We start from the raw sequence: 112583 nt of genomic DNA on the forward strand, positions 1-112583 counted from the left end.
CTCGAAGCCGCCGAACCAGTAGAGCCCCGGGTCGCCGTCGGCGGTCGGATCGAGATCGCCGAACACCCGGATCCAGTTGTCCCCGCGCCCGCCGACCACCGTGAAGGGCAGTGCCCGGGAGAACAGCAGCTCCTGCTGATCGACCGGAACGTCCGCGCGCCGGACCTGCTCCAGCCCGCGCTGCATGGCGCGGAGCTGGGCGGCCAGCTCCCGGCCGCGGTCGGTGCGCAGCGGCAGCCTGCTCGGCAGCAGCAGCGCGGCCACCCCGCCGAGCGCGATCGCGACGCCGACCAGCGCGTGCCCCGCGGTCAGCGCGAGCACGACGGTCACCGCGGCGCCGACCGCGACGAGCGCGGCGCCGAGGTAGCGCGGCAGCGCGCGGCTGCGCGGATCGGTGAAGGTGCCGCGCGCGACGGCATCGGCGATCAGCCCGGCGCGCAGGGCGTCCAGCGACATCCGGCCGGGGGCGCTCAGCTCGGAGAACCGGACGGCGTCCGCCTCCGCGGGCAGCAGCGTCTCGTAGACGATCCGCTCGTAGTCGCGGAGCTGGTCGTCGGCCGGGTTCACCCGCTCGATCCGCCAGTCCGCCTCCGCGATCCGGCTGATCCGCAGGTAGCGGCGGACCGCGAGGTCGATGACGGTGGCGGCGAGGTCGACCGGGTCGGCGTGCTCGTCGAGCAGCAGCCCCGCCTCGCCGGGCAGCACGCCCTCGGGCGAGGTGAACTGCACGGTGTTGCCGTCCCGCAGCAGCGGATCGATGACGCGGGTGCCGTCGTCGGCGGTGCCGCGCCGTGCCCCGAGCACCAGCGCCGCCATTCCAGCCAGCGCGGCGAGCAGCACGCCGAAGGCGATCAGCGCGGGCAGGGAGAGCGCGAACGGCGACCGGCCCGGCTCGGTGATGTCGGCATTGGCGGGCACCGTGTTCGGCGGCAGCTGCAGCCGCAGATCGATGGCGTCGCCGCGCTGCAGCCCGGTCTGCTCCAGGTAGAGCACGCCGTCCGGCTCGATGTGCACGTCCGCGCAGGGCCTGGTGGCGCCGATCGGGCCGAGTTTGCAGTCCACCAGCGCCATCTGGTAGCTCGGCGCGACCACGGTGGCGCTGATCGACGAGACGTCGGCGTTCAGCAGCCCGACCCAGTTGAAGACCTGGCTCTCCGGCGCCACGCCGACGGTATTGCGCACGTGGTAACGGAAGGTCGACTCGCCCGGGTTCGCCTCGATGGTGAACTGGTCGTCGGCGAAGGTCGTCGTCCCGGTGCCCTGCGTGGCCACGTCGGTGACCTCGAAGCGGCGCTCCCTGCCGTCGCCGAGATCGAGCCGCAGCGGCAGCGACATCGTGAACTTCCCGCCTTCGGGCACCGAAATCGTCTCGACCACCTCGAGCACGCCGTCCCGGTTCAGCGTCAGATCGGCGATGATCGCAGCGCCCGGCGCGGGCTGGGCGGTGGCGAGCGGCGCGCCGGCGAACGTTGCCGCCGCGGCCAGGAGCAGGAGTGCGGCTCGGGCGCCCCCCCGGAAACTCAGCATGGCTGGATACTCTAGACGGGTTGCTATCCTTCCTCGGCGGCTGTTGAACCTGTGAAGCGGAGGGGGACGGTGGAGTGACTCGACCTCCGCACGGTCATGGCCCGGTGTCCGGAGGAGGTCAGGGCCCGTACGGCCCGTACGGGCCGCCCCCGGGGCAGCGCCCGCCGCCGGGCTATCCGCAGCAGCCGGGGCAGCGCAGGCCGCCCGGCTCCGCGCCGCCCCCCGGGCACTCCGCTCCGCCGCCCGGCAATCCCGCCCCGCCGCCCGGTTATGCCGCGCCGCCGCCCGGGCGGCCGAGTCCGTCGCAGGGGCGGTCCGCTCCCTCGTCGGGCTACGCGCCGCCGCAGGCGTATTCACAACAGCGGCCGCAGCCCTACGGCGCGCCGCAGCCGTACGGGGCGCCGCGGCCGTACGGGGCGCCCCCGCCGTACGGCAGGCCGCCCGCGCCCTACGGCCCGCCGGGTGGCCCGAACCGGCCGCGCGAATCCGGCGGCGGCAAGATCGTCTTCACCGTGCTCGCGATCGTGATCGCGGTGGTCGTCGGGCTGGTCCGGCTCGGCGCCGCCACGCACACCGCCGACCAGTCCACCGGGCCGGACCCGAGTTTCGGCTACCAGCCGCCGGGCGAGACCGACAGCGGCCCCGCCGAGACCGCGACCAACCCGCTGCTCACCGACGCCTCGGCCACCCTGCTGCCCGCCGACTGCGACTACGCGCCCTGGGGCACCGGGGTCGAGGTCGCGCGTACCTTCTTCGAGACCGCGGCCGGGTGCCTGGCGGACGCCTGGCGCCCGGTGCTCACCGGGGCCGGGCTCCCGTTCTCCGACCCGGCGCTCTCGATCACCGCCTCCACCGCGGGCGTCACCACCCCGTGCACCGGAACCACCAGCGAGTTCGCCGCGTTCTACTGCCCGGCCAACCACACCATCTACATGCCGATCAGCCAGCTGCAGACCGACCTCTTCGAGGACAACTGGGTGGTCTACCTGTCGGTCTTCGCGCACGAGTACGGCCACCACGTGCAGGCGCTGAGCGGCATCCTGCGCCGGGCGAACAGCGACCGGGTGGACGCCGGGGTGCGCAGCACGCAGGGGCTGGAGCTCTCCCGCCGGGTCGAGCTGCAGGCCAACTGCTTCGACGGCATGTTCATCGGCAGCTCCTCGGAGGCGGGCTCGCTGAGCTCGACCCAGCTGAATGTGGCAAGGCGCGATGCCTACGGCCGCGGCGACCAGGCGGGCGACATGCGCGACCACGGCACCGCCGAGAACGGCGGCCGGTGGTTCGAGAACGGGGTCGAGCAGAACCGCACCGCGCGCTGCAACACCTTCACCGCCGCCGCCGGGCAGGTGAACTGAGCCCGGGTCAGCGCGCGGCGAGCAGCCGCCGCGCCAGCGGGCCCGGCGCGGGCAGGTCGTTCGGGGTGGCCAGCCAGCCGGCGGTGACCAGCCAGAGCCGCTGCACGTGCGCGTCGGCGGTGTCGAAGAAGACCCGGCGGCCGCGGTTGTCCCGCAGGTCGTGGGCGAGCGTGTTCCACCGCGGCGAGCGGTCGTACCTGGTGCGGTAGTCGTCGGCGAAGCGCGCGACCAGGGTGCCAATGGTCTCCACCGGCTGCAGCGAGACCCGCTGCCCGTACTTGGCGGCGTGGAAGCGGCGGCCGGCGCAGAGCGAACGCGGGCTGGTGTTGTAGGCGATCCACCCCGCCCGCTGCGCCCGCTCCAGCAGCCACAGGTGCCGCACGGCCGTCGGCGCGACGTCGCCGACGTGCTCGCGGACCGCCGTGTGCACGGCGGGGGCGTCGAGCACGTCGCGGCGGGTCGGGCCGGTGCCGTGCCGGATCCAGTGGTCGTGGGTGAGCCGGGCCAGGATGCGCCCGAAATCGTCGATGCCGCACTGCGCGAGCTCGCCGAGCCGTGCGGTCCGCTCGGCCTCGCCGCGCAGCTCCCGGTGCGCGATGTGGGTGCGGACGGCGGCGAGCGTCGGCACCTCGCCGTGCTCCAGCAGCTCGAGGATGGCCGCGGCGGTGGCCGGCTCGGCGGCGGCGGTGATCGGGAGCGGGTCGCGCTCCGGCGCGGACTCGGGCGGATCGATGGCCCGGCTCAGCAGGGCGACCGCGGAGCGGTCGGCGGCGAGCTCGGTGCGCGCGAGCCAGGCTGCGGCGATGGTGTCACACGACGGCACGGCGATACACACTCCTCGACGAATCGGCGGCGATCGTGTCGCCGTTGGATTCCGTGGTGGCGCTGAATTTGCGGGGAATCAATCCAAGATAACCAGCAAATTGCACACCAGCCGATCGGCAAACGTGATGCGCGCGAGCGGGAAACGGAGGGTAAACGGGCGTCGGGTCTGCTTGGCGAGCTGTTCGGCGATTCTCATCGGGCGAACGGTGGCTGTACGGAGACCGGCAGCGGGTGATTGCTCCCCGATAGCCCCACGTGGTGTGCCCTGGTCCTGTGAAAAGGGTCGCCGTAGGTATGTGATTTGCATCACTTATTGCGTTCCGTGGTGCGCCGGATCGCTTTCCGGACAGGCGGAGCGCGGCTGGCCCGCTGTCGGTGGCCGCCGGTAGCCTCTGGCCGTGGCTCTGTACCGGAAGTACCGACCGGCAACATTCGCTGAGGTGGTGGGGCAGGAGCACGTCACCGAACCGCTCTGCACCGCGCTCGACACCGGCCGCATCAGCCACGCCTACCTGTTCTCCGGCCCGCGCGGCTGCGGCAAGACCTCGTCGGCGCGCATTCTGGCGCGCTCGCTGAACTGTGTGGATGGTCCGACCTCGACGCCGTGCGGGGTCTGCCCGTCGTGCGTCGCGCTCGGCCCCGGCGGGCCGGGCAACCTGGACGTGATCGAGCTCGACGCCGCGAGCCACGGCGGCGTCGACGACACCCGCGAGCTGCGCGATCGCGCCTTCTACGCGCCCGCGGAGTCCAGGTACCGGGTGTTCATCGTCGACGAGGCGCACATGGTGACGACGGCGGGCTTCAATGCCCTGCTCAAGATCGTCGAGGAGCCGCCGGCGCACCTCATCTTCGTCTTCGCCACCACCGAGCCGGAGAAAGTGCTGCCCACCATCCGCTCGCGCACCCATCACTACCCGTTCCGGCTGCTGCCGCCCGCCACCATGCGCGGGCTGCTCGGGAAGATCTGCGAGCAGGAGGCGGTGCCGGTCGAGGACGCGGTGTACCCGCTGGTCATCCGGGCCGGCGGTGGTTCGCCGCGAGACAGCCTGAGCGTGCTCGACCAGCTGCTGGCCGGGGCGGGGCCCGCGGGCGTCACCTACCCGAGGGCGGTGGCGCTGCTCGGCGTCACCGACGTCGCGCTGATCGACGGGGCGATCGACGCGCTCGCGGTCTCCGACGGTGCCGCGCTCTTCGGGGTGGTCGAGCAGGTCATGGAGGCGGGGCACGATCCGCGGCGCTTCGCCGTCGACCTGCTGGAGCGGCTGCGCGACCTGATCCTGGTCCGGGCGGTGCCGGACGCCACCGAGCGCGGGCTGGTCGCGGGCCCCGACGACGTGCTGGAGCGGCTGCGCGAGCAGGCGGGGCGGATCGGCCCCGCCACCCTCACCCGGTACGCCGAGCTGCTGCACGAGGGGCTCGGCGAGATGCGCGGCGCCACCGCGCCCCGGCTGCTGCTCGAGGTGGTCTGCGCGCGCATGCTGCTGCCCGCCGCCTCCGATTCCGACGCGGCGACGCTGCAGCGGTTGGAGCGGTTGGAGAAGGCCGTTGCGGGCGGGGTCTTCGCGCCGCCGAGCGGTGCGGGCGCGACCGTCGCCGTGCCGCCGGATCCGGTGCCCGTCGTCGGCGCCGATCAGCCGCAGCGGCGGCGCGGGGCCGAGGCGATGGCGTTGCTCCGGCGGGAGCGCGGGGCCGGGCCGGACGCGTCGTCCGCCGACGGTGCCGAGGGCGCGTCCGATGCGCCGGCGGCGAGGGGCGCAGGCAGGGAGGCCGGAGCGGAATCCGCCCCCCGCTCGGAAGACGCGCCCGGAAGCGGCTCGGATGCCGGCCGGGTCGAGTCGGCCGCTGCCGCTCCGCACGAAGAACGGGCGGCGGCGGCCGACGCCATCGGTGCGGCCCCGACCGGCGCTGCCGCCCCTGCGGGTGACCGGGCGCCGCTCGGCGCGAATCCTGCGGCCGACGGTGGGCAGGAGACGGGCGAGGTATCTGTCGCGGACGCGACCGGGCCGACGGCAGAGGTCGGCGAGCGGTCGCCGGAGGCTTCCCTCGGAGATGTGACCGGGCCGACGGCGGAGGTCGGTGAACGACGGTCGGAGGCTTCCCCCGGGGATGTGACCGGGCCGACGGCAGAGGTCGGCGAGCGATCGTCGGAGGCTCCCCCCGGGGATGTGACCGGGCCGATGGCAGAGGTCGGCGAGCGGTCGCCGGAGACTTCCCGCGGGGAGGTGACCGGCCCGGCGGCGGACGGTGGTCAAGGGGCGCCGGTGGCATCGGGCACGACCGTGCCGGTGGCCGATGGTGGCGGCCGGGAGGCAGCCGAGGGGGCCGCTGCGAACCCGCCCGTGGTCGAGCCGCGGGAAACGGCTGCCGAGGCGCCCGCGCCGAGTACGGCAGCCGCGGCGGACCCCGCGCGCGCAGCGATCGAAGCACCCGCGGACGAGGCGGCGGCGCAATCGGACGGGTCCGGCCCGGCGCCGGGCGACTCGGATGCCGAGATCCAGCGCGTCGTGACCGAGAACTGGCCGGAGATCCGCAGCCGGGTCCGGGAATTCGGCCCGACCCTGCAGGCGCTGCTCTCCGGCGCGTCGGTGCTGCGAGTTGAGCGCGGCGTCGTGGTGTTCGCGCACCAGAGCCCGCCGCTGGCGCAGCGGCTCGCCGACCCGCGCAACGTGGAGGCGGTGCGCTCCGCCATCCGCGCGGTGCTGAACCGCGAACTCGACCTGCGCTGGGAGGCGGGCGGCGCCCCGCCGCGCCAACCGGCCCCGGCCAGGCAGCAGGGCCGCGGCGCCGAGCGCAAGCCGGAGAAGGGCGCAGCCCGCTACTCCCGCCCGAGCCAGAACCGGGAGGGGAACCGGGCGCGCCCCGAGCCGGGCGCCGATGACCCCGACGGCGAACCCGCCTGGGGCCCGGCGACCCGCCCCGAGCCGCAGGCCCGCCCGGCCCCGACGAGCGGCCGCACCATCGCGCCCCCCGCCGGCCGCGGCACTGCGGCACCGCCGACCCGCACCCCGTACGACGACGTCCCACCCCCGGACTACCCCGACCTCCCCGACGACCCGGGCCCGGCCGACGCCTACCCGCCCGACCCCGCCGCGACCAGCGGCAACGGCTCCGGCTACGGCTCCGGCGCCGCCATCCCGCCGACCACGGCGGAGGAGGAGCGGGAGATGCTGGAAGCCGCCGCGGAACCGGTGGCGCCCGGCGATCGGCGCGACCCGGACGAGCTGGCGCTCGAGCTGCTCCGCAGTGAGCTGGGTGCCACACGGCTGGATGGTTGACAACCCTTGCCCTCAGCACGTTAAGTTAACCGGAGTTCGCACACGCGGTAGTATGGTCGGGTGGCCGAGCTCGGTCGGGGCGCGCAAACGCGCCGATCGCTGCATGACCGGTTTTGTACAGCGTCAGGACGGTCGGTCCCAGGGCCGGTCGGCGAGGTAACCCCCCGCGTCCGCACCGCTCGCGGTACGGACACGAAGCGTCTGGACGGACGAGAGTCCGCACCGCCGCACCCCTAGGAAGGAACACCCCGATATGACCACTGAGGCCTACATTTACGAGGCCATCCGCACCCCGCGCGGCCGTAACAAGAAAGGCACGCTGACCTCGGTCAAGCCGGTCGATCTGACCGTTGGTCTGGTCCAGGAGCTGCGCAACCGCTTCCCCAACCTCGACGAGGACCGGATCTCGGACCTCATCCTCGGTGTCGTCTCCCCGGTGGGTGACCAGGGCGGCGACATCGCCCGCACCGTCGTGCTGAGCGCCAAGCTGCCCGACACCGTCGGCGGCGTGCAGATCAACCGCTTCTGTGCCTCCGGCCTGGAGGCCGTCAACATGGCGGCGCAGAAGGTGCGCTCCGGCTTCGACGACCTGGTGCTGGCCGGCGGCGTGGAGTCGATGTCCCGCGTGCCGATGGGCTCGGACGGCGGCGCCTGGGCGCTCGACCCGGCCACCAACTACGACAACTACTTCGTCCCGCAGGGCGTCTCCGCCGACCTGATCGCCAGCATCGAGGGCTTCAGCCGCGATGATGTCGACGCCTACGCGGTGCGCTCGCAGGACCTGGCCGCCAAGGCCACCACCGGCGGTTACTTCGCCAAGTCCATCGTGCCGGTGCGGGATATCAACGGCCTGATCGTGCTGGACCGGGACGAGCACATGCGCCCGGGCACCACCGTCGAGGACCTGGCCAAGCTGAACCCCTCCTTCTCGGTGGTCGGCGAGATGGGCGGCTTCGACGCGGTGGCGCTGCAGAAGTACCACTTCGTGGAGAAGATCGACCACGTGCACCACGGCGGCAACAGCTCGGGCATCGTCGACGGCTCCGCCCTGGTCCTGGTCGGCAGCGAGGAGGCGGGCAAGGCCTCCGGGCTGACGCCGCGCGCCCGCGTCGTCGCCACCGCCACCTCCGGCGCGGACGGCACCATCATGCTGACCGGCCCCACCCCGGCCGCGCACAAGGTGCTGGCCAAGGCCGGGCTGACGCTGGACGACATCGACCTGGTCGAGATCAACGAGGCGTTCGCCTCCGTGGTGCTCAAGTTCCAGAAGGACCTGAACATCCCGGACGAGAAGCTGAACGTCAACGGCGGCGCCATCGCGATGGGCCACCCGCTCGGCGCCACCGGCGCCATGATCACCGGCACCATGGTCGACGAGCTGGAGCGCCGCAACGCGCGCTACGCGCTGGTCACCCTGTGCATCGGCGGCGGCATGGGCGTCGCGACCATCATCGAGCGGGTCTGACCCCAACCGGCAGCCGGAAATAGGAGACACAGAGCTGTGAGCGAAAACATGATCGGTTGGGAAAAGGATTCGGACGGCATCGTCGTACTGACGATGGACGACCCGAACCAGGGCGCCAACACGATGAACGAGCTGTACAAGAAGTCGATGACGGCGACCGTGGACCGGCTGGTCGCGGAGAAGGACGACATCACCGGTGTCGTGCTGACCTCGGCGAAGAAGACGTTCTTCGCCGGCGGCGACCTGAAGAACATGATGCACGTCGGCCCGGACGACGCGCAGGCGCTCTTCGACGAGCTGGCCGAGATCAAGGGCGCCCTGCGCAAGCTGGAGACCCTGGGCAAGCCGGTCGTGGCCGCCATCAACGGCGCCGCGCTCGGCGGCGGCCTGGAGATCGCGCTCGCCACCCACCACCGGATCGCGGCCGACGTGCCCGGCTCGCAGATCGGGCTGCCCGAGGCCACCCTCGGCCTGCTGCCCGCCGGCGGCGGCATCATCCGCACCGTCCGCAAGCTCGGCCTGCAGGTCGCACTCATGCAGGTGCTGCTGCAGGGCCAGCGCAACAAGCCGGCCAAGGCCAAGGAGATCGGGCTCGTCGACGAGCTGGTCGGCTCGGTCGACGAGCTGGTCCCGGCCGCGAAGGCGTGGATCAAGGCCAACCCCGACGGCGGCGTGCAGCCCTGGGACGTGAAGGGCTACAAGATCCCCGGCGGCACCCCGGCCTCGCCTGCCTTCGCGGCCAACCTGCCCGCCTTCCCGGCGAACCTGCGCAAGCAGCTCAAGGGCGCCAACATGCCCGCCCCGCGCGCCATCCTCTCGGCCGCGGTCGAGGGCTCGCAGGTCGGCTTCGACGACGCCTCGCTGATCGAGTCGCGCTACTTCGTGCACCTGCTCACCGGGCCGGTCGCGAAGAACATGATCCAGGCGTTCTTCTTCGACCTGCAGACCATCAACAACGGTGGCTCGCGGCCGAAGGACGTGCCGAAGCGCGAGATCAAGAAGATCGGCGTGCTCGGCGCGGGCATGATGGGCGCGGGCATCGCCTACGTCTCCGCCAAGGCCGGGTTCGAGGTCGTGCTCAAGGACGTCACCATCGAGGCGGCCGAGCGCGGCAAGAACTACTCCGAGAAGATCGAGGCCAAGGCGCTCTCCCGGGGCCGCACCACCGAGGAGAAGTCCAAGGCGCTGCTGGGCCGGATCACGCCGACCGCCGATCCGGCCGACTTCGCCGGCGTCGATTTCGTGATCGAGGCGGTCTTCGAGAACACCGAGCTCAAGCACAAGGTGTTCCAGGAGATCGAGGACATCGTCACCCCCGACGCGCTGCTCGGCTCGAACACCTCCACCCTGCCGATCACCGGTCTCGCGAACGGTGTGAAGCGGCAGGAGGACTTCATCGGGATCCACTTCTTCTCGCCCGTCGACAAGATGCCGCTCGTCGAGATCATCCGCGGTGAGAAGACCTCGGACGAGGCGCTGGCCCGGGTGTTCGACTACACCCTCGCGATCAAGAAGACCCCGATCGTGGTCAACGACAGCCGCGGCTTCTTCACCTCGCGGGTGATCGGCACCTTCGTCAACGAGGCGATCGCCATGCTCACGGAGGGCATCGAGCCCGCCACGATCGAGCAGGCAGGCCTGCACGCGGGCTACCCGGCCGCGCCGCTGCAGCTGACCGACGAGCTGAACATGAAGCTCATGCAGAAGATCGCCAGGGAGACCCAGGAAGCGGCCGAGCGGGGCGACATCACCCTCGGCGCCGAGCGGCACCCGGCGCTCGACGTCATCGACTTCATGGTCGAGCAGGGCCGCCCCGGCCGGCTGGAGAAGGCCGGCTTCTTCGAGTACGACGAGGACGGCAAGCGCCTGCACATCTGGCAGGGCATCCGGGATCACTACAAGACCAGCACCGACCTGCGGGTCCCGTTCCAGGACCTGATCGACCGGATGCTGTTCGCCGAGGCCATCGAGACCCAGAAGTGCTTCGACGAAGGGGTGCTCACCTCGACGGCCGACGCCAATATCGGCTCGATCTTCGGCATCGGCTTCCCGGCCTGGACCGGTGGCGTGCACCAGTTCATCGTCGGCTACCCGGGTGGGCAGGAGGCCTTCGTGGCCCGTGCCGACTACCTGGCCGAGAACTACGGCCAGCGCTTCGAGGTCCCGGCCTCGCTGCGCAAGTAGCCAGCAAGCCCGACGGGCCCGTCACCGCGCCGCGGTGGCGGGCCCGCCGCTTTTCCCGCTGCACGGATCCGGGGGCCGCGCACCGCGTTTCGCTGTGGTGAACGGCACGGTGTTCGGTAACCGTACGGTTTGTGGTGCTCTTCACTCCTACTCGCGAGTTCGGCTAGTTTTATCGCGTGCTAGTTGGGCGGACGGGTCGGGCCGTTGCAGGTGTATTGGCAGGTGCGGCACTGGTGCTGCCGGGGGGAGTGCCGATGGCGGGGGCCGCGCCGCCCCCGGTCCGGCTCCTCGGTGAACAGGTGCTCCCCTTCGGGCTGGAGTTCGACGGGACGGCGGTGGGCGGGCTCTCCGGGATCGATTTCGCCGCGCGCACCGGTGAATACGTCCTGATCAGCGACGATCGCTCGGAACGCGACCCGGCCCGGTTCTATACCGCGCGGTTCGCCGTGGACGACAAGGGCATCGGCCCGATCACGCTCACCGGGACGCACCCGCTCCAGGCCCCCGAGGGCGGTGATTACAGCGCGCTCTCGGTGGATCCCGAGGAGATCCGGGTGGATCCGCGCACCGGTGACTTCGTCTGGACCCAGGAGGGTGAGCGGTTCGAGGACCTGCTCATCGACCCGGCCACCCGGATCGCGCACCCGGACGGCGGCTACGCGGGCGAACTCCCGATCGCGGGCAACACCGCCATGCGCGCCACCGCGGGCCCGCGCCGCAATGCCGGGCTGGAGGGCGCCACCTTCGCCGCCGACGGCATGCTCTTCGTGACCGCGCTGGAGGGGCCGCTGCTGCAGGACGGCCCCGCCCCGAGCGCCGCCGCGGGCGCGCCGGTCCGGCTCACCGTGCAGGCGCGCTCGGGGCCGGTGCTCGCGCAGTACGCCTATCCGGTCGAGCCGATCTTCGCACCCGGCGACGGCAACAACGGCGTCGCGAGCATCCTCGCCGAGAACCCGCTCGACCCCACCAAGCTGCTGGTACTGGAGCGGGGCTATGTGGCGGGGCAGGGTAACCGGATCCGGATCTTCCGCGCCGATATCGCGGGCGCGGGCACCGTGCTGGACAAGCCGATCGGCGGCGCCAAGCCGGTCGGCAAGCAACTGGTGGCCGATCTCACCCAGCTCGGCCTCGGCCACGTGGACAACATCGAGGGGATGACCTGGGGGCCGCGGCTCGCGAGCGGCGAACGCACGCTGATCCTCGTGAGCGACAACAATTTCGACGACAAGCAGAAGACGCAGGTGATCGCGCTGGCGCTGCGCTGATCGGAACCTCCGATCGGCCGTGCGCCGCCGCGCCGGGCGGAAGCGCACCGTACCGGCATTCGGCGCGCTACGTTGGAAGGTGTGCGCCACGCCGTCGAGTGAGGTCGAGGTGGTCCGGTGAACCTACCCTCGCCGGAACGGGCGGCCCCGGACCGGGGGCCGGCCGGATCCGAGACCAGCAGGCACCTGCCCGAGGCGGGCCCGGCCGACGAGCTGGACGAGATCGTCGCCGAGCTGGCCGGAATGGGGCTCGCCGAGGCGTCGACCATCGGCCGCGGCGGCTTCGGCGTGGTCTTCCGCTGCGTGCAGGCCACGCTCGGCCGGGTGGTCGCGGTGAAGGTGCTCTCCTCGGATCTGGATGCCGAGAGCCGGGCCCGCTTCCTGCGTGAGGAGCAGGCCATGGGCCGGCTCTCCGGGCACCCCAACATCCTGGACATCCTGCAGGTCGACGTCACGCCGAGCGGGCTGCCGATCATCGTCATGCCGTTCTGCGTGCGCGGCTCGCTGGACGACACGCTGCGCGAGCAGGGGCCGCTCGGCTGGGCCGACACGCTGCGCGCCGGGGTCCGGCTGTCCGGCGCGATCGAGAGCGCGCACCGGGCCGGCATCCTGCACCGGGACGTGAAGCCGGCGAACGTGCTGCTCAGCGCCTACGGCGAACCACAGCTCACGGATTTCGGCATCGCCCGCATCCCCGGTGGATTCCGGACATCGGGCAATCTCATCACCGGTTCGCCCGCCTACACCGCGCCCGAGGTGCTCGGCGGCCAGGAGCCGAGCGTGCGCTCCGACATCTACGGCCTCGGCGCCACCCTGTTCGCGGTGCTCACCGGGCACGCCGCCTTCGAACGGCAGGCGGGGGAGAAGGTGGTGGCCCAGTTCCTGCGGATCACCACGCAGCCCGTGCCCGACCTGCGCCAGCACGCCATCCCCGACGATGTCGCAGGCGTGATCGAGCGGGCCATGTCCCCCGACCCCGACGAGCGCCCACCCAGCGCCTACGCCTTCGGCGAGCTGCTGCGCGCGGTGCAGCGAGCGCACGGCAGGCCGCCGGACGAGATGGCGCTGCCGCTGGTCGCCGACGCCGGTTTCGGCGGGGCGGAGGGCGGGGTCGTCAGCGCCGGTGCGGGTTCCGCGCCGGAGCCGACCCGGCGCGGTGCCCCCGGGTGGGAGGGGAAGGAGCGCAGCACCGTCCCGCCCACCCCCGCCACCAAGTTCCGGCCGCCGACCCCGCTGCGCGCGCCGGTGCGCCGCGGCGCGCTGCTGCACACCCTGCGCTCGGGCGGGCTGCGCAGGCTGGCGCTGATCCACGCCCCCGCCGGGTACGGCAAGAGCACGCTGGCCGCGCAGTGGCGGGCGGAGCTGCAGGAGCGCGGGATCGCCGCCGCCTGGATCGGGATCGACGCCGACGACGACGCCGCGAGCTGGTTCCTCGCGCACATGGTCGAGGCGATCCGGCGGGTGCGCCCCGATATCGGGCTCGGCCTCGGGCAGGTGCTGGAGGAGCGGCCCGCGGACGGCATCGGCTACGTCGTCGCCACCCTGATCGACGAGCTGCACTCCTCGGACGAGCCGGTGGTCGTGCTGATCGACGACTGGCACCGGATCACCGACGAGGGCGCCCGCGGGGTGCTGGACACCCTGCTCGGCAACGGCTGCCACCACCTGCGCTTCGTCATCGCGACCAGGGATCTCGGCGCGCTGCCGCTGAGCAGGCTCCGGGTCGACGACGAACTGGTCGAGATCGACGCGGCGCGGCTGCGCTTCGGCCCCGACGAGACCGGCGCGGTGCTCGCGCACGGCGAGCCGCCGACCCTGAGCGACGCCCAGGTGGAGGCGATCGCCGCGGCCACCGACGGCTGGCCCGCCGCCGTCGCGCTCGCCGCGCTCTCACTGCGCAACGGCGCCGATCCGGAGCGGCTGGTGCAGAGCCCCGGTGAACACGGCATCGGCGAATACCTCACGGAGAACGTGCTCGACGCGCTCGAGCCGCGGCTGCTCGACTTCCTGATGGACGTCTCGGTGACCGAGCGGGTCAGCGGCGCGCTTGCCACCGCGCTCACCGGCGACCAGGAGGCCGAGCTGCTGCTCGCCGACGCCGAGTCCAGGGAGCTCTTCGTCACCCGCAGCAACCGGGACCCGAGCTGGTTCCGGATCCAGCCGCTCTTCGCCGAGTACCTGCGCGCCCGGCTGGACCGGGTGCGGCCCGGCCGCTCCCGTGTGCTGCACCGCAAGGCATCCCGCTGGTTCGCCGAGCATCAGCAGCTGCGCAAGTCGGTGGACCACGCGCTCGCCGCGGCCGACCTCACCATGGCGCTCGACCTGCTGGAGGGCGGCGGCATGGACCTGATCGACGGGTCCAGGCTGGCGACGCTGCTCGGCACGGTCTCCAAGCTGCCGATGCAGCAGGTGGCGTCGCGCTCCAAGCTGCTCATGGCGGTGGCGCGGGCCAATGTGAACCTGCAGCAGTCCGGTGCGGCGCGCAGCACGCTGGGCAAGCTCTCGAACCTGCTGGCGCGCGGGTCGTCGGACGATGCCGAGGTGGTCACCCAGCGCTGCGAGGCGGCGGTGCTGGCCGCCGCGGACGACGTCGCGCGGGACCGCACCGACGGCGTGCTCGACCGGGTGGCCGACTGCCTCGACCGGGCCGCCGAGCTGCCGGCGTGGACCGTCTCCACCGCGGCCAACCTGGCGAGCTTCGTGCACTGGGCGGAGTTCGACTTCGCCGAGGCGGCGCGGGTGCAGCACCTGGCCGCCGAGTACCACGCCGGGTCGAAGGACCCGCTCGGCGCGGTCTTCGGGCTGTGCGGCGAGGGGGCCACCGCCTACGAGCTGCTCGATGTGGACGTCGCGGACGACCGGTACCGGCGGGCCTACGAGCTGGCGCTGACCAGGTCGGGGCCGCGCTCGCACGCGGCCAGGCTGGCGGCGGCGATGCTCGGTGAGCTGCGGTACCGGCAGGGGGATCTGGAGGCGGCGGCCGAGTTGCTCGACGAGAGCCATCGGCTCGCCACCCGGATCGGGCCGGTGGAGTTCCTGGTCCCCGCCTACGTGATCGGGGCGCGGGTGAAGGCGCTGCGCGGCGACCCGGACGCCGCGATCGCCCGGCTGGACGAGGGAGCCCGGCTGGCCGAGACCAATGACCTCGCCCGGCTCGCCGCGCACGTGCGGGCCGAGCGGCTGCGGCTCGGGTTCGCGGCGCCGGAGCCGAGGGAGCCGGACGGGGCGACCTACGGGGCCGGGCGACGGCGCGGGGCGGCGGCGTTGATCGCCGAGGCGGAGGAGATCGCGGCGGTGCGCACCCTGTTGGCACAGCATGCTGCCGGGGGCGAGGGTGAGCCGGCGGATCGGGCGGTGCGGCGGGCGCGGGCGTTGCGCAGCCGGACCGTGGAGCAGGCGCGGCCGCGGGCCGAGCTCGACACCACGCTGCTGCTCGCGGAGTGCCTCGCTGCCGCGGGGTGGGTCGGGGAGGCGGCGCATCTCGTGCGGCCCGTCGCCGCCACCTGCGCCGAGATCGGGTGGCCGAGGCCCTTGCTCGACACCGGGCCGGGAATCACGGCGATCCTCCGAGTGCTCGGAGCAGAAGAGTAAGAAGTTTTTCCACCCCTACGGGGTGGAGCCCCCTTCGGCTACCGCCGGAGCGGAGATGCCGGTCGGCCAGTCGGGTGGGTTCCCCACCCCGGGGTGGGCAAGAGCCGCCCATCCCGGAGGGGGTGCGAAAACTACGGGTTCCACCAGGGGCGGAGAGGGACGTTCCAGAGACCGTCGGGGCCGAGCTTGACCCCGAGCACCTGGTGCAGCTGCACCACATTGCGCTGGAACCCGAGCCGGCTCCCGGCCATGTACAGGCCCCAGACCTTGGCGGTCCCCTCCCCGGCCTCGGCGACGCAGGCATCCCAGTTCTCGACCAGGTTGTCGCACCACTCGGCCAGCGTGAGCGCGTAGTGCTCGCGCAGGTTCTCCTCGTGCAACACCTCCAGCCCGACATTCTGGATGTCGCTGATGATCCGCCCGGAGCCGATCAGCTCGCCGTCCGGGAACACGTAGCGGTCGATGAAATCGCCCGCCTTGGTGGTCCTGGTGTTGTCGTGCCTGGTGATGCAGTGGTTCAGGAAGAGCCCGCCCTCGCGCAGCTTGCCCTGGATGAAGCGGAAGTAGCTCGGGTAGTTGTGCACCCCGATGTGCTCGGTGAGCCCGATCGAGGAGACGGCGTCGAACCCGGACTCCGCGATGTCCCGGTAGTCGCTGTGCCGCACCTCGGCGAGTTCCGCGAGCCCCTCGTCGGCGATCTTCTTCTGCGCCCAGGCGGCCTGCTCGGCGGAGAGCGTCGCCCCGATCACCCGGACTCCCCGCCGGGCGGCGTAGCGCACCATTCCACCCCAGCCGCAGCCGATGTCGAGCAGCCGGTCACCCGCCTTCAGCTTCAACTTGTCGAAGACCAGCCGGTACTTGTTCTCCTGCGCCTGCTCCAGCGTCCAGTCCGGCTCGCCGTAGGCGGCGCAGGTGTAGGTCATGGACGGGCCGAGCACGTGCTCGTAGAACGCGTTGGAGACGTCGTAGTGGTGGTGGATCGCCTCCGCGTCCCTGGTCTTGGAGTGCCGCAGCCCCTCCAGCGCCACCCGGCGCCAGCGCGGCAGCGTCTCCTGCGGCGGCGGCGGGACCGGCCGCAGCCGCTCCCAGCCCAGCGAGCGCGCGATGGTGACCAGGGTCAGCGCCGAGGGCCGGTGGAACTTCAGCGACTGGATGGCGCGCAGCACCGGGTACGGGTCGCCCGGGTGCACGCCGTGCACGATCAGGTCGCCGGCGATGTAGGCCCTGGCCAGGCCGAGGTCGCCGAGTGCGTTCACCAGGTAGTTGATGCCGCGCGGATTGCGGATCTCCAGGACGAACTCGGAGTCCTCCGGGCCGGTCGCGCTGCCGTCGAACGCGGTGAATCGAACCGGCACCGGGCCGTCGATCAGCGTTTCGATGATCTCCGCGATCGTCAATTTCGTTCCGAGTTCGGCCAATACGTCGGATCGGTCTCGGAAAGTTGTCATTGTCTCTGCACCGCCTTCGCATACAGGTCCAGCAGCCGCTGGTCCGGGTCGTAGCGTTTTTTCAACTCGGTGTAATGGCTGCCGCCGTAGAGCGCCGCGAATTCATCCTTGTCGTAGAAGGAATCCGAGTACAGCGATTTGTGGCCGTCGAACTCGGTGACGGTGCGCTCGATGGCGCGGTTGGCCGCGCCCTCCGGCTGCCCGGGAACGGTCGGCACCGCCGACCAGAATCCCACGTTCACGTAGGTGCGGCCCGGCGCCAGCGGGTACAGCGGCCAGGCGCGCCCGTCCGCGGCGGCATCGGCCCCGCCGTCGCGCAGGCGCAGCGGGCAGAGCCAGATCGGTTCGATCGGGATCTCCCGCAGGAACCACTCGACGAAGTCGGCGGTGCGCTCCACCGGCACCTCGATGTCCTGCACCACCCGCTCCTGCGGCGGGTTCCCCTTCCGCGCGCCGAGCCGGTCGGCGATCCCGTACTTGCGGTCCAGCGCGACCAGCTTCCAGTAGAAGCTGCTGCGGCGGTACTTCTTCGGCCAGAACCGGCGGATGCGCGGGTTCTGCGTGCCGAAGGCGCGGGAGCACCAGAACCAGTCGGTGTCCCAGCGCCAGAGGTAGTCGCCGATGGTGAGCCGGTCCCGCTTCGGGGCGGCGCCGTCGTGCCTGATGGACTGGTAGAAGACATCCATCCCGGTGTAATCACTGGTCGGGCCCGGTTCGTCGGTCTGCCTGCCGAGTACGAGGTAGCTCTCGTCGGCGGTGAAGACCACGCCGTCCAGGTAGTCGACGCGCTCGCCGTCGTGCGTCCGGTCCAGCACGATCCCGGTCAGCGCGGCCTCGAGGGCGCGCAGGTCGTGGAAGCGCACGTGCCGCAGCTCGACGTAGGGCAGCACCGGCTCCAGCTCGATCTGCAGCCGGACGGTGTAGCCGAGCGTGCCGTAGGAGTTCGGGAAGCCGCGGAAGAGATCGGCGTACTCGCCGTCGGGGCGGACGGTGCGGATCTCGCCGGAGCCGGTGAGGACATCCATCTCCAGCACCGACTCGTGCGGCAGCCCGCTGCGGAACGAACTGGACTCGATGCCGAGCCCGGTCACGGCGCCACCGAGGGTGATCGTCTTGAGCTGCGGCACCACCAGCGGCGCCAGCCCGTACGGCAGCGTGGCGGCGACCAGATCCTCGTAGGTGGTCATGCCCGCGACGTCGGCGGTGCGTGCTTCCGGGTCGACGGCGATCACCGAGGTGAGGCCGGAGACATCCAACCCCGGCGCGGAATTGCTCGCCCGCGCCCGGAACAAATTCGAGGTTTTCTTCGCCAAACGGACATTTGCATCGGGAGGAATGGCGCGATAGCTCGCGAGTAGTCGCTCGACGCCTTCCTGATGCGCGGAGAAACCGGATTCGCGTGCGGCCGGGACGTGGCCGGCCTTCCTCATCGGACTCACTGCCACCCCTCGACGCTAGTACGTCGAACCGGCACCGGCCATCAAGTTCACCGTGTCGGCCGAGAAATGTCACGGGAGGCGGCGAACAGGGAACAAGCAGGTAACACGGCGGTGTTGTATCCGCCTCGACGGTGGGCGCGCATTCGTGCCGGGACACCGCATCGGGCAGGATCTCAGGCGTCCGGGCGCCTCAGCCCGGACGTTTCGGACAGCAGGGCGCCGGGGCAGGCGTCCGGAGAAGGAGTGCGAAGTGGGACAGGTCAGCGCCAGCAGTTCGATCACGGTGCCCGCGGATCCCCAGCGGGTGCTGGCGGCCGTGGCCGACTACGACACCGTCCGGCCGCGCATCCTGAGCGCGCACTACCGCGACTACCGCGTGCTCGAGGGCGGCAAGGGCACCGGCACCGTCGCCGAGTGGATCCTGCAGGCCACCGAGAAGCGGCAGCGCAGCGTGCACGCGGTGGTGACCGCGACGGATTCCACCGTCACCGAGAAGGATTCGAACTCCACCCTGGTCAACACCTGGACCGTGAGCCCCGACGGCACCGGCTCCACGGTCACGCTGCTCACCACGTGGAACGGCGCCGGCGGGGTCAAGGGCATCTTCGAGGGCATCTTCGCCCCGCTCGGCCTGAAGAAGATCCAGGCCGAGGTGCTGGCGAACCTGAAGAAGGAATTGGCGTAGGGGTCTCGCGGTATTCGACGGGCGAGCCGCTAGCGCGTCTCGCCGATATCGAACAGGTTCCCCTCGGGATCGCTCAACGTGGTCCAGCGCGCGCCGTACTCGTCGAAATCGCCGAGCTGCTTCGCGCCGAGGGCGAGTGCCCGCTCGACCTGCGCCCGCCGCTCCGGCGTGTGCAGGTCGAGGTGCACCGAGTTCTTGCCCGGCGTCTTGTCCGGCACCTTGATGAACATGAGCGTCGGGGCGCCGCCGACGGTGGCGAAGTACTCCGACGCCTCCGGATCGACCCTCCGGTCGAGCAGTTCGGCGTAGAAGCCGGCCAGCGCGGCGGCGTTCTCGCTGTCGATGGTGACGTGCGCGAGCTCGAGTGACATGGGTTTCCTCCTGAATCAGCGGATGGGCCAGCAGATTTCGGTGCGGTAGCCGGCCGGGTCGTCGACCAGGTCCGGTCCGGCCAGGTAGATCTCGCGGATCGGCTCCGGCAGCGAGACGTCGTGCGCGGCGACGTGGCTGCCGAGCGCGCCGTAGCTGCGGTCGAAGTCCTCGAAGCCGCCCTCGTGCACGGCGACCGCGAACCGGCCGCCGGGAAGTTCGGCGAGCATCGGCGCGGGGTGCGTGCCCGCGGCGGCCGGCAGCGGGCCGCGGGTGCCCGGCGGCACCGGGATGTACGCCGTCACCTCGCCCGCGTCCTCCGCGAACCAGGCGGCGGAGTACGTCGCCCCGCCCGGCCCGGTCGGCGCCACCCCCGCGGCTGCCAGCGTCCGGTAGAGCAGGGCGAAGGCGCTGCCGCACCAGGGCCCGATGTCGGCGCGGGCCACGCCGTCGGTGACGGTGAGCGCGGGGAACGCGGCCGTGCTGCGGTACTCCACCTGGAGCGCGCGCGTTCCCGGCGCCAGCAGCGCGCGCAGCGAGGCAACCACGTCGCGGGTGCGGTTCAGCTCCTCCTCCATCCGGAGCAGGTGCGCGCGCAGCGCGGCGTCGCGTGCCGTCGGGTCGGCCGCGCCGAGCACCGTGCGGATCTCCGCCACCGGCATGTCCAGCGCGCGCAGGCGGCGGATCAGGTGCGCGGCGGGCACCTGATCCACCGAGTAGCGGCGGTAGCCGGAGCCGGGGTCGATCGCCGCGGGCTCGAGCAGCGCGATGTCGTGGTAGTACCGCAGCGCCTTCACGCTGAGGTAGGTCAACCGGGAGAACTCCCCGATCGGGACGGTCGCTGTCATGGGTTCCAGCGAACACCCTCCCGTGGCGGGAGAGTCAACCGCTCACGGCGTGGCGACCACGAAGGTCAGCAGCAGCGTGTTCACCTCGCCGAGCCACCACGAGTAGCCGTACCAGACCCCGGGCGAGACCTCGCGCACCTCGTCGTGCACCTGCGGGGTCGGCGACGGCGTGTAGTCGAGCACCCAGGCCGGGCGGCCGTCGAGCAGCGCGGTGCCGCGGTAGATGTTCGCAGGCCAGGCGGCGATGTCCAGCCCGGTGACCCGATTGGTGAGGGGGCCGCCGTCCGGGCCGGTGGCGAAGGTCTTGCCGATCCAGAAGGCGGGGGTGATGCCCTGGATGTAGCCGGGCCGCACCACCCAGCCGCTGGTGACGCCGCGCGGCACGGCGCCGGGCGCGGCCTCGTGGAACAGCTGATCCTGCTGCTCCGGCGAGCAGCGGAAGCGGAGCGCATCGATGGTCGCCGCTCGATTGCCGGAGTCCAGGACACAGCCGCCGCCGTAGTCGGCGACACCCGCGTCGGCAGCGGCGGTACCCCCGCAGGCGAACAGCAGCGTCAACGCGGATGCGGCTATGGTGAGAACGGACTTACGGAGAAGCGGGGACATCGTCGGCTCCAGGGTCGCTACCGGTTATCGATTGGCTGTCCGGGAAAGATCGCCGCACTGTAGCCGGTGCGACCTTTTCCCCGGGCCCGACCCGAGTTCCATGATAATTCCTCGCAAAACCGGCGATGAACCGGTCCCCGGCGCGGACTAGTCTGGACGCTGACATTCCCGCCCGCTGGAAGGAATTCCCGTGCAACCCGATGGCCAGTTCGACATGCAGCAGCTCCTCGCGCAAGCGCAGCAGATGCAGCAGGCGGTGATGGAGGCCCAGGCCGAGATCGCGGCCTCCGAGGTACAGGGGCAGGCAGGCGGCGGCCTGGTTCAGGTCACCATCAAGGCCTCCGGCGAGGTGGTCGCGCTGACCATCGATCCGAAGGTCGTCGACCCCGAGGATGTCGACGGGCTGCAGGACCTGGTGATCGGCGCGGTCAACGACGCCATGGCGAACGCGCAGCAGCTCGCGGCCGACCGGCTCGGCCCGCTCTCCGGTGGCCTCGGCGGCGGCCAGCTGCCCGGCTTCTGAGGCCGTAGGTGTACGAGGGCCCGGTCCAGGATCTGATCGACGAGCTGGGGCGGCTGCCCGGCGTCGGTCCGAAGAGCGCGCAGCGCATCGCCTTCCACCTGCTCGGGGTCGAGGCGCCGGAGATCGACCGGCTGCAGGCGGCGCTGCAGAAGGTGCGCGACGGCGTGCGCTTCTGCGCCGAGTGCGGCACCGTCTCCGACGGTGAGCTCTGCCGCATCTGCGTCGACCCGCGCCGCGACCGCACCATGATCTGCGTGGTCGAGGAGCCCAAGGACGTGCAGGCGATCGAGCGCACCCGCGAGTTCCGCGGCCGCTACCACGTGCTCGGCGGCGCGCTCGACCCGCTCAACGGGGTCGGGCCGGACCAGCTCCGCATCCGGCAGCTGCTCGCCCGCATCGGGAACCAGCAGGACGGGGTCGACGTCAGCGAGGTCATCATCGCGACCGACCCGAACACCGAGGGCGAGGCAACGGCCACCTACCTGGTGCGCATGCTGCGCGACTTTCCCGGGCTGTCGGTCACCCGGCTGGCCTCCGGGCTGCCGATGGGCGGTGACCTGGAGTTCGCGGACGAACTGACCCTCGGCCGAGCCCTCTCCGGTCGCCGCGCGCTGTGACTACAGGTCGACCGGGGTCCAGGTGATCCGGTCGAGGCGGGTGCGGTCGTCGCGGGCCCAGTCCCAGATGAGGGCGGCGACGGTGGGGGCGTCGGCGATGGTGGTGCCGAAGTGGCGGTCGGGGGCGCCGTCGCGGTACTCGAGGGTGTATTCGCCGGAGTCTTCGCGGTAGGTCTGGATGTAGTTGTCCGGGCCGCGGTCGACCACCAGGTAGGGGTTGGGTGCGGCCAGGCCGGCCACCCAGTCGTGCGCCAGACGCTCGGTGAGGTACGGGAATTCGCCCGCGCCGCCGTGGCTGACGGCCAGCGGGAGGTGCCCGGCCGGGTCGATCAGCCAGGCGAGCTGGGGGTCGAAGAGCGCGTAGCCGCGCGGCGTGGCCAGCTCGAAGAGCAGGGCGCGGCCGAAGCCGATGGCGTCGTACGGCAGCGCCACCGGCAGGGTGGCGCCGGTCGCGTGGCCGCCGACGGGCGTGGCGCTGAGGAACGAGTCGTCCGCGGGCAGTTCGCCGTTGCGCCGGTTCAGCTCGGCGGCGATCTCGGCGACGGTGGCCGTCTCCGGCACGCCCTCGTTGGCGTCCAGGTACTCCTCCGCCCCCGGCACCGTCGACGCGACACCGGAGGGCAGCAGCACCAGGTCGTAGCTCACCCGGCGAGCCTACCGAGGCCGCGCTCCGCGCAGGCGCAGCCACCCGCGAGGTCGGTGCACTCCACCACGAAGGCGTGCCGCACCACCTCGAACTCGACGCAGTCGCCCTCGGTGCACTCGGCGATCCGCCCGGCGTGCCCGATCAGCGTCCCGTGGCAGTGATCCGTTCCGGCCGCGCAGGCCGGGCATGCGTTCGCTCCCATGCACTCCGGTCTACCACCGGGCACCGACAGCGCCGCTCAGGCGCGCAGCCGCTCCCGGCGCAGCTGCTCCACCTCGGGCAGCGGCAGCGGCGGCAGCTCGTCGACGCCGAGCGCGCGGCAGAGCAGCAGATCGGCCAGCTCCGGATTGCGGGCCAGCGCGGGGCCGTGCATGTAGGTGCCGATCACCGAGCCCTGCACCACCCCCTCCAGCCCGTCCCCGACGCCGTTGCCGACGCCCCTGGTCACCCGGGCCAGCCCGGCCGCGTCGCCGCCGAGCTTCGTTCCGCCCCTGTGGTTCTCGAAACCGGTGAGCGGCGCGGTGAGCCCGGCGACGGTCGGCGCGGTGGTGACCTCGCCGATGGCCCGCTTCTCCTGCGGCGAGGTGGTCACGTCGATCATCCCGACGCCGTCCACCCGCTCGCCGGTCGAGGTCTCGTACCAGTGCCCGAGCACCTGGATGGCGGCGCAGATGGCCAGCACCGGGGTGCCCTTCGCGGCGGCCTCCTGCAGCCCGGGGTAGCGCTGCAGGTGCCTGGTGGCGAGCCGCTGGGCGGAGTCCTCGGCGCCGCCGAGGGTGTAGATGTCCAGCGAGTTCGGCACCGGATCGGCGAGCGTGATCTCCACGATCTCGGCCTCCTGGCCGCGCATCCGCAGCCGCTGCCGCAGCACGAGGGCGTTGCCGCCGTCGCCGTAGGTCCCCATCACATCGGGCAGGACCAGCCCGATCCGCACCGTCACGAGACGTCCTCCAGATCGCGGTTGAGATCGCGGAACGCGGTGTAGTTTGCCAGCACCTCGACCTTGCCCGCCGGGCAGGAGGCGATGGCCCGCACCGGGTCGGCCACCGTGGTGTGCTCGACGCCGGCGTAGGTGAGCCGCACCGCGAGATCGGTGGCGCGCTCGCCCGCCGCCACCACCTGAACCCCCTCGAAGTGCTCGAACCGCACGTCCCAGAGCCAGGAGAGGTCCTCGCCGTCCGGCACCTGCCCGTTCACCGCGATCACCAGCCCGGCCGAGTCCGGGTCGATCATGGAGAGCGCCTCCTGCCAGCCGGCCGGGTTCTTGGCCAGCAGCAGCCGGGCGGCGTGCTCGCCGACCTGGACGGTCCGGTAGCGCCCGGCGATCTCGCGCACGGTGCCCGCCGCCGCCGCCGCCTGCGCCGCGTCGGCGCCGAGCGCGACCGCCGCCGCCACGGCCTGCGCGGCATTGCCGCGGTTGGCCCGGCCGGGGAGCGCGAGGGTGAGCGGCAGCCGCAGGCCGTCGGGGCCGCGCAGCTCGGTGCCGTCCAGCCACCACTGCGGCTCCGGGCGCTCGAAGTCGGCGCCGGTGCTGCGCCAGTGCGCGCCCTCCCAGACGATCGGCTCGCCGCTGCGCGGACAGCTGGTGGCGTCCATCGCCCAGCCGCTGCCCGCCGCCACCCAGACCACGTTCGGGTGGTCGTAGGCGATCGAGGTGATCAGCACGTCGTCGCAGTTGGCGACGACGACGGTGTCCGGGTGCCGCGCCAGCCCCGCGCGCAGCCTGCGCTCGATCATGTTGATCTCGCCGACCCGGTCCAGCTGGTCGCGGCTCAGGTTGAGCAGCACCACCGCCTCCGGGTTCAGCGCGTCGGTGACGTGCGGCAGATGCAGCTCGTCCACCTCGATCGCGGCCAGCGGGGCGCTGCGCTGCGTGCTCAGCGCGGCCACGATCCCCGCGTCCATGTTCGCGCCGTCGGCCTGGGTGGCGACGGTGCCGAGCGTGCTCAGCGCCGCGGTGGTCATCCTGGTGGTGGTGGACTTGCCGTTGGTGCCGGTGATCAGCACGGTCCGCCTGCCGCGGCCGAGCTGTTCCATGAGCGAGCCGTCGATCTTCAGGGCGATCAGCCCGCCGATCATCGACCCCTTGCCGCGTCCCGCCCGCTGCGAGGCCCACGACGCGAGCGCCGCCGCCCGCAGGGCGAGCCGCCCGCGCACCGAAATATCTGCCATCCCGGTGAGTCTAGGGGGCACGCCGGAGGCGCTCGCGCCGAGTGAGCGCGGCCACCCTCAGCCCTGGTACAGCTTCTGCCCGTATACCTCGGGGGAGTAGTAGTGCTCCAGCTCCTCGACCGTCTCGGTGACCCCGCTCTGCACCTCCTTCACCAGCCTGGCAGCGCTGGGCAGGGTGTCGTCCGGCCACTGCTCCGGCTGCCACAGGTGGCTGCGCAGGAACGCCTTGGCGCAGTGGAAGAAGATCTGCTCGATCGCCACCTCGACCGCGAGGATGGGCCGGTGGCCGCGCACCACCATCTCGTCGAAATAGGGCGCGTCCCTGACCAGCCGGGCCGAGCCGTTGATCCGCAGCGTCTCATTCCGCCCCGGGATCAGGAAGATCAGCCCGACGTGCGGGTTGACCAGGATGTTCCGGTATCCGTCTGCCCGCCGGTTGCCCGGCCGCTCCGGCACCGCGATGGTGTGCGCGTCGAGCACCCGCACGAAGCCGGCCGGGTCGCCCTTCGGCGAGGCGTCGCAGTTGCCCGCCGCGTCGCTGGTGCTCAGCACCACGAAGGGGCTGAGCCCGATCCACTCCCGGTCGCGTGCGTGCAGCGCGGGGCGATCCTTGTTCGCCGCACGGGGATTCACCTCGCCGAGCAGCTCCCGCAGCTCGGCCTCGTCCGTGATCTGCGCGGTGTCACGCTCGTGCCCACTGCCTATGAGCGAGGGCCCTCCGTGGCTACGCTCCGCTACCGCCTCCGGGCCTGACTCGCTCATAGGAACCGATTCAAGCACCGGTCAGGGGGCGACGTCGAACATATTCGGCAGCCCTGAAGCATATCGATCGGCGTCCAGCTGCCGCATGGGCTCCAGCTCCGGCGAGCGCCAGAGGGTGAAGAGGGGGCAGCGCGGGGCGTCCGACCCGGCCACGTCGAGCAGCGCGTTCACCGCGCGCCGTGCCGACTCGTTGGCGCCCTCCATGGTCGCCAGGTCGATGTCGGTGCGTACGTAGTCGCCGGCGAGGAAGAGGTTCTCCAGCGGCCCGTGCGGCTCGGGGCGGGCGTCCCAGGAGCCTGCGGTGTTGATCAGCAGCGGGTCGGCATTGGTGTTGCGGCCGCGCTCGGCGTTCCAGGTGATGCCGGGGTCGAGGAACCAGGAGTGCAGGTCGGCGTCGCGCAGCACCTCGCCGCCGTCGTTCAGGTGCGTGCGCAGCTGCGCCCAGACCTCGCGGGCGATCTCCTCCGGGCTGCACTGCTCGGCCGGCTTGCCGTAGAGGATGCCTGGGGTGTGCCAGTCCGAGATGTCGACCGAGAGGCAGTCGCCGACCGTGCCGTCGCCGTACTCCGGCAGTTTGCGCCGCCACACCTGGTTCTGGTTGATCGAGGTCAGCGCCCACGGCGCGTCCACGAAGGCGGCGTGCCCGCGGACGATGTCGACCGGGGTGCGCAGGTAGTACTGGATGCCGTTCATCCAGTCCACGACCAGGCGGTCCATCGCCTGCAGCTGTGGCCAGACTTCGAGCACATCCGTGGTCCAGAGCGTGCGGGCCTGCTCGGCGGCGAGCGCGACCACCACGTAGTCGGCCTCGATCGTGCGCGCGCCCTCCGGGGTGTTGATCCGGGCAGCGGCGATCCTGCGGTCCCGCACCTCCAGCCCGCGCACCTCGCTGCCCAGCTCCAGCCGGACCCCGAGCGAGCGCAGGTGCGCCAGCCACGGATCGATCCAGGTCGCGTTGGTCGGGCCGTTCAGCACCCGGTCCAGCGGGCCGTCCGCGGCCACCTCCAGCGGATTGCCGAGGAACTGCTCACCCATGGTGCCGATGGTGCGCACGCTGGCCACGCCCTCCTTGGCGGCGACGAGCAGGCTGGTGAGCGCGCGGGAGAGCAGCGCGCGGAACTCGTGCGAGCGGGCGTGGCCGTTCACGTAGTCGAACCAGGAGGCGTACTCCCACTGGCCGAGCCTGCGCGCGTCGCAGCTGGTGTTGAAGACGAGCAGCCGGTTGGCGAAGAACAGCGCCTCGTCGTTCGTCATCCTGGTGGCCGCGGTGATCGCGCCGCTGACCGTCTCGCGGAAGGTGTCCGGGGTCAGCCGCACCGGCGCCCGCGCGCCGAGCGGCACCCGGATGTCGGCGCCGTCCGCGCGGGCCAGCCGCATCTCGGTCATGCCGATCAGGTTGTCCCGCACGCCGCCGGCGTTGCCGGGGAACGGGATGCGCCGCATGGTGTCCGGAACGTGCCGGTAGAAGCCGGGGAAGAAGCGGAAGCCGTGCTCACCGGGGAGCTCGGGCCTGCCGTCCCGCGCGCTGCCGGGCACCGGCACGCTGCGTGCCTTTCCGCCCCACGCCCGCTTCTCGTAGACGGTGACCTCGAAGCCGCGCTCGGCGAGCTCGTGCGCCGCGGTGAGACCGGCGACCCCGCCGCCGAGCACCGCGACCCGTCTGCCCGGACCGGCGAAGGCCGGAACCGGCCGTGCCGTACTCGCGATGGCCCCCGCCACCCCCGCCGTTACCGTGCCCCTCAGGAGGGTCCTGCGCGACACGGTCGACCGCTGCTCTGTCATACGTGTTCTGCTGCCTCAAAATTTCGGGCCCGCCACGATCGGCCGCCCTTGCTCGTTTCTCACCCTGCGCACGGCGGGCCGCCCACCGCGCGCGCCGTGCCCCGGCCGCCGCCCCGGCGGACTCGGGCGCCTGCGACAGTACCGGGGTGCGCGGTGGCCCGTGCGGCGACGGGGTCGATTGCCGGTACTTCGCTTGAATGGGGTGTGTTTCAGATTGGCGTGGTCAGGGAGTTGGCCGGTCATTCGCCGAATTCGGCGTAAGGGGGGTTGCGTGGTGGCGGTCACCCGGACTCGGGCGGTGATGGTGCCGAAGCCCGGTCAGGCCGCGCCCGCGCCTACCGGTCGCGGGGTGGCGACGGGCGGCGGGACCGGCTTTCGGATCACGGTCGCCGCGCCGGCGCCCGCGATCACCACCACCGCGCCGAGCACGGCGAGCCCGCTCGGTCGCTCGCCGAACGCCACCCACGCCGCGCTCATCCCGACCACCGGCACCAGCAGCGAGTACGGCGCCACCGCGCTCGCCGGATAGCGGCTCATCAGATAGGTCCACAGCCCCGAGCCCGCCAGCGTGCCGAGCACGACGATGTAGGCGAGCCCGGCCAGCGCGAGCAGCCCCTCGCCGGTGCGACTCGTCGCCAGCGCATGCCATCCCGCCCAGGGCCCCTCGGCCGCCATCGAGAGCGCGAACATCGGCAGCGGCGGAATCACCGCCATCCACATGGTCAGGTGCAGCGGGTTCACCCCTGGCGATTCCGTGGTCGCCAACCGGGTGCCGATATTGCCGAAGGCCCACCCGAGCCCGGCCGCCAGCGTCAGCAGCACCGGCAGCAGCCCCGCGTACGGCAGCTGATCCCAGCCGATGAGCGCCATCCCGCCCAGCGCCGCCGCGATCCCCGCGGCCTGGAGCGGGCGCGGCCGCTCCCTGGCGACCAGCGCGCCGAGCAGCACCGTGAACGGCGCCGACGACTGCAGCACCAGGGCGGCCAGCCCCGTCGGCATCCCGATCCGCATGGCGGTGAAGAGGAAGGCGAACTGCGCGATACCGAACCCGCCGCCGTAGAGCAGCAGCCAGCGCCCCCGCACCCGCGGTCGCGGCACGAACAGCAGCACCGGCACCGCGATCACCGCGAAGCGGAGGGCGACGAAGAAGAAGGGCGGGAAGTGGTCGAGGCCGACCCGGATGGCCAGGAAGTTCAGCCCCCAGAGCACGACGACGGTCAATCCGAGCAGGCGGTCACGAGCGGTCACATTTCCCATGCTGAGCGCCGGTATTGTTCAGGACAATCGAATTGTTCCGAACCATATCGGTAGCATCGCTTCATGGTTGATGGGGGGCCGATGGCCCCGGAGCGGCTCCGGGTGCTGCGCGAACTCGCCGACCGCGGCACCATCGGGGCCGTCGCCGCCGCACTGCACAGCACGCCGTCGGCGGTCTCGCAGCAACTCAAGGTGCTGGCCAGGGAGGCCGGGGTCCCGCTGCTGGAACCCGACGGCCGCCGGGTCCGGCTCACCGACGCGGGCCGGGCCCTGGTACTGCGCGCCGACGAGGTGCTGGCCGCGCTCGACCGCGCCGCCGCCGAGATGGCCCGCTACCGCGGTACCGCCCGCGGCCGAGTCCGGGTCGCCCTGTTCCCCTCCGGTGCCGCGCTGCTGCTGCCGAGGGTGCTCGCCGCGCTCGCCGACAGCGCCGTCGACCTGATCGCCAGCGACGAGGACCTGCCGCCGACCGAGGTGCCGCGGCTGCTCGCCGACTACGACGTCGTCCTCACGCACCGCGACGAGCGCGCCCCCTCGGTCGCCGGCCCCCGGGTGCGCGCCATCCCGCTCATGCGCGAACCGACCGACGTGGTGGTCGCCCCCGCCCACCGCCTCGCCCACCGCACCGCCGTCGACCCCGCCGAACTCGCCGACGAGACCTGGGTGAGCGTGCGCGGCGGTTTCCCGGTCGACGACGTCCTCCGCTCGATCGCCACCGTCACCGGGGTGCAGCCCCGGATCGCGCAACGTCTCAACGACTTCCGCGTCATCGAGAGCCTCGTGGCCGCCGGCTACGCCATCGCCCTCATGCCCCGCTGGGCAGTGGCCCACCCCGAACTGGTGGCGCTCCGGCTCAGCGGCGTCCGCGCCGCCCGCCGCTACGAACTCGCCCTCCGCCCGGACACCGAACACACCCCCGCCGTCGCCGCCGTCCTCGCCGCCTTCGCCACCGCCGCCGACGACGTCGCCGGCCCCGACCCGCTACAGTCCGGATCGGATCGCCCCGACCCGATGGAGCCCCCATGACCGACCTCGACGGCGGCTACCTCGCCACCCCCACCGGCACCGGCCCCTTCCCCGGCGTCGTCGTCCTGCACGACGCCTTCGGCCTCACCAGCGAGCTCCGCCGCGTCACCGACCACATCGCCGCCAACGGCTACCTCGCCATCGGCCCCCGCCTCTACCGCCGCGGCCTCTGCGTCCAGCAGGTCTTCCGCGGCCTGCTCCGCGACACCGGCCCGGTCTTCGACCAGATCCAGCGCGCCCGCGACACGCTCACCGCCCGCCCCGACTGCACCGGCCGGGTCGGCGTCATCGGCTTCTGCATGGGCGGGCGCTTCGCCATCGTCACCGGCGGACGCGGCATGTTCGACGCCGCCTCCGTGAACTACGGCATGCTCTTCCCCGGCAAGCCGGTCGACCACCTGCTCACCGCCCCCTGCCCGGTGGTCGCCAGCTACGGCGACAGCGACCCCTACATCGCCACCGCCGACACCGAGCGCTACCGGGACGCGCTCGCCTCAGCCGATGTCCCCACCGACTTCAAGATCTACCCCGGAGCCAGCCACTCCTTCTTCCAGGACTACTCCGGCGTCCCCGGCCTCTACATGAAAGTCATGGGCACCACCCACGACCCCGATGTCTCCACCGACGCCTGGTCCCGCATCTTCACCTTCTTCAGCGAGAACCTGAACTAGGTGCTCCGCCCGATATCCGCAGTATTGCCCTGCTCGGTAGCGGCGTAGGCCGCGCCCGCTTTGCGGAACATGTCGGCCATGGCTTCTACGGTCTCAATATGCTTCTGGATTGCCTCACGGTAGGAGCCGGTCCCCGCGCCGCCGATCGCCAGATCGCGAAACTTGCCACCGAGCTTTTGGGCGCTGGGTAGGGCGCCGAACGAGTCCACATGAACAACCGATTCGGCGCGGCGGTAGAGCGCCCGAAGCTGCAGGACGTAGGTGTCGCATTCTGCTGCGCAGCGCTCCGCCGTTCCCGGTTGGATCATCAGGCGAGAGTTGTCGGCGTCAGTCGCCAACCCGGTGAAACTCTGAACTGAGTCCGATGTGTCGGCCATCACTAGTCCTTCGGCAGCCACGGATCGAGCGCGCGCGTCGCGCGCAGCGTGAGACCGCACGGATCATTGAGCGCGGGCAGGTCGACGTCCTTGCTGATGTAGACCTCGATCGTGCCTTGGCGTGAGGGAAAGAAGATGGTGCAATTCCCCGGCGGATTCTCGTCGCCCTGGATGAACGATGTGGCCACGCGGCCGTTCAAGTCGACGGAACGGAACTCGCGGAAGTAGGAGTTGGCGCGAAAACTGTTCGCTGGTTCCGTCGTAGCGAAGACCCGCATCGCCCACCTGTCGCCAACCCAGAGGCAGCCCCGCCATCCGGTCCTCGGCACCCCGAATGGATTGTCGTCCCTCGACTCAGGATCTGCCCCCGCCGCGCGAATCGCCTCATCCGGCAGGGTGCACGAATCGAACAGAGCCTCGGGTGAGACCGAAGACGGGGTAGCTGCACCCTGCGTCCCCGACTCACACCCCGCGATCAACGGCAGTACCACCAGCGCGCAGAAGAGCGCGAAACGTCCCCGCATAATTCCCCCCTCCGTCGAAAACCCTACCCCGGCCCCTGCCGATACTGCTGCGCCGCAACATAACCGAAGTCATCGGCCACCATCGCGGCCAACTCGAGCAGCGCACGCCGAGTCGGCTTGGAGACCAGCTCCAAATCGATCTCGGCCCCTTCGGCGAGGTGGTCGTCGAAGGGGACGACCTGGACGGCGCGCGTGCGGTCGAGGAAGAGGCGGCGGAGCTGGTCGAGGTCGACGGTGGAGGCGCCGCGGCGGGAGGCGTTGACGACGACGACCGTGCGCTCGACGAGTTTGCTGTGCCCGTGATGGTCCAGCCAGTCGAGGGTGGCGGAGGCGCTGCGGGCACCGTCGATGGCGGGGGAGGTGACGAGGACGAGGGAGCTGGCCATGTCGAGGACGCCCGCCATGGCGGAGTGCATGAGGCCGGTGCCGCAGTCGGTGAGGATGATGTTGTAGAAGGACTGCAGGATGCCGATGGCCTTGCGGTAGTCGGCTTCGCTGAACGCCTCGGAGACGGCCGGGTCCTGTTCGCTGGCGAGCACTTCGAGGCGGCTCGGGGCCTGCGAGGTGTGCGCCCTGACGTCCGAGTAGCGGGTGATGTGCTGATCTTCGAGCAGGTTGCGCACGGTGGAGCGGGTCTGCCGCGGTACCCGGTGCGCGAGCGTGCCGAGGTCGGGGTTGGCGTCGATGGCGATCACCCGGTCGCCGCGCATGGAGGCGAAGGTGGAGCCGAGGCCGACGGTGGTCGTGGTCTTGCCGACGCCGCCCTTGAGCGAGAGGATCGCGATCCGGTAGTCGCCGCGGACCGGCTGGTTCACCCGGTCGAAGAGTTCGCGGTAGACCAGGTCGGCGGAGGATTCGCCGGGGTTGATCATGCCGCCGGAGGCCTTGTGCACGGCCCGGCGCCACCCGCTGCGCGGTGCGCGGCGGGCCCGCTTGAGCAGGTTGAGGTCGTTCACCGAGTGGCCGGGCTGCCCGGGGGCCAGCATGTGCTGCGGCTGGAACGGCTGCGGGTTGCCCTGCTGCCAGCCGGGGCCGAAGCCGGGGCCGCCGGGGCCGCCGGGGCCCTGCTGCGGCGGGGGGCCGGGGGGTACGCCGTACCCCTGCGGGCCGGGGCCGCCGGGCATGCCGGGCGGCGGCCCGGGCTGCGGCGGCAGCGGTGGCTGCTGGTAGGAGGGCTGCTGCGGGGGCGGCGGCGGCGCCCAGCTGTAGATCGGCCCGCTCGCCGACTCCGGCCCGCCGGGACCCGGTCCGGCGCCGGGATTCTCGGGCTGGATGGGGTGCGCACCGCTGTTCTGCGGCTGGGCGAACTGCCCGGAGTTGTACGGACCAGCGGACTGCGGCGGGGCGAAACCGTCGGCCCCGCCGGGACCTTCGGGGAAACCGGTGGGCGAGAAGCCACCCGGACGCTCGCCACCGAACCCGGACGGCTGCGCCGCGAACCCACTCTGCGGCTCCGCACCGAAACCGCCGGGCGATTCCGCGCCCGACCCCGGACGCTCGGCATTGAAACCGCCGGACGAATCCGGCCCGAACCCCGGACGCTCCGCACTGAAACCACCCGACGCCTCGCCCGACGCCTCCGCACCCGATTCCGGCGCACCCGCCGAATCATCCTGCGCCCGACGCGCTCCGGCGTCGCCATCGGCATCGCCCGAATCCGCGGGCCCGCTCTGCAGCCAGGGCGGCGAAGTCGGATTGTGGTCGTTCGTGGTCACAGTTCCCCCATCTGCTCGGTTTCTCGAGCAGAGAGCTCGGCCTGATTGCGAATCCACGCTAGCACGGGGGAGATGGCCCCGCGCCCCGGTGCCGAGCCATCCCCAGCCCTGGCGACACGTCGATGAACAGCAGGTGACGACGCGAAACGGGTACGGCTCCGGCGACCGGAACCGCACCCGCTCACACCGGGCTCAGTGCGCCCGGTTCACCGCGGAGACGACGGCCCGCAGCGAGGCGGTGGTGATCGAGGTGGCGATCCCGACGCCCCACAGCACCTTGTCGCCGACGGCGACCTCGACGTAGGCGGCGGCCTGCGCGTCGTCACCGGCGGACATGGCGTGCTCGGAGTAGTCCAGCACCTCCACGTCGTAGCCGATCCCGGCCAGCGCGTCGACGAAGGCGGCCAGCGGGCCGTTGCCGGTGCCGCTGATCTCCTGCTCGACCCCGTCCACCTTGACCACCGCGGAGATGGCGTCGGTGCCGCCGTCGGTCTCGGACGCGGTCACCTTCTGCCTGATCCGCTCCAGCGGTCGGATCGGGCTCAGGTACTCGGAGTGGAAGACGTCCCACATCTCCTTCGGGGTGACCTCGCCGCCCTCGCCGTCGGTGATCTTCTGGATCGCCTGGGAGAACTCGATCTGCAGCCGCCGGGGCAGCTTCAGCCCGTGGTCGGTCTTCATGATGTAGGCGACGCCGCCCTTGCCGGACTGCGAGTTCACCCGGATCACGGCCTCGTAGGTGCGGCCGACGTCCTTGGGGTCGATCGGCAGGTACGGCACCTCCCAGGTCAGGTCGTCGACGTCGGTGTCGGCGGCGTCCGCGGCCACCTTCATGGCGTCCAGCCCCTTGTTGATGGCGTCCTGGTGGCTGCCGGAGAACGCCGTGTAGACCAGGTCGCCGCCGTACGGGTGCCGCTCGTGCACCGGCAGCTGGTTGCAGTACTCGACGGTGCGCCGGATCTCGTCGATGTCGGAGAAGTTGACCTGCGGGTCGATGCCGCGGGAGAACATGTTCATCCCCAGCGTCACCAAGCAGACGTTGCCGGTGCGCTCGCCGTTGCCGAACAGGCAGCCCTCGATGCGGTCGGCCCCGGCCTGGTAGCCCAGTTCGGCGGCGGCCACGGCGGTGCCGCGGTCGTTGTGCGGGTGCAGCGAGAGCACGATCGCGTCGCGGCGGGCCAGGTTGCGGCTCATCCACTCGATGGAGTCGGCGTAGACGTTCGGCGTCGCCATCTCGACGGTGGCGGGCAGGTTGATGATCAGCGGCTTCGCCGGCGTCGGCGCGATGATCGCGGAGACGGCGTCGCAGACGTCGAGCGCGTACTCCAGCTCGGTGCCGGTGTAGGACTCCGGGCTGTACTCGTAGCGCCAGGCGGTGTCCGGGTAGCGCTGCTCGATCTCCAGGCACAGCGCGGCGGCGTCGGTGGCGATCTTCTTCACGGCCTCGCGATCGGCGCGGAAGACCACCCGGCGCTGCAGGATCGAGGTCGAGTTGTAGAAGTGCACGATCACGTTGCCCGCGCCCGCGCAGGCCTCGAAGGTGCGCTCGATCAGCTCGGGGCGGCACTGGGTCAGCACCTGGATGGTGACGTCGTCCGGGATGGCGCCGTCGGTGATGATCTCGCGCACGAAGTCGAAGTCGGTCTGGCTGGCGGCCGGGAAGCCGACCTCGATCTCCTTGTAGCCCATCCGCACCAGCAGGTCGAACATGCGGCGCTTGCGGGCCGGGCTCATCGGGTCGATCAGGGCCTGGTTGCCGTCGCGCAGGTCGACGGCGCACCAGCCGGGGGCGACGTCGATGACCCGGTCCGGCCAGGTGCGGTCCGGCAGCGTGATCGGCTGGACCTCCTCGGCGTACGGCCGGTACCGGAAGGACGGCATGGCGGAGTTCTGCTGCCGGTTCCAGCCTGGCTGGTCGGCGGGGGCCGGCTTGGCGGGCGCGGTGATGGTGCGCGTACCGGATACGAATGCATCAGCGGGGGACATGGAATTTTCTCCGTGGGTGTGGTGGATCCCTGTCAAGGGCGACCGACGCGGCAGAACCCCGCGGCGGGAGCCGGTCCGTTCAGACCCCGCCGCGGCGACCGAGAAGAAGAGCCCGCTGCATGATGACCGCGAGTTTACCGCGTCGGGGTGGAGCAGCCAAAGGAGGTCCCGTCTCCGGGTCGTCCCGGCTCGAGGCTAGCGTTCGAGCCGGAGGGAAGGAACGCCGCATGACACCGCTGGAAATGCTCGCCGTGCTGGTCGCGGGGATGGCCGCCGGGACCATCAACACGGTGGTCGGCTCCGGCACCCTGATCACCTTCCCGGTGCTGCTCGCCTTCGGGTTGCCGCCGGTGACGGCGAATGTCTCGAACACCATCGGGCTGGTGCCCGGCTCGATCAGCGGGGTCATCGGCTATCGCAGGGAACTGGCCGGGCAGGGCGGGCGGCTGGCCCGGCTCGGGGTCGCCTCGCTGGTCGGCGGGCTGGTCGGGGCGGTGCTGCTGCTGCGGCTGCCGGAGGGCGCGTTCACCGCGATCGTGCCGGTGCTGATCATCCTGGCGCTGATCCTGGTGGTGGTGCAGCCGCGGCTCTCCCGGTGGGTGGCGCGCAGGCGCGAGCGCGACGACAGCGCGGCGCCGGAGCACGGCGGGCCGGTGCTCTTCGCTGCGGTCTGCGCCACCGGCGTCTACGGCGGGTACTTCGGCGCGGCACAGGGCGTGTTGCTCATGGGGCTGCTCGGGGTCTTCGTGCACGACGACCTGCAGCGGCTGAACGCGGTGAAGAACGTGCTCGCGCTGATCGTGAACGCGGTCGCCGCGGTGTTCTTCCTCGTGGTCGCGGAGGTGTCGTGGCAGGCGGTGGCGCTGATCGCGGTCGGTTCGATCGTCGGCGGGCAGATCGGGGCGAAGGCCGGGCGGCGGTTGCCGCCCGCGGTGCTGCGCGGGGTGATCGTGGTGGTCGGGCTGGTCGCGGTCGCCCGCTTGCTGCTCGGCTGATCCGCCGAACTCGCCGAAGGCCGCGACCGGCTCGTCGGTTGACGCAGCGGGCTGGTCGCCCATGCCCGCGGCCGGTAACCTTCGCTGCGCCCGAGGACGCAGGAGGTGGCCGGGTGGACAGACGCGCCTTTCTGAAGGCGACCGGGGCGGTGGCGCTCGGCGCGGCCGCGAGCGGCGCGCTCGCGGCCGCCCCGGCGACCGCGGACCCGGTCTGGGACGGCCTGTTCCAGGAGTGGGTTCCGGAGCTCTTCGCCCCGCTGCCCGACGCCCCCGAGCACTCCGAGGCGCTGGTCATCGGCTCCGGGTTCGGCGCCGCCGTCACCGCGCTGCGGCTGGCCGAGGCGGGCGTCGCCACCACCGTGCTGGAGCGCGGCTCGCGCTGGCCGAACGATCCGAAGCGGGAGATCTTCACCGGCGACGACCTGCCGGACGGCCGCGGCTTCTGGCACCGCACCACCTTCACCGGGGTCACCAAGGTGCCGATGCAGTTCGCCTCCTTCGGCGGCGTGCTGGACTGCACCGAGTACCCGGGCATCGACGTCTGGCGGGCGGCCGCGGTCGGCGGCGGCTCGGTGATCTTCACCGGCGTCATGATCGCGCCGGAGCGCCGCTTCTTCGACGAGGTCTTCCGCGGCGCGGTCGAGTACGGCGAGCTGGACCGGGTCTACTTCCCCCGGGTGCGCCGGATGCTGCGGCTGAGCCCGATGCCGGCCGACATCTACGGCTCCTCCCCGTTCACGCACTCCCGCGCCTGGGACGACCAGGTGCGCAAGGCCGGCTACCAGCCGCAGGCCAACGACTCCATCTTCAACTGGGACGTGCTCCGCGCCGAGCTGAACGGCAGCTCCAAGCCCTCGGCCACGGTGGCGCGGAGCAACCTCGGCAACTCCAACGGCGCCAAGTTCGACCTGAACCAGAACTACCTGAAGGACGCCGAGGCCACCGGCAACTGCGGGATCTTCCCCGGCCACCGGGTGGATTCGATCGGGCGCGACGGCAGCCGCTACACCGTCGAGCTGACCAAACTCGACCCCACCGGCGCCGTGCTCGCCACCCGCACCGTCACCGCGGACAAGCTCTTCCTCGGCGCCGGCTCGATCGGCAGCACCGAGCTGCTGGTCCGCGCCCAGGCCACCGGCGCGCTGCCGAACCTGAACGAGCACGTCGGCGACGGCTGGGGCACCAACGGCGACGTCGTGCTCGCCCGCGGCGCGAGCTCGCTGGCCGGGCTCGGCCAGGGTGTGCCGAGCGCGAGCCGCATCCTGGACGAGAGCGCGGTCCCGCTCACCCTGGAGAGCTGGTACATCCCCGGCATCCCGTTCGAGACCGGTGCCCTCGCCTCGCTCGGCATGGTGCTCGACCCGGCGCGCACCCGGCTCGGCTACGACGCCGCTACCGGCCGGGTCGGGCTCACCTGGTCGCAGCGGAACCGGGACGACGTGGTCGCCGCGGCCCGCGCCGTGGACCGGAGGATCGCCGAGCGGGCGGGCGCCATGGTCGAGTACAGCGCGCTCGGCTACGACGCCAATGCCCTGTTCACCGCCCATCCGCTGGGCGGCGCGGTGCTCGGGAAGGCGACCGATGGCTACGGCCGGGTGGCAGGCCACCCGGGGCTGTATGTCATGGACGGCGCGGTCATCCCGGGCAGCACCGGAACGGTGAACCCGTCGCTGACCATCAGCGCGCTGGCCGAACGCAATATCGAGGAGATCATCCGCGCCGGACGCTGAGGCGCGGATTACTCTCGGCGACAACGTTGTCGAAGGGAAATGACGTGTCCGCTGGCATTCCCGATCCGGTTCCGCAGGAACCGGAGGACTATCCGCGCAAGCCGCCCGCGCTCTGGACCGATCTCGCCATGCTGGTGCTGGCGATCGTCTCGGTGGTGCTCGTCGTCTGGATCACCTTCTTCCCGGTGACCCCGGAGACGCATCGGGTGATCGTGATCCTGGATGTGAGCATCTGCGCGATCTTCGCCGTCGAATTCCTCTGGCGCTGGCACCGCGCGGGCTGGCCGTGGACCTTCCCCTTCGTCTACTGGTACGAAGTGCTCGGCATGATTCCGGTGACCAGCCCGTTCTTCCGCGCCTTCCGGCTGCTGCGGATCGTGGTGGTGCTGGTCCGGCTGGCCAGGGTGGCCGACCGCGCCTTCGGCGACCGGGTGACCGCGGCGGTGCTGAACCGCTTCGTGCGCACCATCGTCGAGGTGATCAAGAAGCCGATCACCATGGCGGTGCTGGACGAGGTGGCCTGCGCGCTGCGCACCGGGCACTACACCCGCAATATCGCGGCCGCGCTGGAGGAGAACCGCGCCGAGCTGGACGAGATGATCGTCGACCTGATCAAGAACGACCCGCAGACCCGCCGGGTGCGCTACGTCCCGTTCCACGACGACGTCATCCGGCTGATCGCCGACACCACCTTCCGGCTCACCTTCCAGGTGCTGGCCGACCCGCGCACCGACGAGCTGGTGGCCGACATGATCCGGGAGAACGTGGACCAGATCCGCCGCGCGCTCGCCGACGGCGTGAAGGTGGAGCCGTCGGCCTACGGGCCGACCGCCGCCGAGTACTCGGTGCGGCACAAGACCTCGCACCTGTAGCGGTCAGGCCGGGGAGCCGTGCCGCAGCTGCTCCCGCGGGTCGGCGAAGCGCACCGTCTCGTACCCGATCAGCGCGAACAGCACCGCGCAGAGCAGGCCGAGCGAGACCAGCGCTGGCAGCGCGGTGGCGACCGGGGTGAGCGCGAGGAGCAGCACCACCGCGACCGCGCGCTGCGTGCCGAACTCCCCGGTGGCGTAGTGCTTGGCGCCGATCAGCCCGACCAGGAAGAGCACCACGCCGCCGTAGAGGCAGTAGAGCGGGGCGCCGTACAGGGCGTCGTGCAGCGTGTGGTGCGAGGCGTCGCCGACGTAGTAGAGCACCTTCTTCAGCCCGAGCGAGAGCGCGATGATGCCGACGATCATCGGGAAGTGCCAGAAGGTGTACGAGTTGCGCGCGATCTGGATCTGCCGCTCGCCGGTGGCGTGCTTCAGCTCGTGCTCGACCGCGATCGCCGCCACGTCGAAGTAGGCCCACCAGAGCAGCCCGGAGATGGCGAGGCCGAGCAGCGCGGCCAGCGTGATCGGCCAGGAGATGGGCAGCGCGCGGACCCCGATCCCGATCGAGACGATGGACTCGCCCAGCGCGACGATGATGATCAGGCCGTAGCGCTCGGCGAAGTGGCCGGCCGAGTTGATCCGCCAGCCGTTGCCCGCGATCAGCGTCCACAGGTAGTCGCCCGCGATGGCGGCGAACCAGAGCGCGATCTGCACCGTGCCGTGCGTGGTCGCGGCGACCAGCAGCAGCGTGGTGCCGATGGTGATCGAGCCGAGCGCCCAGCGCACCACCTGGGTGCGCAGCTGCGAGTCGCCGGCGCTGCACAGCCAGAACATGAGCAGGTGCACCAGCCGCACCACCAGGTAGGCGATGGCGAAGACCAGCGGCCCGTACCAGCCGCCGGGCAGGTCGTTGAAGGCCTCCGGGATGGTGAGCGCCGCGATGAAGGCGCCGCCCATCGCCACGAACATGGCCACCCGCATGATGCCCTCGTCGGCCCTGACCACATTGCCGAGCCACGAGTAGGCGATCCACACCCACCACATGAGCGCGAGCACCAGCAGCGCGCGGACCAGGTTCTTCGCGCTGGGGTCGTCGGCGGCGAGGTCGGTCACCACCGTGAAGGCGAAGACGAGCACGAGATCGAAGAAGAGTTCGAGCTGGGTGACCGAGGACCCCTCGCTCATCGGCTGCAGCCGCAGCCGCTTGGCACCTGTCATGCCGGACATCGTCGCACCGACGGCGCTCAGACGGCGGTCTCTACCTCCGGAAATCGCTCCGCGAACTCGGCGAAGCGGAGGACCACCTCCTCCTGCGCGCGCTTGTTCTGGCGGTGCACGAGGAAGCCGGGCAGGGGGAACGGGAGCTGCTGCTCGACGTGCTGCCAGACCTCGGTGCCGTCCGGGCCGGGCGTCACCTCGTACCAGCCGCGGCCGCGGACGCCGCGGGTGCTGTCCGCGACCTCCCAGGAGCAGCGGCCCGGTGTCCAGCTGTACTCCAGCACCTGGATATCGGAGCCGCCGGGGAGCTCGGCGGTGACGAATACCCGGGCGGGCCGATCGTGCGGATCCCTGGTCGCCACCCGGACGTCGCTGTACGTCGCCGACCACTCGGGTAGCAGCTCGACCGCGGCCAGCGCGGCCATCACCTGCTCGGGATCGGCGTCCACGACGATACGGACATCAGTCTTGGTTCTCATGCCATTCCTCCGCCCGCGGGGGTACCTCTGAGGCCGATTGTCACCAAACCGTGACACCGCGTCAATACCGGGGCGAAGTCGCACTATTGCGACCTCGGAGCAGCTCAAGGTCGGTTTTCAGCCGTGGGAAGGGGCTCCGGGTCACCGAATCGACTGCCTGGCAAGCCTTCAGCTTCCGGGTGGGATCACCAGGAGCCGCTCGACGGCGGCCGCGACGAGTGCGCGGCTCTGCTCCTCGGAGAAGACGTCGGGAAGGGTGAGCCGGTCCACGATCAACCAGTTCAGCGCCAGATAGAGCAGGAGAACGGTGGTCTCGTCGCCGGGCATGCCCGCTTCCAGGTGGGTGCGCACGTTGTAGCCGATATCCGCGCGCACCCGCTCGGTGAGCAGCCTCCGCAACTCCGGCCTGCGGGTGGCCTCCAGCCGGAGTTCGAGCAGGGCGAGGTAGCCGCTCCGGAAGGCCTCGATCCGGTCGACGACGGTCTGCATCAGCCGGGTGACGGTGGCCCGGTCCTTGGGGTCCTCGACGAGCGGGCGGAGGACCTCGGGGCCCGGCGTGAGCCGCTCGTAGAACCGGCTGCCCGCCTGGGTGAGCAGGTCGTCGCGGTCGGTGAAGTAGTTGGAGGCGGTGCCGGCCGGCACCGCGGCCCTGCGGTCGACCGCGCGGAAGGTCAGCCCGCGCGCGCCGTCGTCGGCGAGCACCTCGAGCGCCGCGTCCAGCAGCGCGCCCCTGCGCTCGGGATTGGTCCGCATATTGACACCACTCCATCTGTAGTACTACGGTTGAACCACTTCAATCAGAGTACTACGAACGGTGGGTTCCCGTGCGCGAGCTGGTCGGCTGGTTCACCCGGGCCTGAGCCCGCAACAGTAAGGAGCACCCATGCCCGAACTCGTCTACTTCGTCGGCGTCTCGCTGGACGGCTACATCGCGGGTCCCGCCGGCGAGATCGACTTCTTCCCGCTCGGCCCCGACTTCGTCGAGTGGCTCGGCGGCGACTACCCGGAGACGTTGCCCGCGCACGTCCACCCGCACTTCGGCATCGCGCCGGGCACGCCGAACCGGCACTTCGGCAGCGTCGTCATGGGCCGGGCCACCTACCAGCCCGGCCTCGACGCGGGCTTCCCGAGCCCGTACCCGCACCTGACCCAGTACGTCGTCTCGACCACGCTGACGGCGGCACCCGCGCCCGACGTCCGCGTGGTCACCGACCCGGGAGCGCTGGTCCGGGAGCTGAAGGCGAACGAGGAGCGCGACATCTGGCTGGCAGGCGGCGGCAGGCTGGCCGCCGCACTGCTGGACGAGGTCGACTCCCTGGTGATCAAGCGCTACCCGGTGCTGGCCGGTGCGGGCATCCCGGTCTTCGCGGGGGAGTTCCGGCCGACGCGGTGGGCGCCGGTGCGCCGGCGGTCCTTCGAGAACGGCACGCAGGTGAGCACCTTCCGCCGCGCGGGCTAACCGCGCAGGAGGGAGAGCCGCACCTGCCGCTCCGGGTTGTCCACGTTCAGGTCGACGAAGGCGATGGACTGCCAGGTGCCGAGCTGCAGCGCGCCGCCGATGACGGGGACGGTGGCGTACGGCGGGATCAGCGCGGGCGCGACGTGCGAGCGGCCGTGCCCGCGGCTGCCGTGCGCGTGCCGCCAGCGGTCGTCGGCGGGCAACAGGTCGCGCAGCGCGGCGAGCAGGTCGTCGTCGCTGCCCGCGCCGAGTTCGATGATCGCGATCCCGGCCGTCGCGTGCGGCACGAAGACGTGCAGCAGGCCGTCGCCGCCCTGCTCGCGGGCGAACTCCGCGCACCGCGGGGTGAGGTCGAAGACCACTTCCCTGCGGCCGGTGGTCACGTCGAGGGTGATGCTCTCCATGCGTGCGACGCTCCTTCCCGGGTGCGCGATACCCCGCCGGACATTCGCTATTCGAATTGCTGCACAGCTGTGTGGTTTTCCACAGGACCCGGAGGTGGCAGCCGGAACGGCGGGGTCCGGCCGGTACCCTTGGAGCCTGTTACCTGCACGTTGCCGACCATGGAGGACCCTGCTGTGGCTCTCGTAGTTCAGAAGTACGGAGGATCCTCGGTGGCCACCGCCGAGCGTATCCGGCGCGTCGCTGAACGGATCGTCGAGACCAAGAAGCAGGGGCACGACGTCGTGGTGGTCTGCTCCGCCATGGGCGACACGACCGACGAACTCCTCGACCTGGCGCAGCAGGTCTCGCCGTCGCCGCCGGTGCGCGAGATGGACATGCTGCTCACCGCGGGCGAGCGCATCTCGAACGCGCTCGTCGCCATGGCCATCCACTCGCTCGGCGCCGAGGCCAGGTCGTTCACCGGCTCGCAGGCCGGGGTGATCACCACCGGCGCGCACGGCAAGGCCAAGATCATCGACGTCACGCCCGGCCGGCTCAGGGAGGCGCTGGACGAGGGCACGATCGTGCTCGTCGCCGGCTTCCAGGGCGTCAGCCAGGACAGCAGGGACGTGACCACGCTCGGCCGCGGCGGGTCGGACACCACCGCCGTCGCGCTGGCCGCGGCGCTGGAGGCCGACGTCTGCGAGATCTACACCGACGTGGACGGCATCTTCACCGCCGATCCGCGCATCGTCGCCGACGCGCAGAAGCTGGACCAGATCTCCTACGAGGAGATGCTGGAGATGGCGGCCTGCGGGTCGAAGGTTCTGATGCTGCGCTGCGTCGAGTACGCGCGCCGCTACAACGTGCCCGTGCACGTCCGCTCGTCCTACACCGACAAGCAGGGCACCTACGTCTACGGATCGATGGAGGACATCCCCTTGGAGCAAGCAATCCTCACGGGCGTCGCGCACGACCGCAGCGAGGCCAAGGTGACCGTCGTCGGGCTACCGGACGAGCCGGGGTACGCCGCGAAGGTGTTCCGCGCGGTCGCCGACGCCGAGATCAATATCGACATGGTGCTGCAGAACATCTCCAAGATCGAGACGGGCAAGACCGACATCACCTTCACGCTGCCGAAGGACGACGGCTCGCGGGCGGTCGAGTTCCTGACCAAGCGGCAGGGCGAGATCGGCTTCTCCCAGGTGCTGTACGACGACCACATCGGCAAGGTGTCGCTGGTCGGGGCCGGTATGAAGAGCCACCCCGGCGTCACCGCGACCTTCTGCGAGGCGCTCGCCGAGGCCGGCGTGAACATCGACCTCATCTCCACCTCGGAGATCCGGATCTCGGTGCTGGTCAAGGATTCCGAGCTGGACCACGCGGTACGGGTGCTGCACCGCGCCTTCGATCTCGGCGGCGACGAGGTCGCCGTCGTGCACGCCGGAACGGGGCGATAACCGATGGGTGTTCGCGTAGGAGTCGTCGGTGCGACCGGTCAGGTCGGCGCCGTCATGCGGAAATTGCTCGAGGAACGGGATTTCCCGGCCGACGAGGTGCGGTTCTTCGCCTCCGCCCGCTCGGCGGGGAAGACGCTGCCCTGGCGCGGCGGCGAGATCGTGGTGGAGGACACCGAGGCCGCCGATCCGAGCGGGCTGGATATCGCGCTGTTCTCGGCCGGGGCCACCATGTCCCGGGTGCAGGCGCCGCGGTTCGCGGCGGCAGGCGTCACGGTGATCGACAACTCCTCGGCCTGGCGCAAGGATCCCGAGGTGCCGCTGGTCGTCTCCGAGGTGAACCCGGAGCAGACCCGCAACCTGGCCAAGGGCATCATCGCCAACCCGAACTGCACCACCATGGCCGCCATGCCGGTGCTCAAGCCGCTGCACGACGCGGCCGGGCTGCAGCGCCTCATCGTCTCCAGCTACCAGGCCGTCTCCGGCTCCGGGCTGGCCGGAGTGGAGGAGCTGGCCGGGCAGGTGCGCGCGGTGATCGACGATATCGAGCAGCTGGTGCACGACGGCAGCGCCGTCCGCTTCCCGGCGCCGAACAAGTACGTCGCGCCGATCGCCTTCGACGTCATCCCGCTGGCCGGCTCCCTCGTGGACGACGGCAGCGACGAGACCGACGAGGACCAGAAGCTGCGCAACGAGAGCCGTAAGATCCTCGGCCTGCCGGAGCTGCTGGTCAGCGGCACCTGCGTGCGCGTCCCGGTGTTCACCGGGCACTCGCTGTCGATCAATGCCGAGTTCGCCGAGCCGCTCTCGCCGGAGCGGGCGAGGGAGATCCTCGGCAAGGCGGCCGGGGTGAAGCTGGTCGACGTGCCGACGCCGCTGCAGGCGGCGGGGGCCGACGAGTCGCTGGTCGGCCGGATCCGCCGCGATCCCGGCGTGCCGGACGGCCGCGGCCTCGCGCTCTTCGTCTCCGGTGACAACCTGCGCAAGGGCGCCGCGCTGAACACCATCCAGATCGCCGAAGTGCTGCTGCGGGAGTGCTGAAACGAGGTCGCCCGGCGCGGGCGGTGGCTGCTAGCCTGCGCCGATGGCGACTCCCCATCCCCAGGTCTTCTTCGGTGACCGGCTTGTCCCCGCCGCGGCGGCGACCGTCGGCGTCGCCTCGTCGGCGGTACTGTACGGCCTGAGCGTCTACACCGTCTTCCCGGTGCACCGGAGCGCGGGCACGCGCACCGCATTCCGGCTGGCGGATCATTTCCGCAGGCTGGAGGAGTCCTGCAAGATCATCGGGATCGACCGGTTCGCGCAGGAGTGGGACTACGCGCGCTTCGAGGCGACCGTGCGCGAGCTGATCGGGGCCAACGAACCGCAGGACGAGGTGTTCGTCCGGGCGTCGGTGCACGTGGTGGAGTCCCTGCCGGGCACCCGGGTGCGCGGCACGGCCATCACGGTGAGCATGTTCGTCTACGACGCGGTGCCGATCGTCCCGCAGGACGGCATGCGGCTGAAAGCCAGCCCGTGGCGGCGCATCCCGGACAATGCCATCCCGTCCAGGGCGAAGGTCAACGGCGCCTACGTGAACTCCGTGCTCGCCAAGCAGGACGCCATCGACTCCGGCTACGACGACTGCGTCTTCCTCGACGGCAACGGCCACGTCTGCGAGCTCAGCGCCGCCAATATCTTCCTGGTGCGCGGCGGCACGCTGATCACCCCCGACGTCAGCTGCGACATCCTGGACGGGATCAACCGCCGCACCGTGCTCACCCTGGCCGCCGAGGACGGCATCCCGGTGCTGGAGCGCACCGTCGACCTCACCGAGCTGTACATCGCCGACGAGGTCTTCGTCACCGGCACCTCCGCGGGCGCCGCGCCGGTGCTCGAGGTGGACGGCCGGATCGTTGGCGACGGCAGGCCGGGGCCGATCTCGCAGGCGCTGCGTAAGCGGCACCACGCCGCGCTGCGCACCGACGACGCGCACGGCTGGCTCACCCGCCTCGACTGATCAGCGAATGCCTGGCGTGCGCGGATCGGTGCCGACGCAGGCCAGCACCGCGCACCCGGGCGGCGCGTCCGCGAAGGGCGGCGCGAGGGGGGCGCCGAGGCAGCTCAGCACGTTGCAGCCCGGGTAGGCGGCCGGGCCGATCCCGAAGACGGCGAGCAGCAGCGCGCTGTCGATGAACTCGCCGGGGTCGGTCGTGAGCGGCGGCTCCACGTAGGGGCCCGGGTCCGGCTCGCCGAGCGCGGGCAGCAGCCTGCGGAAGAACTCGTGCGGCAGCTCGGTGGTGTTCTGGATGATGCCGCTCGCCCCGTACCGGCTGACGTTCCCGTACGCGCCGGTCCACACCACCATGAGGTCCAGCTCGGGCAGCACGAAGACGTTCTGCCCGCCGAACCCCGCCATCGTGTACACCCCGGCGGGCAGGAAGTCCGGGGTCTCGGCGCACCCGGGCCCGAGCCAGAAGAGGTAGCCGTAGCACGCATTGGCCGGCGAGGGAGTGCGCGCCGCGTCCAGGTAGGCGGTGGAGACGAGCTGCTTGCCCGCCCAGCGGCCGTTGTTGCGCACCAGCATGCCGATCCGGGCCAGGTCGACCGGCGGGATGAACAGGTGCGCGTAGCCGTAGGTGGTGCCGGATCGGTCGCGCGCCCAGTAGTAGTCGCCGCGCGGGATGCCGATCGGGTCGAAGAGCTCGCGCTGCGCGAACTGCTGCAGCGGCTCGCCGAGCGCGCGCTCGAGCACGAAGGTCAGCAGGTCGACGGTGCGCTGGCTGTAGCTGAAGGTGGTGCCGGGGGAGTGCTCCAGCGGGACGCCGAGCGCCTGCACGGCGCTGTTCGGGTCGATCAGGACGACGCCGGTCAGCCCCTCGGTGATCACCCCGACCCGCATGCCAGAGGTCTCGGTGAGCAGGTTGCGCACGGTGATGCCGCGGTGCGCGGCGTCGCCGAGCCCCGGCGGCAGGTAGCGGTCGATCGGGGCATCCAGCTCGATCAGCCCGCGGTCGAGCGCCATGCCGGTGAGCACCGAGACGACGCTCTTGGTCACGCTCCAGACGTTCCACGGCACGTGCCCGGTCTGCGCGTTCCCCTGCCCCTCGCCGATCAGGCAGTTGTGCCGGAAGACCTGGATGTTCAGCCGGTTGCGGCCGGCGGCGAAGTCGAGCGCCGCGGCCAGCTGCCCGCTGTCCACACCGACGTCCTCCGGTGCGGCGTGCACGAATTCGCGGCCGGACGGCTCCGCGCAGGAAGTCACCGCCGCGGCGCTGCCGACGGCCACGTGGCCCGTCAGTAGCGCGAAGGCAGCGAGCAGTACCAGCCAGGCCGACCGACGAGTCATAACGAAAGGCTAGTCCGGCCGCGGCGGTGTCGAGAACGCAACACGGGGTAACCGTGGGAACACGAAAGTTGGGGTGTCGACGCCCGGCAAGCGCCTCTCGGCGGGTGGTCGCTCGCAGCGACGAATCAGATGCGGCCCGGGGCTGCCCAAGAGCGCCGACAGTCCCATTCAACCGCGATCCGGGCGCCGGTCTTCCGTGATCCGGCGTGACCTGCGCCACAGTCGCCCGATCTGTCTGGAAGAGTTAGTTTTCTTGACTAGTTCCAGAAAAGGGGCATACTCGAATCATGGACACCGAACCCCGCGACTGGCTGCGCCGGGCGAACCTGCGGGTGACCGCACCTCGCCTCGCGGTGCTGGAGACGGTCGCCGCGCATCCGCACTCGGATGCCGACCGGATCGCCGCCGCCGTGCGGAAATCGCTCGGCGCGGTCTCCACCCAGGCCGTCTACGACGTGCTGCGGGCCTGCGTGCGGGCCGGAATTCTGCGGCGCATCGAGCCGGCCGGCTCGGCGGCGCTGTACGAGACCAGGATCGGCGACAACCACCACCACCTGGTGTGCCGCGGCTGCGGCGCCGTCGCCGATGTGGACTGCGTGGCGGGCGCGGCCCCCTGCCTGCACCCGGACGACGCGCACGGCTTCGTCCTGGACGAGGCCGAGGTCGTCTTCTGGGGTCGCTGCGCCGCATGTGCCCGTTCAACCGACAGCCCGAGGAGGCTTCCGCTATGACCAAGCCGACCACGACCAACTCCGGTATCCCGGTCGAGAGCGACAACGAGTCGCTCACCGCGGGTACCCAGGGCCCGATTCTGCTGCACGACCACTACCTGATCGAGAAGCTCGCCCAGTTCAACCGGGAGCGGGTGCCGGAGCGGGTGGTGCACGCCAAGGGCGCGGGCGCCTACGGCGAACTGGTGGTGACCAGCGACGTCAGCCGCTACACCAAGGCGAAGCTGTTCCAGCCGGGTGCGCGCACCGAATCGCTGGTCCGGTTCTCCACCGTCGCCGGCGAGCAGGGCAGCCCGGACACCTGGCGCGACCCGCGCGGCTTCGCGGTGAAGTTCTACACCGAGGACGGCAACTACGACCTCGTCGGCAACAACACCCCGGTCTTCTTCATCAAGGACCCGATCAAGTTCCCCGACTTCATCCGCTCGCAGAAGCGGCTGCCGGGCAGCGGCCTGCGCGACCACCACATGCAGTGGGACTTCTGGACCCTGCGCCCGGAGTCGGCGCACCAGGTGACCTGGCTGATGGGCGACCGCGGCATCCCGAAGACCTACCGGCACATGGACGGCTTCGGCTCGCACACCTACCAGTGGATCAACGCCGCGGGCGAGCGCTTCTGGGTGAAATACCACTTCAAGACCGACCAGGGCATCGACTTCCTGACCCAGGACGAGGCCGACCGGCTGGCCGGCGCGGACGCCGACTACCACCGTCGCGACCTCTGGGACTCGATCGAGCGCGGCGACTTCCCGAGCTGGACGCTGCACGTGCAGGTGATGCCGGTGGCCGAGGCCGAGGCGTACCGCTTCAACCCGTTCGACCTGACCAAGGTCTGGTCGCAGCGCGACTACCCGCTGATCGAGGTCGGCAAGTGGACGCTGAACCGCAACCCGGGCAACTACTTCGTCGACATCGAGCAGGCCGCCTTCGAGCCGTCCAACACGGTGCCCGGCATCGGCTTCTCGCCGGACAAGATGCTGCTCGGCCGGGTCTTCGCCTACGCCGACGCGCACCGCTACCGGGTCGGCACCAACTACGCGCAGCTGCCGCCGAACCGGGCGCGCGCGGCCGAGGTGAACTCCTACTCCAAGGAGGGAGCCATGCGCTTCGACTACAACGACGCGAGCACCCCGGTCTACGCGCCGAACTCCTACGGCGGCCCGCACGCCGAGCCGGAGCGGGCGCCGGACGGCGGGATCTGGGAGTTCGACCCGACCATGGTCAGGGCCGGCTACATCCAGCACGCCGAGGACGGTGATTTCACCCAGGCAGGCACGCTGGTCCGCGAGGTGCTCTCCGACGAGCAGCGCGACCGGCTGGTCGGCAATATCGTCGGGCACGTGCTCGACGGCGTTCAGGAGCCGGTGCTGAGCCGGGTCTTCGAGTACTGGAAGAACGTCGACGCCGAGCTGGGCAAGCGGGTCGAGGGCGGCGTGCGCGCCGGGCTCGAGCAGGGCTGACCCGAACGACGACGAGGGCGGGCGGTGCCACCGGCACCGCCCGCCCTTTCGCATTCCGCGGGGGCCCGTCTAGAGCAGCCCCCACCAGTACAGAACGCAGGCGAGCACCCAGACGACCACGGTTTCCATCGCTTGCTCCACTCTTGTCGATGTCGCTGTCCTCCATCATTCCCCTCCGCGGCGTCCACCGTTACGGGGTCGCGAGAATTCCGGCATTTCCGGCCGCAAGGTCTTGTTAAGCCGCTCTAGAGCGGGGCGTCGCACAGTGGTTCCCGTACCGGATCGCTTCTGAGGGGTTGCGAAACGGGAACGAGGGGACGTCCGGCCGGACCGGTGCACGAGGGGTGATCGGTCCGGCCGGTTCGTCGGGGACTGATGTGCAGCAGGCTCTTCCGGATGCTGAAAGAGCCGGTGCCGCGGGAGGCGGCCGACCGGCCACTGCCGAAGGTAACCGTTGCCGCTACTGCCCGACCCGTCCCGATCGCACACGGACGGGCCGGTCCGCGGGAGGCCGGCCCACAGGGATCACCGTGCGGCGAGATAGGCCTTCCAGCCGCCGTGCTCGGTGATGTCCGTGCCTGCCACCGCCGCGTCGTAGCCGCAGCCGAAGCCGACCACACTGCGCCCGTCCGCGAGATCGACGCTGGTCAGCGCCATGGGAGCGGGCAGAGCGGCGAGGAAGGCGCCGAGCCCGGCCTGCGACACCAGGAACAGTTCGCCCGCGATCGGGGCGCCGAGCCCCGCTCCGTGCCGCACCAGCCCCGGCTTCGGCGGCACCGTGTCCAGCGCGGCCAGCCGGTAGGCGTCGGTGGTGGCGATCTCCCCGGCGAAGCGCGCGTGCAGCGCGGTGAGCTGGTGGTGCAGGGGCTGGCCGCGCAGGTGCGCGCCGAAGACCGCGAGCGGCACCGCCTCCGGGACGAGCAGCGGCGGCTCGTCCCCGGTGAGCAGCGCCGCGATGTCGACCGCGAGCTGGTCGGCGAAGGCGGGCACCACCGCCATGACGCCGAAGGGGAGCCCGGCCGCGGTCGGGACGCCAGGCACCGCGACCGCGGCCATGTCGAGCAGGTTGCAGAAGTTGGTGAAGGTGCCCATGCGCCGGTTCACCGAGAGCGGATCGGCCCCGATCGCGGCGATGGTCGGGTGCTCGGTCGTGGTCGGCAGCAGCAGCCCGGCGAAGCCGTCGAGCAGCGCGGCCGCCGCGGCCTTCGTGCGGGCCAGAGTGTCCAGGTCGGCGGCGAAGGCGGCGCCGCTCGGGGTGGCGGCGGCGCCGATGATGGCGGCGACGGTCGGGTCGACGCCTGCCGGGCCGGTCGCCAGGAACTCGCCGACCGCCGCGTACCGCTCGGCGACGATGGCGCCGTCGTAGAGCAGCCGCGCGGCGTCGAGCAGTGGCGCGATGTCGACCTCGGTCAGCTCCGCGCCGCGTTCGCGCAGCAGGTCGAGCGTGCGCTCGAAGGCGTCGCGGTACTCGGGGGAGAGCGTGGTGAGGTTCGGGCCGGTCGGCACCGCGATGTGCGGTGCGGCGGCCAGCGGGACGTCGGCGGGCCAGCTCCGGCTGCGCGGGTCGCGCGGCTCCGGACCTGCCATGACCCGGATGGCGGCGACCGCGAGCGGGAGTTCGGCGGCGAAGACGGTGACGGCGTCGAAGTCCGCGCAGGCGGGGAGCACGCCGTGCGCGGGCACGATGCCGAGCGTCGCCTTGACCCCGACGATGCCGTTCAGCGCGGCCGGCACCCGGCCGGAGCCCGCGGTGTCGGTGCCGATCCCGATATCGGCGATGCCGAGCGCCACCGCCACCGCGGAGCCGGAGCTCGAACCGCCGGAGACCAGTTCGGGGTGGTGCGCGTTGCGGACCGCGCCGTACGGGCTGCGGGTGCCGACCAGGCCGGTGGCGAACTGGTCCAGGTTGGTCTTGCCGAGCAGCACCGCGCCCGCCGCGGTCAGCCGTTCGATGGCGGCGGCGGTCTCGGCCGGGGTCCGGGCGAAGCCGGGGCAGGCGGCGGTGGTCGGCACCCCGGCCACGTCGATGTTGTCCTTCACCGCGACCAGCAGCCCGGCCAGCGGCAGCGCCTCCCCGGCGGCCAGCCTGGCCTGCACCGCGGCGGCGTCGGCGCTGACCTCGGCCTCGGGACGGAGCGCGATCCAGACCTCCGGCCGGTCCACCTCGGCGATCCGGCGGTAGGCGGCGCGCACCCGGTCGACCGGCGACGGGTGCAGGGCGGGTTCGTCGAGCAGGGCGGTCATAGCGGCTCCGATCAGGGGGTGCGGTCGGTGGCCAGCGACATCGCCGCGACGGCCTTGGTCACGCGGTCGAGGACGACGTCCAGCGATTCGCCGATGTGGGTGTGCAGCAGGCGATACGCCAGCGCGAGGTCGTCGGCGAGCACCGCGTCGAGGATGCCGAGGTGCTCGGCGATGGTGGTCTCGATCCGGTTGTTGACCATGAAGTCGTACATCCGCACGTGCCGGATCCGGGAGTTGACCTGCACCAGCGCGCGGACCAGCTCGGCGTTGCCCGACGCGGTCAGCAGCGTGACGTGGAACTCCTCGTCCCGGACGACGAACCCCGGCTGCTGCTCCGGCGGGTCGGCGCGGAGCTCGAGCCAGCGCTCGCGCTCGGCGCTCAGCAGTTCGCGGTCGTGCCGGACCGCCGGGTTGGTCATGGCGCGCTGGATGCCGCCGAGCTCCAGCGTGATGCGCAGCTCGTAGAGGTCGCGGATGAGCGGGATGCTCGGCCGCACCGGGCTGAAGCCGTACTCCGCGCGCTGCAGCAGCCCGTCCGAGCAGAGCACCGTCAGCGCCTCCCGGATCGGGGTCCGGGAGATGCCGAAGCGCGCGGAGAGCTTCGGCTCGGTGAGCCGCTCGCCGAAGGTGATGTCACCGTTCATGAGCTCGCTGCGCAGCGCCTCGTAGACAACGTCCCGCAGCGGGCGCCCCGCGGCGTCCGCGAGCGTGCTCAACCGTGTCGACATGGCTGTATACGCTATGGACGCCGTGTTTCGCCGGTGTGACGGCGCTGCGGCGGGGAGGTAAGCGGTTGCGCGTCCGGCCGGAGAATCCGCTCGCGTTTCCGCGCCGCGGCAGCGATTGTTTGCGTGTGCTTTCACCTGTACCGGAAAACGATATCCCCGCGCGGATGGCGGCGAACCTGGCCGAGCACGCGGCGCACCTGCACCGCGGGCTGCCGGGCGCCCGTGTCCTCGAAAACGGCGACGTGACCATCGCGGACAGCGGGCTGGCCGACGACACCTTCAATCAGATCGTGGGGTCCGCCGACGCCCGGCGCATCGAGGAGGTGGCGGCGCTGGTCCGCGCGACCGGGCGGCCGTTCTCCTGGTGGTCGCAGTCGGCGGAGCTCGGCGCCGCGCTGACCGCGGCGGGCTGGACCGCGACCGAGACCGAGACCGCCATGTGGGCCGAGCTCGGCGAGCTGCCGCCGATCCCGGATGTGCTCACGATTCGGCCGGTCCGGGAGCGGGGCGAGCTCGCCGACTACGCCGCGGTGCTCGCGGCCAACTGGGAGCCGCCCGCCGCGACGGTCCCGCGCTTCTACGACCAGGCCGCCGCGGCGGCGCTCGCACCGGATTGCCCGGCCCGCTACCTGGTCGGCTCCGTGGACGGTCGCGCGGTCTGCGCGGCCGAGGTCTTCCGGTTCGCCGGGGTCGCCGGCATCTACAACATCTGCACGCTCGCGGGGTATCGGCGACGTGGTTTCGGCGGCGCCATGACCCTGGCGGTGCTGCACGCCGCGCGCGAGAGCGGTTATCGCACCGCGGTTCTGCAGGCTTCGGCGGATGGCGAACCGGTGTACCGCAGGCTCGGATTCCGGGCCGCGGGGGAGTTCACCGAGTACGCACTCTAGACGTATCGCGGAATCTGTCTTACGTTCGATACATGTTGGTCGATAAGTCTCGTGCCGTGTTCCAGCCCTGCTCCAGCGCCACCTGGGCCGAGCCCTGGTCGATGTACCGGGCACTGCGCGAGCACGACCCGGTGCACCACGTGGACTCGGCCCGGCCGGAGCACGACTACTGGGTGCTCACCAGGCACGCCGATGTCCACGCGGCGGCGCGGGACACGGCCACCTTCTCCTCGGGGCAGGGGCTGACCATCGAGTACGGCGAGCTCGAGCAGATCGGGCTGACCGCGAATCCGCCGCTGGTCATGCAGGATCCGCCGCAGCACACCGAGTTCCGCAGCCTGGTCGCGCGCGGGTTCACGCCGCGGCGGGTGGAGGCGCTGGAGCCGATGGTGCGCGCCTTCGTCCGGGAGCGGCTGGAGCTGCTCGCCGACGGCGGCGACATCGTGCGCACGCTCTTCAAGCCGCTGCCGAGCATGGTGGTCGCCTACTACCTCGGCGTTCCGGAGGAGGACCGGGATCGCTTCGACGGCTGGACCGACGCCGTGGTCGCGGGCGGCATCTCCGGCAGCGAGCAGGCGCGCGCTGCCTCCATGGAGATGGTCGGGTACTTCGCCGAGCTCATCAAGCGCAGGCGCACCGACCCCGGCGACGACACCGTGTCGCTGCTGGTGCAGGCCGGGCTCGGCGCCACCGACGACGACGTCACCGGGCTGGTGCAGCTGCTCGCCTACACCTGGACCATGGTCGCCGGCGGCAACGACACCACCACCGGGCTGCTCGGCGGCGCGGTGCAGCTGCTGCACCGCAACCCCGTGCAGCGCGCGCGGCTGGTGCACGAGCCGGAGCTGATCCGCGGTGCCGTCGAGGAGTTCCTCCGGCTCACCGCGCCGGTGCAGGGGCTGGCGCGGACCACGACCCGCGACGTCGAGATCGCGGGCGTCACCATTCCGACGGGCCGTAAGGTGCTGCTGGTGTACGGCTCCGCGAATCGCGACGAACGGGTCTACGGCCCGGACGCCGCCGACCTCGACATCCACCGCAACCCGCAGCAGCTGATGACCTTCAGCCAGGGTCCGCACCACTGCCTCGGCGCCGCCGCCGCGCGCATGCAGGCGCGGGTCGCGCTGGAGGAGCTGCTCGCCCGCTACCCCGGCTTCGCCGTCGACCCGGACGGCGTCGAGTACGCCGACGGCCCGTACGTGCGGCGCCCGACCCGGGTGCCGTTCCGGAGTGCGGCGTGAGCGACTGGCTGGCCGCCCCGCGCACCGAACTCGCCGCCGACCGCATCCTGGACGGCGTACGCAGCCTCTTCCGCACGCGCGGCCGCGCCGGCGTCTCCGGGGTCGGGATGGCCGAGGTGGCCGCGGCGGCCGGCTGCTCCCGCGCCACCCTCTACCGCTACTTCCCGAACCGGCAGGCGCTCTTCGTCGCCTTCGCCGACCGGGAGGCGCAGCGGGTCGTCGCCCGGGTCTGGCGCGAGCGCGGCACCGTCACCGACCCGGCCGCCGCCCTGCTCGACACCCTCCTCGCGGTACTCGCCGCCGTGCGCGGCACCGAGTACCTGGCCGTCTGGTTCGAGCCGGTGAACGCGGGCGTCGTCGCCCAGCTGTCCGATTCCTCCCAGGCCGTCGAGGTACTCGCCAGCCAGTTCGTCGCGAGCCTGCGCCCCGACCTCGACCCCGCCGCCGCCCGCCGCCTCGGCCGCTGGCTGGTGCGCAGCGTGGTCTCGCTGCTCACCATGCCCGCCGAGCCCGACGAGGAGCGCGAACTCCTGCGCGCCTTCGTCATCCCGTTCCTGGCGGGTCTGGATGACTCCGACAGCAATCCTCTGTTCCGCAGCACCAGCGTATAGCCGGGTTTACGCCATCGAACGGTAGCGTTCTCCGCGTCGGTGAGAATTCGCGCTCTCGATGATCGGCGGGAAACCGGATGTCGAGAAGGCGGTATACGCGGCGGTGCGGGGCGACTGTGTCGACGAGCATGGAGCCTGGTGGGTCGGGGAGTTCGAGCGGGAGCTCACGGTGGTTTTCCCTGAACGGTCTCTCCGCGATGGCGAAGCTGCGCAGGGGCGCACTACGCAACTGGGTTTTCGATCAGCCCGATGAGGAGTCCACCTATCACCTTTTCGTTTACCTCAGGCTGGTGCCGAGGCCGGGATCACCCGCCTCGGCGGGCCGCATCGAATTCGCCGAGCCGAGGCCGGCTCGTGCTACGAGTTCACATCGGTCGAAGAACGATTCCTACCTGACCCGCTTGCGCACGTCGGCCGCGCAGGATCGGGAGCGAAGCGACGCGCAGAACGTCCGGACGATCATGCGGGGCACCTTCGCCTGAGCGAGCGGTCAGCGCTTGCGCGTATCGCGCCGCTCGATCGCCGCGCCGACGCCGTCGATGGCGCCGCGGATGAGGTCGCCGTACGGGTCGGGGCCGAGGGCGGGGGCGTGCTGCCTGGCGCGGGCGAGGTGTTCGGCGGCGGCGGGGAAGGAGCCGAGGCGGCGGTAGTCGTCGGCGAGGTTCAGGTGCAGGGAGGGGTAGAAGCCTGCGATGCGCAGGCTGTCGTGCTGCTCCCGGACGCGGTCGTCGGTGACGGTGTCGGCGGCGTCGATGGCGCGGACGTTCCAGGCGAGGGACTGGGCCGGGTCGTCGTAGAGGTCGGCCAGGTAGTGGGCGAGGGTGCAGCGGTGCAGCGGGTCACCTGCGGGGCCGATACCGGCCCAGAGGTCGAGGAGGGCGGCGCGGGCGGTGGCGGCGTCGCCGTCGCGGGCGGTGCCGACGGCGGTGAGGACGGCGGTCATGGTGGGGTCGGTCATGGGGTTCCGTTCCGTGGGTGGATGGGCATGGCGAGGGTGGTGAGGTCGCCGCGGTCGGCGGAGCGCAGGGTGATCGGCCGGGCGGGGCCGCGCAGGTCGAGCAGGAGATCGGGGCCGATCGCGGTGGCGACGGCCGGGTGCAGGATGGCGGGGTCGAAGTGCAGGGTGCACGGGGAGCCCGTGACGGTCGCGGGGAGCGCGGCGCCGCCGACGCGCAGCTCGCCGGAGGAGGTGGTGCCGCCGAGAGCGAGTTCGCCACCGGCGCATGGCGTGGCATCGGCGGGGGCGTGGACAGCGGGTGGCGCGGTGGCACCGGCGGCAGCGCGCAGTTCGATATCGCCGCCCCCGTGCTCTTCGAGCGCGCGGAGCACGGCCTCCCGCCCGACGGTCACCCTGGTCTCGACGGCGGAGAGAGCGGCGAGCATGCCCCGGTAGTCCGGGAAGTCCTCCGACCGAATGCGGCAGCTCTGCGCACCGAGCCGCAGGCGGTGCGCGGTGGCGCGCAGCGCGACCACCGGCGTCCGCCGGATCTCCGGCACCGCCGCGCGCAGATCGGCCCCGGCGATCGTCCCGGCCCAGCTCGAAGCGGGCGCCTCGGCCGGGGCCATGGTCCGGGTGGAGAGCCGGTACCGGTCGGTGGCGGTCAGAACGACCGCATCCGGCAGCGCCTCGACGAACACCCCGTCCAGCACCGGTAGCGCCGGGTCTACGCCGGTCGCCGCGAGCACCTGCTCGATCGCCGCCGCCAGCACCGAACCCCGCACCGCCCCGATGGACACCTCGGGTCCGGTGCCGAACGCCGCCTCCAGCTCGGCGGCGGTGCGCTCGGCCAGCACCGCATCCGCCGCCACCGCGGCCGCGTGCTCGCGGACCAGCCGAACCGCCTCCGCCGCGTCCCCGTCGAGTACCCGGAGCACCGGCGCCAGCGGCATCCCGATCTCGCGCAGCCTGCGTAGCACCCCGGCCCGCTCGACCTGTTCCGCGGCGTAGTACCGATACCCGGTCACCGAATCGACCTCGGCGGGCAGCAGCACCCCGGTATCGGCGTAGAAGCGCAACGCGCTGGCAGTGAGCCCGCTGCGGCGCGCGAATTCCCCGATCGGCATCAGTTCGTCAGGCACGCGGCCATCATGGAGCTTCGAGCGGGTCGAAGGTCAAGCGCGCAAAAAAAGGCCCTGATCTGTGTGGACAGATCAGGGCCTTCGTGTCTCAACCACACGAGTCGGGGTGACAGGATTTGAACCTGCGACCTCTTCGTCCCGAACGAAGCACGCTACCAAGCTGCGCCACACCCCGGGGAGGAGAACCTGAAGTAGCTTACAACAGGGGGCCTCCGGACGTTAAACCGGCAGGTCAGTCAGGGTTCGTAGGGTCGGATGGAGCTGAATACGCGCTTGGCCCCGGCGGCGTCGAGCGCCTGCGGGACGCCGGTGTCGGCGGCGATCACCATGACGAAGCTGCCGTTGGTGCTGGGGGCGGCCCAGGTATACACGGAGTACTCGGCGGCGCAGCCGGGTGCCGGCTGGGCGATCCGGCCCCTGGTCTCGACGAACATGCCCTGCTGGCCGCCGTCGAGGGAGCGCAGCGGCTCGGCGGGGGCGGCGGCGCCAGGGGCGGCGTAGGCGAGGCGGGCCGCCCGAGCGCCGACGGCGGTGGCCGCTGCGGCGGGGTCCGGGTCGTCGGCGACGGTGAGGAAGGAGACGGTGCGGGTGGAGCCGGGGCAGTAGTCGCGGCCGTCGGTGGCGTAGCCCTTGCCGGTGAGCGCATCGGGGGCGCGGCCGAACCCGGCCACGGTGTCGGGTGGGGCGATGTGCCAGCCCGCGGGGACGTCGTAGGCGGCGTCCCGGTCCGGTGCGGCGACCACCCGGTAGCCGGGAAGCACCGGCGGCGGCACCGCGACGCTGGCGGGTGCCTCGCTGGTGAGCGCGCTGACCAGCGAGGGGCCCTCCGCCGGGGCCTCCGAGGTGCGGGCGACGGCGACGGCGGTCGCGGCGGCCGCGAAGACGAGCACGACGGCACCCGCGGCGGGCAGGGTCCTGCTCTGGCCGCTCGGCCCGGCCCGGTACTCGGCGAGGAAGGCGTCGAAATCGTGCGCCGGCGGCACGGCGGGCCGCTCCGGATCACGCTCCCGCACGGCGGTGGCGTGCCACGAGCCGGATCCGTCCGAAAACGTCGATCCATCGACCGGCGCGAACCCGTTCACCGCACCGGATTCCGGCTGTGCCCCCGGTACTCCCTGCACCTGGCTGTCCGCCACTGTCCCGTCCCCCTGCCTGACGTTCGGCCTCGGGACGCGACCTTAGCGGGCGACGGCCTCCGAAGCCGAACGGCCGTAGCCGATCTCGGCCTGCTTGGGCGGCGCGGCGACCAGGGTGAGCAGCGTGGCCTCCGGACGGCAGCAGAAGCGGTACGGCGCCCACGGCGAGGTGCCGATGCCGGCCGAGACGTGCAGCTTGGTGTGCTCGCCCCAGCTGGACGGGCCCTTCACCCGCGACCGGTCGATGCCGCAATTGGTCACCAGCGCACCGAAACCGGGCACGCAGAGCTGGCCGCCGTGCGTGTGGCCTGCCAGTACCAGGTCGTAGCCGTCGTCGGCGAAGCGGTCCAGGACCCGGGGCTCGGGCGAGTGGGTGAGCCCGATGCGCAGGTCCGCCAACGGGTTCGGCGGGCCGGCGATGGTGTCGTAGCGATCGCGTTGCAGGTGCGGGTCGTCCACCCCCGCGGTGGCGATCCGGATGCCGCCGACCTCGAGGTCACGGCGCACGTGCGTGAGGTCGAGCCAGCCGCGCTCGTTGAACGCGGCGCGCAGGTCCTGCCAGGGCAGCGGCGCGCCGTAGGTGCGGCGGTGGTTCTTCTCGAAGTACTTGAGCGGGTTCTTCGGCACCGGCGCGAAGTAATCGTTGCTGCCGAACACGAAGAGCCCGGGGCGGGAGAGCAGGCTGCCGAGCGACTGCACGACGGCGGGCACCGCCCTCTGGTGCGACAGGTTGTCGCCGGTGTTCACCACCAGGTCCGGCTCCAGCCGGTCCAGGTCACGCAGCCACTGCTGCTTGAGCTTCTGGTTCGGCGTCATGTGCAGATCGCTGATGTGCAGGATCCGCAGCGACGACGACCCGGGCTGCAGCACCGGCATGGTCGTCTCCCTGAGCACGAAGGCGTTGCGCTCGACGAGGGAGGCGTAACCGATTCCGGCGACCGCGGCTCCCGCGGCCACCGTTGCGGCGCGTCCGACGGCGGAGGTCGTGATGACGGGCATTTGCCCAGCATAGGTGAGCCGGCTCGGTCCTGCCCCGTGTGTTCTCGCACAGCGGGTGCCACGAGCGCAAATGCGCTGGGAGCTCCGTGCGGAACGGGCTAGCGTGGGGGTATGTCGGAACTGAAGTCGCAGCTGCGGGCGGATCTCACCACCGCGCTGAAAGCCAAGGACACCCTGCGTCTCGGCACCGTCCGGATGCTGCTCGCCGCGATCCAGCACGCCGAGACGGCCGGCTCCGCCGCGCGCGAACTCTCCGACGCCGAAGTCATCTCCGTGCTGCAGAAGGAGGCGAAGAAGCGCGGCGAGGCGGCGGAGGTGTACGCCCAGAACGGCCGCGGCGAGCTCGCCGCCAACGAGCACGCCGAGGCCAGGATCATCGACGAGTACCTGCCGACGCAGCTCTCCGAGGCCGAGGTGGCGGATGTGGCCGACACGGCCATCGCGCAGGTCGCCGAGGAACTGGGCGAGCGGCCAGGCATGCGGCAGATGGGTCAGGTCATGAAGATCGCGACCGCCATCGCCGCGGGCAAGGCGGACGGCTCCCGGATCTCGGCCGCGGTCAAAGCCCGGCTCTGAGCACCCGGCCCCAGCCCGAGCCGGCTGAACCGCCGACTCCGGCGGCCGAGTTCTAGCGGGGGATCGGGATCGGGATCGGAATGGGCGGAAGCCGCAGCGGCGGCAACCCGGGAGCAACCGGAGCGGGGGCGGGTGCGGGCGCCGGGCTCGGTGCCTGCCGCTGGGTGCCGTCGCTCACGTAGATGGTGATCACCGACCCGGGGATGGCCGAACCGTTCGGCGCGGTTCCCATCACCGTCCCCTTCGGCGTCGCGCCGCCCTGCGTCACCGCCGTCACCTGGAAGCCTGCCCTGGTGAGCGCCGAGGTGGCATCGCCCTGGGACATGTTGCTGACGTCGGGCACCTGCGCCTGGTTCGACCCGCGCACGTACTTGTCGTCCAGCGGCGGAAGCGCGGGCGGCGGGTACTGCCCGAGCACCGGCTTGATGGCGTTGAACCAGGTGCGCGCGGGCTCGTTGCCGCCGAAGAGATCGCCGCTGCCGCAGTTGCGCAGCGGGAAGGAGCAGATCTCGCCCGGCGTCGGGCTGTCGCCGTAGACGTAGACCGCGGCGGCCAGCGAGTTGGTGAAGCCGAGGAAGCCGGAGGAGCGGTGGCTCTCGGTGGTGCCGGTCTTGCCGGAGGCGGGCGCGTTCCACCCGGTGGCCCGCGCCGAGCCGGCGGCGGTGCCCTCGGTGTCGTCCTTGCCCATGGCGTTCGCCAGGGTGTTCGCCAGCCCGGGCTCGACCACCTGCTCGCAGGCCTGCTGGGTGAGCGGCACCTGCTTGCCCTGGCGGTCGACGACCTCCCGGATCGGCGACGGCGGGCACCACCGGCCGCCGGAGGCCAGCGTCGCGGCGACATTCGAGAGCTCGAGCGGGTTGATCGGGACCGGGCCGAGGGTGAAGGAGCCCAGGTTCTGCTCCTTGACCATGTCGGCCAGGCTCTGGTTGCTGAAGCCGGAGGTGCCTGCCTCGGTGTAGGAGCGCAGCCCGAGCCGGACCGCCATGTCCACCGTCGGCGCCACCCCGACCGCCTGGATCAGCTTGACGAAGGTGGTGTTCGGCGAGGTCGCGAGCGCCTCGGTGACCGAGAGCGGCGACTTGTACCTGCCCGCGTTCTCCACGCAGTAGGTGGCCGCCGGGCAGCCGCGGGCGCCACCGTTGCCCATGCCCTTGGCCTCGAACCGGTTCGGCACGTCCAGCTGGGCATTGATGCCGAGCCCCTTCTCCATCGCGGCGGCGGTGGTGAAGAGCTTGAAGATCGAGCCGGCGCCGTCGCCGACCATGGAGTACGGCTGCGGCTGCACGGTCTCGTTGGCGTCCGGATCGAGGCCGTACCGCCTGCTGCTGGCCATGGCGACCACGTCGTGCGAGTTCTCGCCGGGCGCCACCACCGACATCACCTCGGCGATGTTCGCCAAATTGGGGTCGGCGGCGGCGCTGACCGCGTTGCGCACCGAGTCCTGTACGGCCGGGTCGAGCGTGGTGCGGATCAGGTACCCGCCCTTGTCCACCTGCTCCCGGCTGATGCCGGAGTTGGCCAGGTACTGCAGCGCGTAGTCGCAGAAGAAGCCGCGGTCGTTGGCGGCGATGCAGCCGCGCGGCAGCCCCTTCGGCTCGGGCAGCACGCCGAGCGGCTCGGTCTTGGCGGTGCGGAACTCGTCGGCCCGGCTCGGGATGTTCTGCACCATGGTGTCGAGGACGGTGTTGCGCCGCTGCAGCACGCCCTCCTTGTTGGTGTACGGGTTGAGCTTCGACGAGCTCTGCACCATGCCGGCGAGCATCGCCGATTGCGCGACGTTCAGGTCGGCGGCGTCCACGCCGAAGTAGGTCTGGGCCGCGTCCTGGATGCCGTAGGAGCTGTTGCCGAACGGAACCAGGTTCAGGTAGCGGGTGAGGATCTCGTCCTTGGTGAGCTCGCGGTCGAGCGTGAGCGCCATCCGGATCTCGCGGATCTTGCGCGCGGGGGTGGTCTCGATGGCCGCGCGCCGCTCGGCGTCGGTCTTGGCGACGACGAGCAGCTGGAAGTTCTTCACGTACTGCTGGTCCAGCGTGGATGCGCCCTGCTGCACCTCGCCGCTGGCGGAGTTGGTGAGGAACGCGCGCAGCGTGCCCTGCCAGTCGACGCCCTCGTGCTCGGCGAAGCGGCGGTCCTCGATCGAGACGATCGCGAGCTTCATGTTGTTGGAGATCTTGTCGCTCGGCACCTCGAACCGGCGCTGCTCGTACAGCCACGCGATCGGGTTGCCCGCGGTGTCGACCATGGTGGAGACGGCGGGGACGGTGCCCTCGACCAGCTCGGCGGACACGTTGTCGACGGCGTCGGCGGCGCGGTTCGAGACGAAGCCGAATCCACCGGCGAGCGGGAACAACAGCCCCGCGACGAGCACGGCGGCGAGCACGCAGCTGCCGGCCAGTTTCGCGAGTGTTCGTGTCATCGGCACGGCCCCAAGAGTACGGGGTGGGCACGACCCGCCTGCGAGGTGCGCACAGCGAAGGACACGCCGCCGGACGGCGCTGTCCGCTACCTATGGGCGTGTCGCCCGGTTTTCCCAGCGAGTCGGCCCGACCGGACGGTTCGAGACTTGCTTCCCAGGCACGGACGTACCAAAAAGGTTCGAGTGCGGTCTTGCGTTGCTTCCAACCTTTACCTAGATTGAGAACCCAGTGTGATAGAGCTAACACTCAAAGTGGAATGTGGTGCAGTGCGCAGCGGGGTCTGGGTTGCCGCGTACTGAACGCGATTCCGGAGCGCCGGTTCATACGGTGTTCGGACTGCAAAGGGGCACACCAAATGCATATGACAACCCCCATCGCTCGCTTGAACGTGGAGCAGGCCGAGGCGCGGATCGCCTGGGTCTCCGAGGCCCGATGCAAGGAAGTTGATCCCGACCAGCTCTTCGTTCGCGGTGCGGCGCAGCGCAAGGCGGCGACGATCTGCCGCCACTGCCCGGTGCTGATGCAGTGCGGGGCCGACGCGCTCGACAATCGGGTCGAGTTCGGGGTGTGGGGTGGCATGACCGAGCGGCAGCGGCGGGCGCTGCTCAAGCAGCACCCGGAGGTGACCTCCTGGGCCGACTTCTTCCAGGCCCAGCGGCAGCACCAGATCGCGATCTAGCCCAGGATCGCCCGACCGATCGGAATCCGAGCCCGCAGCCGCGGGCTCGGTCCGTGTTCAGGGGTGGATGTCGGCCGTGGGGCGGGGCCCGGCCAGCTGATCGCCCACCGCGCGCAGCGCGTTCAGATCGGAGACCTCGAAGGGCAGCGCCCGCACCGCGACGATCGGCACCCGCGGGTGCGCTCCGGTGAAGCGCTGCAGCAGGTGCTGCTCGCGCTTCGCGGTGGCCGCCCGCTGTGCGTGTATCTGCAGCACGGCGGCGGTGAGCGCCGTATCGTCGCCGATCTGCTCGGCCGCCGAGCGCGCGCGGTCGCCGGAGAGCCCGCTGAGCACCGGGTGCGTGCGGTTCAGCACCAGCCCGGCCAGCGGCATCTGCTCGGTGGAGAGCCGGTCGACGAAGAACGAGGCCTCGCGCAGCGCGTCCGGCTCGGCGGCGGCGACGACGAGGAAGTGCGTGCCGGGCCGGGCCAGCATGGCGAAGGTGCGGTTGGCCCGCTCCTGAAACCCGCCGAACATGGATTCCAGCGACTGCAGGAAGTTCGAGGCGTCCTTGAGCAGCTGCCCGCCGACGACCGTGGAGACGCCCTTGAGCGCCAGGCTCATGGCGCCGGTGACGAAGCGGCCGACGCCGCGCCCCGGGGCCATGATCACCCGGATCATCCGGCCGTTCAGGAAGGTGCCGAGCCGCTTGGGGGCGTCGAGGAAGTCGAGCGCGTTCCGCGAGGGCGGGGTGTCGACCACGACCAGATCCCAGTCCTTGCGGCTGGTCAGCTGCCCGAGCTTCTCCATCGCCATGTATTCCTGCGTTCCGCCGAAGGAGGAGGCGACGGTCTGGTAGATCGGGTTGGCGAAGATCTGCTGCGCCTTCTCCGGGCTGGTGTGCTCCAGCACCATCTCGTCGAAGGTGCGGCGCATGTTCAGCATCATGGCGTGCAGCTCGCCGGGCACCTCGGGGCCCAGCTGTACCCGCTGCGGGGCATTGTCCAGCTCCGCGACGCCGAGCGACTGGGCCAGCCTGCGCGCCGGGTCGATGGTCAGCACGACGACCCGGCGGCCGAGCTCGGCGGCGCGCAGCGCGATCGCGGCGGCCGTCGTGGTCTTGCCGACCCCGCCGGAGCCACAGCAGACGACGACGCGCGCGCTCGGGTCGGCCAGGATCGCGGCGACGTCGAGCCGGGACCCGGTGTTCGGCGTTGTCATCGGACCCCCTGCTCGCTGAGCTTCTCGGCCAGTTCGTACAGCCCGCCGAGATCGATGCCATCGGTCAGCGCGGGCAGGTAGAGCTGCGGCACGTCCACCTCGGCCAGCTCGGTGGCGCTGTTGTCCTGCGCGCGCAGCCGGGCCGCGTGCTCGACCGCCTCGGTGACCAGGCCGTCGAAATCCGCGTCCGGCAGGGTGATACCCGCGGCGGCCAGCCCGGAACGCAGCTCGTCCCGGTCCAGTTCGCCGTCGGCGACCGCGGCGCGCAGCTCGGTCGGCAGGTAGCCGCGGCCGGCCCGGTTCACGATGACGGTGCCGATGCGCAGGTCGTTGCCGGTGAGCTCGGCGACGGCGTCGGCGGTCTCCTGCACCGGCAGCGCCTCCAGCAGCGTCACCAGGTGGATCAGCGTCTCGTCCGAGTGCAGCAGCTTGGAGACACCCTCGGCCTGGGCCGCGATCGGGCCGCCGCGGGCGATCTCGGCCATCGCGGTGGTGACGTCGAGGAAGCTCGCGATCCGGCCGGTCGGCGGGGCGTCGACCACGATCTCGTCATAGACCCGTTCGCCGGTGCCGCGATCCACCCGGATCACGCACTCCTTGATCTTGCCGGTGAGGATGACGTCGCGCAGCCCGGGCGCGATGGTGGTGACGAACTCGATGGCGCCCATCCGGCGCATGGCCCGGCCGGCGAAGCCGAGGTTGTAGAACATCTCCAGGTACTCGAGGAAGGCGTGCTCGATATCGAGCGCGAGCGCCCACACCTCGCCGCCGCCGTCCGCGGTGGCGATCCTGGTCTCGGTCGGCGGCAGTGGCGGCAGGTCGAACAGCTGGGCGATCGACTGCCTGCTCTCCACCTCGACCAGCAGCACCCGGCGCCCGCCCCTGGCCAGCGCCAGTGCCAGCGCGGCGGCGACCGTCGACTTGCCGGTGCCGCCCTTGCCGGAGACGTAGTGCAGCCTGGCGCGGGTGGCCCGCTCCGGCCAGCCCGTCGTCGGCGCTGCTGATGCTGCTTCCACCCCAGCGAGCCTATAGGCCGAAAGACCGGTCCGTCCGTGTGATGCGCCACCGGCGGGTCGAATGGGTACAAGATGTCCCGATCGCGGACTTCCGATCAGCGGCGGAGCCATGTCTGCCCGCGTCGGCGGCGCCCCGTTACGCTCTGCGCATGAGCGAAATCACCCTGTGGGAGTACGCGACCGTGCCGCTGCTGACGCACGCGACCAAGCAGATCCTCGACCAGTGGGGCGCCGACGGCTGGGAGCTGGTGACGGTGCTGCCCGGCCCGACCGGCGAGCAGCACGTGGCCTACCTCAAGCGCGCGAAGTAGCCGTGGCAGCCGAATCCGTGACTCCCTGGCGGGAGAATCTGGCGAAGCTTGGTACCACGCTGCCGCCGGTCACCGCGCCGGTCGCCGCCTACGTGCCCGCGCTGCGCTCGGGCAGCCTGGTCTACACCTCCGGTCAGCTGCCGTTCGTGGACGGGAAGCTCGTGGCCGAGGGGAAGGTCGGCGCCGAGGTGACCGTCGAGGCGGCCGCCGAGGCGGCCCGGCTCTGCGCGCTGAACGCGCTGGCCGCGGTGCACGATCTGGTCGGGCTCGACGAGGTCGTGCGGATCGTGAAGGTCGTCGGCTTCGTCGCCTCCGCGCCCGGCTTCGGCGACCAGCCGGTGGTGATCAACGGCGCCTCGCAGTTCCTCGGCGCGGTGTTCGGCGACGCCGGGGCGCACGCGCGCTCCGCCGTCGGCGTCTCCGAGCTGCCCCGCAACACCCCGGTCGAGGTGGAGCTCATCGCCGAGGTCCGCTGAGGCGGTTCCGACCGAATCCCGAGTCCCAGGGGGAGTGCCATGACCCTGACCCATCCCGCTTACGGGCAGCTGCGCACGGTGACGCCGAACGCGTCGGTGCTGCTCGCCGACAACCCCGGCCAGATGACCCTGGACGGGACCAACACCTGGATCCTGAAGGCCCCGGAGAGCGCCGAGTACGTGGTGGTCGACCCGGGTCCGAAGGACAGGGCGCACGTCGACGCGATCGCCGAGGCCACCGGCGGCGCCATCGCGCTGACCCTGATCACGCACCACCACCACGACCACACCGGCGGCATCGACCGGCTGGTCGACCTGACCGGGACGGTGGTGCGCGCCAAGGACCCGACCTTCCTGCGCGGCACCGAGGCCGCGCTGGCCGACGGCGAGGTGATCGAGGCGGCCGGGCTCCGCATCGAGGTGCTCGGCACGCCGGGGCACACCACCGACTCGGTGAGCTTCGTGCTCGCCGACGGGGTGCTCTCCGGCGACACCGTGCTCGGCTTCGGGACGACGGTGCTGGAGAGCCGCCCCGGCGCGCTCGCCGACTACCTGGCCTCGCTGGACCGGCTGCTCGCCGCGGGCGACGGGCGGCCGCTGCTGCCCGCGCACGGGCCGGACCACCCCGATCTCGGCCCGGTGCTGCGCTACTACATCGAGCACCGGCACCAGCGGCTGGAGCAGGTGCGCGCCGCGCTCGCCGAACTGGGCGCGGATGCCGGGCCGATGGCGGTGGTGCGCAAGGTCTACGCGGACGTGGACAAGAAGCTGTGGCCGGCCGCCCGCAGCTCGGTGCAGGCCCAGCTGGACTACCTGCGCACGAACTGACGACACAGCACAGCGCGCCGTGCGGGGCTCCGCATCGGCGCGCTGTCTGCTGTGCTTGCCCGGATCAGCGGGCCCGGCGGGCCAGCCGCTCCGAGTCGGAGATAAGCACGCTCTTGCCCTCGAGCCGCAGCCAGCCGCGGTGCGCGAAATCGGCGAGCGCCTTGTTCACGGTCTCCCTGGAGGCGCCGACGAGCTGGGCGATCTCCTCCTGGGTGAGGTCGTGGGTGACCCGGAGGGCGCCCGCCTCCTGGGTGCCGAAGCGCTGCGCGAGCTGCAGCAGGGCCTTGGCGACGCGACCGGGGACGTCGGTGAAGATCAGGTCCGCCAGGTTGTTGTTGGTGCGCCGGAGGCGGCGGGCGAGCACCCGCAGCAACTGCTCGGCGATCTCCGGGCGCTGGTCGATCCAGGCCTTGAGCGCGTCGCGATCCATGGTGACGGCGCGGACCTCGGTGACCGTGGTCGCGGTCGAGGTGCGCGGGCCCGGATCGAAGATGGAGAGCTCGCCGAACATGTCGGAGGGGCCCATGATCGTCAGCAGGTTCTCCCGGCCGTCCGGCGAGCGGCGGCCGATCTTCACCTTGCCGGTCGTGATGATGTACAGCCGGTCGCCTGGCTCGCCCTCGTTGAAGATGATGTGCCCGCGCGGAAAGTCGACGGGCTGGAGTTGTTTGGCGAGGGCGGCCACCGCAGTGGGCTCGACGCCCTGGAAGATGCCTGCTCTGGCGAGGGCCTCGTCCACGAATGTGCTCCTTTGGGAAATGGCTTCCGTACCGGGACCGAATCGACCCGGCCACGAGCGGAGTCTACGCGGAGCGCGGCTCGGACAGTGACAGACACCACGTAAAGAGCGGATTGCGGGACGTCGATGGAACGAGTGATCGAAAGGCCGCGCGACCGGCTCACTCGGGCCGGACGCGGGGTGGGATGAGCTCAGCTCGCCCGGGCCACGTCGAGATCTTCGGTGCGCGAGCGGCGCTTGCGCATCCGCGCGACGGCGGCGGGGAGACCGAGCTTGGTCAGCTCGCTGACCTCGGCATTGCTTGCCTTGTCCAGGTACTGCTGGACCTCCTCGTCGGGTTCGACGAGTTTGCGGAGGCGGCTCTCGAACCGCTCCATGCCGAGTGCGAACAGCATCATCGCCACTGGGAAGAGCACCACAGCGAGTCCTTGCATGACGAGCAGTAAACACGGTCGAGGTCTCAGATGGAACACGGCGGGAGAACTGGCAGGGCAACAGTGTCGGGCGGTTCCGTATGGTGGACGCGTGCGTTCTCCCGCTTCCACCGCCGCCGCCGACGGTCCAGCCCGCGCTGCGGCAGGAGCGGCGTCGGCGCCCGGCGGCGGTGCCGCGCCGCGCCGCAAATCCAGGGCGCGACAGGCGGAAACACGGCTGGGCCTCGTACGGAGGGCGCGGCGGATGTATCGCACGCTGACTGTCGCATTTCCGGACGCGCACTGTGAACTGGATTTCCGGACACCGCTCGAATTGGCGGTGGCGACGATTCTTTCCGCCCAGTGCACGGACCAGAGAGTGAATCTCACCACTCCCGCGCTCTTCGCCAGATATCCCGACGCCCGCGCCTACGCGGAGGCCGATCGCGCCGAGCTCGAGGAGTTCATCCGGCCGACCGGTTTCTTCCGCAACAAGACGAGTTCGCTCATCGGGCTCGGGCAGGCGGTGCTGGAGCGACACGACGGCGAACTTCCGCACACCCTGAACGAATTGGTGCAATTGCCCGGAATCGGGCGTAAGACCGCGAATGTCATCCTCGGCAACGCCTTCGACGTTCCCGGCATCACCGTCGACACGCACTTCGGGCGGCTGGTGCGGCGCTGGGGCTGGACCGAGCTGGAGGATCCGGTCAAGGTCGAGCACGCGATCGGGGAGCTGATCGAGCGCAGAGAGTGGACCATGCTCTCGCACCGGGTGATCTTCCACGGCAGGCGCGTGTGCCATGCCCGCAAGCCCGCCTGCGGGGCCTGCCTGCTCGCCAAGGACTGCCCGTCCTACGGCGCCGGCCCGACCGATCCCGAGGTGGCCGCCAAGCTGGTGAAGGGGCCGGAGGCGCCGCACCTGCTCGAACTGGCCGGCCGGTGACGCGGTGGCCGGTCGCCGCCCGTCTCGCGCTCGTCGCGGTGATCGTCGCGGTGGCGGCGGTGGTCGCGCTCTGGCCGCGTAGCGCGGACTCGCCGGAGGCAGGGCGGCAGGCGCCTGCCGCGGCGGCGGTGTCGCCGGAGGTTCGGGCTGCCGCCGGGCTGACTCCGTGCCCCGCCGGCGGCGCCGATGTGGCCGGGAACGACAGCCCGCTCGCCGGGCTCGCCCTCACCTGCCTCGCCGATGGCAAACCCGTCGACCTGCGCGCCGCACTCGCGGGCAAACCCGCGCTGCTCAACCTCTGGGCCTACTGGTGCGCGCCCTGCGCGGAGGAACTGCCCCATCTGCAGGAGTACGCCGGGCGGGCGGGTGACAGGATGACCGTGCTGACCGTGCACAGCGACCCGGAGGAGGCGTACTCGCTCAGCCGGCTCACCGGTCTCGGCATCACGCTGCCCGGTGTGCTCGACCCCGGTGCCGCCCTGCGGAACGCGGTCGGCGCACCGGCGGTATTGCCGATCTCGGTGCTGCTGCGCGCGGACGGCACCGTGGCGGATGTCGTGGTGCGGAGCTTCACCGACACCGACGACATCGCGCGGACAGTCGCGGGCGAACTGGGAGTAGCGGTATGAGCGGGTCAGGCCCGAAGGCGGTAGCGAAGCGTAACCACGCAGGGCCCCCGGTCATGCCCGATGGACACGGTATGACACCGGGAATGGCCGGGTCGGCACGGGTTGTGCTGGTACAGGTGGTCCCATGAGCGTGCCCGCGTCCGGATCGCCGGACAACCAGGGTTTCATCGCGCCCGACCCGGACCCCGCCGCGGCGCCGGAGTGGCTGCGCGCCATCGCCGGCCCGCCCGCGCCCGACTCCGGCGACACCCTGAGCCTGGCCCGCACCCTGCGCCGCGCCATGACCATCACCGGCAAGCCGCGCCAGGCCGCCGTACTCGTGCTCTTCGCCGGCTCGCCCGAGCCGGACCCGGCCGCCCCCGGCGGCCTGCCCGCGGACGCCGACGTGCTGCTCACCCAGCGCGCCGCGACCATGCGGCAGCACCGCGGCCAGATCGCCTTCCCCGGCGGCGGCGTCGACCCCGGCGATTCCGGGCTGGTCCACACCGCGCTGCGCGAGGCCGAGGAGGAGACGGGGCTGGTCCCCTCCGGCGTCGCCCCGCTCGCCCTGCTGCCCGCGCTCTTCGTGCCGCCCTCGCGCTTCGACGTGACCCCGGTGGTCGCCTACTGGCGCGAGCCGAGCCCGGTCGGCGTTGTCGACCGCAGCGAGACCGAGCGGGTGGTCCGGGTGCCGATGGCCGAGCTGCTCGACCCGGCGAACCGGTTCCTGGTCCGCAGCGGGCTCGGTTACAAGAGCCCCGCTTTCCTGGTGGACAACATGCTGGTGTGGGGATTGACCGGCGGCATCCTGGCCGGGCTGATCAGCTCGGCGGGCTGGGAGCTGGAGTGGGACCGCTCCGACGTGCGCGACCTGGGGGCCGCGCTCGCCAGCGTGGGGATGGAGCTGTGAGTCCGTCGGGCTGGCTCGATCTGGCCGTTCTGCTGCTCGCGCTGCTCGCCGCCTCGTCCGGCTGGCGGCAGGGCGCGGTCTCCTCCGCGCTCGCCTTCCTCGGCGTCGTGCTCGGCGCGGTGGCTGGCATCCTGATCGCGCCGCACCTGCTGCTGCACGTGGACGAGGGAAAAGCGCGGGTGCTCGCAGGCGTACTGCTCATCGTGGTGCTGGTGATCGTCGGTGAGGTCGCGGGCATGGTGCTCGGCCGGGCCGCGCGCAGCGGGATGCACAACCCGGTCGCGCGCGGGGTGGACAGCGCGGTCGGCGCGGTGCTGCAGGCGGTCGCCGTGCTGGTGACGGCCTGGCTGCTGGCGCTGCCGCTGGCCACCTCGTCGCAGCCGGCCGTCGCGACCGCGATCAACGGCTCCCGGGTGCTCGCCGACGTGAACCAGGTCGCGCCGAATTGGCTGCGCAAGCTGCCCAACGAGTTCTCCCAGCTGCTCAACACCTCCGGCCTGCCCGACGTGATCGGCCCCTTCGGCCGCACCCCGATCGCGGCCGTCGAGCCGCCGGACGCCGGGGTGCTCGCCGGCCCGGTCGCGGCCTCGCTGCAGCAGAGCGTGCTCCGCATTCGCGGGGTGGCTCCGAGCTGCCAGCGGGCGCTGGAGGGGTCCGGGTTCGTGATCGCGCCGGAGCGGGTGATGACCAACGCGCACGTCGTCGCGGGCACCACCAGTGTCGCGGTGGACACGCCGCGCGGGCCGATCGACGCCGAGGTGGTGCTCTTCGACCCGTCCAAGGATGCCGCGGTGCTCCGGGTGCCAGGACTGCAGGCACCGGTGGTCCCGCAGGCCCCGAGCGCCGCGCGGCCGGGGGACAGCGCGATCGTGCTCGGCTATCCCGGTGGTGGGCCGTACACGGCCAGCGCGGCACGGGTCAGGGAGACGCTCGATCTCACCGGCCCGACCATCTACCGGAACGGCACGGTGGAGCGCGAGGTGTACACGGTGCGCGGGCAGGTGCGCGCGGGCAACTCCGGCGGGCCGCTGGTCGATGCCAGGGGGCAGGTGCTCGGCATCGTCTTCGGCGCCGCGGTGACCGACGACGACACCGGCTACGTGCTCACCCTGGACGAGGTCGCCGACGAGCTGGCCGCCGCGCCGACGGTGGCGAGCCCGGTCGACACCGGCGCCTGCGTCCTGAGCTAACCGAGCAACTTGGCCAGTTCGGCGGTGACGAACTCCGGGTTCTCCTGGTGCGCGTAGTGTCCGGCGCGCGGCACCGAGACCAGCCGCCGCTCGGGCGCGAGCGCGCGCCCGCGGTGGAAGGTGGCGGGCAGGATGTACGGGTCGTGCTCGCCGCGCAGCGCGAGCACCGGAATCCGGACCGGCTCGCGCATGGTCGCCATGAACCGCCGCCCGTCCGGCCGCCACTGGCTGCGGAAGGCCCAGCGCTGGTACTCCAGCGCGCAGTGCGCGGTGCCGGGGATCCGGATGGCGTTGCGCAGCCGCTCGGCGGTGTCGGCGAACTCCGGCCCCGCGGTGAACGCGGCGCCCGCGCGCGTGCGCAGCAGCCGCTCCGCCGTCGCGCCGTCGTCTTTGGTGAGCAGGTGCTCCGGGTAGCGCGGAATCTGGTAGCGCAGGAAGGCGGGCAGCCAGAGCCGCCGCTGCCTGCGGTCGCGCAGCACCGAGCGCTTGAGCGCGGCCGGGTGCGGCGACCCGACCAGCGCGATCGAGCGCACCAGCCGGGGGTGCAGCACCGCCGTCGTCCAGCAGCCGAGCCCGCCGTCGGCGTGTCCGACCAGGGTCGCGTCGGTGTGCCCGAGCGCGCGGATCAGCCCGGCGATATCGCCGGCGGTGGTCCAGCCGTCGTAGCCGCGCGGCGGCTTGTCGGAGTCGCCGTAGCCGCGCAGGTCGACCGCGATCGGGCGGTACCCGAGGTCGGCGAGCGCGGTCAGCTGATGCCGCCACGACCACCAGAAATCGGCGAAGCCGTGCAGCAGCAGCACCAGCGGGGCATCGACCCGCTCCGGCGCCGCCTCCACGATGTGCAGGCGGATGCCGTTGGCGCGGACGTCCCGGTGCGTCCACGGGCCCGCGTAGCGGACGCTGGACGGATCAGGGGGGAAGGTCGCCGACACGCCGAAAGCCTAGTCGGTCAGGAGCGGAGCGCCTTCGGCTCGTCGTGGCTCGCGCCGAGCCCGCCCGGCAGCACGGTCTTGGCCTGCTTCAGCGAGTCGATGGTCTTCTCCGGCGCCCGCAGCTTCTTCACCCGCAGATAGCCGAGCAGTGCGAGCACCGCCGTCGCCAGCACCATTACCAGGAAGACGATGAGGAAGGCGGCCCAGCGTGCCAGCCAGACATCGAGCAGCTCGCCGACGAAGAAGAAGAAGAAGAAGGTGCTGAACAGCAGCACGGTGAGCGCGAGGATGAAGAAGACGCTGCCCTGCAGCCCCTTCTTGACCTCCGCCGTCACCTCGGCCTTCGCGAGCTCGACCTCGGCGCGAACCAGCGTCGACATCTGCTCGGTGGCATCGCGCACCAGGCTGCCGAAGCTGGCCGAGCCGACCGGGTCGGCGTCGGAGAGCGGGATGGCGGTGACCGACCGGCCGCGCTGCGCGTCGTTTCCGTTACCGCCCTGTGTGAAGCTCACTTGGTCGACCCTTCTCCCTGTCCCGGCTCTCGCTGTACTCATACCCGCGTTCTCTCATTCCAGCGCACCGGTTCCCCGGCGCGCGAATGGACACGCTCACGCGGCAACACTAGCGCCGAACCCGGGAGCGCCGTCGCTGACGTCGCTCCGGGCCGGTCGGCGGCCTCAGGCTTTGTCCGCCCGGATCTGTTCGAACACCGACGGGTCGACCAGGGTGCTGGTGTCGCCCAGCTCCCTGCCCTCGGCGACGTCGCGCAGCAGCCTGCGCATGATCTTGCCGCTGCGGGTCTTCGGCAGCTCGGGCACCACGTGGATCTCGCGCGGCCGCGCGATCGGGCTGATCTCCCGCGAGACCTCCGCCTTGAGCTCGTTCACCAGCGCGTCCCCGGTGTTCTCGGTGGTCGCGGTGAGGATGACGAAGGCGACGATGCCCTGCCCGGTGGTCTCGTCGGTGGCGCCGACCACGGCCGCTTCGGCCACGCCGGAGTGCCCGACCAGCGCGGATTCCACCTCGGCGGTGGAGATCCGGTGCCCGGAGACGTTCATGACGTCGTCCACCCGGCCGAGCACCCAGAGGTCGCCGTCCGGGTCGAGCCGGGCGCCGTCGCCGGCGAAGTACCAGCCCCGATCGGCGTACCTGGCCCAGTAGGTCTCGCGGAAACGCTCGTCGTCGCCCCACACCCCGCGCAGCATGGACGGCCACGGCTGGTCCAGCACCAGGTAGCCGTTGGCCTCGGTCTCGCCGAGCACGACCGGGTTGCCCTCCTCGTCCACCACCTGCGCCGAGACCCCCGGCAGCGGGGTCTGCGCGGCGCCCGGCTTGGCGGCGGTGACGCCGGGCAGCGGCGAGATCATGATCGCGCCGGTCTCGGTCTGCCACCAGGTGTCGACGATCGGGGTCTTCCCGCTGCCGATCACCGTGCGGTACCAGCGCCAGGCCTCGGGGTTGATCGGCTCGCCGACGCTGCCGAGCACGCGCAGCGAGCTCAGGTCGTGCGCGTCCGGGATCTGCCTGCCCCACTTCATGAAGGTGCGGATGAGCGTCGGCGCGGTGTAGTAGATGCTGACGCCGTACTTCTCCACGATCTGCCAGTGCCGGTGCTCGTCCGGGAAGTTCGGTGTGCCCTCGTAGACCACCTGCGTGGCCCGGTTCGCCAGCGGCCCGTAGACGATGTAGCTGTGCCCGGTGACCCAGCCGATGTCGGCCGTGCACCAGTAGACGTCCTGCCCCGGCTTGTGGTCGAAGACGTAGTGGTGGGTGTAGGCGGCCTGGGTGAGGTAGCCGCCGCTGGTGTGCAGGATGCCCTTCGGCTTCCCGGTGGTGCCTGAGGTGTAGAGGATGAAGAGCGGGTGCTCGGCGTCGAAGGCCCGCGGCTCGTGGTGCGGATCGGCGTTGGCGACGGTCTCGTGCCACCACAGGTCGCGGCCATCGGTCCACGGCACCTCGATGCCGGTGCGCCGCACCACCAGCACGTGCTCGACGCTGTGCGGCACATCGCCGTTCGCGTACAGCGCCTCGTCGACGGCCTCCTTGAGCGGGGCCGCCTTGCCGCGCCGCCACTGCCCGTCGGTGGTGATCACCAGCCGCGCGCTGGCATCGTCGACGCGCTGCCGCAGCGCGGAGGGGGAGAAGCCGGCGAAGACCACCGAGTGGGTCAGCCCGAGCCGGGCACTGGCCAGAATGGCCACGATCGCCTCGGGGATCATCGGCATGTAGATGGCGACCCGGTCGCCCGCCTCCAGCCCGAGCTCGGTGAGGTAGTTGGCCGCCCGGCTCACCTCGTCGCGCAGCTCCGCGTAGGTGATGTCGCGGGAATCGCCCGGCTCGCCCTCCCAGTGGATGGCGACCTGCTCGCCGTGGCCGTCGTCGACGTGCCGGTCGACACAGTTGTAGGCGACGTTGAGCCTGCCCCCGACGAACCACCTGGCCACCGGCGCGCCGGACCAGTCGAGCACGTCGGTCCACCTCTGCTCCCAGTGCAGCCGGTCGGCCTGTTCGGCCCAGAAGGCGAGCCGGTCCGCCGCCGCCAGCTCGGCGAGCTCGGCGCCCGCGTTGGCCGCGGCCGCGAACTCCGCGGACGGTGCGTAGGAAGCCTGGTGTTCGGGATTCTCGGTCATCTCGTCTCGCCCTTCCGTAATTCGCTCGGCGTCGACAGTAGTTGCCCTGACAAGCGTGGCCCGTGTCGATACTGTCCCTGACCAAGTTCTCGATCTTCGCGAAACGGGGAGATGCGTTGCGATCGATACGAATCACCGCCCTGCTGGCCGCAGGCGTGCTCGCGCTCGGGCTCGGCGCCACCGCCTGCTCCACCGGCTCGCCGGACACCGAGTTCGTCACCGTCAACGGCGGTGAGCCGCAGAACCCGCTGGTCCCGACGAACACCAACGAGAACCAGGGCGGCCGCGTCGTCGACCGGCTCTTCGCCGGGCTCAAGTACTACGACGCCGACGGCGAGGCGCACGACGAGCTGGCGCAGTCCATCGAGACCGCCGACCGGCGCAGCTACCGGATCACCCTGAAGCCGGACTGGACCTTCACCGACGGCACCCCGGTCACCGCGAAGTCCTTCGTCGACGCCTGGAACTACGGCGCGCTGAGCACCAATGCCCAGCTGCAGAACTACGTCTTCACCCCGATTGTCGGATTCGACGAGGTGGCCGCCGAGAACCCGACGCAGACCACCATGGCCGGGCTGAAGGTGGTGGACGACCGCACCTTCACCGTCGAGCTGAAGCAGCCGTCGATCGACTTCGAGTCCCAGCTCGGCTACGCCCCCTTCTACCCGCTGCCCGAGGCGGCATTCCGGGACATGCGGGCGTTCGGTGAGAACCCGATCGGCAACGGCCCGTACATGTTCAGCGACACCGGTGCCTGGCAGCACAACGTGCAGATCGACCTGAAGCCGAACCCCGGCTATCCGGGCGGCAGGCCGGCGAAGAACAAGGGCCTGCGTTTCGTCATGTACCAGTCCTTCGACACCGCCTACGCCGACCTGCAGGCGGGCAACCTGGACGCGCTCGACACCGTGCCGGACAGCGCGCTCGGCACCTACCAGCAGGATCTCGGCGACCGCGCGATCACCAAACCCACCGCGCAGAACCAACACATCGGCGTGCAGACCACGGTGCCGCACTTCGGCGGCGAAGAGGGGCTGCTGCGCCGCAGGGCCATCTCCATGGCGATCAACCGCGAGCAGATCGCGCAGAACATCTTCAACGGCACCAGGATCCCGGCCCGCGATTTCACCGCGAGCACGCTGCCCGGCTTCGACGGCAACCTGCCCGGCGCCGAGGTCTTCCGGTACAACCCGGAGGAGGCGCGCCGGGTCTGGGCGCAGGCCGACGCCATCGCGCCGTGGTCCGGCCGATACGAGATCACCTACAACAGCGACGGCGGGCACCAGGCCTGGATCGACGCCGTGGCGAACAGCGTCAAGAACACGCTCGGCATCGAAGCGGTCGGCCGCGCGCTGCCCACCTTCAAGAACGTGCGCGACGAGGTGAACGCGGGCACCATCGGCACCGCCTTCCGCTACGGCTGGCAGGGCGACTACCCGTCCATGCTGCAGTTCCTGACCTCGCAGTACTACAGCTACTCCGAGACCAACAACGTCGACTACGCCAACCCCGAGCTCGACCGGCTGCTCGACGCCGCGCTGGCCGCGCCAACCCAGGACGAGTCGCACCGGATCATCGCGCAGGCACAGGCCCTGCTGATCAGGGACATGGCCGACATCCCGGTCTTCGACTACGTGGCGGCGGCCGGGCGGTCGGATCGGGTGCAGCGGGCCGAGCTGGCCTGGAACGGGCTCTTCGACTTCGAGAACATCGAGAAGTAACCGCGCATGGGCTGGTACGTCGCGCGGCGGCTGCTGCAGATGATCCCGGTTTTCCTCGGCGCCACCCTGCTGGTCTACGCCCTGGTCTTCCTGATCCCGGGCAACCCGATCCAGGCGCTGGCCGGGGAGAAGCCGCTCACCCCCGCGGTGGAGGCGCAGCTGCGCGCCCGCTACCACCTGGACCAGCCGTTCCTGGTGCAGTACCTGCTCTACCTGAAGGGGATCGTCACCTTCGACCTCGGCACCTCGTTCTCCGGGCGGCCGGTCAGCGAGGAGCTGGCCCGAGCCTTCCCGGTCACGCTGCGCCTCGCCTTCCTCGCGGTGCTGATCGAGGGCGTCTTCGGGGTGCTGTTCGGGCTCGTCGCCGGGCTGCGCCGGGGCCGACTCTTCGACTCGACGCTGCTGGTGGCGAGCCTGGTGGTGATCGCGGTCCCGGTCTTCGTGCTCGGCTTCCTCGCCCAGTTCCTGCTCGGGGTGAAGTGGGGGATCGCGCCGGTCACCGTCTCCGGCCGGGCGAGCCTCGGCGAACTGCTGGTCCCGGCCATCGTGCTCGGCTCACTCTCCTTCGCCTACGTGCTCCGGCTGACCAGGAACGCGGTGGCGGAGAACATGATCGCCGACCACGTGCGCACCGCGACCGCCAAGGGGCTCTCCCGGCGGCGCGTCGTCACCGTGCACATCCTGCGCAACTCCATGATCCCGGTGGTCACCTTCCTCGGCACCGACCTGGGGGCGCTGATGGGCGGCGCGATCGTCACCGAGGGGATCTTCAACATCCCCGGCGTCGGCGGCACGCTCTACCAGGCCATCACCCGGGTCGAGCCGCCGACGGTGGTCTCCTTCGTGACCGTGCTGATCGTGATCTTCCTGCTCACCAACCTGCTGGTCGACCTGCTCTACGCCGCGCTCGACCCGAGGATCCGCTATGCCTGAACGGCCCGGCCAGGAGTACTTCGTCGCGCCCGTCGACGACGAACCGGTTGTCACCGACGGGGTGCGGCTCGCCGGCGGGCCGACCAGCGTCTGGCTGGACGCCTGGCGCAGGCTGCGGCGCAACCCGGTCTTCCTGGCCGCCGCGGTGCTGATCGTGCTCGTCGTGCTGGTGGCGGCCTTCCCGCAGCTCTTCACCGACCAGGATCCGCGGTATTGCAACGGCGACTTCAGCATGGACCCGCGCGGGCCGGGCCACCCCTTCGGCTTCGACCGGCAGGGCTGCGACATCTTCGCCCGCACGGTCTACGGCGCGCGGGCCTCGGTGCTCACCGGGCTCGGCGCGACGCTGCTCTTCGTCGCGATCGGCGGCACGCTCGGCGCGCTGGCCGGATTCTTCGGCGGCCGGCTGGACTCGATCGTCTCCCGGATCGCGGAGATCTTCTACGCGCTGCCGCTCATGCTGGCCGCCATCGTGCTCATGCAGCTGCTCACCCAGCGCACGGTCTGGACGGTGATCCTGATCCTGGCCGCCTTCACCTGGCCACAGGCGGCGCGGATCGCCCGCGGCGCGGTGCTGGAGGCGAAGAACAGCGAGTACGTCACGGCGGCCGAGGCGCTCGGTGTCACCCGGCTCCGGGTGCTGCTCCGGCACGTGCTGCCGAACGCGGCGGGCCCGCTCATCGTGGTGACGACGCTGTGGCTCGGCGTCTTCGTCGTCACCGAGGCGACGCTCTCCTACCTCGGCGTCGGGCTGCCGCGCACCATCGTCTCCTGGGGCGGCGACATCGCCACCGGGCAGCGCGAGATCCGGACCGCGCCGATCCTGTTCTACCCGGCCACCGCGCTGGCCGTCACGGTGCTGAGCTTCATCATGCTCGGCGACGCGGTGCGCGACGCGCTCGATCCGCGGGCGCGGGTGCGATGACCGGCGACCGGCCGCTGCTGCGGCTCTCCGGCCTGGACGTCGATTTCGGCACGACGTCCGCGGTGCGCGGGGTGAACCTCGCGGTGTACCCCGGGCAGACGGTCGCGCTGGTCGGCGAGTCCGGCTCGGGCAAGTCGACCACCGCGCACGCCGTCATCGACCTGCTGCCCGGCACCGGCCGGGTGACCGGCGGCTCGATCGAGTTCGACGGCACCGAGCTCACCACCGCCTCGAAGCGCGCGATCGTCGGAATTCGCGGCACCGGGATCGGGCTGGTGCCGCAGGACCCGATGACCAACCTGAATCCGGTGTGGAAGGTCGGCTTCCAGATTCGTGAAACGCTGACCGCGAACGGCATCGCCACGGGGAAGGCCGCCCGCGAGCGGGCCGTCGAGCTGCTCGCCGAGGCCGGGCTGCCGGACGCCGCGCGCCGGGCCGGGCAGTACCCGCACGAGTTCTCCGGCGGCATGCGGCAGCGCGCGCTGATCGCCATGGCGCTGGCCTGCCGCCCGAAACTGCTGATCGCCGACGAGCCGACCTCGGCGCTCGACGTCACGGTGCAGCGGCAGCTCCTCGACCACCTGGACCGGCTCACCGGCGAACTCGGCACCGCGGTGCTGCTCATCACGCACGACCTCGGGCTGGCCGCCGAGCGCGCCGAGCACGTCGCGGTCATGTACCGCGGCCGGGTGGTGGAATCCGGCCCGGCGCAGCGCATCCTGCGCGAGCCGCAGCACCCGTACACGCGCAGGCTGGTGGCCGCGGCGCCCGCGCTGGCGAGTGGGCGCGGTGCGGTGCGGCGGGAACGCGCCGCGGTGCTGGCCGGGGCGGATTCCGCGGAGCCGCCCGACCACGTGGTGGTGGCGGAGCACTTGGTCAAGACCTTCCCGCTGCGCGGCCGGGTGCCGTGGCGGTCCGAACCGCTGCACGCGGTGAACGACGTCTCCTTCCGCGTCGCGCGCGGTACCACCACCGCGGTGGTCGGCGAATCCGGCTCCGGCAAGTCCACGCTCGCGCGCCTGGTGCTCGGTCTGCTCGCGCCGACCTCGGGCAGCGTGACCTTCGACGGCCGTCCGGTCACCGGACTCGACCGCGCCGCCGAGCTGGACTTCCGGCGCCGGGTGCAGCCGGTGTTCCAGAACCCGTACGGCTCGCTCGACCCGCTCTTCACCATCGCGCGGGCGATCGAGGAGCCGCTGCGCACGCACCGCGTCGGCACCCCGGCCGAGCGCGCGGAGCGGGTCCGCGACCTGGTCGAGCGGGTGGCGCTCCCCGCCGACGTGCTGCGCCGCTACCCGCACGAGCTCTCCGGCGGGCAGCGTCAGCGGGTTGCCATCGCCCGCGCGCTCGCGCTCTCGCCCGAGCTGGTGGTCTGCGACGAGGCCGTTTCCGCGCTGGACGTGCTGGTCCAGGCGCAGATCCTGGAGCTGCTCGATGAACTGCAGGCCGAGCTCGGGCTCAGTTACCTGTTCATCTCGCACGACCTCGCCGTCGTCCGGCGGATCGCGGATCACGTGCTGGTCATGCGGGACGGCCGGGTGGTGGAGGAGGCGAGCGCCGCCGAGGTCTTCGAGAACCCGCGCGAGGAGTACACCAGGGCGCTGCTCGACGCCATCCCCGGCCGGGAGCTGCGGGTGGGCTGAGCGCCGCCGGTAGCCTCGTATCCCGTGACCGACCCGCTGCAGCCCCTCGTCGACCTGCCCGGCGTCCGCGCGGCCGCCGACCGCGCCCGCGACGCCCTCGCCGCGGTGCACCGGCACAAGACCAACCGGCGCGGCTGGCCGACCACCGCCGCCGAGGCGGCCGTGCGCGCCGCTCGCTCGTCGGCCGCCATCGACGGCGGCAGCACCGGCCTGCCCAGCGTGGACGGCAGGGTCGACGACCCGATCCTGGCCGGCGCGCTGCGGGTCGGGCAGGCGCTGGACGGCGACGCGCTGCGCAATCTGACGGGCGTCTGGCAGCGCGCGCCCCTGCAGGCGCTGGCCCGGCTGCACCTGCTCGCCGCCGCCGACCTGACCGAGGAGGCGGCGCTCGGCCGCCCGCGCGCCGACGCCGGGGTCGCCGGGCGGCTCGACCTGCTTGCCCAGATCGCGCTGACCTCCACCGCCCCCGCGCCGGTGATCGCCGCAGTGGTGCACGGCGAGCTGCTCGCGCTGCGCCCCTTCGGCACCGCCGACGGGGTGGTGGCCAGGGCCGCGGCCCGGCTGGTCACCGTGTCCAGCGGCCTCGACCCGCATGCGCTCGGCGTGCCCGAGGTGTTCTGGCTGCGCCGCGGGCAGGCCTACCCGGATGCCGCCGCCGGCTTCGGCTCGGGCGAGCCGGAGGCCGTCGGCGGCTGGGTCATCTTCTGCTGCGGTGGACTGGAAGACGGCGCGCGCGAGGCGACCTCGATCGCGGACGCGGCTGCCACTCAGTAGCCGGACACCACTGCGGGCGGTGCGTCGTCATCGACTCACCGCCCGCGAGCACGGATCACCGGGCTACCAAGCGTGCTCGGTGGGTTGTGTTCTCCGGCCTCGGCGGATGGACCGGACTCCGGCGGTTCATCCCCGCAACCTGTGCGAGGCCATCGCCGCCACCAATCCGGAACCCGCAGGCCCACAACGCTTCTGCCCTTTCGCGGCGCGCTCCGCGTGGGTACCTGGCGTCCGTGCTGGGGAAGAAGGTCGGGAGACTGAGCCTTCTCTTCCGGCTCCGCCCTGGCCTTCCGCCTTCCCGTGGCACCCATTCTTACATTGTGACCGCCCTCACATCAAGGGCTTCGACCGGTGGATTTGCCGGACTGTTTCTACCGCTTGCGCAGCAGCCGGTAGCTGATCGCGCCGGCCACCAGCGCGCCGAGCCCGACCACCGCGGTGGCCGCCACCGTCGAGGACGAGCTCGGGAAGCGCGACCACAGCGACACCGGGTTCGAGAAGGTCAGCACCGGCCAGCCGCGCGCCGTCGCCTCCCGGCGCAGCGCGCGGTCCGGGTTCACCGCCGTCGGGTGCCCGACCGCGCTCAGCATCGGCAGATCGGTCACCGAATCCGAGTAGGCGTAGCTGCGCGCCAGGTCGTAACCCTTGTCGGTGGCCAGCTTTTCGATCGCGGCCACCTTGCCGGGGCCGTAGCAGTAGAAGTCCAGCTCGCCGGTGTAGTGGCCGTCCGCGACCACCATCCGGGTCGCCGCCACGTGGTCGGCGCCGAGCGCCGCCGCGATCGGCGCCACGATCTCCTCGCCGGAGGCCGAGACGATCACCACGTCGTGCCCGCGGATGCGGTGATCGGCGATCAGATCCATCGCCTCGGCGTAGATCAGCGGTTCGACCAGCTCGTGCAGCGTCTCCGCCACAATGGATTTGACCTGCTCCACGTCCCAGCCCGCGCACATACTGGTCAGGTGCGCGCGCATGCGCTCCATCTGGTCGTGGTCCGCGCCGGAGAGCTGGAAGAAGAAGTGCGCGTAGCTGCTCTCCAGCACCGAGCGCCGGTTCAGCAGCCCCTGCGCGTAGAACGGCTTGCTGAACACGAACGTGCTGGACTTGGCGATCACCGTCTTGTCCAGATCGAAGAACGCGGCCACGTGCCCGGCCCGATCCGGGGGCTCGTTCCGCGGGGCGGGTTCGTCGGCCGTCATCGGTCCAGGATAGGCATGCGGGCCGCGAGTGTGCCGGTCCGCGCGCGGCGGTTGTCGCTGCGGGTTTGCCGAGTCGTCGAACGGTCACGTGTGGGCGGCTCCCGGCCCGCTCACGGGGCGACACGGCGGCGGAGAATGTGGCACGTCGGACTTGCGTCCGACGCCGATCGTAGGTGTAGTATGGCCAGTACCTGGGATTCGTTCCAGGCGTGTTCAGCCCGACCCCCCGGGGCTGAACCCCGACGGCCCCAGCCTCCTCCCCCCCCGGCTGGGGCCGTCCTCTATTTCCAGCCGGGTGACCCGGTCTCCCGAGGGTTCCGCGGCGCGGCGGCCGGTGAGTTGTCCACAGGCTCGGAGTTGTCCACATCCGGTTGGCGGGGGCTGTTGCGATCTTCTCGGTACCACCACGCTGAACTGCATGGATACCGAGAACGGTGGTGGCGCCCCCGCCCTTGCACTGGTGGCCGAGAGCGCCCTGCGCGCCGAGGTGCGCCGGGTCGCGGCAGCCGCCCAGCGGCCGCTCACCGAGCTGACGCCGCCGGTCGGCCGACATGCCTGGAGCGCAGCCCCGCTCGTCGTGCTCGACACCGCCGCGGCCACCGGCTGCGCGGGGGCCGGGCACCCGCGGCGGGTCGGCGTCGTCCTGGTCACCGCGGGTGAGCCGGAGCTGCCGGACTGGCAGGCCGCCGCGGCCGTCGGGGCCGAGCGGGTGGTCGCGCTGCCCGGTGCGGCCGTCGAACTGGTACAGAAGTTTGCTGAACACGCAGAGCCGCGCGCCGGCGACGGTGTCGTCGTCGCGCTCGCGGGCGGGGTCGGCGGGGCCGGCGCCTCCACCCTCGCCGCCGCCACCGCCCTGCGCGCCGCCGCGCGGCGGTTCCGCGGGCACACCGTCCTGGTCGACGGCGCACCGCTCGGCGGCGGCCTCGACCTGCTGCTCGGTATCGAAACCGCGGCCGGACCGCGCTGGGCCGACCTCGCCATCGAAGACGGGCGGGTCGCCGCGAGCGCGCTGCACCACGCCCTGCCGAGCGCCGCACCCGGCCTCGCCGTGCTCTCCTGCGCCCGGCCCGCTGCCGGGAAGTTGCCCGCCCCGATCGGCCCCGCCGCGAGCCATGCCGTCGTCGAAGCGGGCCGCGCCGCAGGCGATCTCGTGATCTGCGACATATCCGGCGAGCGCGGGCCACATGCCGAGCAGATGCTGGACGCCGCCGATCTCGTCGTCCTCGTGGTTCCCGCGCGGTTGCGGGCACTCGCCGCGGCGGCCGCCGTCGCGACCACCATCCGCAGCCGGAACCCGAACCAGGGGTTGGTGATCCGCGGCCCGGCACCGGGCAATCTGCGCGGCGCCGAGATCGCCGCTGCCCTCGACCTCCCGCTGCTCGCCGCGGTCCGCGCCGAGCCGGGGCTTGCCGGACGGCTGGAACGCGGCGGGCTCGGCCTCGGTCGCCGCACCCCGCTCACCAGGGCGGCCGACGCCATCCTCGCCGTGCTCGGCGAACGGAGCGGCCGATGAGCGCCCTCGTCACCGCCGAACTGCTCGACCGGGTCAGGGAGCGGCTCGCCACCGGTACCGGCCCACCGGAGCCGGAGCAGCTCGCCGCCGCCATCAGGGCCGAGGCGGGCGGCGTCCTCGGCGATACCGACCTGCTGCGCGCTCTGCGACTGCTGCAGACCGAGATGACCGGCGCGGGCGCGCTCGAGCCGCTGCTGCACGATCCGGCCGTTGCCGACGTGCTGGTCACCGGCCCCGGAGCGGTGTGGATCGACCGCGGCGGCGGGCTGGAGCGAACCAGCGTCACCTTCCCGGACGAAGCGGCGGTGCGCAGGCTGGCGCAGCGGCTCGCGCTCGCCGCCGGTCGCCGCCTCGATGACGCGCAGCCGTGGGTCGACGGCAAGCTCCCCGGCCACGAGGCCGGAATCGGCACCACCTTCGGGGTCCGGCTGCATGCCGTGCTCGCTCCGGTTGCGCACGGCGGCACCTGCCTGTCGCTGCGCGTGCTGCGCCCGGCCACCCAGGGGCTCGACGCGCTCACCCGGGCAGGCGCCGTCGCGCCCGAGGCACGGGAACTGCTCACCGCGATCATCAGGGCGCGGCTGGCCTTCCTGGTCGTCGGCGGCACCGGCGCAGGGAAGACGACCCTGCTCTCCGGGCTGCTCGCCACGGTGGCGCGGAGCGAACGGATCATCTGCGTCGAGGACGCGGCCGAACTCGCCCCGCCGCACCCGCACGTGGTCCGGCTCGTCGCCCGCCCCGCCAATGTGGAGGGCGCGGGAGCGGTGACGGTGCGCGACCTCGTGCGCCAGGCGCTGCGCATGCGCCCCGATCGGATCGTCGTCGGCGAGGTGCGCGGCGCCGAGGTCATCGACCTGCTGACCGCGCTCAACACCGGGCACGACGGGGGAGCGGGCACCGTGCACGCCAACTCGCCGCGTGAGGTGCCTGCCCGCCTCGAGGCGCTCGCCGCACTCGGCGGCATGGGCCGCGCCGCCCTGCACAGCCAGCTCGCTGCCGCGGTCCAGGTGGTACTGCACGTGCACCGGCGCGCCGACGGGTCGCGGGGGCTGCGCGAGGTCGGGGTGCTGCGACGGAGTGGCGATGCCGAGGTGTCCATCGAGGCGGCGTGGAGTGCCGAGCGTGGGCTCGCACCGGGCGGCGCGGATCTGAGTGCGCTGCTGGCCGAGCGCGGGGTCACCGGGTGGTGGACGTGAGTGCCGGGCTCGTCTGTCTCGCAGCGGCCCTACTGCTGGTGCCGCCTCCAGCCGCACGGCGGCGGCTGTCATCACTCGGCATCGGAGCCTCGGTGGCCTGCTTCGGTGGTGCATCGCCCCGCATCGGCGGTTCGCGGGCAGACAGCAGTGGTTCACCGATAGGCGTCGGCGGTTCGGCACGGCTCGCCGGTGGCCGGCCCGCGCAGCGGCTTCGGTTCATCCTCGCCGACCACCGCCCCGTGGCCGCCTGCCTGCTGGCCACCGCCGCAGCCGCCTTGGTCGGCATCGGCGCAGCCATTGCCACCGGCATTCTGGCGTGCACCGTCCTGCTCCGGATTCATCGCTCCCGCACCGACCGCACCCGGGAAATCGGCTCCGCCGACCTGCTCGACGCACTCGAACTGGTCGTCGCCGAGCTGCGGGTCGGCGCCCACCCCGGCGCCGCCGCCGAGTCCGCCGCCACCGACGCCCGCGGCGAGGCCGCCAAGGCCTTCGCCGTCGCAGCGGGCCGCAGCAAGCTCGGCGGCTCCGCGGCCGACGGCCTGGAGCGCCCCACCTCCCCGATCGCCCCCGAACTCACCCGCATCGCCACCGCATGGCGCATCGCCGAGGAACACGGCCTCGCCCTCGCCGAACTCATCACCGCCGCCCGCACCGATCTCCATGCCCGCCACCGCTTCCGCGGCCGCACCACGGCGGCCCTGGCAGGTGCTCGAGCCACCGCCACGGTCCTCGCCGCCCTCCCGGTCCTCGGCATCGCTCTAGGCCACCTCATGGGCGCCGCGCCCCTCGAAGTCCTCCTCGGCTCCGGCACCGGAACGATCCTCCTACCCCTCGGTGCCACCTTCGCCTGCGCCGGTCTCCTCTGGACCGACGCCATCACCCGATCGGTACTCCCATGACCGCACTCCGCACCCCAGCCAGTTCGCCGACCGTGCCGGGTGCCCCGCCGACCGGCACCGAACACCGGGAACTGGCCGGATGACCGACGCGCTCATCCCCACTCCCTTCCTGCTGCTCGCGCTCGCCCTGCTCGCCGTGCCATCGCGGCCCCCGGTGGTGCGCCGACTGCGCCCGCCGGGCCCCCGCGCGGAACCGGAGGCCGACAGCACCGCCGACCCGCTCGCGGTTGCCTCCGTCTTCGACCTGCTGGCCGCCTGCCTCCGCGCCGGACTCCCGTTGGCGAACGCGGCCCGTGCCGTGGCCCCGACAGGGCCACCCGGCGTTGCCACCGCCCTGCGACGCGCCGCGGAACTACTCGCGCTCGGCGCGGAGGCGAGCACCGCGTGGCAGCGCGCCGCCGCCGAGTGCGCGAACCGCCCGGGCGCCGAGGAGATCGACGCCCTCGCCCGGCTGGCCCGCCGCTCGGCCCGCTCCGGGGCGTCACTCGCCACCGCCGTCACCGAACTCGCCGACCAGCGCAGGGCAGCGGTGGAGGACGCGGCCGCCGCCCGCGCCGAACGCGCGGGCGTGCTGATCGCGGGCCCGCTCGGCCTCTGCTTCCTGCCCGCCTTCCTCTGCCTCGGCATCGTGCCGGTGGTGCTGGGGCTGGCCGGCCGGGTTCTCGGAAACGGGCTGCTGTGAGGCGGCACAGGAACGAGCGGGCGCGCGGGGCGCCCGCCGGACAGGAAGGGGAGAGCGATGACCGAAACGGAGAGGACCGGGCTGAACGAGCGGCTCCGGCGGGCACTCGGCGCGGACGACGGCATGTCCACCGTGGAGTACGCAATCGGGACGATCGCCGCAGCGGCCTTCGGCGCGGTGCTCTACACCGTGGTGACCGGGGACAACATCGTCGACGCGCTCACCGGCATCATCGACCGGGCACTGAAGACGACGGTCTGACCGCCATGCTCCGAGGTGATCGCGGTGCCGTGACCGTCGAGGCGGCCATCGCGATCGCGACCCTGGTCGCGGTCGTCACGCTCTGCCTCGGAGCCCTGCTCGCGGCGTCGGCACAGGTCCGCTGTGTCGACGCCGCCCGCGAGGCCGCCCGTCTCGCCGCCCGCGGCGACCGGTCGCTGGCCGACGCCGCGGCGCGGCAGGTCGCCCCGACCGGCGCCCGGATCACGCTGCGCGACGACGGCACCGAGATCATCGCGCAGGTCACGGCCTCGGTACCGCTCCTACCCGGGCTGCGCCTCCGAGCCGAGGCAGTCGCAGCCGTCGAGCCGGGAGCAATGCCGTGAGCGCGCGCGGCACGGCGCCCGCGACCACCGTGAACGCGCGTGGCGAGCGCGGCAGCGCGACGGTGACCGCCTGCTTCGCCCTCCTCGCCCTCTTGGCGGTCACCGCGATGGTCGCCCAACTCGGCGCGGCCGTCGCCGCGAGGCACCGGGTGCAGTCCGCCGCCGATCTGGCCGCGCTGGCGGCGGCGGGCGCGCTGCTCGAGGGGCCGGTGGCCGGCTGCGCGGCGGCCGAGGAGCTCGCGGGGCGAGTGGGCACCCGGCTGCGTGAGTGCACCGCCGATCAATGGGATGTGACCGTCGTCGCGGAAGTGCGAATACCGCTAGGTCTGTTCGGTGCACGAATCGCCAGCGCAGCCGCTCGAGCCGGTCCGGTGGGCAAGATCGAGTGATCACGATGCGCTATTGCGCAACCCTCGGTGTCGTGGCGATCACGGTGAATTAATCGCGATTCTGCGGGAAATGCGAAGCTTCCGATAATGTGCGGAGAACCAATCGAAACAGAACGAAATAAACCCAGCGGGTGTGATTAGATGACGTGGCAATAGCCCAGTTAACCTGAAATCAATCCTTTTTATTCCATCGAGCGCCATCGGAGGCGGTCGGCGCCCGCTCGGGACGACCGGGCGGAGCTTCGACCCAGCGCCGGCGCCGAAGCGGTCACGAGGCGGCGTCGCGGGCGTCACGGACCGGCGTTGCCCCGGTGATCTCCCGCAGCACCGCACCGAGCAGCCGAGCGGCGCCGTCCTTGTCCAGCGGATGGTTCCCGCTCCCGCATTTCGGCGACTGCACGCAGGACGGACACCCGGCCTGGCACTCACAGGCGATGATCAGATCCCTGGTCGCCGCCAGCCAGCGCTCCAGCGCGGCGTACCCGCGCTCGGCGAAGCCTGCGCCGCCCGGCTGCCCGTCGTAGACGAATACCGTCGGCAGCCCGGTGTCCGGATGCTCGGCCACCGAGACCCCGCCGATGTCCCAGCGGTCACAGGTCGCGATGAGTGGCAGCAGGCCGATGGCGGCGTGCTCGGCGGCGTGCAGCGCGCCGGGAACGTCGGCGATCCCCGCCGCGTCCAGCAGTGCGGGGGTCACCGTGTAGAGCACCGCGACCGAGGGGAGGATCTGCTCCGGCATGACGAGTTCGACCAGGTCGAGCACGGTGCCGTCGGCCAGGGTGCGCAGGTAGCCGACGACCTGGCCGGTTACTCGCACCTCGGCGAGCGCCGCCACCACCCGGCCGGAAACCCGCTGGTCGATGGTGGCTACGACCTCGATCGCTGTCGTCTGCCTGGCATGCGTGGTCCACCCGGGATCCTCCGCGCGAACGAAGGCGACGCCCTCGTCCAGGTCGAGCTCCTCCACCTCGAAGGTCTCGCCCTGGTGCAGGTGCACGGCGCCGGGGTGCAGGGTGGACAGCGCCCTTCCGGCGTCGGCGGTGCCGAGCAGCCTGCCGGTCTCGCTGTCCACGATCACCACCGGATCGCCGATGCCGCCGCGCACGTCCACTTCGTCGTGCGGCTGGCTGCCCGCGGTGACGTGCCAGCGTGCGGGCTCGTCGGCGCTCCGCCCCGGTCGCCGCCGGATCAGCCCGTCGGCGGCCAGTTCGGCGACTACGGCGCGGGCGTCGAGCGCATCGATCTCGTTCTCGGTGAGCGGCAGCTCGCAGGCCGCGCAGAGCAGGTGCGGGCCGAGTACATAGGGGTTGCGCGGGTCGGTGATGGTGGCCTCCACCGGCTTGCCGAGCAGCGCCTCCGGGTGGTGCACCAGGTAGGTGTCGAGCGGATCGTCCCTGGCCACGAGCAGAACCAGCGCACCTTGCGTGCGCCGCCCCGCGCGCCCGGCCTGCTGCCGGAAGGAGGCGACCGTGCCGGGAAAGCCGGACATCACCACGGCGTCGAGCCCAGCGATGTCGACGCCGAGCTCCAGCGCGTTCGTGGTCGCGACCCCGAGCAGCTCCCCCTCGGAAAGCGCCGTCTCCAGCGCCCGGCGATCCTCCGGCAGGTACCCGGCCCGGTACGCCGCCACCCGCCCGACCAGCTCCGGATCGACCGCGGCGAGCAGCCTGCGCGCCTCCAGCGCGGTCGCCTCGGCGCCCCGCCGGGAACGCACGAAGGCCAGCGTGCGCGCGCCCTCCACCACCAGGCCGGCGAGGAAGCGACCGGCCTCGCCGGTCGCGGAGCGACGCACCGGCGCCCCGTTCTCCCCGGTCACGCCGGTGAGCAGCGGCGGCTCCCAGAGCGCGATGGTGCGCGGCCCGCTCGGCGAGCCGTCCTCCGTCACCGCCGCGCACTCCCGCCCGATCAGCCGGGACGCCGCGACCGCCGGGTCGGCGGCGGTTGCCGAGCACAGCACGAAGGTCGGGTCGGCGCCGTAGCGCGCGGCCAGCCGCCGCAGCCTGCGCAGCACCAGCGCCACGTGCGATCCGAAGACGCCCCGGTAGGCGTGGCATTCGTCGACGACGACGTAGCGCAGGCCGCGCAGCAGCCGGGCCCAGCGCTGATGCGAGCGCAGCACGCTCAGGTGCAGCATGTCCGGGTTGGTGAAGACCCAGCGGGCGTTGGCGCGCACCCACCGCCTGATCTCGGGCGTCGTATCGCCGTCGTAGGTGGCCGGGTGCACCTCGCGCAGTGCACCCGCGTGCGTGAGCGCCCCCGCCGCGCGCAGCTGGTCGGCGCCGAGCGCCTTGGTCGGGGCCAGGTACAGCGCGGTGGCCCGCGAGTCGCCGTGCAGTGCGCTGAGTACGGGCAATTGGTAGGCCAGCGATTTGCCGGACGCGGTGCCGGTCGCCAGCACCACATCGGTGCCGGCGAACGCAAGCTCCGCCGCCGCCCGCTGATGCCGCCACGGCTCCGGCACCCCGCTCTCTCGGAGAGCGGCGATGACCTCGGCCGGAGCCCATTCCGGCCACGAAGCCTGCGCCGCGGACCGCGCGGGTAACTCCGCGACGTGCGTCAACTGCCCGTCGAATTCTGGACTATTGACCAGAACACGGTTGAGCAACGATCGACCGTAGGGCAGCGGCAATTCCGGCACCGCCGACGCCGCGGGCTGCTCCCTACTCACGCGTAACCGCCCTTTCCGGCCTCCGGCACTGTGAACAGTGTGTATCGACGTGCCGTCGAGGCTGTATTCGATACCAAAGAGCGATCTGCATCACAGCCCGTTTGCTGTACTCGGACTTGGTTATCGCGGAGCAAACCAACCTGAAGTATGGATTCCACCAATGGGTTCCGGACCTGCGCATTCGCAAGATCAAGTTTTTTGCAAATTACCGGTAACTCGGCTGTTGAATTCGCGAAAGACATGGTTCACTGGTTCCTGGTCGCAAGCTTCTGTGTTCGAGGGGACGGATCCAAAGTCCAAACCGTCGGCAGGATCGAGTTGCGAACGGTGTGCTCGGGCTTTCCTGCAGGGGGAAACCAACAGTACAGCGGTCTCAACGGGCCCGGTGGACGAACCAGTTGTCCGCCGTTCCGGGTAAGAAAGAGAAGGAACAGAATGGCACAGGGAACTGTGAAGTGGTTCAACGCGGAGAAGGGGTTCGGCTTCATCGCGCCCGAGGACGGCTCCGCTGACGTCTTCGTCCACTACTCCGAAATCCAGGGGGCCGGCTTCCGCACCCTCGAGGAGAACCAGAAGGTCGAATTCGAGGTCGGTCAGGGCACCAAGGGCCCGCAGGCCACCGGAGTGCGCGCGCTCAGCTGAGCCACGCATCAGCGTTCGTCCCTCACCACCGGCGACGGAGGTGAGGGACGAAGCCGTTTTCGGGGGAGGTTCGGGTCCGTCGCGGACCCTGCTCAGGGGGGTGCCCGCACGGCCGGCGAGTCCGGCGCGGAAGCATCGCGCTCGTGGTTCGGTGCATACTGAACCGCTGAGAGGTCGTACGCTCGGTATTTCCGCCGCGCTCGCGGTGTGCAGGCCGAGGGTATAAACGTCTCTGGTGGCGACGGTCGTTCCGCGCCGCCCACTGCAGCCGCGCCGGGCGCACACGCGCCGCGCGGGTAGAGAACGAAAGGTGTGGAGTCGCCGGTGGCAACACGAGACCGCGGTACAGCCGACCAGGGCCGGCCCCTGCGTCGTCTCGTGATCGTGGAGTCCCCGACCAAGGCCAGGAAGATCGCCCCCTACCTGGGCCGCAACTACACGGTGGAGGCCTCGGTCGGCCACATCAGGGATCTGCCGCGCGGCGCCGCCGACGTGCCGGCCAAGTACAAGGGGCAGCCGTGGGCGCGGCTCGGCGTCGACGTCGACAACGACTTCGAGCCCATCTACGTGGTGAGCCCGGACAAGAAGTCCAAGGTCACCGAGCTCAAGAGCCTGCTCAAGGACGCCGACGAGCTCTACCTCGCCACCGACCCGGACCGCGAGGGCGAGGCCATCGCCTGGCACCTGCTGGAGACGCTCAAGCCGAAGATTCCGGTTCGCCGGATGGTCTTCCACGAGATCACCGAACCCGCCATTCGTGCCGCCGCCGCCGATACCCGCGATCTGGACAACGACCTGGTCGACGCGCAGGAGACCAGGCGCATCCTGGACCGGCTGTACGGCTACGAGGTCAGCCCGGTGCTGTGGAAGAAGGTCATGCCGCGGCTCTCGGCCGGCCGGGTGCAGTCGGTGGCCACCAGGGTCATCGTGCGCCGCGAGCGCGAGCGGATGGCCTTCCGCTCGGCCGAGTACTGGGATATCGCCGCCAAGCTGGACGCGGGCGAGCAGGAGGCCGCGAGCAATCCGCGGGTCTTCGGCGCCCGGCTGGTCGGCTTGGACGGCGCGCGGGTTGCCACCGGCCGTGATTTCGACTCCGCCGGCGCGCTCAAGTCGGCCTCCGGTGTGGTCGTGCTGGACGAGGCGCACGCGCGCAGGCTCGCCGAGGCGCTCGACGGCGTCGATCTGGCCGTCAGCTCGGTCGAGTCCAAGCCGTACACGCGCAAGCCGTACCCGCCGTTCATGACCTCGACGCTGCAGCAGGAGGCCGGGCGCAAGCTGCGCTTCACCTCCGAGCGCACGATGCGGGTCGCGCAGCGGCTGTACGAGAACGGCTACATCACCTACATGCGCACCGACTCGACGACGCTCTCCGAGTCGGCCATCGCCGCGGCTCGCTCGCAGGCCGCCCAGCTCTACGGCAGCGAGTACGTGCACCCGACCCCGCGGCAGTTCACCCGCAAGGTGAAGAACGCCCAGGAGGCACACGAGGCGATCCGTCCCTCCGGCGACACCTTCTCCACCCCCGGTCAGCTGCACTCCCGGCTGGACACCGACGAGTTCCGGCTCTACGAGCTGATCTGGCAGCGCACGGTCGCCTCGCAGATGGCCGATGCCAAGGGCACCACGCTGACGGTCCGGGTAACCGGGCAGGCCGGCACCGGCGAGGAGTGCGTCTTCTCCACCTCCGGCCGCACCATCACCTTCGCGGGCTTCCTCAAGGCCTACGTGGAGAGCGTGGACGAGGAGGCGGGTGGCCAGTCCGACGACGCCGAGTCCAGGCTGCCCGCGCTCACCGAGGGCCAGGCCGTCACCGCGGTCGAGCTGACCCCGGACGGACACAGCACCAACCCGCCCGCCCGCTACACCGAGGCCTCGCTGATCAAGACGCTCGAGGAGCTCGGCATCGGCAGGCCGTCGACCTACTCCTCGATCATCAAGACCATTCTCGACCGCGGCTACGTCTACAAGCGCGGCAGCGCGCTTGTCCCGTCCTGGGTGGCGTTCGCGGTGATCGGGCTGCTGGAGGCGCACTTCGGCAGGCTGGTCGACTTCGACTTCACCGCCGCCATGGAGGACGACCTGGACGCCATCGCAGGCGGCAGGGAACGCCGCGGCGACTGGCTCTCCGGCTTCTACTTCGGCGGCGAGACCGGCGCCGAGGGCTCGGTCGCGCGCTCCGGCGGGCTGAAGCGCATGGTCGGCGAGCGGCTGGACGAGATCGACGCCCGCGAGGTCAACTCGATCGTCCTGTTCCGCGACGACGAGGACCGGGACGTCGTGGTCCGGGTCGGCCGGTTCGGCCCGTACCTGGAGCGGCTCGTCACCGACCCGGACGATCCGGAGGGCGACCCCGTCTCGCAGCGGGCCAACCTGCCCGACGACCTGCCGCCGGACGAACTCACCCCCGAGCTCGCCGAGAAGCTCTTCGCGACTCCGCAGGAGGGCCGCACGCTCGGCACCGATCCGGAGTCCGGGCACGAGATCGTGGCGAAGGAGGGCAGGTTCGGCCCGTACGTCACCGAGCTGCTGCCCGCCCCGGAGAAGTCCGAGGCCACGAAGACGACGAAGAAGCCCGCTGCGGCCAAGCCGCGCACCGGCTCGCTCTTCAAGTCGATGGAGATCGGGACCGTCACCCTCGACGAGGCGCTGAAGCTGCTCTCGCTGCCGCGGGTGGTCGGCAAGGATCCCGCCTCCGGCGAGGAGATCACCGCGCAGAACGGACGCTACGGGCCGTACCTGAAGAAGGGCACCGACTCCCGCTCGCTCGCCGACGAGAGCCAGATCTTCACCGTCTCGCTGGAAGACGCGCTGAAGATCTACGCCGAGCCCAAGCGCCGCGGCAGGCAGGCCTCGGCCACACCGCCGCTGCGCGAACTCGGCGCCGACCCGGTGACCGAGAAGCCCATGGTGATCAAGGACGGGCGCTTCGGCCCGTACGTCACCGACGGCGAGACCAATGCCAGCCTGCGCAAGGGCGACGAGGTGGAGAGCATCAGCGACGCGCGCGCCGCCGAGCTGCTCGCCGAGCGGCGGGCCCGCGGGCCGGTGAAGAAGACCGCAAAGAAGACGACGAAGAAGGCGCCGGCCAAGAAGGCGCCTGCCAAGAAGACGGCGGCGAAGACTGCCGCGACCAAGGCGACCGCGACCAAGTCGGCCGTGAAGAAGGCGCCGGCCAAGAAGGCGCCCGCGAAGAAGGCGGCGGCGCGCAGCGTCAGCGAGTAGTCGCGTCGCTCGGTGGCGGGCGCGGCGTCGGTGGCCCCGGCTAGGGTGGTCGCCGTGGCGGGAGTCTTCGATCGATTGGTCGGGCAGGAAACGGTCGAGGCCGAGCTGACCGCCGCCGCGACCGCGGCCCGCGAGGGCCGGATGTCCGGCGCCATGACGCATTCCTGGCTGTTCACCGGCCCGCCCGGGTCGGGCCGGTCGGTGGCAGCGGTGTGCTTCGCGGCCGCCCTGCAGTGCACGACGCCGGGGGTCGTCGGCTGCGGCCACTGCCAGGCCTGCGCCACCGTGCTCGCCGGCACCCACGGCGACGTGCGCCGGATCGTGCCGGAGGGGCTCAGCATCAGCGTCAGGGAGATGCGCGCCATCGTGCAGATCGCCGCCCGCAGGCCGAGCACCGGCCGCTGGCAGGTCGTGGTCGTCGAGGACGCCGACCGGCTGACCGAGGGTGCGGGCAATGCCCTGCTCAAAGCGGTCGAGGAGCCGCCGGAGCGCACCGTCTTCCTGCTCTGCGCCCCCACCGTCGACCCCGAGGACATCTCCATCACGCTGCGTTCCCGGTGCAGGCACGTCCATCTGGTCACCCCGTCGGTCCCGGCCATCGCCCGGGTACTGAAGGAACGCGACGGCCTCCCCGCCGACGCCGCCGACTGGGCCGCCTCGGTGAGCGGCGGCCACATCGGCCGCGCCCGCAGGCTCGCCACCGACCCTGACGCGCGGACCCGCCGCAAGAAGTCGCTCGCCCTCGTCGGCGCCGTCGGCCGGGGCAACGGCTACACCGCCGCCGACGAACTGGTCAAAGCCGCCGACGACGAGGCGAAGGAGATGAGCGCCGACCGCGACGAGCAGGAGCGCGACGAACTCGCCACCGCACTCGGCGCAGGCGGCACCGGCAAGGGCTCGGCCGGAGCCACCCGCGGCTCGGCCGGCGTGCTCAAGGACCTCGAACGCCGCCAGAAGTCCCGCGCCACCCGCACCGGCCGCGACGCACTCGACCGCACCCTGATCGACATCGCGGGCGTCTACCGCGACGCCCTGGCCGTCCGCTTCGGCGCCGTCCGCACCGGCGTCTCGCTCACCCACCCAGACCTCAGCGACCCCATCCACGACCTCGCCGACCGCGTCTCCCCCGAGGGGCTGCTCCGCTCCGTCGAAGCCGTCCTCGCCTGCCGCGAAGCACTCGACCTGAACGTCAAACCACGCTTCGCCGTCGCCGCCATGGTCGCCACGCTCATCGAGGCCCAGACGAAGTGACCACCTGTTTTCGTGATCCAGGGCCGGGACGATAGACTGCCCTGGCCGAAAGGCACGCCGCCTTAGCTCAGTCGGTAGAGCGCTTCACTCGTAATGAAAAGGTCGCGAGTTCGATTCTCGCAGGCGGCTCATACAAAACGACCCCTGACGTGTATGTTCACGCCGGGGGTCGTTTGTGTTGAATCGCTCACACGTTCGGTGTGGTCACGTTATGTGCAGATGTGTCACACGGCCCTGCGGGGGACCAGCGCCGACACCGCCTCCACCGCCGCGTCCTTGGCGTCCTCGTACACGCTGGCCTAGATGTTCCCCGTGATCGTGATGTCCGAGTGGCCCAGCACCTCCGACACCGTTTTCATGTCCGACCCCGACGCGAGCATGAGCGACGCGGCGGTGTGCCGGAGGTCGTGGAACCGGATGGGCGGCAGGTCCGCAGCGGCCACCTGTCGTTTGAATTCCTTGGACACTGAGTGCGGATCGAGCGTTTCCCCGGTGGGTGTGGTGAACATGTAGCCCGACCCCTTGCCCACACCCCAGGACAGCAGTTCGGCGCGTTGATCCGACCGGTGTTTCGTGAGCAGCTTCACCCCGGCCTTGCCGATCGACACCGCCCGTCCGGACGCATCCGACTTCGGGGTGTCTTCGATGATCCCGTCCGGCGTGCACACCAGCTGGCGCTCCACGGTGATCGTGGCGTCATCCAGATCGGACCACTTCAACCCGCACACCTCGCCGCGCCGGAGGCCGCAGTGGGACGCGATCCAGAACAGCGGGTACAGCGGGTGGTCGGCCACCGCATCGAGGAACGCGCCGAGGTGGGCCGGTGTCCACACCATCGAGGATGACGGGCGCGGTGCGGACCGGCGCGCACGGGCTACGGTCATGCCGTCCTCCACCAACGCGGCCACGTCCCACCGCCAGGCGGTTTCTCGGGCTTTGGTCCACCCCTGCGCGCGGGACCGGCCCCCGGCCAATTTCACCAATGCCGCCGCGTTGACCGTGACGAGACCGCCCCTGAGCGCGTCGGAGAGCGCCGAACGCAACACCGCCCGCATCCGTTGTGCCGACGACGCGGCGAGGTGGGTGTGGGCGTCGAACATCGCCTTGATCTGCGCCGCCCGGAGATCGCGCAACCGGATGTGCCCGAGGTGGGGCACGAACACCTTGTCGATGTACCGCTTGTAGTTGGCGTGGGTGTTCTGCTTGATGTCGTCCTTGCCGTCGATCCACTCATCGACGTACTGGCCCACGGTCATCTTCTCGTTGACCACAACACCTTTCGCGGCGAGGGCCTTCTCTGCCCGTGGCGTACCCGTCGCGGGCAGAAGAGTAGATTACCAAGAATCGCGGTTCTCTCGATACACGAAGCGCTTCACGATTTTTCGTGCGGTGAGCAGCGCCGATCGACGCTCGTCCTCCGATACGGCATGGAGTTGTCGCCCGTGCCGCCGATCGTCGGCGAGTGCCTTGAATCCCTCAATCTCGCTCCGGGATACGTCCAGATCTTCACGAAGTCGTTTCCACGAATCCCCATCGCTCTTGTCCGATTCCTCGGTGTAGTTGTGGCGGATACTCTCGATCGCCCGGTAGCAGTAGAAGCCGGTGTCGTCGGGCGACTCCAACGCCGATCGTAAGTCGGCCAGCGCATAACGCACTAGGCTGTTACTGGCGGCTGTGAGCGCGTATGCCCCGAGGGCGTCGCCTTCGATTCGTGGACTCTTGGTTTCCGCGATTTCGTTCCACACGTAGTCGAACGCGATTAGATGCTGGCCATCCATCGACCCGCCGGTCAGCTCGATGCTGAGAGCGGCGGCGCGATGGAAGCCGATGCTATCGAGGACTCCCCGTACAACCGAGGCCGTGTGATTCCATACAGTTCCCACATCGTCGGTCGATACGGTGTCCACGAATGCCTGAAATGTCGATTGCCTGATGATCACTTGAATCTTGCTGGCGTCGTTCTGGAACCCCACAGGTGCGTCGAGGAACCATCCCCCGCCCTGCGGATGGACAAGGCCAACGAAGTGATACGACGGCATGGGACACCTCGATCAGTCAGAGGGATGGGATCATGCGGACGGCAGAGACCGGCCCGGCCATTCCACATGAAATTCTGGCCGGCCTGCTGCACGTCAGATCGTGCATGTGCAGGGTGTGGTCAGGCCATCGTGCTCAATATTTCAACAGGCGATCGTAGCGGAACATCGTTCTCGCCAATGGTTCATAGCCCCACTCTCGGCCATGACGGTCTCGCACGTGCACGACCATGAACACAGGTACAGCCGAATTCCCGGTGTTGACCTTCGCTACTGCGGTTTGTTTCGATTCAAGTATCGTCGGGTACTGGTTTGGCTCGCCGTCTTCTATTTGTAGCGGCCAGCTATCGCGAGTGCCACGCTTCACCGATCGCTTAATGTCGGAGATGTATCGAGTGCGCTCCCATGACCGAACAACCGAGTGTCGAGGTTCGCGTACCTTTTCTGCCCCCTCTTTTCCGAAGTAGCAGGTAAGTCCGAGGTCGTAGAACGGGTGGTCCGACGTGTTCGTAATTGTCACATGGTGGTTATAGCCGTCACGTTTCATCGAAGTGCCTTCTTCGCGGACGACTAGCTGTCGAGCCTGGTCCTCTTCGTCATTGCGTCGGTCGCGTAGCAAAATATAGAAACCGAGCCCGAGTGACCCGCTTGTCAGAATGCTCCCCGCCCATGCAGGCACCGACCCCCAGTCCAGCGTCATGCTGCAACTCTAGTTCGTGGATACGGCCTTCATACGTCGAACCTCCGCGTTCTATCAGTGCCGAACACCGCGTCGCCACATCCGGGCGATGCTGCGCCTCGCATTGGCTCATGGGGGCGATTGTCGCACCGTGCGCCGACGGGGAACCGCGCACGTGACAATCAGCGGGCTATTCGGGCCGTGGGCGGGCTGGATGGGCGGTCCGGCGTCCGTGGGGCGGGCCGGACATCGCCCAGGCCGTCACGGGGGCGCTCAGCGGCTCATCGCGGCGGCGATCATCGCGCGGGCATCGGCCCCGTGGACCGCTTGACCTCGGAGCGTCTGAAATGACCTGTCGTACAGCGCAATCTCAGCCGGTTGGGTGATGGTGAGTTCGGCCGACACAGTTTCGACCCGAACCTCCCGCTCGTCGTAGATGACGAAGTTGTTCGTCGGCGCAAGATATTCGTGGTCGGCCGGGATGATGCCGAGCGCGACGCGGGGTAGTGACATCGCGGTCAGCAACCGGTCCATCTGCTCCATCATCAAGTCCGCGGTGCCGACGCGGGTGTGGAGAACCTGCTCCGAGAGGATGAAGTAGAACCGGTGGTTGCCTCGGTACAGAACCTGCTGTCGTTCGAGGCGCGCGGCCAAGCTCGCGTCGATGTCGTCGCCCGGTCCGTCGTAGAAGGCGAGCACCCGGCGGAGGATCGCTTCGGCATATGGCGGTGTCTGCAACAGGCCGGGGACCAGCAGCAGCTCGAACGATCGGATGAGGTTCGTCTTCTCGGCGACGGCAACGGATTGCTTCTGGCGGTGTGGCAGCCGCATCCGCCGCCATTCGAGGTACGCCGCTTCCACGTTGCGCAGCGTGGCGATGAGGTCGGGTACCTGGTCCGCACTGCGGGTGTGGATGCACCACACGCGCAGGTCGTCATCGGTCGGCGTCTGCCTGCCGTACTCGATTTTCGATACCTTGGAGCCGGGCCAACCGGCGAGCTCGGCGAGTTGCCGACCGGTCAGCCCGGCGTCCTTGCGAAGGTTGCGCAGGCGGTCACCGAACGCCTCGCGCGCCTGTTTCGCGGTTGTGGTCACGCCCGGATGTACTCGGCATGGGGGACTGCGCGGTCCCACACTCGATTCCACACCGACCGGGCGTAGTCGACAATGACGGAGTCGGTCGTGACCGCGCCCCCACCCGCCGCGCCGTCGGGCGTGAAGGTGGTGAACGACACGAGGGTGTCATCGAACAACCAGAAGTCATCTGCCGACAGCTCGGCGGGGTCGATCTGGTGGCGGGGGAGGTATCGGATGTCCTCCCCGGCCGCGATGTTCCGATGCGCGACGACGAGACCCCAGCGGGTGTAGTCGACGTTCGGCTCCGTGACGACGCGGGCGCGACGCATCACCGTTCCGGCCGACGTGACCTCACGAACGAGGTCGGTCCAGTCGTTGAACCACTCGAAGTCGTCCGGTTCCCCGGCGAGGAATTTCCGGAATGGCTCGGATTCCTCGGGTGTGGAATACGTGTCGACAACTTCGAGATGGAACGCGGTGTGCTTGCACGAACGGAAGAGGTCGTAGAACGCCTCATGCCGCAGGAGTTGCATACTTCCTGATCTCCCTTCCCTGCGGTACCTCGATGCAGGTCTCATGGTCCGGGATGTTCATCTCGGCCAGCGCACCCGGATCGGTCACCGGGGCACCGCCGAGGATGAACGTTCCGTGCCCGGTGTCGTGGAGCAGTACACCCAGGCACGTGCCCGGTTCGAGGAACGCGAGCAGCGGGTGGGAAATCTCCACCTGGTCGTCGTGGCCCGGTACCCGCCAGCCCTGCACGACGTACGTGCCCCGGTCGGTGGCGTACAGCGTGGGCGAGTCGCCGCCCTGGGTGTGTTTGCCCAGGAACGTTATGCGCAGCGGGGAGATATTGGACGGGGTGTTTCGCACGTTTTCTTCCATGAACCGATCGTCAGACACCTCGCGAAACCAGTCAACAATTTTCGGGCTCAAAAGAAAACAGTAGCAAACACATTCAGAATTTCCCCGCCGGGTTCGTACGTTCGTCCGCAATGGGTCGGGTGGGGTGTCGCGTCCTCCACCCGGCTCATCGCCAACCGAAAGGGGGCTGGGATGGCACAAGAACAGTGCCGTGTCCGGCTGACAGTCGCCGGACGTATGTTCTCGTACCGAGCCGGTAGGCAAGCGGCCGACCTGTACGCGCAGGACGTGGGCGCCTGGCTCGGCGTGCCGGTCGTGGTCGATGACGGTGCGTGCGACGATCTGCCCCCGCTGCCATGCGAGTCGTTGTGGTCGTGACTCTCTGCGCGACAGTGATTCTCGCGTCCTTCGGCCTCGGGTTCGTGATCGGCCGTCGTCACACCACACCCCGCTCCGTCGGACGGCACAGTTCCGAGTATTTCACCAGCGCCGCCGCGACCACATTGGAACTACCGGTGGTCCGGTCCGGCCGTCCCGTCACCAGCAAGAGGAGACCATGAACCACCGTCGACCCGTGCTCGCCGTCCTCGCCATCGCCGCGTTGTCCGGATGCGCCGACGAACCCGCAGCCACACCGACGACCACGACCCAGCCGCCCGTCACTGTGACAACGCGCCCGCTCGCCACCACCACACCCACCCCGCAACCGTCCGCCGTCGCGCCTCAGCCGTCCGCCGCCGTGCCGACCCCGCCCGGATGCGACCCGGCACCCGCCGATGCGGTGGCGTCGATCTCAGCGGCATTCTCGGACCGGTCGAACATGTTGGCCGATGCGTACGCGATCACTGCGCCGGGGGGTGTGGTGTACATCGGGGGCAACATCATGCAGGGGACGACGAAGGTGTCGAGCGCCGACGTGTGGGCCGTCCGGAACGGGTCGGTGTACTCGCTGTCCGGGGATGCCCGACGACGGACCACCCTTCCCGATGGCCGGGATGCGTTGGACGCCAGCGCCGGTGACGACTACGGAACCAAGGTGCAGGGGTGCGTCACGACGGCCGAACGCGCCCGGAACCGCGCCGGGGGTCGATGACGCGCCACACCCCGCCGAACAGAGCCGTCCAGTTTCGATGCTGGGCGGCTCTCGCCGTTTCGGGGCATGTCGGGGTGGGGGCCGAACCCGCGAGCCGCGCACGCGGCGACTGCAAACGCCCCTGCATCCGCGTTACTGGGGTGGTGTGGGGTAGTCCCAAACGGATTCGCCATCAGAGGCGTAGGGCAAGTCGGGTGGACGAGGCGACGGACACGGCTCCCCCGCGATGTCGATCAGCGGTCGGAGTTCGAACTCGCTGACGACGTACATGGCGACATCTGACAGCCATCGCGCTTCTCGAATCCACTGACGTAGATGTTCCTCGCGAATGATTTCTGGTACGCCGGAGGGTGGTCGCTCTGCCTTCTTCGCCGACTGGTAGCCGCGATGGGACTTGAAGTTGACCCCCATCCTCCCTTCGAGGATGCATGGCCGCACACCTGGACTATGGGCGATAAGGTCACGGCCGTGCTTCACCCGGAGGAAGACTTCCTTGTACACCGCGACCGGTGCGTCGCTGCCGAGATGGCGCGCGATGCCCAGTAGCAGTTCGACCCGTTCTTCGTCCTTCACGCGATCCAGCAGTCGCTTGTTGAGGAACGTACTGAGTTCGGACATTTCCTTTTTGAAGAACGACGTGGCGAGAGTGTCGACAGCGAACTGCACCTGCGTGAAGCTGCCCAGGACCTCTACGACCAGACCGGCCCAGATCGCGTTTTGCTGATCGTGGTAGCGGTGGATTCGGTCGAGATCCTGCATGGTGATACCGCGAGCCTTGTCGTCGGACATCCCCAATGGGTACCACGCCGCACCGACACTGACCAGCGAATATCGGTGGGCGAACTGCACACGGCCCCACACCCAACGCGGGCATGGGGTCGTGGTGTCGGTCGGGCTACTCGGCGGGGGGTGTGGCCGGGTCCGTCTTCGCCGCCGTGCGCTCCTTGGTCCACTTGGCGAATCGGGTCTTCATCGGGCCGACATCCTTCGAGGTGAACGCATACCGCTTTCCGGAACCGACCGCCGTGTAGTCGGCCGACGCGCGGAGGAACACCCGCAGCGTCTTCGGATCGGTGCCCAGCGCCTCGGCGACCTGCTTGGTGGTGAGCGATTCGGTGGTGGCCTTGGTGGTCATGGTCCGGGGGTCCTTTCGATCGGGTGGAAGGACCGTAAGAGACCAGCCGCCGCCGTCTGGGAAATCTGTAGTCAGTCGTGATCTTCGGGGGTACAACCGGGATGATGGGTCCGACATCGAAGAGGGGCAGATGGGATACACACGGCTCATACCGGAGCGAACTATCGACTCATTGCTGACTGCGGAGATGACCCGTCACGAGCCATACTCAATGATCTGGTCGCCGAGCTCAAGAGCGCCGTATCCGGCTGACCACCTGATCGAGGGTAGCTACGCGAGACTCGCCGTCTTCGAGTGCAAGTCGATCGTGGAACGAGGACCGGGCGGGAGCCGGTGGGACGTTCCAATCGACCTGAAACAACTGGGGAAGTATCGCCGTCTACTGGGCGGGCTCAAAGTGCCGGTCATCTATGTCTTTCCGACTAAGCCTGATGATCCAGAACTGCCGAATGTCCGGGACTGCAATCTAGGCAGTTGCAAGCCAGGGGCAGCGTGCCGCGCCTGCTGTCGTGACGCACGATCGTGGGGCGACCTCGAAGGTCATGTCATGCGGTCAGATCCGTTGGTCCGTTTGCAACCTTGGTTCTGCCACTGGACATGGGCAATCCTCGCGGACGATCTCGCGTCGCACCTTCGCACCTGGCAACGCTCGGATACCGGCGAGGACTACCTGAATGTCGAGTCCATGTTCAGGTCACCGAAGCGGCGAGGAATCCGACTGTGTCATCTTCTGGCTGGTATCCGTCAGCACGATTTCAGGGGTTGGTCAATCGACCTTGAATCTGTATCAGCACACGAACTACTCGCAGGTGTCCAGTTCCTTGAGCTGGATGACCCCGAATCGACGCCGCCGGTGCTCGGCCGATTCTGACCTTCTTCTCGCCCGCATAGCGGCCCCAGTCGAGTGTGCACACGATGTGGTCACACATGCCCGATGACGGACTGGCACGGGGGGAGCAGGAAAACCGGGGCCTACCTGGGCGGGAGCGCATAGGCGGGGCACGCCCGATCACCCCGGACCACGGTCGCTAGCTTGCTCGTAATGAAAAGGTCGCGAGTTCGATTCTCGCAGGCGGCTCCATAAATCAGGTAGGCAGTGGTTGGGCCGACCGCGCGGCCGAGGATATCGGCGGTCGCGCGAGCCGAGCGCCCGGCGTCAGGCCAGTTCGCGCAGGAAGCTCGTCGGCGAGCGGCCGAAGTGCCGACGGAAAGCGCGGGTGAAGGTGCCGGGGTCGCTGAAGCCGCTGTCGTAGCAGGCGCTGCCGACGGCGGCGCCGCGTTCCAGGAGGCGGCGGGCGAATTCCAGTCGGGTGCGGCGGATCTCGTCGCCGGGGGCGCGGCCGGATTCGGCGAAGAGCGCCTGCACCGAGCGCACCGAGACGTGGTTGTTCCTGGCCAGGACGGCGACGGTGAAGCCGGGGTCGCGGAAGTGCTCGTGGACCTGGCGGAGCAGTTCGTCGCGGAAGGCGGAGCGGGTGCGGCCGCCGAAAGCGTCGGCGCGGCGGGCGACTTCGCGGCGGGTCCAGGTGTCGCGCTGGTGCTCGGCGGCGACGCGGTCGGAGGCGTCCTCGAAGGCCAGCAGGGTGCAGTCGGAGCCGGGCAGGGCGCGGGTGGACCACAGCACCGGGAGTGGGCGGCCGGTGCGCGTGGTGAACCACTCGGTGCCCGCCCGCGGGTGCGGGCCTGCCCGGCCGACGATGGGGCAGCTCTCGGCGGGGTATTCGGAGCCGTCGGGGTGCCGGTCGTGCAGGGTGCAGTGGCTGGGGCGGCCGAGCAGTTCGCCGGGGCCGGGGTAGCCGAGCAGCGCGACCGCGGCCTGGTTGACCAGCCGGACGGCGCCGCCGGGTGCTATCACCCAGAGCGGTGTCGGGGTTTCCTCGACGATCGCCGCCAGCAGGTCGGCGTCGGTTTCCGTGCACGAAGTCGTCATCACCACCACCTCCGGGCAGTTTCGCCCTCGGGCGTGTCGGCGCCGTTGCTGCCCGGTCTCGGCCGTGTGAACGCGCACGAATTGCTCATTTTCCTGCGCGAATGTCCTCCGCGGTCGGCGGGGCGGTGGCTTTCCATGGGAGCTGTTCGAAGGAGGAGAACCCATGACCTACAACCCGGCGCTGCGCGAACGCGCGGCGAACGACGTCGACGGGCAGCGGATCGCGAAGGGCTACAGCTGGCAGCAGCTGGCCGAGCACCTCGGCAAACCGCCGGTCTGGACGGTCGCCGCGCTGCTCGGCTCGCACCCGATGACCGCCGAGGACGCCGAGCGGATCGGCGCGCTGCTCGACCTCGCCCCCGAGACGGTCCGCGCGCTGCAGCGGCAGCCCTACCGGACCGCCGATGCCGCGATCGCGACCGACCCGACGGTCTACCGCTTCCATGAACTGCTCGCGGTGTACGGCCCGGCGTTCAAGGCGCTGATCCACGAGGAGTTCGGCGACGGGATCATGAGCGCGATCAACTGCAATGTCTCGATCGCGCGCCGGGCGCACCCGGGCGGTGACCGGGTGGTCGTCACGATCGACGGCAAGTTCCTGCCGTACGAGTGGAACGCGGCCGAGTGATGTCGTACGTGAAACCGGCCGAGTTGGCCACCCGGATTCTGGACGCGGGCGAGTCGAAGGTCTTCATGTCCACCCGGGACACGCTGATCCGCGCCTACATGGCTGGGGCGATCCTGGCGCTGGCGGCGGCCTTCGCCGTGACCATCACCGTCAAGACCGGGAACGCGCTGGTGGGCGCGGTGCTCTTCCCGGTCGGGTTCTGCATGCTCTACCTGCTCGGCTTCGACCTGCTCACCGGGGTCTTCACGCTGGTGCCGCTGGCCTGGCTGGACCGCCGCCCCGGGGTGACGATCGGTGCGATGCTGCGGAACTGGGGGCTGGTGTTCCTCGGCAACTTCGCCGGCGCGATGACCACCGCGGTGCTGATGGCGATCTACTTCACCTACGGCTTCAGCGTGGAGCCGGATGCGGTGGGGCAGGCGATCGGGCACATCGGGGAGGGCCGCACGCTCGGGTACGCCGAGCACGGCGCGGCCGGCATGCTCACGCTCTTCGTGCGCGGCGTGCTGTGCAACTGGATGGTCTCGACCGGCGTCGTCGGCGCCATGATGTCGGACAGCCTGCCGGGCAAGGTGATCGCCATGTGGATGCCGATCATGGTGTTCTTCTACCTCGGCTTCGAGCACTCCATCGTCAATATGTTCCTGTTCCCCTCCGGGCTGCTGCTCGGTGGCGACTTCACCGTCGTCGACTACCTGGTGTGGAACGAGATCCCCACGCTCGTCGGCAATCTGGTGGGCGGGCTGGCCTTCGTCGGGCTGGTCATCTACGCCACGCACGCGCGGACCGGCCCGACCAGGGAGCCGAAGGCGACCGCAGGCCAGGTTCCGGCCTGAATTCGGCGGTGGTGGCGTCCGGCGGGCGGCTTGCCCGGGTTCGGCTCGGTCGCGGGGACCGAGCCGAACCCGCCGACCGCACTCAGGTGGTCAGCACCGACGCCGCCGCGGTACCCGGCGCGCCGTAGACCTGCGCGAACCCCACCTTCGGGTTGCCGGGCACCTGCCGATCCCCGGCGTTCCCGCGCAACTGCTGCACGATCTCGTAGACCTGCCGGATTCCGGAGGCCCCGATCGGCTCGCCGTTGGCGAGCAGCCCGCCATCGGTGTTGATCGGCAGCCGCCCGCCGATCTCGGTCGCCCCCTCGGCGAGCAGCTTCTCCTGCTCCCCGTCCTTGCAGAAGCCGTTCTCCGCCATGTGGATGATCTCGGCGCCCGCATCCGTGTCCTGCAGCTGGATGACGTCGACGTCACCCGGCTCGATGCCCGCCGTCTCGAAGGCGGCGCGGGAGGCGTAGACGGTGGGCGAGACGTCCTCGTCGATCGCGGCCCAGGTGCTGTGCACCTCGTAGGCGCCGTAGCGGCGGGTGCGGATCGCGCTGGAGCGCAGGTAGATCGGCTTGGTGGTGTAGCGGGCGGCGAGGTCGCCGCGGCACATGATGACCGCCGCCGCGCCTTCGTCGGGGGAGCAGAACATGTACTGGGTGAGCGGGTAGTTCAGCATGGTCGAGTTGAGGATGTCGTCCTCGGAGATCGGCTTGCGCCGGAACGCGTTCGGGTTGAGCGCCCCGTTGCGGAAGTTCTTGGCGGCGACCTTCGCGAGGGTGCGCTGTGAGATGCCGTGCTCGTGGATGTAGCGGTTGGCCTTGATCCCGAAGAACTGGGTCGTCACGAACTGGCCGTTCTCCGCGTACCAGGACGGGAGGCCGAGCTTGGCCGGGTCGTCGGTGAAGGCGCCGCGCGGGTGCTTGTCCATGCCGACGGCGATGCCGATGTCGTAGCGGCCGGAGCGGATGGCCTCCGCGGTCTGCTCGATCGAACTGGCCGCGGTGGCGCAGGCGTTGAACACATTGGTGAAGGGGATGCCGGTGAGCCCGACCAGGCGGGTGACGGCGTCGGGGTTGCTCACCTCGTAGCTGCCGCCGAAGCCGAACTGGATGTCCTTCCACTGCACCCCGGCATCGGCGAGCGCGAGCTGGATCGCCTCGGCGCCGAGCTCGATGGCGGTCTTCTGGAAGCGGCCGAACGGGTGCAGCCCCACGCCGATGATGGCGACGTCGTTCATCTGTCTCTCCTCACTGAACCGGCTGGAAGGCGCAGGTCATGACTTCTTCACCGGCGTCGTCGGTGTACAGCGGGACGAAGGTCAGCTCGACGTCCATGCCGAAGCGCAGCACCTCGGGGTCGGATTCGGTGAGCCTGGCCTCGACGCGCACGTCCTCGCCCAGCTGCACCAGCCCGACGCCGAACGGCTGGAAATTGTCGGCGTTCTCCTTGCCCGCGTAGGGCAGCTTCGGGACGAAGCCCTGCGTGGTCCAGGCGATCAGGGTTCCGCTCCGGGGCAGCAGCAGGTCGGTCATCTCCGGGCCGCTGCACCGCGGGCAGCGCGACTGCCGCGGCCAGGTGGTGGCGGCGCAGGTGCCGCACCGGCTCCCGATCAGCTGCGGGTTGTCCTCGGGCCAGGTCGACACCTCTGCCGCAAGCGCTTTGGCCATGCGTAGTCCCTCCTTGTGAGAATTATATTCTCATTTTGGAACTACAGATTTCCATGAGGGTGCTGCGCAGTCAACATGTTGTTGCATTTGCGCTGGTGCAGCGCACCTTAGGGGTCAGCGGGTGGGAGAATCACATTCTCGAGGGATGGCCGGAGCGGGCGTCCAGCCGCTTGCATCAGCACTGCTTATATAAGTTGAGGCTGATATAATTCGAGCCGTGAAGTACACCAACTTGATCGAGATCGCGCTGCCGCGAGAGCAGGTGGCCCAGCTGCTGTCCGACCCGGCGCACATACCGAAGTGGCTGCGCGGGGTGGTGCGGCACGAGCCGGTGAAAGGGGTGCACGGGGAACTGGGGACCGAGTCGCGAGTGGTGATGCGGACGGGTAATCGCGAGGTCGAGTGCACCGAGACGATCACCCGGCGGGAGCCGGCAGAGCTGCGTGACATCCCCGCCGCGGCCGTCGTGCGCTTCGACCGGGAGATCGTCGGCGCGGGCATGTGGAGCGCCGTGCGCGACCGGCTGACCGAGGCCGGTCCCGAGACGACGCACTGGGAGAGCGAGAGCGAGTACCGGTTCGACAGCCGGCTGATCCGATTGCTCGGGCGTCTGCTGCCCGGTACCTTCCGCAAGCAGTCGCAGCAGCACATGCGGGACTTCAAGGCGTTCGCCGAAGAGGGAAGGGACGTCCGGGAGAGCCGCGGCTAACCGCAGCAGAACGGATCGTCGCAGGGCCGCCCGACCTCACTGCCGTAGACGGCGAACTCGCGCAGCGGCGCGAGCGCACGCCGCGCGGACCAGCGATTCACCCTGCGCAGCCCGGCGCGAAACCCGAGCCACGCCTCCGGGACCTCGGTGAAGTCGAACCGCACCGCGCCGTCGACGAACAGCGTGTACATCTCGTGGTCCGGGAACGGATTCAACCGCGCCACCCACCACCGGCCGTCCACCTCGGCGGCCGCGGGGAAGCGGTGGTCACCGGTGCGGCCCCAGCGGACCGCGACCTCGGCCTCGGGAAAAGCGGTCAGCCCGCCACCGCCGCGACCTTGCGCGACATCCCCGCCATCCTGGCGATCTCCGCGTTGAACCGCTCGGCCTCCTCGACGTTCCCGAGGTGCCCGGTCGGCCACACCTGGTAGTCGACGGTCCCGCCTGCCTTGACGATGTGCTGCACGATGGGCCGGGAGAGCCGCTCGGGCAGCAGCCTGTCGTGCTCGCCTGCGATGACCGTGGTCGGCACCGCGGCCAGGTGCGCGGCGGCTTCGCCGAGGTCGAGTTCGGCGAGCGCGGCGGCGTGCAGGCCGCGGGAGAGCGGGCGGCAGGAGCGGACGACGCCGAGCGCGAAGGAGACCTGCTCGTCGGTGGCCCTGCCGGTCATCACCCGGTGCTTGAGTGCGAGCCCGACCGGCCAGACGTCCGGCACCGGTACCGGGGCGAAGAGCAGCGCCTCGGCGAGGAACATGGGCATCCGGACGGCGGCGCCGAGCAGGGTGAGCGGGTTGCCGCCCACCGAGAGCTGCTTGTTCAGCAGCGGCAGCAGGTCGGTCTCGTTCGCGATGTCCTTGGAGGCGGTGTTGGCCAGGATGACGCCTGCCGCGCGGCGGGCGACCTGCTCGGGATAGCGCTGCGCCCAGGCCTGAATGGTGATGCCGCCCATGCTGTGCCCCACCAGCAGTGCCTTCTGGCCCGGGCGCAGTGTGGCGTCGAGGACCGTGGCGAGGTCGTCGGCAAAGGTCTCGCCGCTGGGGGCGATCCGGCCGAGGCCGCTGTCGCCGTGGCCGCGCTGATCGTAGGAGATCACGCGGTAGTTCTCGGCGAAGGCATTGATCTGCGGGTTCCAGTACTCGATACAGCAGCTCCAGCCGTGGATCAGCACGATCGCGTCGGCATCGGCGGGGCCGTAGGCGTGCACCCGGAGCCTGGCGCCGTCGACAGTGGTGACCGGGAAGACCTCCGGGTCGGTGGCGGGCCGGTTCAGCGAGGCGGAGCCGTAGGTGCGCGAACGCAGCCCGGCGCGGTAGGCGGCGGTGAGGGGCTCGGCGCCGCGAAAACCGGCGACCGTCCGCATCGACTTGACCAGCATGCGAGCACTCCTTTGTGTCTGACGGCACACCATACGCTGCAAGCAGAGTGCTTGCCAGAGCAAGCGCCGCACTGCGGAAATCCTCGCTCTTGCAGCTTCTATACCCGGATTTCGGAGCCCGATACGTGTTTTGGACAGCAGATATATTGCGCACGATGAAAGCCGATTCTTTGTGAGATCCGGCCAAAACCGTCGGGCCGTTACGGTCGCCGATCTTCGGGTATCCGGTGCGCTACCGTTGGAAGCCGTGACTACCGCTACCCGCAGCCGGCTCGGAGTGGCCGCGCCGCTGGCCGTCGCGGGCGCCGCCATCGGCGCGGCCGTGCTGCTGCATGTGCGCGATCCGCACGTCGAAGGCTCCTACGGGGTGTGCCCGGTCTACGCGCTCACCGGGTGGTACTGCCCGGGCTGCGGCGGGCTGCGCGGCACGCACCTGCTCACCGAGGGCGACCTGCTCGGCTCGCTGCACAGCAATATCCTGGCGCTGCCGCTGGTGCTCGCCTTCGTGCTGTGGGTCGCCGACTGGACCCGCCGGGCCTGGCGCGGCGACGCGGTGCGGGTGCCAGGGCTGGAGCGGTGGATGCTGTGGGCGTTCCTCGGGCTGATGGCGGTCTACACCGTGCTGCGCAATTCGCCGTGGGGTGGCTGGCTCACCCCGGTCTAGATTCGCGGTCCCCGTGGCGGGAAGGCCACCGGTATGAGTGACACGCTGAAATCCCGGATCCGGCTGAAGTTGGAGCGCCAGCTCGCGGAGGACGGCACCCCCGATCCGGAGCACGACGACACCAGGCAGAACGCGGTCCGCACCGATCTGCTCGAGCTCGACGCGGTGGCCGACGACGATCCGCTGATCGAGGAGCTGGCCGCCCGCTACCTGGCGCCCTGAACCCCGCTGAGCGGCGGCAGCTGCGGCAGCGGCGCGCTGTGCAGCCAGGAATCCCAGAGCGGGCGCAGCGGCAGCGTGGTGTAGTGCCCGGCCAGGTCGGTGAACTCCTCGGTGATCACCGAGGAGTGCCGGTAGCGGGTGGTCCACTCGCGCAGCAGCGCGAAGAAGGCGCGGTCGCCGAGTTCCAGCCGGAGCGCGTGCAGAGCCAGCGCGCCGCGCTTGTAGACCCGGTCGTCGAACATCCGGGCCGGGCCGGGGTCGCCGACGACGATGTCCTGCGGCTGCCTGGCCAGGTTGTGCCGCGCGGCGCGGGCCATCCGGTCCGCGCCGGGGCCGCCGCTCTCCTCGGACCAGAGCCACTCCGCGTAGCAGGCGAAGCCCTCGTGCAGCCAGATGTCGCGCCACTGCCGGATGGTGACGCTGTTGCCGAACCACTGGTGCGCGAGCTCGTGCGCGACCAGCCGCTCGGCGCTGCGCCTGCCGTCGCAGTGGTTGGCGCCGAAGATCGAGATGCCCTGCGCCTCGATCGGGATCTCCAGCTCGTCGTCGGTGACGACGACGGTGTAGCCGGCGAACGGGTAGGGGCCGAAGCGCTCGATGAACAGCTCCATCATCCGCGGCTGCCTGGCGAAGTCGTGCTCGAAGGCGGCGCGCAGCCGGGTCGGCACGACGGCGTCCATGGGGACGGCGGCGTGCGCGGGGCCGATCCGGTGCCTGCGGTAGTGCCCGATCTGGATGGTGGCCAGATACCCGGCCATCGGCTCGGGCTGCTCGTAGACCCAGGTGGTCTGGCTTGCCTTGGTCTGCTTGCGGACCAGGGCGCCGTTGGCGAGCGCGTAGTACGGCGAGTCGGTGGTGATCGCGATGCGGTAGCTGGCCTTGGAGCTGGGGTGGTCGTCGCAGGGGAACCAGGAGGCGGCGCCGTTCGGCTGGCTGGCGACCAGCGCGCCCTCGGTGAGCTCCTCCCAGCCGACCTCGCCCCACGGCCCGCGCACCGGCCGCGGCGTTCCGCCGTACTGCACGGCGAAGGTGAGCACGCCGCCCGCCGGGATCTTCTGCTGCGGGGTGACCACGAGCTTGTTGTGCTGGTGCACGTAGCGCGCGGCCTTGACGCCGTTGACGAAGACCTTGGTCACCCGCATGGCCTGCGAGAGGTCGAGCGCGAAGCGGTCGCGGACCTCGGTGGTGACCGCGGTGAGCACGGCCCGGCCGGTCAGCCGGTTGCCCGCGACCCGGTAGCCGAGCTCCAGTTCGTACCGGGAGACGCGGTATCCCCGGTTGCCGTTCTGCGGGAGGTACTCGTCGATGGGGGCGTCGTAGAACTTGCCGCCCATCACACCGTCCCTGGGTCGTTCAGGTACCAGGGGGCGATCGGGTTGCCCCACCAGCGGGTGGAGGCGGGCACGGTGTCACCGCGCATGACCAGCGAGGCCGGGCCGACGGTCGCTCCGGCGCCGATGGTGGCGGCGGGCAGCGCGACGCAGTGCGGGCCGAGCGTGGCGCCGTCCTCGAGCACGACGGTGTCCATCGCCATGATCCGATCGTGGAAGAGGTGGGTCTGCACCACACACCCCCGCTCCACCGTCGCGCCGTCACCGAGCGTCACCAAGTCGGCCTCCGGCAGCCAATAGGACTCGCACCATACTCCGCGGCCGATCGTGGCACCGAGTCCGCGCAGCCACAGGATCATCACTGGGGTACCCGTCGCGGCCCGGGCGAACCAGGGCGCGGCGACGGTCTCCACGAAGGTGTCGGAGACCTCGTTGCGCCAGACGAACGAGCTCCACAGCGGGTGCTCGTCGCGCCCGATCCGGCCGACCAGCAACCACTTGGCGAGCACCGCGATGCCGCCGGCGAACGCACCGGCGATCATCAGCACGATGCCGCTGAGCAGCGCGGTCACCAGGTGCCCCGCGGTGCGGGCCAGCGCGGCGAGGCCGAAGAGCACGCCGAGCCCGATGCCGAAGGTGACGAGCACCGGGATCAACCGGCAGGTCTCGACGGCGGCGCGGGCCAGCCGCAGCCGCGGCGGCGGATCGAAGGTGCGGGTGGTGTCGGCGTTCTCGGCGGCCCGGCGCAGCCGCACCGGCGGGCTGCCCAGCCAGGACGACCCGGCCTTGGCCTTCGACGGCGCGGCGGAGAGCACCGCGACCAGGCTGTTCTTCGGCACCCGGCGCCCCGGCGCGGTCATCCCCGAGTTGCCGAGGAAGGCGCGCTTGCCGACCTTGGCCTCGCCGATGTGCAGCCAGCCGCCGCCCAGCTCGTAGCTGGCGATCATGGTGTCGTCGGCGAGGAAGGCGCCGTCCGCGACGGTGGTGAACTTGGGCAGCAGCAGCACGGTCGACGCCTCGACGCTCTTGCCGATCTTCGCGCCGAGCAGCCGCAGCCAGACCGGGGTGAGCAGGCTGGCGTAGAGCGGGAAGAGGAAGGTGCGCGCGGAGTCGAGCAGCCGCTCGGTGGACCAGGCCTGCCAGCCGACCCGGCTGCGCACCGGGTGGTACCCCTCGGTGAGCCCGATGGCGAGCAGCCGCACCGCGACGATGGTGATCGCCGCGTAGACGCCGAG

Annotated in this window: 108 protein-coding genes and 2 tRNA genes (1 of these 110 only partly in view); 55 read left to right on the top strand and 55 right to left on the bottom strand. The window is 70.9% G+C overall.

Features of this window, described 5'->3' with window-relative positions:
* Positions 1-1527: DUF2207 family protein (locus tag ACFO0B_RS18420; protein WP_378613685.1), on the bottom strand; the 1527-nt coding region annotated here is incomplete at its 3' end.
* A 104-nt stretch (positions 1528-1631) separates the two neighbouring features.
* Between ACFO0B_RS18420 and ACFO0B_RS18425 the strand changes: the two genes are divergently transcribed.
* Entirely contained in the window at positions 1632-2882 is a 1251-nt protein-coding gene (locus ACFO0B_RS18425) for a neutral zinc metallopeptidase (protein WP_378613686.1), read from the top strand.
* A gap of 7 nt (positions 2883-2889) precedes the next feature.
* Here ACFO0B_RS18425 and ACFO0B_RS18430 read toward each other — a convergent pair whose 3' ends face one another.
* Positions 2890-3705 (bottom strand): hypothetical protein, encoded by an 816-nt coding sequence (locus ACFO0B_RS18430; protein WP_378613687.1) that lies wholly within the window; start codon positions 3703-3705, stop codon positions 2890-2892.
* Positions 3706-4105: 400 nt separating this feature from the next.
* Here ACFO0B_RS18430 and ACFO0B_RS18435 point away from each other — a divergent pair, with 400 nt between their 5' ends.
* The 5 genes from ACFO0B_RS18435 to ACFO0B_RS18455 all read left to right on the top strand — a co-directional run bounded on the left by ACFO0B_RS18435 (position 4106) and on the right by ACFO0B_RS18455 (position 15487).
* Entirely contained in the window at positions 4106-6982 is a 2877-nt protein-coding gene (locus tag ACFO0B_RS18435; RefSeq protein WP_378613688.1) for a DNA polymerase III subunit gamma and tau, read from the top strand.
* A gap of 253 nt (positions 6983-7235) precedes the next feature.
* Positions 7236-8447 (top strand): acetyl-CoA C-acetyltransferase, encoded by a 1212-nt coding sequence (locus ACFO0B_RS18440; protein WP_378613689.1) that lies wholly within the window; start codon positions 7236-7238, stop codon positions 8445-8447.
* Positions 8448-8495: 48 nt separating this feature from the next.
* Positions 8496-10631 carry a 3-hydroxyacyl-CoA dehydrogenase NAD-binding domain-containing protein gene (locus ACFO0B_RS18445; protein ID WP_378613690.1) on the top strand — a complete coding sequence of 712 codons (2136 nt, stop codon included), beginning with the start codon at positions 8496-8498 and terminating at the stop codon, positions 10629-10631.
* 233 nt (positions 10632-10864) lie between these two features.
* A complete protein-coding gene (locus tag ACFO0B_RS18450) occupies positions 10865-11896 on the top strand; it encodes an esterase-like activity of phytase family protein (RefSeq protein WP_378613691.1) in 1032 nt (343 codons plus the stop codon).
* A gap of 117 nt (positions 11897-12013) precedes the next feature.
* Positions 12014-15487 (top strand): protein kinase domain-containing protein, encoded by a 3474-nt coding sequence (locus ACFO0B_RS18455; protein ID WP_378613692.1) that lies wholly within the window; start codon positions 12014-12016, stop codon positions 15485-15487.
* A 131-nt stretch (positions 15488-15618) separates the two neighbouring features.
* Here the strand turns inward: ACFO0B_RS18455 and ACFO0B_RS18460 are convergent, their stop codons facing one another.
* Both ACFO0B_RS18460 and ACFO0B_RS18465 read right to left on the bottom strand, forming a co-directional pair.
* Complete coding sequence (locus ACFO0B_RS18460; RefSeq protein WP_378613693.1) at positions 15619-16935, bottom strand: class I SAM-dependent methyltransferase; 1317 nt, start codon at positions 16933-16935, stop codon at positions 15619-15621.
* On the bottom strand, positions 16932-18365 hold the full coding sequence (locus ACFO0B_RS18465; protein WP_378613857.1) for an FAD-binding oxidoreductase: 1434 nt from the start codon (positions 18363-18365) through the stop codon (positions 16932-16934). Before ACFO0B_RS18465 ends, ACFO0B_RS18460 begins: the two co-directional genes overlap by 4 nt.
* Before the next feature lie 259 nt (positions 18366-18624).
* On the opposite strand from ACFO0B_RS18465, the gene ACFO0B_RS18470 reads away from it, so the two are divergent.
* Entirely contained in the window at positions 18625-19059 is a 435-nt protein-coding gene (locus ACFO0B_RS18470) for an SRPBCC family protein (RefSeq protein ID WP_378613694.1), read from the top strand.
* Between the two features lie 29 nt (positions 19060-19088).
* Here ACFO0B_RS18470 and ACFO0B_RS18475 read toward each other — a convergent pair whose 3' ends face one another.
* From ACFO0B_RS18475 to ACFO0B_RS18485, 3 genes are read right to left on the bottom strand one after another with little or no spacing between them, the layout of a single operon-like run.
* Positions 19089-19430 (bottom strand): VOC family protein, encoded by a 342-nt coding sequence (locus tag ACFO0B_RS18475; RefSeq protein WP_378613695.1) that lies wholly within the window; start codon positions 19428-19430, stop codon positions 19089-19091.
* 15 nt (positions 19431-19445) lie between these two features.
* Positions 19446-20276 carry a MerR family transcriptional regulator gene (locus tag ACFO0B_RS18480; protein ID WP_378613696.1) on the bottom strand — a complete coding sequence of 277 codons (831 nt, stop codon included), beginning with the start codon at positions 20274-20276 and terminating at the stop codon, positions 19446-19448.
* A 42-nt stretch (positions 20277-20318) separates the two neighbouring features.
* On the bottom strand, positions 20319-20834 hold the full coding sequence (locus tag ACFO0B_RS18485; protein WP_378613697.1) for a hypothetical protein: 516 nt from the start codon (positions 20832-20834) through the stop codon (positions 20319-20321).
* Positions 20835-21072: 238 nt separating this feature from the next.
* Between ACFO0B_RS18485 and ACFO0B_RS18490 the strand changes: the two genes are divergently transcribed.
* A complete protein-coding gene (locus ACFO0B_RS18490) occupies positions 21073-21405 on the top strand; it encodes a YbaB/EbfC family nucleoid-associated protein (protein WP_233015561.1) in 333 nt (110 codons plus the stop codon).
* Positions 21406-21413: 8 nt separating this feature from the next.
* Positions 21414-22022 (top strand): recombination mediator RecR, encoded by a 609-nt coding sequence (recR, locus tag ACFO0B_RS18495; RefSeq protein ID WP_233015562.1) that lies wholly within the window; start codon positions 21414-21416, stop codon positions 22020-22022.
* Here recR and ACFO0B_RS18500 read toward each other — a convergent pair whose 3' ends face one another.
* The 7 genes from ACFO0B_RS18500 to ACFO0B_RS18530 form a co-directional block, all read right to left on the bottom strand.
* Complete coding sequence (locus ACFO0B_RS18500) at positions 22023-22667, bottom strand: hypothetical protein (protein ID WP_378613698.1); 645 nt, start codon at positions 22665-22667, stop codon at positions 22023-22025. It lies immediately after the preceding gene.
* The gene (locus tag ACFO0B_RS18505) at positions 22664-22870 is read right to left on the bottom strand and encodes a hypothetical protein (RefSeq protein WP_378613699.1); all 207 of its coding nucleotides are present in this window, start codon (positions 22868-22870) and stop codon (positions 22664-22666) included. Before ACFO0B_RS18505 ends, ACFO0B_RS18500 begins: the two co-directional genes overlap by 4 nt.
* Positions 22871-22906: 36 nt before the next feature.
* Entirely contained in the window at positions 22907-23608 is a 702-nt protein-coding gene (locus ACFO0B_RS18510) for a type 1 glutamine amidotransferase (protein WP_378613700.1), read from the bottom strand.
* A complete protein-coding gene (locus tag ACFO0B_RS18515) occupies positions 23605-24840 on the bottom strand; it encodes a MurT ligase domain-containing protein (protein ID WP_378613701.1) in 1236 nt (411 codons plus the stop codon). Before ACFO0B_RS18515 ends, ACFO0B_RS18510 begins: the two co-directional genes overlap by 4 nt.
* Positions 24841-24897: 57 nt before the next feature.
* Complete coding sequence (locus ACFO0B_RS18520; RefSeq protein WP_378613702.1) at positions 24898-25602, bottom strand: pyridoxamine 5'-phosphate oxidase family protein; 705 nt, start codon at positions 25600-25602, stop codon at positions 24898-24900.
* A 21-nt stretch (positions 25603-25623) separates the two neighbouring features.
* The gene (locus ACFO0B_RS18525) at positions 25624-27384 is read right to left on the bottom strand and encodes a hydroxysqualene dehydroxylase (protein WP_378613703.1); all 1761 of its coding nucleotides are present in this window, start codon (positions 27382-27384) and stop codon (positions 25624-25626) included.
* A gap of 318 nt (positions 27385-27702) precedes the next feature.
* Positions 27703-28632 (bottom strand): EamA family transporter, encoded by a 930-nt coding sequence (locus ACFO0B_RS18530; protein WP_378613704.1) that lies wholly within the window; start codon positions 28630-28632, stop codon positions 27703-27705.
* A 90-nt stretch (positions 28633-28722) separates the two neighbouring features.
* On the opposite strand from ACFO0B_RS18530, the gene ACFO0B_RS18535 reads away from it, so the two are divergent.
* Both ACFO0B_RS18535 and ACFO0B_RS18540 read left to right on the top strand, forming a co-directional pair.
* Positions 28723-29667 carry a LysR family transcriptional regulator gene (locus tag ACFO0B_RS18535; RefSeq protein ID WP_378613858.1) on the top strand — a complete coding sequence of 315 codons (945 nt, stop codon included), beginning with the start codon at positions 28723-28725 and terminating at the stop codon, positions 29665-29667.
* Positions 29664-30338, top strand: a complete 675-nt coding sequence (locus ACFO0B_RS18540) for a dienelactone hydrolase family protein (protein WP_378613705.1) — start codon at positions 29664-29666, stop codon at positions 30336-30338. The genes ACFO0B_RS18535 and ACFO0B_RS18540 overlap by 4 nt, the downstream gene beginning before the upstream one ends.
* Here ACFO0B_RS18540 and ACFO0B_RS18545 read toward each other — a convergent pair.
* From ACFO0B_RS18545 to leuA, 4 genes are all read right to left on the bottom strand, one after another.
* Positions 30335-30715, bottom strand: coding sequence for a hypothetical protein (locus ACFO0B_RS18545; RefSeq protein ID WP_378613706.1), 381 nt, complete (start codon positions 30713-30715; stop codon positions 30335-30337). The two genes, ACFO0B_RS18540 and ACFO0B_RS18545, sit on opposite strands and share 4 nt — an antisense overlap.
* A gap of 2 nt (positions 30716-30717) precedes the next feature.
* The gene (locus ACFO0B_RS18550; protein ID WP_378613707.1) at positions 30718-31239 is read right to left on the bottom strand and encodes a DUF3558 family protein; all 522 of its coding nucleotides are present in this window, start codon (positions 31237-31239) and stop codon (positions 30718-30720) included.
* 23 nt (positions 31240-31262) lie between these two features.
* Positions 31263-32954 (bottom strand): nucleotide-binding protein, encoded by a 1692-nt coding sequence (locus tag ACFO0B_RS18555; RefSeq protein WP_378613708.1) that lies wholly within the window; start codon positions 32952-32954, stop codon positions 31263-31265.
* Between the two features lie 192 nt (positions 32955-33146).
* A complete protein-coding gene (gene leuA / locus ACFO0B_RS18560; protein WP_378613709.1) occupies positions 33147-34940 on the bottom strand; it encodes a 2-isopropylmalate synthase in 1794 nt (597 codons plus the stop codon).
* Between the two features lie 227 nt (positions 34941-35167).
* Here leuA and ACFO0B_RS18565 point away from each other — a divergent pair, with 227 nt between their 5' ends.
* The 3 genes from ACFO0B_RS18565 to ACFO0B_RS18575 all read left to right on the top strand — a co-directional run bounded on the left by ACFO0B_RS18565 (position 35168) and on the right by ACFO0B_RS18575 (position 38537).
* Positions 35168-35935 carry a sulfite exporter TauE/SafE family protein gene (locus tag ACFO0B_RS18565; RefSeq protein WP_378613710.1) on the top strand — a complete coding sequence of 256 codons (768 nt, stop codon included), beginning with the start codon at positions 35168-35170 and terminating at the stop codon, positions 35933-35935.
* 113 nt (positions 35936-36048) lie between these two features.
* The gene (locus ACFO0B_RS18570) at positions 36049-37665 is read left to right on the top strand and encodes a GMC oxidoreductase (RefSeq protein ID WP_378613711.1); all 1617 of its coding nucleotides are present in this window, start codon (positions 36049-36051) and stop codon (positions 37663-37665) included.
* A gap of 44 nt (positions 37666-37709) precedes the next feature.
* Positions 37710-38537: an ion transporter gene (locus tag ACFO0B_RS18575; protein ID WP_378613712.1), complete on the top strand. Its 828-nt coding sequence runs from the start codon at positions 37710-37712 to the stop codon at positions 38535-38537.
* Positions 38538-38540: 3 nt separating this feature from the next.
* Here the strand turns inward: ACFO0B_RS18575 and ACFO0B_RS18580 are convergent, their stop codons facing one another.
* The 3 genes from ACFO0B_RS18580 to ACFO0B_RS18590 form a co-directional block, all read right to left on the bottom strand.
* Positions 38541-39752 carry a low temperature requirement protein A gene (locus ACFO0B_RS18580; protein WP_378613713.1) on the bottom strand — a complete coding sequence of 404 codons (1212 nt, stop codon included), beginning with the start codon at positions 39750-39752 and terminating at the stop codon, positions 38541-38543.
* Positions 39753-39778: 26 nt separating this feature from the next.
* Positions 39779-40231: an SRPBCC family protein gene (locus ACFO0B_RS18585; RefSeq protein WP_378613714.1), complete on the bottom strand. Its 453-nt coding sequence runs from the start codon at positions 40229-40231 to the stop codon at positions 39779-39781.
* A 168-nt stretch (positions 40232-40399) separates the two neighbouring features.
* Complete coding sequence (locus tag ACFO0B_RS18590; protein WP_378613715.1) at positions 40400-40984, bottom strand: TetR/AcrR family transcriptional regulator; 585 nt, start codon at positions 40982-40984, stop codon at positions 40400-40402.
* Between the two features lie 130 nt (positions 40985-41114).
* Between ACFO0B_RS18590 and ACFO0B_RS18595 the strand changes: the two genes are divergently transcribed.
* Positions 41115-41690 carry a dihydrofolate reductase family protein gene (locus tag ACFO0B_RS18595; protein WP_378613716.1) on the top strand — a complete coding sequence of 192 codons (576 nt, stop codon included), beginning with the start codon at positions 41115-41117 and terminating at the stop codon, positions 41688-41690.
* Here ACFO0B_RS18595 and ACFO0B_RS18600 read toward each other — a convergent pair.
* Positions 41687-42094 carry a YjbQ family protein gene (locus tag ACFO0B_RS18600; protein ID WP_378613717.1) on the bottom strand — a complete coding sequence of 136 codons (408 nt, stop codon included), beginning with the start codon at positions 42092-42094 and terminating at the stop codon, positions 41687-41689. The genes ACFO0B_RS18595 and ACFO0B_RS18600 overlap by 4 nt on opposite strands.
* Before the next feature lie 174 nt (positions 42095-42268).
* On the opposite strand from ACFO0B_RS18600, the gene ACFO0B_RS18605 reads away from it, so the two are divergent.
* From ACFO0B_RS18605 to ACFO0B_RS18615, 3 genes are read left to right on the top strand one after another with little or no spacing between them, the layout of a single operon-like run.
* Positions 42269-43534, top strand: coding sequence for an aspartate kinase (locus ACFO0B_RS18605; protein ID WP_378613718.1), 1266 nt, complete (start codon positions 42269-42271; stop codon positions 43532-43534).
* Positions 43535-43537: 3 nt separating this feature from the next.
* Positions 43538-44572 carry an aspartate-semialdehyde dehydrogenase gene (locus ACFO0B_RS18610; protein WP_378613719.1) on the top strand — a complete coding sequence of 345 codons (1035 nt, stop codon included), beginning with the start codon at positions 43538-43540 and terminating at the stop codon, positions 44570-44572.
* 43 nt (positions 44573-44615) lie between these two features.
* Positions 44616-45530, top strand: a complete 915-nt coding sequence (locus tag ACFO0B_RS18615; protein ID WP_378613720.1) for an aminotransferase class IV — start codon at positions 44616-44618, stop codon at positions 45528-45530.
* On the opposite strand, the gene ACFO0B_RS18620 is transcribed toward ACFO0B_RS18615, so the two are convergent.
* Positions 45531-46859 (bottom strand): serine hydrolase domain-containing protein, encoded by a 1329-nt coding sequence (locus tag ACFO0B_RS18620; RefSeq protein WP_378613721.1) that lies wholly within the window; start codon positions 46857-46859, stop codon positions 45531-45533.
* Between the two features lie 287 nt (positions 46860-47146).
* On the opposite strand from ACFO0B_RS18620, the gene ACFO0B_RS18625 reads away from it, so the two are divergent.
* Both ACFO0B_RS18625 and ACFO0B_RS18630 read left to right on the top strand, forming a co-directional pair.
* The gene (locus ACFO0B_RS18625; protein ID WP_378613722.1) at positions 47147-47590 is read left to right on the top strand and encodes a Fur family transcriptional regulator; all 444 of its coding nucleotides are present in this window, start codon (positions 47147-47149) and stop codon (positions 47588-47590) included.
* On the top strand, positions 47587-49050 hold the full coding sequence (locus ACFO0B_RS18630; RefSeq protein ID WP_378613723.1) for a catalase: 1464 nt from the start codon (positions 47587-47589) through the stop codon (positions 49048-49050). The genes ACFO0B_RS18625 and ACFO0B_RS18630 overlap by 4 nt, the downstream gene beginning before the upstream one ends.
* Before the next feature lie 525 nt (positions 49051-49575).
* Here the strand turns inward: ACFO0B_RS18630 and atzF are convergent.
* Together atzF and ACFO0B_RS18640 are read right to left on the bottom strand one after the other, a co-directional pair.
* On the bottom strand, positions 49576-51294 hold the full coding sequence (atzF, locus tag ACFO0B_RS18635) for an allophanate hydrolase (RefSeq protein ID WP_378613724.1): 1719 nt from the start codon (positions 51292-51294) through the stop codon (positions 49576-49578).
* An 11-nt stretch (positions 51295-51305) separates the two neighbouring features.
* Positions 51306-52022: a GntR family transcriptional regulator gene (locus ACFO0B_RS18640; RefSeq protein ID WP_378613725.1), complete on the bottom strand. Its 717-nt coding sequence runs from the start codon at positions 52020-52022 to the stop codon at positions 51306-51308.
* A gap of 164 nt (positions 52023-52186) precedes the next feature.
* Between ACFO0B_RS18640 and ACFO0B_RS18645 the strand changes: the two genes are divergently transcribed.
* The 4 genes from ACFO0B_RS18645 (at position 52187) to ACFO0B_RS18660 (ending at position 55246) form a co-directional block, all read left to right on the top strand.
* Positions 52187-52912: a GNAT family N-acetyltransferase gene (locus ACFO0B_RS18645; protein WP_378613726.1), complete on the top strand. Its 726-nt coding sequence runs from the start codon at positions 52187-52189 to the stop codon at positions 52910-52912.
* A gap of 32 nt (positions 52913-52944) precedes the next feature.
* On the top strand, positions 52945-54153 hold the full coding sequence (locus tag ACFO0B_RS18650; protein WP_378613727.1) for a cytochrome P450: 1209 nt from the start codon (positions 52945-52947) through the stop codon (positions 54151-54153).
* Entirely contained in the window at positions 54150-54764 is a 615-nt protein-coding gene (locus tag ACFO0B_RS18655; protein ID WP_378613728.1) for a TetR family transcriptional regulator, read from the top strand. The genes ACFO0B_RS18650 and ACFO0B_RS18655 overlap by 4 nt, the downstream gene beginning before the upstream one ends.
* Positions 54765-54961: 197 nt before the next feature.
* Positions 54962-55246 carry a hypothetical protein gene (locus ACFO0B_RS18660; RefSeq protein WP_378613729.1) on the top strand — a complete coding sequence of 95 codons (285 nt, stop codon included), beginning with the start codon at positions 54962-54964 and terminating at the stop codon, positions 55244-55246.
* 8 nt (positions 55247-55254) lie between these two features.
* Here the strand turns inward: ACFO0B_RS18660 and ACFO0B_RS18665 are convergent, their stop codons facing one another.
* From ACFO0B_RS18665 to ACFO0B_RS18685, 5 genes are all read right to left on the bottom strand, one after another.
* Positions 55255-55722: a hypothetical protein gene (locus tag ACFO0B_RS18665; protein WP_378613730.1), complete on the bottom strand. Its 468-nt coding sequence runs from the start codon at positions 55720-55722 to the stop codon at positions 55255-55257.
* On the bottom strand, positions 55719-56843 hold the full coding sequence (locus ACFO0B_RS18670; RefSeq protein ID WP_378613731.1) for a DNA polymerase III subunit beta family protein: 1125 nt from the start codon (positions 56841-56843) through the stop codon (positions 55719-55721). The genes ACFO0B_RS18665 and ACFO0B_RS18670 overlap by 4 nt, the downstream gene beginning before the upstream one ends.
* 101 nt (positions 56844-56944) lie before the next feature.
* Positions 56945-57018, bottom strand: a tRNA-Pro gene (locus ACFO0B_RS18675).
* A 61-nt stretch (positions 57019-57079) separates the two neighbouring features.
* Entirely contained in the window at positions 57080-57856 is a 777-nt protein-coding gene (locus ACFO0B_RS18680) for a hypothetical protein (protein WP_378613732.1), read from the bottom strand.
* Between the two features lie 165 nt (positions 57857-58021).
* Positions 58022-58978, bottom strand: coding sequence for a metallophosphoesterase (locus ACFO0B_RS18685; RefSeq protein ID WP_378613733.1), 957 nt, complete (start codon positions 58976-58978; stop codon positions 58022-58024).
* Between the two features lie 111 nt (positions 58979-59089).
* Here ACFO0B_RS18685 and ACFO0B_RS18690 point away from each other — a divergent pair, with 111 nt between their 5' ends.
* Positions 59090-59554, top strand: a complete 465-nt coding sequence (locus ACFO0B_RS18690; RefSeq protein WP_378613734.1) for a GatB/YqeY domain-containing protein — start codon at positions 59090-59092, stop codon at positions 59552-59554.
* Between the two features lie 52 nt (positions 59555-59606).
* On the opposite strand, the gene ACFO0B_RS18695 is transcribed toward ACFO0B_RS18690, so the two are convergent.
* Entirely contained in the window at positions 59607-61970 is a 2364-nt protein-coding gene (locus ACFO0B_RS18695) for a penicillin-binding protein (RefSeq protein WP_378613735.1), read from the bottom strand.
* Between the two features lie 356 nt (positions 61971-62326).
* On the opposite strand from ACFO0B_RS18695, the gene ACFO0B_RS18700 reads away from it, so the two are divergent.
* Positions 62327-62650 (top strand): WhiB family transcriptional regulator, encoded by a 324-nt coding sequence (locus ACFO0B_RS18700; protein WP_067648142.1) that lies wholly within the window; start codon positions 62327-62329, stop codon positions 62648-62650.
* Positions 62651-62707: 57 nt separating this feature from the next.
* Here the strand turns inward: ACFO0B_RS18700 and ACFO0B_RS18705 are convergent, their stop codons facing one another.
* Together ACFO0B_RS18705 and ACFO0B_RS18710 are read right to left on the bottom strand one after the other, a co-directional pair.
* Complete coding sequence (locus ACFO0B_RS18705; RefSeq protein ID WP_378613736.1) at positions 62708-63850, bottom strand: ArsA family ATPase; 1143 nt, start codon at positions 63848-63850, stop codon at positions 62708-62710.
* Positions 63847-64866 (bottom strand): ArsA-related P-loop ATPase, encoded by a 1020-nt coding sequence (locus ACFO0B_RS18710; RefSeq protein ID WP_378613737.1) that lies wholly within the window; start codon positions 64864-64866, stop codon positions 63847-63849. Before ACFO0B_RS18710 ends, ACFO0B_RS18705 begins: the two co-directional genes overlap by 4 nt.
* Positions 64867-65015: 149 nt before the next feature.
* Here ACFO0B_RS18710 and ACFO0B_RS18715 point away from each other — a divergent pair, with 149 nt between their 5' ends.
* Genes ACFO0B_RS18715 through ACFO0B_RS18725 form a run of 3 tightly spaced genes read left to right on the top strand, consistent with a single transcriptional unit; the run spans position 65016 to position 66481 of the window.
* The gene (locus ACFO0B_RS18715) at positions 65016-65177 is read left to right on the top strand and encodes a hypothetical protein (RefSeq protein WP_378613738.1); all 162 of its coding nucleotides are present in this window, start codon (positions 65016-65018) and stop codon (positions 65175-65177) included.
* A gap of 2 nt (positions 65178-65179) precedes the next feature.
* A complete protein-coding gene (locus ACFO0B_RS18720; RefSeq protein WP_378613739.1) occupies positions 65180-65653 on the top strand; it encodes a RidA family protein in 474 nt (157 codons plus the stop codon).
* A 39-nt stretch (positions 65654-65692) separates the two neighbouring features.
* Positions 65693-66481, top strand: a complete 789-nt coding sequence (locus ACFO0B_RS18725) for an MBL fold metallo-hydrolase (protein ID WP_378613740.1) — start codon at positions 65693-65695, stop codon at positions 66479-66481.
* Positions 66482-66545: 64 nt separating this feature from the next.
* On the opposite strand, the gene ACFO0B_RS18730 is transcribed toward ACFO0B_RS18725, so the two are convergent.
* Positions 66546-67220 carry a Crp/Fnr family transcriptional regulator gene (locus ACFO0B_RS18730; RefSeq protein ID WP_067648128.1) on the bottom strand — a complete coding sequence of 225 codons (675 nt, stop codon included), beginning with the start codon at positions 67218-67220 and terminating at the stop codon, positions 66546-66548.
* A 191-nt stretch (positions 67221-67411) separates the two neighbouring features.
* Positions 67412-67639, bottom strand: coding sequence for a hypothetical protein (locus tag ACFO0B_RS18735; protein ID WP_084505189.1), 228 nt, complete (start codon positions 67637-67639; stop codon positions 67412-67414).
* Positions 67640-67871: 232 nt separating this feature from the next.
* Here ACFO0B_RS18735 and nth point away from each other — a divergent pair, with 232 nt between their 5' ends.
* From nth to ACFO0B_RS18755, 4 genes are all read left to right on the top strand, one after another.
* Positions 67872-68579, top strand: a complete 708-nt coding sequence (gene nth, locus ACFO0B_RS18740) for an endonuclease III (RefSeq protein ID WP_378613859.1) — start codon at positions 67872-67874, stop codon at positions 68577-68579.
* Positions 68576-69208, top strand: a complete 633-nt coding sequence (locus ACFO0B_RS18745; RefSeq protein WP_378613741.1) for a TlpA family protein disulfide reductase — start codon at positions 68576-68578, stop codon at positions 69206-69208. The genes nth and ACFO0B_RS18745 overlap by 4 nt, the downstream gene beginning before the upstream one ends.
* Positions 69209-69332: 124 nt before the next feature.
* Positions 69333-70097 (top strand): NUDIX hydrolase, encoded by a 765-nt coding sequence (locus ACFO0B_RS18750; RefSeq protein ID WP_378613742.1) that lies wholly within the window; start codon positions 69333-69335, stop codon positions 70095-70097.
* Positions 70094-71287, top strand: coding sequence for a MarP family serine protease (locus ACFO0B_RS18755; RefSeq protein WP_378613743.1), 1194 nt, complete (start codon positions 70094-70096; stop codon positions 71285-71287). Before ACFO0B_RS18750 ends, ACFO0B_RS18755 begins: the two co-directional genes overlap by 4 nt.
* Here the strand turns inward: ACFO0B_RS18755 and ACFO0B_RS18760 are convergent.
* From ACFO0B_RS18760 to acs, 3 genes are all read right to left on the bottom strand, one after another.
* Positions 71284-72219, bottom strand: a complete 936-nt coding sequence (locus ACFO0B_RS18760) for an alpha/beta fold hydrolase (RefSeq protein ID WP_378613744.1) — start codon at positions 72217-72219, stop codon at positions 71284-71286. The genes ACFO0B_RS18755 and ACFO0B_RS18760 overlap by 4 nt on opposite strands.
* Positions 72220-72236: 17 nt before the next feature.
* Complete coding sequence (locus tag ACFO0B_RS18765) at positions 72237-72731, bottom strand: phage holin family protein (protein WP_378613745.1); 495 nt, start codon at positions 72729-72731, stop codon at positions 72237-72239.
* Positions 72732-72896: 165 nt separating this feature from the next.
* On the bottom strand, positions 72897-74849 hold the full coding sequence (gene acs / locus ACFO0B_RS18770) for an acetate--CoA ligase (RefSeq protein ID WP_378613746.1): 1953 nt from the start codon (positions 74847-74849) through the stop codon (positions 72897-72899).
* Positions 74850-74965: 116 nt separating this feature from the next.
* Between acs and ACFO0B_RS18775 the strand changes: the two genes are divergently transcribed.
* The 5 genes from ACFO0B_RS18775 to ACFO0B_RS18795 are packed head-to-tail and all read left to right on the top strand — an operon-like array spanning position 74966 to position 80845.
* Positions 74966-76570, top strand: a complete 1605-nt coding sequence (locus ACFO0B_RS18775; RefSeq protein WP_378613747.1) for a peptide ABC transporter substrate-binding protein — start codon at positions 74966-74968, stop codon at positions 76568-76570.
* A gap of 6 nt (positions 76571-76576) precedes the next feature.
* Complete coding sequence (locus tag ACFO0B_RS18780) at positions 76577-77503, top strand: ABC transporter permease (protein WP_378613748.1); 927 nt, start codon at positions 76577-76579, stop codon at positions 77501-77503.
* Entirely contained in the window at positions 77496-78428 is a 933-nt protein-coding gene (locus ACFO0B_RS18785; protein WP_378613749.1) for an ABC transporter permease, read from the top strand. The genes ACFO0B_RS18780 and ACFO0B_RS18785 overlap by 8 nt, the downstream gene beginning before the upstream one ends.
* A complete protein-coding gene (locus ACFO0B_RS18790; RefSeq protein ID WP_378613750.1) occupies positions 78425-80071 on the top strand; it encodes an ABC transporter ATP-binding protein in 1647 nt (548 codons plus the stop codon). Before ACFO0B_RS18785 ends, ACFO0B_RS18790 begins: the two co-directional genes overlap by 4 nt.
* Positions 80072-80095: 24 nt before the next feature.
* Entirely contained in the window at positions 80096-80845 is a 750-nt protein-coding gene (locus ACFO0B_RS18795; RefSeq protein WP_378613751.1) for an oxidoreductase, read from the top strand.
* 371 nt (positions 80846-81216) lie between these two features.
* Here the strand turns inward: ACFO0B_RS18795 and ACFO0B_RS18800 are convergent, their stop codons facing one another.
* Entirely contained in the window at positions 81217-82044 is an 828-nt protein-coding gene (locus ACFO0B_RS18800) for an HAD family hydrolase (RefSeq protein ID WP_378613752.1), read from the bottom strand.
* 418 nt (positions 82045-82462) lie between these two features.
* On the opposite strand from ACFO0B_RS18800, the gene ssd reads away from it, so the two are divergent.
* From ssd to ACFO0B_RS18835, 7 genes are all read left to right on the top strand, one after another.
* Complete coding sequence (gene ssd, locus ACFO0B_RS18805) at positions 82463-83557, top strand: septum site-determining protein Ssd (protein ID WP_378613753.1); 1095 nt, start codon at positions 82463-82465, stop codon at positions 83555-83557.
* The gene (locus ACFO0B_RS18810; protein WP_378613754.1) at positions 83554-84753 is read left to right on the top strand and encodes a TadA family conjugal transfer-associated ATPase; all 1200 of its coding nucleotides are present in this window, start codon (positions 83554-83556) and stop codon (positions 84751-84753) included. The genes ssd and ACFO0B_RS18810 overlap by 4 nt, the downstream gene beginning before the upstream one ends.
* A 239-nt stretch (positions 84754-84992) precedes the next feature.
* The gene (locus tag ACFO0B_RS18815; RefSeq protein ID WP_378613755.1) at positions 84993-85655 is read left to right on the top strand and encodes a type II secretion system F family protein; all 663 of its coding nucleotides are present in this window, start codon (positions 84993-84995) and stop codon (positions 85653-85655) included.
* A gap of 79 nt (positions 85656-85734) precedes the next feature.
* Entirely contained in the window at positions 85735-86337 is a 603-nt protein-coding gene (locus tag ACFO0B_RS18820) for a type II secretion system F family protein (protein WP_378613756.1), read from the top strand.
* 57 nt (positions 86338-86394) lie between these two features.
* Positions 86395-86598, top strand: coding sequence for a DUF4244 domain-containing protein (locus ACFO0B_RS18825; protein ID WP_378613757.1), 204 nt, complete (start codon positions 86395-86397; stop codon positions 86596-86598).
* Between the two features lie 5 nt (positions 86599-86603).
* Positions 86604-86942, top strand: coding sequence for a TadE family type IV pilus minor pilin (locus tag ACFO0B_RS18830; protein WP_378613758.1), 339 nt, complete (start codon positions 86604-86606; stop codon positions 86940-86942).
* Positions 86939-87331 carry an Rv3654c family TadE-like protein gene (locus tag ACFO0B_RS18835; protein ID WP_378613759.1) on the top strand — a complete coding sequence of 131 codons (393 nt, stop codon included), beginning with the start codon at positions 86939-86941 and terminating at the stop codon, positions 87329-87331. The genes ACFO0B_RS18830 and ACFO0B_RS18835 overlap by 4 nt, the downstream gene beginning before the upstream one ends.
* Before the next feature lie 268 nt (positions 87332-87599).
* Here ACFO0B_RS18835 and ACFO0B_RS18840 read toward each other — a convergent pair whose 3' ends face one another.
* Complete coding sequence (locus ACFO0B_RS18840; protein ID WP_378613760.1) at positions 87600-89936, bottom strand: DEAD/DEAH box helicase; 2337 nt, start codon at positions 89934-89936, stop codon at positions 87600-87602.
* 498 nt (positions 89937-90434) lie between these two features.
* On the opposite strand from ACFO0B_RS18840, the gene ACFO0B_RS18845 reads away from it, so the two are divergent.
* The 4 genes from ACFO0B_RS18845 to ACFO0B_RS18860 all read left to right on the top strand — a co-directional run bounded on the left by ACFO0B_RS18845 (position 90435) and on the right by ACFO0B_RS18860 (position 95243).
* Positions 90435-90641: a cold-shock protein gene (locus ACFO0B_RS18845; RefSeq protein WP_067648074.1), complete on the top strand. Its 207-nt coding sequence runs from the start codon at positions 90435-90437 to the stop codon at positions 90639-90641.
* A gap of 324 nt (positions 90642-90965) precedes the next feature.
* On the top strand, positions 90966-93863 hold the full coding sequence (topA, locus tag ACFO0B_RS18850; RefSeq protein WP_378613761.1) for a type I DNA topoisomerase: 2898 nt from the start codon (positions 90966-90968) through the stop codon (positions 93861-93863).
* Positions 93864-93917: 54 nt separating this feature from the next.
* Positions 93918-95114 carry a DNA polymerase III subunit delta' gene (locus ACFO0B_RS18855; protein WP_378613762.1) on the top strand — a complete coding sequence of 399 codons (1197 nt, stop codon included), beginning with the start codon at positions 93918-93920 and terminating at the stop codon, positions 95112-95114.
* Between the two features lie 56 nt (positions 95115-95170).
* A tRNA-Thr gene (locus ACFO0B_RS18860) sits at positions 95171-95243 on the top strand.
* Between the two features lie 170 nt (positions 95244-95413).
* Here the strand turns inward: ACFO0B_RS18860 and ACFO0B_RS18865 are convergent.
* From ACFO0B_RS18865 to ACFO0B_RS18890, 6 genes are all read right to left on the bottom strand, one after another.
* Complete coding sequence (locus ACFO0B_RS18865) at positions 95414-96385, bottom strand: tyrosine-type recombinase/integrase (RefSeq protein WP_378613763.1); 972 nt, start codon at positions 96383-96385, stop codon at positions 95414-95416.
* A 63-nt stretch (positions 96386-96448) separates the two neighbouring features.
* Complete coding sequence (locus tag ACFO0B_RS18870; RefSeq protein WP_378613764.1) at positions 96449-97153, bottom strand: hypothetical protein; 705 nt, start codon at positions 97151-97153, stop codon at positions 96449-96451.
* 133 nt (positions 97154-97286) lie between these two features.
* A complete protein-coding gene (locus tag ACFO0B_RS18875; RefSeq protein ID WP_378613765.1) occupies positions 97287-97850 on the bottom strand; it encodes a hypothetical protein in 564 nt (187 codons plus the stop codon).
* Between the two features lie 252 nt (positions 97851-98102).
* Positions 98103-98924, bottom strand: coding sequence for a helix-turn-helix domain-containing protein (locus tag ACFO0B_RS18880; protein WP_378613766.1), 822 nt, complete (start codon positions 98922-98924; stop codon positions 98103-98105).
* Positions 98921-99439, bottom strand: coding sequence for a DUF6879 family protein (locus tag ACFO0B_RS18885; RefSeq protein ID WP_378613767.1), 519 nt, complete (start codon positions 99437-99439; stop codon positions 98921-98923). The genes ACFO0B_RS18880 and ACFO0B_RS18885 overlap by 4 nt, the downstream gene beginning before the upstream one ends.
* Positions 99420-99791, bottom strand: coding sequence for a hypothetical protein (locus ACFO0B_RS18890; RefSeq protein WP_378613768.1), 372 nt, complete (start codon positions 99789-99791; stop codon positions 99420-99422). Before ACFO0B_RS18890 ends, ACFO0B_RS18885 begins: the two co-directional genes overlap by 20 nt.
* 553 nt (positions 99792-100344) lie before the next feature.
* On the opposite strand from ACFO0B_RS18890, the gene ACFO0B_RS18895 reads away from it, so the two are divergent.
* Positions 100345-100863 carry a hypothetical protein gene (locus ACFO0B_RS18895; protein ID WP_378613769.1) on the top strand — a complete coding sequence of 173 codons (519 nt, stop codon included), beginning with the start codon at positions 100345-100347 and terminating at the stop codon, positions 100861-100863.
* A gap of 132 nt (positions 100864-100995) precedes the next feature.
* Here ACFO0B_RS18895 and ACFO0B_RS18900 read toward each other — a convergent pair whose 3' ends face one another.
* The 3 genes from ACFO0B_RS18900 to ACFO0B_RS18910 form a co-directional block, all read right to left on the bottom strand.
* Positions 100996-101652 (bottom strand): hypothetical protein, encoded by a 657-nt coding sequence (locus ACFO0B_RS18900; RefSeq protein ID WP_378613770.1) that lies wholly within the window; start codon positions 101650-101652, stop codon positions 100996-100998.
* A gap of 106 nt (positions 101653-101758) precedes the next feature.
* A complete protein-coding gene (locus ACFO0B_RS18905; protein ID WP_378613771.1) occupies positions 101759-101998 on the bottom strand; it encodes a hypothetical protein in 240 nt (79 codons plus the stop codon).
* A gap of 1156 nt (positions 101999-103154) precedes the next feature.
* A complete protein-coding gene (locus ACFO0B_RS18910) occupies positions 103155-103928 on the bottom strand; it encodes a helix-turn-helix domain-containing protein (protein ID WP_378613772.1) in 774 nt (257 codons plus the stop codon).
* A gap of 163 nt (positions 103929-104091) precedes the next feature.
* Here ACFO0B_RS18910 and cynS point away from each other — a divergent pair, with 163 nt between their 5' ends.
* Positions 104092-104556 (top strand): cyanase, encoded by a 465-nt coding sequence (gene cynS, locus ACFO0B_RS18915; RefSeq protein ID WP_378613773.1) that lies wholly within the window; start codon positions 104092-104094, stop codon positions 104554-104556.
* The gene (locus ACFO0B_RS18920; RefSeq protein ID WP_378613774.1) at positions 104556-105392 is read left to right on the top strand and encodes a formate/nitrite transporter family protein; all 837 of its coding nucleotides are present in this window, start codon (positions 104556-104558) and stop codon (positions 105390-105392) included. The genes cynS and ACFO0B_RS18920 overlap by 1 nt, the downstream gene beginning before the upstream one ends.
* Positions 105393-105474: 82 nt before the next feature.
* On the opposite strand, the gene ACFO0B_RS18925 is transcribed toward ACFO0B_RS18920, so the two are convergent.
* Both ACFO0B_RS18925 and ACFO0B_RS18930 read right to left on the bottom strand, forming a co-directional pair.
* The gene (locus ACFO0B_RS18925) at positions 105475-106617 is read right to left on the bottom strand and encodes a thiolase family protein (RefSeq protein ID WP_378613775.1); all 1143 of its coding nucleotides are present in this window, start codon (positions 106615-106617) and stop codon (positions 105475-105477) included.
* Between the two features lie 10 nt (positions 106618-106627).
* Positions 106628-107047: a Zn-ribbon domain-containing OB-fold protein gene (locus tag ACFO0B_RS18930; protein ID WP_378613776.1), complete on the bottom strand. Its 420-nt coding sequence runs from the start codon at positions 107045-107047 to the stop codon at positions 106628-106630.
* Positions 107048-107264: 217 nt separating this feature from the next.
* Here ACFO0B_RS18930 and ACFO0B_RS18935 point away from each other — a divergent pair, with 217 nt between their 5' ends.
* Positions 107265-107756: an SRPBCC family protein gene (locus ACFO0B_RS18935; RefSeq protein ID WP_378613777.1), complete on the top strand. Its 492-nt coding sequence runs from the start codon at positions 107265-107267 to the stop codon at positions 107754-107756.
* On the opposite strand, the gene ACFO0B_RS18940 is transcribed toward ACFO0B_RS18935, so the two are convergent.
* Together ACFO0B_RS18940 and ACFO0B_RS18945 are read right to left on the bottom strand one after the other, a co-directional pair.
* Complete coding sequence (locus ACFO0B_RS18940) at positions 107753-107971, bottom strand: hypothetical protein (RefSeq protein WP_378613778.1); 219 nt, start codon at positions 107969-107971, stop codon at positions 107753-107755. The genes ACFO0B_RS18935 and ACFO0B_RS18940 overlap by 4 nt on opposite strands.
* Positions 107972-108072: 101 nt before the next feature.
* The gene (locus tag ACFO0B_RS18945; RefSeq protein ID WP_378613779.1) at positions 108073-109131 is read right to left on the bottom strand and encodes an alpha/beta fold hydrolase; all 1059 of its coding nucleotides are present in this window, start codon (positions 109129-109131) and stop codon (positions 108073-108075) included.
* Positions 109132-109378: 247 nt separating this feature from the next.
* Here ACFO0B_RS18945 and ACFO0B_RS18950 point away from each other — a divergent pair, with 247 nt between their 5' ends.
* Both ACFO0B_RS18950 and ACFO0B_RS18955 read left to right on the top strand, forming a co-directional pair.
* Positions 109379-109795 (top strand): DUF2752 domain-containing protein, encoded by a 417-nt coding sequence (locus ACFO0B_RS18950; RefSeq protein ID WP_378613780.1) that lies wholly within the window; start codon positions 109379-109381, stop codon positions 109793-109795.
* Positions 109796-109828: 33 nt separating this feature from the next.
* On the top strand, positions 109829-110017 hold the full coding sequence (locus tag ACFO0B_RS18955; RefSeq protein ID WP_378613781.1) for a hypothetical protein: 189 nt from the start codon (positions 109829-109831) through the stop codon (positions 110015-110017).
* On the opposite strand, the gene ACFO0B_RS18960 is transcribed toward ACFO0B_RS18955, so the two are convergent.
* Both ACFO0B_RS18960 and ACFO0B_RS18965 read right to left on the bottom strand, forming a co-directional pair.
* The gene (locus ACFO0B_RS18960; protein WP_378613782.1) at positions 110002-111351 is read right to left on the bottom strand and encodes a M1 family metallopeptidase; all 1350 of its coding nucleotides are present in this window, start codon (positions 111349-111351) and stop codon (positions 110002-110004) included. The two genes, ACFO0B_RS18955 and ACFO0B_RS18960, sit on opposite strands and share 16 nt — an antisense overlap.
* Positions 111351-112583, bottom strand: the 3' portion of a protein-coding gene (locus ACFO0B_RS18965) for a Pls/PosA family non-ribosomal peptide synthetase (RefSeq protein ID WP_378613783.1). The gene runs 2742 nt beyond the window's last position; 1233 of the gene's 3975 nt are visible here — the last part of the coding sequence; its start codon lies off the right edge, out of view; it ends in the stop codon at positions 111351-111353. Before ACFO0B_RS18965 ends, ACFO0B_RS18960 begins: the two co-directional genes overlap by 1 nt.

The sequence above is a fragment of the Nocardia jiangsuensis genome (assembly GCF_042650385.1).
Taxonomy (GTDB): Bacteria; Actinomycetota; Actinomycetes; order Mycobacteriales; family Mycobacteriaceae; genus Nocardia; species Nocardia jiangsuensis.

What these genes read in the sequence shown, in the direction of transcription:
- ACFO0B_RS18440 (WP_378613689.1), top strand. Translation starts at nt 7,236, where the DNA reads ATGACCACTGAGGCCTACATTTACGAGGCCATCCGCACCCCGCGCGGC.
- ACFO0B_RS18445 (WP_378613690.1), top strand. Translation starts at nt 8,496, where the DNA reads ATGATCGGTTGGGAAAAGGATTCGGACGGCATCGTCGTACTGACGATG.
- ACFO0B_RS18460 (WP_378613693.1), bottom strand. Translation starts at nt 16,935, where the DNA reads ATGACAACTTTCCGAGACCGATCCGACGTATTGGCCGAACTCGGAACG.
- ACFO0B_RS18465 (WP_378613857.1), bottom strand. Translation starts at nt 18,365, where the DNA reads ATGAGGAAGGCCGGCCACGTCCCGGCCGCACGCGAATCCGGTTTCTCC.
- ACFO0B_RS18475 (WP_378613695.1), bottom strand. Translation starts at nt 19,430, where the DNA reads ATGTCACTCGAGCTCGCGCACGTCACCATCGACAGCGAGAACGCCGCC.
- ACFO0B_RS18480 (WP_378613696.1), bottom strand. Translation starts at nt 20,276, where the DNA reads ATGACAGCGACCGTCCCGATCGGGGAGTTCTCCCGGTTGACCTACCTC.
- ACFO0B_RS18505 (WP_378613699.1), bottom strand. Translation starts at nt 22,870, where the DNA reads ATGGGAGCGAACGCATGCCCGGCCTGCGCGGCCGGAACGGATCACTGC.
- ACFO0B_RS18515 (WP_378613701.1), bottom strand. Translation starts at nt 24,840, where the DNA reads ATGGCAGATATTTCGGTGCGCGGGCGGCTCGCCCTGCGGGCGGCGGCG.
- ACFO0B_RS18520 (WP_378613702.1), bottom strand. Translation starts at nt 25,602, where the DNA reads ATGAGCGAGTCAGGCCCGGAGGCGGTAGCGGAGCGTAGCCACGGAGGG.
- ACFO0B_RS18525 (WP_378613703.1), bottom strand. Translation starts at nt 27,384, where the DNA reads ATGACAGAGCAGCGGTCGACCGTGTCGCGCAGGACCCTCCTGAGGGGC.
- ACFO0B_RS18535 (WP_378613858.1), top strand. Translation starts at nt 28,723, where the DNA reads ATGGCCCCGGAGCGGCTCCGGGTGCTGCGCGAACTCGCCGACCGCGGC.
- ACFO0B_RS18540 (WP_378613705.1), top strand. Translation starts at nt 29,664, where the DNA reads ATGACCGACCTCGACGGCGGCTACCTCGCCACCCCCACCGGCACCGGC.
- ACFO0B_RS18545 (WP_378613706.1), bottom strand. Translation starts at nt 30,715, where the DNA reads ATGGCCGACACATCGGACTCAGTTCAGAGTTTCACCGGGTTGGCGACT.
- ACFO0B_RS18550 (WP_378613707.1), bottom strand. Translation starts at nt 31,239, where the DNA reads ATGCGGGGACGTTTCGCGCTCTTCTGCGCGCTGGTGGTACTGCCGTTG.
- leuA (WP_378613709.1), bottom strand. Translation starts at nt 34,940, where the DNA reads ATGTCCCCCGCTGATGCATTCGTATCCGGTACGCGCACCATCACCGCG.
- ACFO0B_RS18565 (WP_378613710.1), top strand. Translation starts at nt 35,168, where the DNA reads ATGACACCGCTGGAAATGCTCGCCGTGCTGGTCGCGGGGATGGCCGCC.
- ACFO0B_RS18580 (WP_378613713.1), bottom strand. Translation starts at nt 39,752, where the DNA reads ATGACAGGTGCCAAGCGGCTGCGGCTGCAGCCGATGAGCGAGGGGTCC.
- ACFO0B_RS18585 (WP_378613714.1), bottom strand. Translation starts at nt 40,231, where the DNA reads ATGAGAACCAAGACTGATGTCCGTATCGTCGTGGACGCCGATCCCGAG.
- ACFO0B_RS18590 (WP_378613715.1), bottom strand. Translation starts at nt 40,984, where the DNA reads ATGCGGACCAATCCCGAGCGCAGGGGCGCGCTGCTGGACGCGGCGCTC.
- ACFO0B_RS18595 (WP_378613716.1), top strand. Translation starts at nt 41,115, where the DNA reads ATGCCCGAACTCGTCTACTTCGTCGGCGTCTCGCTGGACGGCTACATC.
- ACFO0B_RS18600 (WP_378613717.1), bottom strand. Translation starts at nt 42,094, where the DNA reads ATGGAGAGCATCACCCTCGACGTGACCACCGGCCGCAGGGAAGTGGTC.
- ACFO0B_RS18610 (WP_378613719.1), top strand. Translation starts at nt 43,538, where the DNA reads ATGGGTGTTCGCGTAGGAGTCGTCGGTGCGACCGGTCAGGTCGGCGCC.
- ACFO0B_RS18615 (WP_378613720.1), top strand. Translation starts at nt 44,616, where the DNA reads ATGGCGACTCCCCATCCCCAGGTCTTCTTCGGTGACCGGCTTGTCCCC.
- ACFO0B_RS18620 (WP_378613721.1), bottom strand. Translation starts at nt 46,859, where the DNA reads ATGACTCGTCGGTCGGCCTGGCTGGTACTGCTCGCTGCCTTCGCGCTA.
- ACFO0B_RS18625 (WP_378613722.1), top strand. Translation starts at nt 47,147, where the DNA reads ATGGACACCGAACCCCGCGACTGGCTGCGCCGGGCGAACCTGCGGGTG.
- ACFO0B_RS18630 (WP_378613723.1), top strand. Translation starts at nt 47,587, where the DNA reads ATGACCAAGCCGACCACGACCAACTCCGGTATCCCGGTCGAGAGCGAC.
- atzF (WP_378613724.1), bottom strand. Translation starts at nt 51,294, where the DNA reads ATGACCGCCCTGCTCGACGAACCCGCCCTGCACCCGTCGCCGGTCGAC.
- ACFO0B_RS18640 (WP_378613725.1), bottom strand. Translation starts at nt 52,022, where the DNA reads ATGTCGACACGGTTGAGCACGCTCGCGGACGCCGCGGGGCGCCCGCTG.
- ACFO0B_RS18645 (WP_378613726.1), top strand. Translation starts at nt 52,187, where the DNA reads ATGGCGGCGAACCTGGCCGAGCACGCGGCGCACCTGCACCGCGGGCTG.
- ACFO0B_RS18650 (WP_378613727.1), top strand. Translation starts at nt 52,945, where the DNA reads ATGTTGGTCGATAAGTCTCGTGCCGTGTTCCAGCCCTGCTCCAGCGCC.
- ACFO0B_RS18660 (WP_378613729.1), top strand. Translation starts at nt 54,962, where the DNA reads ATGGCGAAGCTGCGCAGGGGCGCACTACGCAACTGGGTTTTCGATCAG.
- ACFO0B_RS18665 (WP_378613730.1), bottom strand. Translation starts at nt 55,722, where the DNA reads ATGACCGACCCCACCATGACCGCCGTCCTCACCGCCGTCGGCACCGCC.
- ACFO0B_RS18685 (WP_378613733.1), bottom strand. Translation starts at nt 58,978, where the DNA reads ATGCCCGTCATCACGACCTCCGCCGTCGGACGCGCCGCAACGGTGGCC.
- ACFO0B_RS18690 (WP_378613734.1), top strand. Translation starts at nt 59,090, where the DNA reads ATGTCGGAACTGAAGTCGCAGCTGCGGGCGGATCTCACCACCGCGCTG.
- ACFO0B_RS18695 (WP_378613735.1), bottom strand. Translation starts at nt 61,970, where the DNA reads ATGACACGAACACTCGCGAAACTGGCCGGCAGCTGCGTGCTCGCCGCC.
- ACFO0B_RS18700 (WP_067648142.1), top strand. Translation starts at nt 62,327, where the DNA reads ATGCATATGACAACCCCCATCGCTCGCTTGAACGTGGAGCAGGCCGAG.
- ACFO0B_RS18705 (WP_378613736.1), bottom strand. Translation starts at nt 63,850, where the DNA reads ATGACAACGCCGAACACCGGGTCCCGGCTCGACGTCGCCGCGATCCTG.
- ACFO0B_RS18715 (WP_378613738.1), top strand. Translation starts at nt 65,016, where the DNA reads ATGAGCGAAATCACCCTGTGGGAGTACGCGACCGTGCCGCTGCTGACG.
- ACFO0B_RS18725 (WP_378613740.1), top strand. Translation starts at nt 65,693, where the DNA reads ATGACCCTGACCCATCCCGCTTACGGGCAGCTGCGCACGGTGACGCCG.
- ACFO0B_RS18750 (WP_378613742.1), top strand. Translation starts at nt 69,333, where the DNA reads ATGAGCGTGCCCGCGTCCGGATCGCCGGACAACCAGGGTTTCATCGCG.
- acs (WP_378613746.1), bottom strand. Translation starts at nt 74,849, where the DNA reads ATGACCGAGAATCCCGAACACCAGGCTTCCTACGCACCGTCCGCGGAG.
- ACFO0B_RS18780 (WP_378613748.1), top strand. Translation starts at nt 76,577, where the DNA reads ATGGGCTGGTACGTCGCGCGGCGGCTGCTGCAGATGATCCCGGTTTTC.
- ACFO0B_RS18785 (WP_378613749.1), top strand. Translation starts at nt 77,496, where the DNA reads ATGCCTGAACGGCCCGGCCAGGAGTACTTCGTCGCGCCCGTCGACGAC.
- ACFO0B_RS18790 (WP_378613750.1), top strand. Translation starts at nt 78,425, where the DNA reads ATGACCGGCGACCGGCCGCTGCTGCGGCTCTCCGGCCTGGACGTCGAT.
- ACFO0B_RS18800 (WP_378613752.1), bottom strand. Translation starts at nt 82,044, where the DNA reads ATGACGGCCGACGAACCCGCCCCGCGGAACGAGCCCCCGGATCGGGCC.
- ssd (WP_378613753.1), top strand. Translation starts at nt 82,463, where the DNA reads ATGGATACCGAGAACGGTGGTGGCGCCCCCGCCCTTGCACTGGTGGCC.
- ACFO0B_RS18810 (WP_378613754.1), top strand. Translation starts at nt 83,554, where the DNA reads ATGAGCGCCCTCGTCACCGCCGAACTGCTCGACCGGGTCAGGGAGCGG.
- ACFO0B_RS18820 (WP_378613756.1), top strand. Translation starts at nt 85,735, where the DNA reads ATGACCGACGCGCTCATCCCCACTCCCTTCCTGCTGCTCGCGCTCGCC.
- ACFO0B_RS18825 (WP_378613757.1), top strand. Translation starts at nt 86,395, where the DNA reads ATGACCGAAACGGAGAGGACCGGGCTGAACGAGCGGCTCCGGCGGGCA.
- ACFO0B_RS18830 (WP_378613758.1), top strand. Translation starts at nt 86,604, where the DNA reads ATGCTCCGAGGTGATCGCGGTGCCGTGACCGTCGAGGCGGCCATCGCG.
- ACFO0B_RS18845 (WP_067648074.1), top strand. Translation starts at nt 90,435, where the DNA reads ATGGCACAGGGAACTGTGAAGTGGTTCAACGCGGAGAAGGGGTTCGGC.
- ACFO0B_RS18870 (WP_378613764.1), bottom strand. Translation starts at nt 97,153, where the DNA reads ATGCCGTCGTATCACTTCGTTGGCCTTGTCCATCCGCAGGGCGGGGGA.
- ACFO0B_RS18875 (WP_378613765.1), bottom strand. Translation starts at nt 97,850, where the DNA reads ATGACGCTGGACTGGGGGTCGGTGCCTGCATGGGCGGGGAGCATTCTG.
- ACFO0B_RS18885 (WP_378613767.1), bottom strand. Translation starts at nt 99,439, where the DNA reads ATGCAACTCCTGCGGCATGAGGCGTTCTACGACCTCTTCCGTTCGTGC.
- ACFO0B_RS18890 (WP_378613768.1), bottom strand. Translation starts at nt 99,791, where the DNA reads ATGGAAGAAAACGTGCGAAACACCCCGTCCAATATCTCCCCGCTGCGC.
- ACFO0B_RS18900 (WP_378613770.1), bottom strand. Translation starts at nt 101,652, where the DNA reads ATGTCCGACGACAAGGCTCGCGGTATCACCATGCAGGATCTCGACCGA.
- ACFO0B_RS18905 (WP_378613771.1), bottom strand. Translation starts at nt 101,998, where the DNA reads ATGACCACCAAGGCCACCACCGAATCGCTCACCACCAAGCAGGTCGCC.
- ACFO0B_RS18910 (WP_378613772.1), bottom strand. Translation starts at nt 103,928, where the DNA reads ATGACGACTTCGTGCACGGAAACCGACGCCGACCTGCTGGCGGCGATC.
- cynS (WP_378613773.1), top strand. Translation starts at nt 104,092, where the DNA reads ATGACCTACAACCCGGCGCTGCGCGAACGCGCGGCGAACGACGTCGAC.
- ACFO0B_RS18920 (WP_378613774.1), top strand. Translation starts at nt 104,556, where the DNA reads ATGTCGTACGTGAAACCGGCCGAGTTGGCCACCCGGATTCTGGACGCG.
- ACFO0B_RS18925 (WP_378613775.1), bottom strand. Translation starts at nt 106,617, where the DNA reads ATGAACGACGTCGCCATCATCGGCGTGGGGCTGCACCCGTTCGGCCGC.
- ACFO0B_RS18930 (WP_378613776.1), bottom strand. Translation starts at nt 107,047, where the DNA reads ATGGCCAAAGCGCTTGCGGCAGAGGTGTCGACCTGGCCCGAGGACAAC.
- ACFO0B_RS18945 (WP_378613779.1), bottom strand. Translation starts at nt 109,131, where the DNA reads ATGCTGGTCAAGTCGATGCGGACGGTCGCCGGTTTTCGCGGCGCCGAG.
- ACFO0B_RS18955 (WP_378613781.1), top strand. Translation starts at nt 109,829, where the DNA reads ATGAGTGACACGCTGAAATCCCGGATCCGGCTGAAGTTGGAGCGCCAG.
- ACFO0B_RS18960 (WP_378613782.1), bottom strand. Translation starts at nt 111,351, where the DNA reads ATGGGCGGCAAGTTCTACGACGCCCCCATCGACGAGTACCTCCCGCAG.